Annotated in this window: 116 protein-coding genes, 2 tRNA genes and 1 pseudogene (2 of these 119 running past the window's edge); 56 read left to right on the top strand and 63 right to left on the bottom strand. The window is 59.4% G+C overall.

The genetic code is table 11. The annotated features are described in order from the left end of the window. The 7 genes from HGP31_RS11330 to HGP31_RS11300 all read right to left on the bottom strand — a co-directional run. Positions 1 to 153, bottom strand: partial view of a hypothetical protein gene (locus HGP31_RS11330; protein ID WP_168757701.1) — the 5' portion only. It extends 51 nt beyond the left edge of the window; the window shows 153 of its 204 coding nt (coding positions 1–153); it begins with the start codon at positions 151 to 153; the stop codon falls past the left edge of the window. Further along, the gene (locus tag HGP31_RS11325; protein ID WP_240963536.1) at positions 146 to 850 is read right to left on the bottom strand and encodes a replication protein P; all 705 of its coding nucleotides are present in this window, start codon (positions 848 to 850) and stop codon (positions 146 to 148) included. Before HGP31_RS11325 ends, HGP31_RS11330 begins: the two co-directional genes overlap by 8 nt. Next, positions 826 to 1,578, bottom strand: coding sequence for a DnaT-like ssDNA-binding domain-containing protein (locus tag HGP31_RS11320; RefSeq protein WP_168757700.1), 753 nt, complete (start codon positions 1,576 to 1,578; stop codon positions 826 to 828). The genes HGP31_RS11325 and HGP31_RS11320 overlap by 25 nt, the downstream gene beginning before the upstream one ends. Next, positions 1,578 to 2,282, bottom strand: a complete 705-nt coding sequence (locus HGP31_RS11315; RefSeq protein ID WP_240963535.1) for a phage antirepressor KilAC domain-containing protein — start codon at positions 2,280 to 2,282, stop codon at positions 1,578 to 1,580. The genes HGP31_RS11320 and HGP31_RS11315 overlap by 1 nt, the downstream gene beginning before the upstream one ends. Continuing rightward, positions 2,233 to 2,514, bottom strand: coding sequence for a hypothetical protein (locus HGP31_RS11310; protein ID WP_168757699.1), 282 nt, complete (start codon positions 2,512 to 2,514; stop codon positions 2,233 to 2,235). Before HGP31_RS11310 ends, HGP31_RS11315 begins: the two co-directional genes overlap by 50 nt. Positions 2,515 to 2,763: 249 nt before the next feature. Continuing rightward, a complete protein-coding gene (locus HGP31_RS11305) occupies positions 2,764 to 2,967 on the bottom strand; it encodes a hypothetical protein (RefSeq protein WP_020799051.1) in 204 nt (67 codons plus the stop codon). A 33-nt stretch (positions 2,968 to 3,000) separates the two neighbouring features. Beyond that, a complete protein-coding gene (locus HGP31_RS11300) occupies positions 3,001 to 3,195 on the bottom strand; it encodes a Cro/CI family transcriptional regulator (RefSeq protein WP_168757698.1) in 195 nt (64 codons plus the stop codon). 105 nt (positions 3,196 to 3,300) lie between these two features. Here HGP31_RS11300 and HGP31_RS11295 point away from each other — a divergent pair, with 105 nt between their 5' ends. From HGP31_RS11295 to HGP31_RS11280, 4 genes are all read left to right on the top strand, one after another. Then, positions 3,301 to 4,182, top strand: coding sequence for a LexA family transcriptional regulator (locus HGP31_RS11295; protein ID WP_168757697.1), 882 nt, complete (start codon positions 3,301 to 3,303; stop codon positions 4,180 to 4,182). Positions 4,183 to 4,186: 4 nt separating this feature from the next. Continuing rightward, positions 4,187 to 4,420 (top strand): hypothetical protein, encoded by a 234-nt coding sequence (locus tag HGP31_RS11290; RefSeq protein WP_168757696.1) that lies wholly within the window; start codon positions 4,187 to 4,189, stop codon positions 4,418 to 4,420. 7 nt (positions 4,421 to 4,427) lie between these two features. Then, complete coding sequence (locus HGP31_RS11285; RefSeq protein WP_338106382.1) at positions 4,428 to 4,601, top strand: hypothetical protein; 174 nt, start codon at positions 4,428 to 4,430, stop codon at positions 4,599 to 4,601. Between the two features lie 118 nt (positions 4,602 to 4,719). Then, positions 4,720 to 4,899: a hypothetical protein gene (locus tag HGP31_RS11280; protein WP_168757695.1), complete on the top strand. Its 180-nt coding sequence runs from the start codon at positions 4,720 to 4,722 to the stop codon at positions 4,897 to 4,899. A 407-nt stretch (positions 4,900 to 5,306) separates the two neighbouring features. On the opposite strand, the gene HGP31_RS11275 is transcribed toward HGP31_RS11280, so the two are convergent. Continuing rightward, positions 5,307 to 5,528, bottom strand: a complete 222-nt coding sequence (locus tag HGP31_RS11275) for a hypothetical protein (protein WP_168757694.1) — start codon at positions 5,526 to 5,528, stop codon at positions 5,307 to 5,309. 132 nt (positions 5,529 to 5,660) lie between these two features. Next, a complete protein-coding gene (locus tag HGP31_RS11270) occupies positions 5,661 to 5,972 on the bottom strand; it encodes a DUF1654 domain-containing protein (protein ID WP_168757693.1) in 312 nt (103 codons plus the stop codon). A 419-nt stretch (positions 5,973 to 6,391) separates the two neighbouring features. Between HGP31_RS11270 and HGP31_RS11265 the strand changes: the two genes are divergently transcribed. From HGP31_RS11265 to HGP31_RS11240, 6 genes are all read left to right on the top strand, one after another. Then, entirely contained in the window at positions 6,392 to 6,784 is a 393-nt protein-coding gene (locus HGP31_RS11265; protein ID WP_168757692.1) for a response regulator transcription factor, read from the top strand. Between the two features lie 347 nt (positions 6,785 to 7,131). After that, positions 7,132 to 7,806: a polysaccharide lyase family 7 protein gene (locus HGP31_RS11260; protein WP_020799057.1), complete on the top strand. Its 675-nt coding sequence runs from the start codon at positions 7,132 to 7,134 to the stop codon at positions 7,804 to 7,806. A gap of 316 nt (positions 7,807 to 8,122) precedes the next feature. Continuing rightward, entirely contained in the window at positions 8,123 to 8,404 is a 282-nt protein-coding gene (locus tag HGP31_RS11255; protein WP_168757691.1) for a hypothetical protein, read from the top strand. Next, a complete protein-coding gene (locus HGP31_RS11250; RefSeq protein WP_168757690.1) occupies positions 8,401 to 8,715 on the top strand; it encodes a hypothetical protein in 315 nt (104 codons plus the stop codon). The genes HGP31_RS11255 and HGP31_RS11250 overlap by 4 nt, the downstream gene beginning before the upstream one ends. Before the next feature lie 90 nt (positions 8,716 to 8,805). Further along, positions 8,806 to 9,153, top strand: coding sequence for a hypothetical protein (locus tag HGP31_RS11245; RefSeq protein WP_168757689.1), 348 nt, complete (start codon positions 8,806 to 8,808; stop codon positions 9,151 to 9,153). A gap of 26 nt (positions 9,154 to 9,179) precedes the next feature. After that, the gene (locus HGP31_RS11240; RefSeq protein ID WP_168757688.1) at positions 9,180 to 9,995 is read left to right on the top strand and encodes a DUF2303 family protein; all 816 of its coding nucleotides are present in this window, start codon (positions 9,180 to 9,182) and stop codon (positions 9,993 to 9,995) included. A gap of 132 nt (positions 9,996 to 10,127) precedes the next feature. On the opposite strand, the gene HGP31_RS11235 is transcribed toward HGP31_RS11240, so the two are convergent. Further along, positions 10,128 to 10,694 carry a hypothetical protein gene (locus HGP31_RS11235; protein ID WP_168757687.1) on the bottom strand — a complete coding sequence of 189 codons (567 nt, stop codon included), beginning with the start codon at positions 10,692 to 10,694 and terminating at the stop codon, positions 10,128 to 10,130. Between the two features lie 134 nt (positions 10,695 to 10,828). After that, entirely contained in the window at positions 10,829 to 11,920 is a 1,092-nt protein-coding gene (locus tag HGP31_RS11230) for an ATP-binding protein (protein WP_168757686.1), read from the bottom strand. A gap of 538 nt (positions 11,921 to 12,458) precedes the next feature. On the opposite strand from HGP31_RS11230, the gene HGP31_RS11225 reads away from it, so the two are divergent. Further along, complete coding sequence (locus tag HGP31_RS11225; protein ID WP_104449552.1) at positions 12,459 to 12,671, top strand: hypothetical protein; 213 nt, start codon at positions 12,459 to 12,461, stop codon at positions 12,669 to 12,671. Beyond that, positions 12,671 to 13,786 (top strand): tyrosine-type recombinase/integrase, encoded by a 1,116-nt coding sequence (locus HGP31_RS11220; RefSeq protein WP_168759156.1) that lies wholly within the window; start codon positions 12,671 to 12,673, stop codon positions 13,784 to 13,786. Before HGP31_RS11225 ends, HGP31_RS11220 begins: the two co-directional genes overlap by 1 nt. On the opposite strand, the gene HGP31_RS11215 is transcribed toward HGP31_RS11220, so the two are convergent. The 10 genes from HGP31_RS11215 to thrS all read right to left on the bottom strand — a co-directional run bounded on the left by HGP31_RS11215 (position 13,787) and on the right by thrS (position 21,863). Next, positions 13,787 to 14,353 carry a hypothetical protein gene (locus HGP31_RS11215; protein WP_168757685.1) on the bottom strand — a complete coding sequence of 189 codons (567 nt, stop codon included), beginning with the start codon at positions 14,351 to 14,353 and terminating at the stop codon, positions 13,787 to 13,789. A gap of 53 nt (positions 14,354 to 14,406) precedes the next feature. Then, positions 14,407 to 14,483 (bottom strand) — tRNA-Pro (locus HGP31_RS11210). Positions 14,484 to 14,572: 89 nt separating this feature from the next. Then, complete coding sequence (locus tag HGP31_RS11205; RefSeq protein WP_003179985.1) at positions 14,573 to 14,929, bottom strand: MerR family transcriptional regulator; 357 nt, start codon at positions 14,927 to 14,929, stop codon at positions 14,573 to 14,575. Continuing rightward, entirely contained in the window at positions 14,910 to 15,212 is a 303-nt protein-coding gene (gene ihfA, locus HGP31_RS11200; protein ID WP_002553164.1) for an integration host factor subunit alpha, read from the bottom strand. Before ihfA ends, HGP31_RS11205 begins: the two co-directional genes overlap by 20 nt. A 3-nt stretch (positions 15,213 to 15,215) precedes the next feature. Beyond that, complete coding sequence (gene pheT, locus HGP31_RS11195; RefSeq protein ID WP_033042613.1) at positions 15,216 to 17,597, bottom strand: phenylalanine--tRNA ligase subunit beta; 2,382 nt, start codon at positions 17,595 to 17,597, stop codon at positions 15,216 to 15,218. A gap of 26 nt (positions 17,598 to 17,623) precedes the next feature. Further along, positions 17,624 to 18,640, bottom strand: a complete 1,017-nt coding sequence (gene pheS, locus HGP31_RS11190) for a phenylalanine--tRNA ligase subunit alpha (RefSeq protein WP_020799067.1) — start codon at positions 18,638 to 18,640, stop codon at positions 17,624 to 17,626. A gap of 109 nt (positions 18,641 to 18,749) precedes the next feature. After that, positions 18,750 to 19,106, bottom strand: a complete 357-nt coding sequence (gene rplT, locus HGP31_RS11185) for a 50S ribosomal protein L20 (protein WP_007905879.1) — start codon at positions 19,104 to 19,106, stop codon at positions 18,750 to 18,752. 28 nt (positions 19,107 to 19,134) lie between these two features. After that, positions 19,135 to 19,329: a 50S ribosomal protein L35 gene (rpmI, locus tag HGP31_RS11180; protein WP_002553160.1), complete on the bottom strand. Its 195-nt coding sequence runs from the start codon at positions 19,327 to 19,329 to the stop codon at positions 19,135 to 19,137. Positions 19,330 to 19,389: 60 nt separating this feature from the next. After that, positions 19,390 to 19,941, bottom strand: coding sequence for a translation initiation factor IF-3 (gene infC / locus HGP31_RS11175; RefSeq protein WP_172435703.1), 552 nt, complete (start codon positions 19,939 to 19,941; stop codon positions 19,390 to 19,392). Further along, the gene (thrS, locus tag HGP31_RS11170) at positions 19,941 to 21,863 is read right to left on the bottom strand and encodes a threonine--tRNA ligase (protein WP_008066670.1); all 1,923 of its coding nucleotides are present in this window, start codon (positions 21,861 to 21,863) and stop codon (positions 19,941 to 19,943) included. The genes infC and thrS overlap by 1 nt, the downstream gene beginning before the upstream one ends. A gap of 374 nt (positions 21,864 to 22,237) precedes the next feature. Here thrS and HGP31_RS11165 point away from each other — a divergent pair, with 374 nt between their 5' ends. Both HGP31_RS11165 and HGP31_RS11160 read left to right on the top strand, forming a co-directional pair. Continuing rightward, a complete protein-coding gene (locus tag HGP31_RS11165; RefSeq protein WP_020799069.1) occupies positions 22,238 to 22,540 on the top strand; it encodes a hypothetical protein in 303 nt (100 codons plus the stop codon). A gap of 292 nt (positions 22,541 to 22,832) precedes the next feature. Beyond that, complete coding sequence (locus HGP31_RS11160; RefSeq protein WP_003179963.1) at positions 22,833 to 23,045, top strand: cold-shock protein; 213 nt, start codon at positions 22,833 to 22,835, stop codon at positions 23,043 to 23,045. A gap of 70 nt (positions 23,046 to 23,115) precedes the next feature. On the opposite strand, the gene HGP31_RS11155 is transcribed toward HGP31_RS11160, so the two are convergent. Both HGP31_RS11155 and HGP31_RS11150 read right to left on the bottom strand, forming a co-directional pair. Then, a complete protein-coding gene (locus HGP31_RS11155; protein WP_020799070.1) occupies positions 23,116 to 23,433 on the bottom strand; it encodes an I78 family peptidase inhibitor in 318 nt (105 codons plus the stop codon). A gap of 165 nt (positions 23,434 to 23,598) precedes the next feature. After that, positions 23,599 to 23,904 (bottom strand): hypothetical protein, encoded by a 306-nt coding sequence (locus HGP31_RS11150; RefSeq protein ID WP_020799071.1) that lies wholly within the window; start codon positions 23,902 to 23,904, stop codon positions 23,599 to 23,601. A 133-nt stretch (positions 23,905 to 24,037) separates the two neighbouring features. Here HGP31_RS11150 and HGP31_RS11145 point away from each other — a divergent pair, with 133 nt between their 5' ends. Further along, complete coding sequence (locus tag HGP31_RS11145; protein WP_020799072.1) at positions 24,038 to 24,232, top strand: hypothetical protein; 195 nt, start codon at positions 24,038 to 24,040, stop codon at positions 24,230 to 24,232. Positions 24,233 to 24,368: 136 nt separating this feature from the next. On the opposite strand, the gene HGP31_RS11140 is transcribed toward HGP31_RS11145, so the two are convergent. The 8 genes from HGP31_RS11140 to HGP31_RS11105 all read right to left on the bottom strand — a co-directional run bounded on the left by HGP31_RS11140 (position 24,369) and on the right by HGP31_RS11105 (position 31,866). Then, positions 24,369 to 25,337 (bottom strand): nucleoside hydrolase, encoded by a 969-nt coding sequence (locus HGP31_RS11140; protein WP_240963534.1) that lies wholly within the window; start codon positions 25,335 to 25,337, stop codon positions 24,369 to 24,371. Continuing rightward, the gene (gene rbsD, locus HGP31_RS11135; RefSeq protein ID WP_020799074.1) at positions 25,337 to 25,741 is read right to left on the bottom strand and encodes a D-ribose pyranase; all 405 of its coding nucleotides are present in this window, start codon (positions 25,739 to 25,741) and stop codon (positions 25,337 to 25,339) included. Before rbsD ends, HGP31_RS11140 begins: the two co-directional genes overlap by 1 nt. Further along, the gene (rbsK, locus tag HGP31_RS11130) at positions 25,738 to 26,655 is read right to left on the bottom strand and encodes a ribokinase (protein ID WP_020799075.1); all 918 of its coding nucleotides are present in this window, start codon (positions 26,653 to 26,655) and stop codon (positions 25,738 to 25,740) included. Before rbsK ends, rbsD begins: the two co-directional genes overlap by 4 nt. Positions 26,656 to 26,713: 58 nt before the next feature. Beyond that, positions 26,714 to 27,733 (bottom strand): LacI family DNA-binding transcriptional regulator, encoded by a 1,020-nt coding sequence (locus HGP31_RS11125; RefSeq protein ID WP_033040065.1) that lies wholly within the window; start codon positions 27,731 to 27,733, stop codon positions 26,714 to 26,716. A gap of 3 nt (positions 27,734 to 27,736) precedes the next feature. Beyond that, positions 27,737 to 28,714, bottom strand: coding sequence for an ABC transporter permease (locus HGP31_RS11120; protein WP_020799077.1), 978 nt, complete (start codon positions 28,712 to 28,714; stop codon positions 27,737 to 27,739). Next, a complete protein-coding gene (locus tag HGP31_RS11115) occupies positions 28,711 to 30,264 on the bottom strand; it encodes a sugar ABC transporter ATP-binding protein (protein ID WP_168757683.1) in 1,554 nt (517 codons plus the stop codon). The genes HGP31_RS11120 and HGP31_RS11115 overlap by 4 nt, the downstream gene beginning before the upstream one ends. Positions 30,265 to 30,317: 53 nt before the next feature. Next, entirely contained in the window at positions 30,318 to 31,274 is a 957-nt protein-coding gene (locus HGP31_RS11110; RefSeq protein WP_020799079.1) for a sugar ABC transporter substrate-binding protein, read from the bottom strand. 160 nt (positions 31,275 to 31,434) lie between these two features. Next, a complete protein-coding gene (locus HGP31_RS11105) occupies positions 31,435 to 31,866 on the bottom strand; it encodes a hypothetical protein (protein WP_168759155.1) in 432 nt (143 codons plus the stop codon). A 327-nt stretch (positions 31,867 to 32,193) separates the two neighbouring features. Between HGP31_RS11105 and HGP31_RS11100 the strand changes: the two genes are divergently transcribed. The 3 genes from HGP31_RS11100 (at position 32,194) to HGP31_RS11090 (ending at position 34,401) form a co-directional block, all read left to right on the top strand. Continuing rightward, positions 32,194 to 33,282 carry an asparaginase gene (locus HGP31_RS11100; RefSeq protein ID WP_020799081.1) on the top strand — a complete coding sequence of 363 codons (1,089 nt, stop codon included), beginning with the start codon at positions 32,194 to 32,196 and terminating at the stop codon, positions 33,280 to 33,282. A 134-nt stretch (positions 33,283 to 33,416) separates the two neighbouring features. After that, positions 33,417 to 33,707 carry a DUF1654 domain-containing protein gene (locus tag HGP31_RS11095; protein ID WP_033041211.1) on the top strand — a complete coding sequence of 97 codons (291 nt, stop codon included), beginning with the start codon at positions 33,417 to 33,419 and terminating at the stop codon, positions 33,705 to 33,707. Positions 33,708 to 33,711: 4 nt separating this feature from the next. Further along, positions 33,712 to 34,401 carry an endonuclease gene (locus tag HGP31_RS11090; RefSeq protein WP_083348725.1) on the top strand — a complete coding sequence of 230 codons (690 nt, stop codon included), beginning with the start codon at positions 33,712 to 33,714 and terminating at the stop codon, positions 34,399 to 34,401. 71 nt (positions 34,402 to 34,472) lie between these two features. On the opposite strand, the gene HGP31_RS11085 is transcribed toward HGP31_RS11090, so the two are convergent. Next, a complete protein-coding gene (locus HGP31_RS11085; protein ID WP_168759154.1) occupies positions 34,473 to 34,838 on the bottom strand; it encodes an SPOR domain-containing protein in 366 nt (121 codons plus the stop codon). A 251-nt stretch (positions 34,839 to 35,089) separates the two neighbouring features. On the opposite strand from HGP31_RS11085, the gene csrA reads away from it, so the two are divergent. Then, positions 35,090 to 35,281 carry a carbon storage regulator CsrA gene (gene csrA, locus HGP31_RS11080; RefSeq protein WP_008057174.1) on the top strand — a complete coding sequence of 64 codons (192 nt, stop codon included), beginning with the start codon at positions 35,090 to 35,092 and terminating at the stop codon, positions 35,279 to 35,281. Between the two features lie 95 nt (positions 35,282 to 35,376). On the opposite strand, the gene HGP31_RS11075 is transcribed toward csrA, so the two are convergent. Beyond that, complete coding sequence (locus tag HGP31_RS11075; protein ID WP_168757682.1) at positions 35,377 to 35,832, bottom strand: DUF2214 family protein; 456 nt, start codon at positions 35,830 to 35,832, stop codon at positions 35,377 to 35,379. Between the two features lie 181 nt (positions 35,833 to 36,013). On the opposite strand from HGP31_RS11075, the gene HGP31_RS11070 reads away from it, so the two are divergent. Further along, a complete protein-coding gene (locus HGP31_RS11070; RefSeq protein ID WP_168757681.1) occupies positions 36,014 to 36,766 on the top strand; it encodes a carbonic anhydrase in 753 nt (250 codons plus the stop codon). Positions 36,767 to 36,829: 63 nt separating this feature from the next. Here the strand turns inward: HGP31_RS11070 and HGP31_RS11065 are convergent, their stop codons facing one another. Next, positions 36,830 to 37,024 (bottom strand): hypothetical protein, encoded by a 195-nt coding sequence (locus tag HGP31_RS11065; RefSeq protein WP_020799087.1) that lies wholly within the window; start codon positions 37,022 to 37,024, stop codon positions 36,830 to 36,832. A gap of 483 nt (positions 37,025 to 37,507) precedes the next feature. Next, a tRNA-Val gene (locus tag HGP31_RS11060) sits at positions 37,508 to 37,584 on the bottom strand. Between the two features lie 183 nt (positions 37,585 to 37,767). On the opposite strand from HGP31_RS11060, the gene HGP31_RS11055 reads away from it, so the two are divergent. Further along, positions 37,768 to 39,051: an NAD(P)/FAD-dependent oxidoreductase gene (locus HGP31_RS11055; protein WP_020800380.1), complete on the top strand. Its 1,284-nt coding sequence runs from the start codon at positions 37,768 to 37,770 to the stop codon at positions 39,049 to 39,051. A 60-nt stretch (positions 39,052 to 39,111) separates the two neighbouring features. Here the strand turns inward: HGP31_RS11055 and HGP31_RS11050 are convergent, their stop codons facing one another. Both HGP31_RS11050 and HGP31_RS11045 read right to left on the bottom strand, forming a co-directional pair. After that, positions 39,112 to 39,546, bottom strand: a complete 435-nt coding sequence (locus tag HGP31_RS11050; protein WP_020800379.1) for a DoxX family protein — start codon at positions 39,544 to 39,546, stop codon at positions 39,112 to 39,114. Positions 39,547 to 39,650: 104 nt separating this feature from the next. Beyond that, positions 39,651 to 41,072, bottom strand: a complete 1,422-nt coding sequence (locus tag HGP31_RS11045; protein WP_020800378.1) for an MltF family protein — start codon at positions 41,070 to 41,072, stop codon at positions 39,651 to 39,653. A gap of 236 nt (positions 41,073 to 41,308) precedes the next feature. Between HGP31_RS11045 and HGP31_RS11040 the strand changes: the two genes are divergently transcribed. Next, positions 41,309 to 42,115, top strand: a complete 807-nt coding sequence (locus HGP31_RS11040) for a TatD family hydrolase (protein ID WP_020800377.1) — start codon at positions 41,309 to 41,311, stop codon at positions 42,113 to 42,115. A 38-nt stretch (positions 42,116 to 42,153) separates the two neighbouring features. Here the strand turns inward: HGP31_RS11040 and HGP31_RS11035 are convergent, their stop codons facing one another. After that, positions 42,154 to 43,383 carry an acyl-CoA dehydrogenase gene (locus tag HGP31_RS11035; protein ID WP_033041303.1) on the bottom strand — a complete coding sequence of 410 codons (1,230 nt, stop codon included), beginning with the start codon at positions 43,381 to 43,383 and terminating at the stop codon, positions 42,154 to 42,156. A 163-nt stretch (positions 43,384 to 43,546) separates the two neighbouring features. Here HGP31_RS11035 and HGP31_RS11030 point away from each other — a divergent pair, with 163 nt between their 5' ends. The 3 genes from HGP31_RS11030 (at position 43,547) to HGP31_RS11020 (ending at position 46,126) form a co-directional block, all read left to right on the top strand. After that, on the top strand, positions 43,547 to 44,476 hold the full coding sequence (locus HGP31_RS11030) for a LysR family transcriptional regulator (RefSeq protein WP_020800375.1): 930 nt from the start codon (positions 43,547 to 43,549) through the stop codon (positions 44,474 to 44,476). Positions 44,477 to 44,681: 205 nt separating this feature from the next. Next, a complete protein-coding gene (locus HGP31_RS11025) occupies positions 44,682 to 45,083 on the top strand; it encodes a MerR family transcriptional regulator (RefSeq protein ID WP_020800374.1) in 402 nt (133 codons plus the stop codon). Between the two features lie 143 nt (positions 45,084 to 45,226). Beyond that, the gene (locus HGP31_RS11020; protein WP_033041305.1) at positions 45,227 to 46,126 is read left to right on the top strand and encodes a hydroxymethylglutaryl-CoA lyase; all 900 of its coding nucleotides are present in this window, start codon (positions 45,227 to 45,229) and stop codon (positions 46,124 to 46,126) included. 679 nt (positions 46,127 to 46,805) lie between these two features. On the opposite strand, the gene HGP31_RS11015 is transcribed toward HGP31_RS11020, so the two are convergent. Beyond that, complete coding sequence (locus HGP31_RS11015; RefSeq protein WP_168757680.1) at positions 46,806 to 48,503, bottom strand: AMP-binding protein; 1,698 nt, start codon at positions 48,501 to 48,503, stop codon at positions 46,806 to 46,808. 309 nt (positions 48,504 to 48,812) lie between these two features. Here HGP31_RS11015 and HGP31_RS11010 point away from each other — a divergent pair, with 309 nt between their 5' ends. The 4 genes from HGP31_RS11010 (at position 48,813) to HGP31_RS10995 (ending at position 54,483) form a co-directional block, all read left to right on the top strand. Then, on the top strand, positions 48,813 to 49,976 hold the full coding sequence (locus tag HGP31_RS11010) for an isovaleryl-CoA dehydrogenase (protein ID WP_168757679.1): 1,164 nt from the start codon (positions 48,813 to 48,815) through the stop codon (positions 49,974 to 49,976). 12 nt (positions 49,977 to 49,988) lie between these two features. Beyond that, positions 49,989 to 51,596, top strand: coding sequence for a carboxyl transferase domain-containing protein (locus tag HGP31_RS11005; RefSeq protein ID WP_020800370.1), 1,608 nt, complete (start codon positions 49,989 to 49,991; stop codon positions 51,594 to 51,596). A 116-nt stretch (positions 51,597 to 51,712) separates the two neighbouring features. After that, positions 51,713 to 52,528 carry a gamma-carboxygeranoyl-CoA hydratase gene (locus HGP31_RS11000; RefSeq protein ID WP_151141511.1) on the top strand — a complete coding sequence of 272 codons (816 nt, stop codon included), beginning with the start codon at positions 51,713 to 51,715 and terminating at the stop codon, positions 52,526 to 52,528. Continuing rightward, complete coding sequence (locus HGP31_RS10995) at positions 52,528 to 54,483, top strand: acetyl/propionyl/methylcrotonyl-CoA carboxylase subunit alpha (protein ID WP_083348710.1); 1,956 nt, start codon at positions 52,528 to 52,530, stop codon at positions 54,481 to 54,483. The genes HGP31_RS11000 and HGP31_RS10995 overlap by 1 nt, the downstream gene beginning before the upstream one ends. 39 nt (positions 54,484 to 54,522) lie before the next feature. Here HGP31_RS10995 and HGP31_RS10990 read toward each other — a convergent pair whose 3' ends face one another. Beyond that, complete coding sequence (locus HGP31_RS10990; RefSeq protein ID WP_033039783.1) at positions 54,523 to 55,161, bottom strand: LexA family protein; 639 nt, start codon at positions 55,159 to 55,161, stop codon at positions 54,523 to 54,525. A gap of 129 nt (positions 55,162 to 55,290) precedes the next feature. On the opposite strand from HGP31_RS10990, the gene HGP31_RS10985 reads away from it, so the two are divergent. Then, a complete protein-coding gene (locus HGP31_RS10985) occupies positions 55,291 to 55,632 on the top strand; it encodes a DUF6124 family protein (protein WP_042955801.1) in 342 nt (113 codons plus the stop codon). Positions 55,633 to 56,040: 408 nt separating this feature from the next. On the opposite strand, the gene HGP31_RS10980 is transcribed toward HGP31_RS10985, so the two are convergent. The 5 genes from HGP31_RS10980 to HGP31_RS10960 all read right to left on the bottom strand — a co-directional run bounded on the left by HGP31_RS10980 (position 56,041) and on the right by HGP31_RS10960 (position 60,849). Then, entirely contained in the window at positions 56,041 to 57,651 is a 1,611-nt protein-coding gene (locus tag HGP31_RS10980) for a gamma-glutamyltransferase family protein (protein WP_020800366.1), read from the bottom strand. Between the two features lie 31 nt (positions 57,652 to 57,682). Then, on the bottom strand, positions 57,683 to 58,462 hold the full coding sequence (locus HGP31_RS10975; protein WP_042955799.1) for an amino acid ABC transporter ATP-binding protein: 780 nt from the start codon (positions 58,460 to 58,462) through the stop codon (positions 57,683 to 57,685). Between the two features lies 1 nt (position 58,463). Further along, positions 58,464 to 59,231: an amino acid ABC transporter permease gene (locus HGP31_RS10970; RefSeq protein ID WP_020800364.1), complete on the bottom strand. Its 768-nt coding sequence runs from the start codon at positions 59,229 to 59,231 to the stop codon at positions 58,464 to 58,466. An 11-nt stretch (positions 59,232 to 59,242) separates the two neighbouring features. Further along, positions 59,243 to 60,049, bottom strand: a complete 807-nt coding sequence (locus tag HGP31_RS10965; RefSeq protein ID WP_008057220.1) for an ABC transporter substrate-binding protein — start codon at positions 60,047 to 60,049, stop codon at positions 59,243 to 59,245. Between the two features lie 131 nt (positions 60,050 to 60,180). Continuing rightward, positions 60,181 to 60,849, bottom strand: coding sequence for a GntR family transcriptional regulator (locus HGP31_RS10960; protein WP_168757678.1), 669 nt, complete (start codon positions 60,847 to 60,849; stop codon positions 60,181 to 60,183). 294 nt (positions 60,850 to 61,143) lie between these two features. Between HGP31_RS10960 and HGP31_RS10955 the strand changes: the two genes are divergently transcribed. After that, positions 61,144 to 62,292 (top strand): M14 family metallopeptidase, encoded by a 1,149-nt coding sequence (locus tag HGP31_RS10955; protein WP_033044646.1) that lies wholly within the window; start codon positions 61,144 to 61,146, stop codon positions 62,290 to 62,292. Between the two features lie 143 nt (positions 62,293 to 62,435). Here HGP31_RS10955 and HGP31_RS10950 read toward each other — a convergent pair whose 3' ends face one another. Both HGP31_RS10950 and HGP31_RS10945 read right to left on the bottom strand, forming a co-directional pair. Beyond that, positions 62,436 to 62,981, bottom strand: coding sequence for a cytochrome b (locus HGP31_RS10950; protein WP_168757677.1), 546 nt, complete (start codon positions 62,979 to 62,981; stop codon positions 62,436 to 62,438). Continuing rightward, complete coding sequence (locus HGP31_RS10945; RefSeq protein ID WP_033045740.1) at positions 62,978 to 64,054, bottom strand: catalase family peroxidase; 1,077 nt, start codon at positions 64,052 to 64,054, stop codon at positions 62,978 to 62,980. The genes HGP31_RS10950 and HGP31_RS10945 overlap by 4 nt, the downstream gene beginning before the upstream one ends. A 158-nt stretch (positions 64,055 to 64,212) precedes the next feature. Here HGP31_RS10945 and HGP31_RS10940 point away from each other — a divergent pair, with 158 nt between their 5' ends. Both HGP31_RS10940 and HGP31_RS10935 read left to right on the top strand, forming a co-directional pair. Next, complete coding sequence (locus tag HGP31_RS10940) at positions 64,213 to 64,719, top strand: sigma-70 family RNA polymerase sigma factor (RefSeq protein ID WP_168757676.1); 507 nt, start codon at positions 64,213 to 64,215, stop codon at positions 64,717 to 64,719. Continuing rightward, positions 64,716 to 65,468 (top strand): anti-sigma factor family protein, encoded by a 753-nt coding sequence (locus HGP31_RS10935; RefSeq protein WP_020800358.1) that lies wholly within the window; start codon positions 64,716 to 64,718, stop codon positions 65,466 to 65,468. The genes HGP31_RS10940 and HGP31_RS10935 overlap by 4 nt, the downstream gene beginning before the upstream one ends. Positions 65,469 to 66,120: 652 nt before the next feature. Here the strand turns inward: HGP31_RS10935 and HGP31_RS10930 are convergent. The 3 genes from HGP31_RS10930 to HGP31_RS10920 all read right to left on the bottom strand — a co-directional run bounded on the left by HGP31_RS10930 (position 66,121) and on the right by HGP31_RS10920 (position 72,233). Beyond that, positions 66,121 to 69,795: a translocation/assembly module TamB domain-containing protein gene (locus HGP31_RS10930; RefSeq protein ID WP_168757675.1), complete on the bottom strand. Its 3,675-nt coding sequence runs from the start codon at positions 69,793 to 69,795 to the stop codon at positions 66,121 to 66,123. Further along, positions 69,792 to 71,519, bottom strand: coding sequence for an autotransporter assembly complex protein TamA (locus HGP31_RS10925; RefSeq protein WP_083348704.1), 1,728 nt, complete (start codon positions 71,517 to 71,519; stop codon positions 69,792 to 69,794). The genes HGP31_RS10930 and HGP31_RS10925 overlap by 4 nt, the downstream gene beginning before the upstream one ends. Before the next feature lie 63 nt (positions 71,520 to 71,582). Beyond that, the gene (locus HGP31_RS10920) at positions 71,583 to 72,233 is read right to left on the bottom strand and encodes a GNAT family N-acetyltransferase (protein ID WP_008057251.1); all 651 of its coding nucleotides are present in this window, start codon (positions 72,231 to 72,233) and stop codon (positions 71,583 to 71,585) included. Between the two features lie 184 nt (positions 72,234 to 72,417). Here HGP31_RS10920 and xthA point away from each other — a divergent pair, with 184 nt between their 5' ends. Continuing rightward, positions 72,418 to 73,230 (top strand): exodeoxyribonuclease III, encoded by an 813-nt coding sequence (gene xthA, locus HGP31_RS10915; protein ID WP_020800046.1) that lies wholly within the window; start codon positions 72,418 to 72,420, stop codon positions 73,228 to 73,230. 137 nt (positions 73,231 to 73,367) lie between these two features. Next, entirely contained in the window at positions 73,368 to 74,708 is a 1,341-nt protein-coding gene (locus tag HGP31_RS10910) for a phosphate ABC transporter substrate-binding/OmpA family protein (RefSeq protein ID WP_168757674.1), read from the top strand. Between the two features lie 49 nt (positions 74,709 to 74,757). Here HGP31_RS10910 and HGP31_RS10905 read toward each other — a convergent pair whose 3' ends face one another. Beyond that, the gene (locus tag HGP31_RS10905; protein WP_168757673.1) at positions 74,758 to 75,276 is read right to left on the bottom strand and encodes an ankyrin repeat domain-containing protein; all 519 of its coding nucleotides are present in this window, start codon (positions 75,274 to 75,276) and stop codon (positions 74,758 to 74,760) included. A gap of 111 nt (positions 75,277 to 75,387) precedes the next feature. Further along, a complete protein-coding gene (locus tag HGP31_RS10900) occupies positions 75,388 to 77,226 on the bottom strand; it encodes a long-chain-acyl-CoA synthetase (protein ID WP_168757672.1) in 1,839 nt (612 codons plus the stop codon). Positions 77,227 to 77,570: 344 nt separating this feature from the next. On the opposite strand from HGP31_RS10900, the gene HGP31_RS10895 reads away from it, so the two are divergent. Then, positions 77,571 to 77,846, top strand: coding sequence for a DUF3509 domain-containing protein (locus HGP31_RS10895; protein ID WP_020800042.1), 276 nt, complete (start codon positions 77,571 to 77,573; stop codon positions 77,844 to 77,846). 76 nt (positions 77,847 to 77,922) lie between these two features. On the opposite strand, the gene HGP31_RS10890 is transcribed toward HGP31_RS10895, so the two are convergent. From HGP31_RS10890 to aroC, 3 genes are read right to left on the bottom strand one after another with little or no spacing between them, the layout of a single operon-like run. Beyond that, entirely contained in the window at positions 77,923 to 78,465 is a 543-nt protein-coding gene (locus tag HGP31_RS10890) for a hypothetical protein (RefSeq protein ID WP_020800041.1), read from the bottom strand. A gap of 12 nt (positions 78,466 to 78,477) precedes the next feature. Beyond that, positions 78,478 to 79,638 (bottom strand): MFS transporter, encoded by a 1,161-nt coding sequence (locus tag HGP31_RS10885; protein WP_020800040.1) that lies wholly within the window; start codon positions 79,636 to 79,638, stop codon positions 78,478 to 78,480. A 7-nt stretch (positions 79,639 to 79,645) separates the two neighbouring features. Then, positions 79,646 to 80,737, bottom strand: coding sequence for a chorismate synthase (gene aroC, locus HGP31_RS10880; RefSeq protein ID WP_020800039.1), 1,092 nt, complete (start codon positions 80,735 to 80,737; stop codon positions 79,646 to 79,648). Positions 80,738 to 80,820: 83 nt separating this feature from the next. Here aroC and HGP31_RS10875 point away from each other — a divergent pair. Both HGP31_RS10875 and HGP31_RS10870 read left to right on the top strand, forming a co-directional pair. Beyond that, positions 80,821 to 81,818 (top strand): annotated as a pseudogene (locus tag HGP31_RS10875) (alpha/beta hydrolase). Positions 81,819 to 81,910: 92 nt separating this feature from the next. Beyond that, positions 81,911 to 82,702 carry a hypothetical protein gene (locus tag HGP31_RS10870; protein WP_020800037.1) on the top strand — a complete coding sequence of 264 codons (792 nt, stop codon included), beginning with the start codon at positions 81,911 to 81,913 and terminating at the stop codon, positions 82,700 to 82,702. Between the two features lie 46 nt (positions 82,703 to 82,748). Here HGP31_RS10870 and prmB read toward each other — a convergent pair whose 3' ends face one another. Beyond that, entirely contained in the window at positions 82,749 to 83,657 is a 909-nt protein-coding gene (prmB, locus tag HGP31_RS10865) for a 50S ribosomal protein L3 N(5)-glutamine methyltransferase (protein ID WP_020800036.1), read from the bottom strand. Positions 83,658 to 83,896: 239 nt separating this feature from the next. Here prmB and HGP31_RS10860 point away from each other — a divergent pair, with 239 nt between their 5' ends. The 5 genes from HGP31_RS10860 to HGP31_RS10840 all read left to right on the top strand — a co-directional run bounded on the left by HGP31_RS10860 (position 83,897) and on the right by HGP31_RS10840 (position 86,681). Continuing rightward, positions 83,897 to 84,487, top strand: a complete 591-nt coding sequence (locus tag HGP31_RS10860; protein WP_020800035.1) for a cysteine hydrolase family protein — start codon at positions 83,897 to 83,899, stop codon at positions 84,485 to 84,487. Positions 84,488 to 84,618: 131 nt separating this feature from the next. After that, positions 84,619 to 84,939: a hypothetical protein gene (locus HGP31_RS10855; RefSeq protein WP_020800034.1), complete on the top strand. Its 321-nt coding sequence runs from the start codon at positions 84,619 to 84,621 to the stop codon at positions 84,937 to 84,939. A gap of 87 nt (positions 84,940 to 85,026) precedes the next feature. Then, a complete protein-coding gene (locus HGP31_RS10850) occupies positions 85,027 to 85,584 on the top strand; it encodes a Smr/MutS family protein (protein ID WP_020800033.1) in 558 nt (185 codons plus the stop codon). A gap of 77 nt (positions 85,585 to 85,661) precedes the next feature. Further along, positions 85,662 to 86,207: a GTP cyclohydrolase I FolE gene (gene folE / locus HGP31_RS10845; RefSeq protein WP_020800032.1), complete on the top strand. Its 546-nt coding sequence runs from the start codon at positions 85,662 to 85,664 to the stop codon at positions 86,205 to 86,207. Positions 86,208 to 86,309: 102 nt separating this feature from the next. Further along, positions 86,310 to 86,681, top strand: a complete 372-nt coding sequence (locus tag HGP31_RS10840) for a glutathione S-transferase N-terminal domain-containing protein (protein WP_020800031.1) — start codon at positions 86,310 to 86,312, stop codon at positions 86,679 to 86,681. 176 nt (positions 86,682 to 86,857) lie between these two features. On the opposite strand, the gene HGP31_RS10835 is transcribed toward HGP31_RS10840, so the two are convergent. Beyond that, a complete protein-coding gene (locus HGP31_RS10835; protein WP_033042653.1) occupies positions 86,858 to 88,024 on the bottom strand; it encodes an aminotransferase-like domain-containing protein in 1,167 nt (388 codons plus the stop codon). 82 nt (positions 88,025 to 88,106) lie between these two features. Here HGP31_RS10835 and HGP31_RS10830 point away from each other — a divergent pair, with 82 nt between their 5' ends. From HGP31_RS10830 to HGP31_RS10800, 7 genes are all read left to right on the top strand, one after another. Then, positions 88,107 to 88,550: a MarR family transcriptional regulator gene (locus HGP31_RS10830; protein WP_020800029.1), complete on the top strand. Its 444-nt coding sequence runs from the start codon at positions 88,107 to 88,109 to the stop codon at positions 88,548 to 88,550. 290 nt (positions 88,551 to 88,840) lie between these two features. After that, positions 88,841 to 90,190: an NCS2 family permease gene (locus HGP31_RS10825; RefSeq protein WP_033044696.1), complete on the top strand. Its 1,350-nt coding sequence runs from the start codon at positions 88,841 to 88,843 to the stop codon at positions 90,188 to 90,190. A 71-nt stretch (positions 90,191 to 90,261) separates the two neighbouring features. Beyond that, positions 90,262 to 90,891, top strand: a complete 630-nt coding sequence (locus HGP31_RS10820; RefSeq protein WP_020801374.1) for a LysE family translocator — start codon at positions 90,262 to 90,264, stop codon at positions 90,889 to 90,891. A gap of 64 nt (positions 90,892 to 90,955) precedes the next feature. Further along, positions 90,956 to 91,951: an AraC family transcriptional regulator gene (locus tag HGP31_RS10815; RefSeq protein ID WP_020801375.1), complete on the top strand. Its 996-nt coding sequence runs from the start codon at positions 90,956 to 90,958 to the stop codon at positions 91,949 to 91,951. Positions 91,952 to 92,398: 447 nt separating this feature from the next. Continuing rightward, positions 92,399 to 93,427, top strand: coding sequence for a histone deacetylase family protein (locus tag HGP31_RS10810; RefSeq protein ID WP_020801104.1), 1,029 nt, complete (start codon positions 92,399 to 92,401; stop codon positions 93,425 to 93,427). Positions 93,428 to 93,444: 17 nt separating this feature from the next. After that, the gene (locus HGP31_RS10805; RefSeq protein WP_083348698.1) at positions 93,445 to 94,545 is read left to right on the top strand and encodes a polyamine ABC transporter substrate-binding protein; all 1,101 of its coding nucleotides are present in this window, start codon (positions 93,445 to 93,447) and stop codon (positions 94,543 to 94,545) included. A gap of 158 nt (positions 94,546 to 94,703) precedes the next feature. Then, entirely contained in the window at positions 94,704 to 99,281 is a 4,578-nt protein-coding gene (locus tag HGP31_RS10800; RefSeq protein ID WP_168757671.1) for a hypothetical protein, read from the top strand. A gap of 31 nt (positions 99,282 to 99,312) precedes the next feature. Here HGP31_RS10800 and pdxR read toward each other — a convergent pair whose 3' ends face one another. Next, positions 99,313 to 100,845 carry a MocR-like pyridoxine biosynthesis transcription factor PdxR gene (gene pdxR / locus HGP31_RS10795; protein WP_168757670.1) on the bottom strand — a complete coding sequence of 511 codons (1,533 nt, stop codon included), beginning with the start codon at positions 100,843 to 100,845 and terminating at the stop codon, positions 99,313 to 99,315. A 90-nt stretch (positions 100,846 to 100,935) separates the two neighbouring features. Here pdxR and HGP31_RS10790 point away from each other — a divergent pair, with 90 nt between their 5' ends. The 3 genes from HGP31_RS10790 to HGP31_RS10780 are packed head-to-tail and all read left to right on the top strand — an operon-like array spanning position 100,936 to position 102,703. Next, positions 100,936 to 101,565, top strand: a complete 630-nt coding sequence (locus HGP31_RS10790) for an FMN-binding negative transcriptional regulator (protein WP_020801109.1) — start codon at positions 100,936 to 100,938, stop codon at positions 101,563 to 101,565. Positions 101,566 to 101,567: 2 nt separating this feature from the next. Next, a complete protein-coding gene (locus tag HGP31_RS10785) occupies positions 101,568 to 102,014 on the top strand; it encodes a GNAT family N-acetyltransferase (RefSeq protein ID WP_020801110.1) in 447 nt (148 codons plus the stop codon). A 17-nt stretch (positions 102,015 to 102,031) separates the two neighbouring features. Beyond that, complete coding sequence (locus HGP31_RS10780; protein WP_020801111.1) at positions 102,032 to 102,703, top strand: GNAT family N-acetyltransferase; 672 nt, start codon at positions 102,032 to 102,034, stop codon at positions 102,701 to 102,703. Between the two features lie 49 nt (positions 102,704 to 102,752). Here the strand turns inward: HGP31_RS10780 and HGP31_RS10775 are convergent, their stop codons facing one another. Then, entirely contained in the window at positions 102,753 to 103,463 is a 711-nt protein-coding gene (locus HGP31_RS10775) for a FadR/GntR family transcriptional regulator (protein WP_033044833.1), read from the bottom strand. Between the two features lie 557 nt (positions 103,464 to 104,020). On the opposite strand from HGP31_RS10775, the gene HGP31_RS10770 reads away from it, so the two are divergent. Together HGP31_RS10770 and gudD are read left to right on the top strand one after the other, a co-directional pair. Continuing rightward, positions 104,021 to 105,385 carry an MFS transporter gene (locus HGP31_RS10770; RefSeq protein ID WP_083348696.1) on the top strand — a complete coding sequence of 455 codons (1,365 nt, stop codon included), beginning with the start codon at positions 104,021 to 104,023 and terminating at the stop codon, positions 105,383 to 105,385. 41 nt (positions 105,386 to 105,426) lie between these two features. Next, complete coding sequence (gudD, locus tag HGP31_RS10765; protein WP_083348695.1) at positions 105,427 to 106,779, top strand: glucarate dehydratase; 1,353 nt, start codon at positions 105,427 to 105,429, stop codon at positions 106,777 to 106,779. A 30-nt stretch (positions 106,780 to 106,809) separates the two neighbouring features. On the opposite strand, the gene HGP31_RS10760 is transcribed toward gudD, so the two are convergent. Then, on the bottom strand, positions 106,810 to 107,397 hold the full coding sequence (locus HGP31_RS10760; RefSeq protein WP_168757669.1) for a CGNR zinc finger domain-containing protein: 588 nt from the start codon (positions 107,395 to 107,397) through the stop codon (positions 106,810 to 106,812). Between the two features lie 129 nt (positions 107,398 to 107,526). Here HGP31_RS10760 and HGP31_RS10755 point away from each other — a divergent pair, with 129 nt between their 5' ends. Further along, entirely contained in the window at positions 107,527 to 108,420 is an 894-nt protein-coding gene (locus tag HGP31_RS10755; RefSeq protein WP_033044830.1) for an alpha/beta fold hydrolase, read from the top strand. A 28-nt stretch (positions 108,421 to 108,448) separates the two neighbouring features. Here HGP31_RS10755 and HGP31_RS10750 read toward each other — a convergent pair whose 3' ends face one another. The 3 genes from HGP31_RS10750 to HGP31_RS10740 form a co-directional block, all read right to left on the bottom strand. After that, on the bottom strand, positions 108,449 to 109,447 hold the full coding sequence (locus HGP31_RS10750) for a 3-hydroxybutyryl-CoA dehydrogenase (RefSeq protein WP_168757668.1): 999 nt from the start codon (positions 109,445 to 109,447) through the stop codon (positions 108,449 to 108,451). Further along, the gene (locus HGP31_RS10745; protein WP_020801117.1) at positions 109,444 to 110,553 is read right to left on the bottom strand and encodes an NAD/NADP-dependent octopine/nopaline dehydrogenase family protein; all 1,110 of its coding nucleotides are present in this window, start codon (positions 110,551 to 110,553) and stop codon (positions 109,444 to 109,446) included. The genes HGP31_RS10750 and HGP31_RS10745 overlap by 4 nt, the downstream gene beginning before the upstream one ends. A 95-nt stretch (positions 110,554 to 110,648) precedes the next feature. Then, a protein-coding gene (locus tag HGP31_RS10740; RefSeq protein ID WP_083348693.1) for an AraC family transcriptional regulator crosses the window boundary here: on the bottom strand, positions 110,649 to 111,507 show its 3' portion. Its footprint extends 116 nt past the window's final position; only the last 859 of its 975 coding nucleotides appear in the window; the start codon falls outside the window, past its right edge — the gene reads right to left on this strand; the stop codon is at positions 110,649 to 110,651.

Below are 111,507 nucleotides of genomic sequence, written 5' to 3'. Positions count from 1 at the left end.
CATCAGACCGCCGAACTTCTCGGCAGCAGAGCGATGCTCGAACAGCGCTACAGCGCGATCTGGTTTATCGGTGAGATCCAACTTGTAGGCGCAGCAGTGCACCGCATACCGGTACTCGACCGGGTCGGTAGGTGCGAGATACGGATTAATCACGGGCACCTCCCAGTTTCGCGCGCAACTGTGCAAGAGCTCCTTGGCCAACTTCTGGCGTCGCCCTTCCTGCGGCACGGGCAGGTAGAGCCTTGGGCATCGCCTGGAGTGGCAAGCCGGCAAGCAATCGGCGGATGGTGATCGTGTAGTTGCGTTCGAATAGCTTCAAGCTGAGCGGGGTATCGAGCTTATTCAGGCTTTCGAATCCGCATTCCTTGGCGGTGTGCCACACCGCATCATGCGACCACTTACCCTGGCCAGCCATGCCCGGGTGAGCATTGCGACACGCCTCGCGGTGCGCCGCAGCGAGCGGTGGCAGACCAAGCATTTCGGGGGTTGGCTTGCACCATTCGATGAACTGGCCAGGGCTTGGAATGAAGTCACCGGGCTGTTTGCGAACCTGAGTCATGCCGAAGTCGATCTGACCCTGAGTGCAGATGCCTTCCTCGAGAAATGCTTGAAACCATTGGCGCTTAGAAGCACGGTAGGTTTCTTTGTCGGGCCATGCCTGGCGCCACGCCGAGCGAATGGAGCGCAGTTCCTTGAACAACTCGTTGATGGCTGTCACCAACGTGCTATGGGCTCCATTCGCCACCGGAGGTACATCGCCCGCCGCGATGAACTCACCGGATTGGGCTTTCGCCCATAGGTCTTGAGCAATCACAGAGACGGTCTTCATGAGTTCACCCCGTTCTGCCATTCGGTGTCGTCATCATCAAAGTCTGATGCAGGCGCCTGCTTCGGCTTGAATTGCTTCACATTCGAAGCGGCAGCAGCCCGGGCCTTGTCGTTGTTCACCCACTTGACCAGCATGCCCACCCATTCAGCCTGGGTGTTGACCTGGTGCTGAGGCTCGTAGTGACCAGTGAATGCGACGCGAACTTGCTCAGTGAACAGGTCAAGGGACAACCCGCGGTGCAAGGCGTAGGTTTTCAGCAGCGTTTGATCCGGTACCCAGTCGAGGGTCATTTCGCTGGGCATGCGAGGGTCGACGGCCTCCTGCGCAGAGAGAGGTTCTTTATTCTTCTCTAAATCTTCTTTAGGTAACGCACCGCTAACGTTCGCAGCGTTACTTTTACCGTTACTCGCCTTGTGATTCGCAACGCGTTTTGCCGTGAGAAGCCTGTTTTTAGCGGTCTTCCCGTTGTGCCGCTCGAAATGCGGAAGACTGATCACACCCTCGGCCTCGATCATCCAGGCGACCGACTTCATGTGTTCGCAGAAGCCGATAACGCCGACGAGACGATCAAGTAACTTTTTGCTAACGCTCGGAGCGTTACCGTTTTCGGTTTGTTGGTCGAACCATCCCCACACGCGCATCAATTTGCCGACAACAGCGTCGGGGTCGATATCGGCCAAGTCCGCAATCTGGCAAACCTCAGGCTTGTCCAGGGTGGTGAGTTCGAATTTGATCCAGTCGCCGGCCATTACGCGGCCTCCTGCAGAAGTTCAGCGAGGCGGGTTAGGCCTTTCGGGGTGACCATAGGGTCGAAGGCAGCTCGCTCGATTCCGGTTTCAGGATCCGGCTTGAGGGCTGTAACTTTGTGGGTCATGTGACCCGAGGTGATGCGCGGCTGATAGGCAACCCAGCGCTTGCACCCGTGGCGCCGGAAGATCCAGCGGTGCTGCTCCAGCCAAGCGAACAGGCGCGCCGGAGCCATACTGAGCAGCTTGGCTGCGTCAGTGATGCAGATCGCGCCACCGGCTGCAGCGAGCCTGTTGATGGCGGCGACCTTCGGGGCCTGCTTTGATATGACAAGTTGAAGCTCGCCGTTCTTGTCTGCGAGATCTGCGGCAAGTCGGAGGGCTTCTGGGAGAGATTGAGGGATCGAGACAACCTGTCGCGACAGGTTTTCCAGTTCGCCTAAACGTGTCACGACACGATGACGAAGTGGGATGCTGTAACCGGTCAACAGGGTTTCAGTAAGGACGCGATCAAGGTGGAATTCAGCGGTGTAGTCCCGCCCGTCCTTCACTTCCCGGAGATGGCGCAGATCTGCGCCATCATCCGACAGCGCCTTGCGCATCACGCGGATGTCGCGAATGACGTCCTTGTGCTGCTTGCTAGTGAGATTGGCGATCTCACGGCTCGACATGGTGACCGTATTGCTTGGAGCGACGATCGTGTTCATAATGGCCCCTCAGTGTTTTGCGTTTTGAAGAAGCCGGTCTAGCCACCGGCTTTTTTGTGCCTGTCATTTCAGCACTGGATGAATCAACAGCTAATCCGATGTTCTGCCCGTGCCGCCCTATTCCCGCGATACTTGCTTCAACAGCTCGATCAGGGACGACCCCCATGACCATTTCTTCTTCCAGTCCCGAAACAGGGACCAGCGCCAATCTTGAAATCTGCAACCGGTCCACCTTCCGCACCGTGCGGTCCCTAATAAGGGCCGGTACTCATCGCTTGGGACTGAAGGCAACCACGTTGCTGTCGATTGGGACGTTGTCGCTTGCTGCCTTTTTCAGTCCCGGCATGGCTAGTCGCAAAATCTGCGAGGCCAATGCATCCGGGGTGATCCCGATCTCCGACGCCCATCGCGCCAGGTCCTCCGTGTCGCCCTTCCGTAAGTCAACTACTGCACTGGGCATGAATCCCCCTCCGTCGCCTTCTCAGGCGCGTCGTTTCTCCAGTTCAAACGGCAGCTCTCCGAGCGTTCGCTTGACCTCTAGCGCGGCCTCGATGATTTCTCGGCTAAGCACGCTGTGTTGCAGCTTCATGTCGCGAGCAACGTCCTTCAGTTCCTGAAAGACTTCGTCATCGAGGCGCACCTTCACCTGGTGCTCGTGCCGGTGGGCTTTATCGTCGTAGGCCATAGGTTCACTTCCGCATTCGGTGACAGGGCTGGGTTAGGCGGCTGATTTCTGCGATGGGAACGGGCGCTGCTCTTTGGCCTGAAAACTGCCGTCAGGAAGCTCAAGGACACGGATGTCCCTTTTAACGCTAAGTGCTTTGTGGATTGCCGGAGCGGTCACACGAAGGAGCCTTGCGGCCTCGGACTGCCCTTTTTCAGCAACAAACTTGTCGAGGGGGGTCTCATTCATGATCAAGCCTCGGGTTATATATGAGGCCGATATTAACCATCTGTTAATTTTTAATCAATACCGATGGTTTCTTCTTATTTTTAACCGTTGGTATACATTCGCGCGATGACAAAGAAACGAATATTGCCTCCAGACCGAATGGCGGAGTGCGAGGCCGCGCATGCTCTGTTCCTCTCAAAGAAGAACGAGCTAAAGCTCAGCCAAAAGAAGATCGCTGATGCAGCTGGCATGACACCGGCAGCTGTGAACCTGTATTTCAAAGGCATAAACCCGCTAAACGCTCAATTTGCGGCGGTATTGGCGCGCTTAATTCAAGAGCCAGTGGAGGCCTTCAGTCCTCGCTTGGCCGAAGAAATTCGAAACCTGACCGGGGCCCCGGTCACCAAGGCCCCCAGTGTTGGCGATACCTCCGGCGCGACAGCGGCTGACGCAATCCGGGACATGCTGAGTCGAAGCGGGAAAAACCTTTCTGAAGACGCTCGCAGACGCTTAATTGCCGTCGCCGAGGCTGAAGAAGGCGGTGGCGCAATCGAGATCGACTACTATCGCCCCGGGGTAATGGGTGATGAGGTGTGGATCGCACATTACGATGTGCGCGCTGCAATGGGTGGCGGGCAAATTCCACACGACTATCCGGAGATGCTCCAGGATGTGAGGGTGAGCCCGCAACATCTTCGCGAGATGGGAGTTGATTTCAAGGAGCACTTCCATCTCAAGATGGTGACCGGGTGGGGTCAGTCAATGGCGCCAACGATCAAGCACCGCGACCCCCTCCTCGTCGATATCAGCATCCGTGAGTTCACTGGTGATGGGATCTACATGTTCTCTTGGGAAGGACATCTCTACATCAAGCGGCTTCAGTGGCTGGGAGACGAACAGATCAATATGCTCTCTGATAACCCTCGGCATCCGCCTCAAACAATCAAGGCAGAAGACACCTACATCCAGGCGCGCGTGCTGCTCGTGTGGAACGCTAACCTGGTGTGACTATATGACGTTGAAGAAGCCAGACCAAGACCTAAAGCGCGACCTTCAGGGCATTGCCTCTGACCTAAAGTGGTCAGCGGTGGAACTCAAGCGTATTGCTGAGCGGCTCAGTCTGGCCGGCAATGAGATCGACGCTCAGGCCATCCATCACCTGATCACTATTTTCAAAGCTGGCGAAGCAAGACTTAATGCTCGATCGGCGGAAATATCCACCCGAAATCCTGAGTCGCTAGCCTGAGGTCCGCATGGCACTCACCAAACCGACTCAAGAACTGTGGCACGATCTCAAGCAGGCAGCGGATCTGCTGAAGTGGTCGGGTGTCGACCTGTTTAAAGTTGCCACCAAGCTGTCAGAGTACGGTTCAGGAAGACGATTCTCGGGAGCTCATGAAAATTGCGGTGAGCATTCAGGAGGCTGACGACAAGCTGACAATATATGTGGAAGAGATGAAGGCTGGGCAAATAACGCGAGCCTAGCCTGAGTAGGCGTGGCAGAGATTTGTAAAACAAGGAGCTTTATTGGTTCCAAGGATAGATATGACAAACGCGATGACATTTTTTGCGCTGACCTTGCTTGCTGGCTGCAGCGCTCACGAGCCAGCGCCCCCTCTCCTCCCGGAGGGCAACATGCCGATGACGGAGCAAGAGTACGAAGAAGCCGAGCTATTGCTCATCAAGAAACAAGAGTTGCCTCCTGATAAAAATGCGAAGTATTAGGGCGGAAGGGATTTTTCGGGAGAAGGCTGAGTTAGTTGTAGGGGCTGGGGCGTAAAGCACAAGGGCCAAGAATGACTCCTGCCCCTTCGCCGGCCTCATTCCTCGATCAGGAGCTCATCATACTCACCAGCAGCTAGAGCTTCCTCGTTGTATTCATACCCTAGCGTTTCGATTTTTTACGTTTTTTGAACAACCCAAGCTCCTGTCTTGCATGACTTAAAGCTTCGTCCTTGATGAAGTCCTCATACCCGCTGATGTGGCCACCTGCATCAAAGCCCGGCGAAGTGCCGGGCTTTTCGTTTCAGAGTTGCAACCCCGTAGACACGGTCTATGCTGACTTCAGCTGAAGGAGTAGCGACCAGTGTGAGAAAAAACAGCCCGCCCAGTGCGGGCTTTTGGTTTGTGCCCTAGGTCCCGCCCTCCAGGCCTTCCCTTGCCTGCGCAAAAACAACGCCCGCATCCCTGATTAGCTGTCGCCACTCCACTTCCGAAACCAGCCCTTCCCGCTCCATTGCATCCGCCATCTTTAGTAACTCGTCATATTGCTCTTCAGCGTCCATACGAATCTCCGGCTGAGCAAGAAGCTTCAGCCAATCGGTAAGCGCTTGTTTTTTTCGATCGTCAACCATGTGAGCATCCTCTATCGACTACTTCGGTAGAGGGACAGGCAGAATTTGTGTTCAGCGTTGGCGACGTACGGCGAAACGAGTTAAACCCAGTCAATTTCAAAGCCCGCCATTGAGCGGGCTTTTTCGTGCCTGTCAGAAAGGGGCCGGCTCCTCAGCCTCTTCTGCAACCGCCACGGACCGGTCTTCTTCAGTACTCGCCTCCCACCTCAGTGTCACCGACTCATCGTCGTTGAACGTCATGTCTATGCCGTCCGTTTCGGACAACAAGCCCATCACCTCCTCCCACTCCCGGTCTCCGTCAGTGTCCAAACGATGGATCGTCACCCATCGCTGGGTCTGCGCCACAGGGTGGTTGATCATCGATGACACGCGCAATCCAAGCCTTTCAATTCCGCTGATTTCACGACGCTCTACTGGTTGAGATTGCTTTTTCGGCTTCGCCATTCTTGCCCCCTATTGCTGTATGCATATCCAGTTGTTGCGGAGCATATCCTACACCATCCGAAAATAAATTAACCATCGGTATTGACGTTAAAATATACCGATGGTTAACTACATCCATCGCAACCCAGTCCCCACATCGGGACCGGAAGCAAAGGGTCAAGTCACCCGCCGCTCTTTAACAGTCAGCGCAACAAACCAACAGACCGCATTGCCTCTACCGGCGACCGGCGAGCAGACAGACCCGAAAGCCTGCCCACGACAGGACCAACCTGGACGGTTGCTCGATGGTGAAACGCCAGAACCGTGTGAATGACCCGGCAAGCAATGCGCCCCGCCCCTCCGGCGGCAATAGGACGGAAAGTTTCACTGATGCACCTGGTTGGCCGGGTGCATTGGGAAAACAACCGGGAGTCACGACGATGGAAACAGAAATCGTAAATGGCGCATGGAAGGGTCACCTCGGTCGTGGCCTGGCACCGCGAGAATTGCAGTTCCTGCTTTGGGTTGCCCTTGGGCTGACTGCAAAGGAAATCGCCCGGGAGGCCGGTATCTCGCCGGCCACTGTTGCGAAACGCCTTACCAACGCAATGTTCAAGCTCGGCGTCACCCGCCGGGCAGCTCTGGTCGCTGAAGCAATGCGCCGGCAGATCATCTCCCCGATGTGCTTTGTCCTGGCCACGTTGATGACCATGAACGCTGTGACCAACATCCAGTCAGTCGAACCAGCCCGCCGCGACCGCCGGCCGCCTTCAGTTCGAATCGCCCAGATACGAATCACCCGTCGCGCTGAAACGCTGGAGCGCGCGGCGTAACTCACCTCAAAGGAAAAGTCATGATCGACCTGGACAGAAAGCCGAAGACAAGGTCACCGAGTTTTACGGAACCATTGTCGCACGGGCCACGTATCTCACTGGTTGCGACCGTTACTTGCTTCAACCGCCAAGCCCCAAAGGCGCCAATGTGGTGCTGGAGCCCGAATGGTTCGATGAAGAACGGATTCAGATCCTCCATGACCGCCTCCCTTCATCAATTCGACGCCATCGCTGATTGGACAGCATCACTTCTGCACCTTGGCGACAGGGTGCAGCGGGATGTAGGCCTACATCAGCGAAGGGCTCAACAGAGCACAGGTGACATCAAATGAAATAAGGAATCGACAATGACTGTAGATATCAGCAATTTCATCATCGCCACCCCACTTCCAATTTCCGACACAAACCCTATCTCCCTGGACTTGATCGGCTGGCGAGCGTTGATCGAATGCCCAAGCGTCATATCGATGCTTCCCGACGGATCGCTGCAGATGACAGCGCCCACACTTGGCGCTTCCAGTAAAAGCGTCCATCGGACTCGCTGTGAATGGAAAGAGCCTGGCTATTGGCTGTTTGCCAGTGCCGCAGACCATTGGTGCCGTCAAGAAATGCGGCTGACGAAGGTCAATTCGTTGCAGAAGGTCGTGATCGGCCAAATTCATGTGCAGGGCTCTGAACGCCCACCAGTAAAGGTGTTCTGGAACAAAGGCAAAATCACCATGGGGTTCCGGTCGAGCTACCTGCAAGACGATCCGGTCAACTCGACAGTACTGGAAAACGTGCCGCTCGGCGCACTCTTCAAGATCAACATTCACGCCAATTCGAGCGGCGCTGTATCGGTATCTGCAAGCTGCAACGGCGCCAAATCCACCTCCGCGATCATGCGCCTCGACAACACTTGGGACACGAAAACGCTCGCCTTCCACGGCGGCGTGTACAACCAGATCGACTACTCCGAATCAACCGATCCTGAGGATGGTTCGATTTGCGTGATTACTGATCTATCCATCACTCACGGGTAAGACCCGGAGCCACGTCAGCCCGCTGATACCTGCTGGATGCGGATGATTCTGCACTGCGCAATGCGGCCCCCTGCATCCGGCGGCACCGGAAACAAATTGCACCTAACCGGAATAGTTTTTCCACTTCTCCCGCAAGAGGGCTACCGCCATGAAATAGACCAAAGCCAGAAAATCACTGCATCTGCGAAAGGCCCGAACGTCCACGGGCCTTTCTTTTGCCCGCCTTTATCCGTCAGCACTCTCCCCTACGCCCAACGGCAACCAGCAGGCGGCCGAGTGCTGACGAATACACGCAACCCTTACCGAGGAACAAGCCATGCAATCACTCATGCAGCAGAGCTTCGCCGGTCTTCAGGCCCTGCGCCTTCGCTCAGTCATCGCGACGTCCGAATTCTACTCAATGATCGGCAGGGAGCTGCCTGTGCAAAAGATCCGCTACCAGGTCGTCACCAAGGGCAAGGCGTATCACATCATCGAATTGGCCACCCGCAAGGTGAAGGGTTTCCGCTGGACTTGGAAAGAAGCTGTGAATTTCGCCCAGCAACTGGAAGCGCGCGCCGACAGCATCAAGGTCTCACTGTCAGAGGATCGGAAATGATCGGCGTACCAATGCCCAACCCGCGGGACTCGCTCATTGCGAACCTGAACCAGCAGCTCGATCAATTCTTCGGAGCCGGCCGCACAGCGCAGGAGATTGCCGCCGGCGTAACTGGTGAGAAGGAGGCCATGTTCGGCACCTCCCACAGCAACAAGCTGCGCATCGAACGCAACAAGCAGGCGCCGCGCCTAAAGGTACTGGCCGACGCCGGATACACCGTCATCGAAGCCGCCAAGACCATGGGCATGGAAACCAAGCGCGCCAGGCTCATCTCCCGCGAGAACAACATCAAGTTCCCGGGGCCACCGTGAGACGCATTTGCAACCAGGTGCGACAGCGCCTTCGTCAGACGCAATTCGACCTTCAACCAGCGGCCTGTCGGCCATTCCGGAGAAACAGCCATGCCAATCCCAACCGATACCGCCGAGTTCCTTGAAGAACTGAATGGCGGCGCTTTCGCCAGCCAAATCGGCCACGCCCTGTCCGAAGTAGCCTCCGGGGTTGTTGACCACGGCAAGGCCGGCAAACTGGTGATCACCCTGGACTTCAGCCAGATCGGCGAATCCAGCCAAGTGAAGATCAAGCACAAGCTCGACTACAAGGTGCCGACCAAACGCGGTACCCGTAGCGAGAACACCAGCCTGGACACGCCGATGCATGTCGGCTCCGGCGGCAAGATCACTCTCTTCGCGGAGAAACACGATCAGCTCTTCAGCCGCGAACAAGCGCCTATCACCCCTCGCACTTAATCGATCGACCACTAAGGAACTGAAGAATGTCTCTGACCAAAGAAGCGATCCAGCTCATCATCGACACCGCGCTCGAAGCGAGCGGTAAAGCGTTGGCAACTCAAACCCCAGCCATCGTCCTTCCCGAAGGCTGCCAGGTGGTCACTTTGGAAAAATGGCAGGCTGGGCGCAGCCGTTTCCGTGGCATTTACTCGACCCATTCGCTGACCGACTTCAGCGCGTATGTCGCCGCCCGGGCAATCCCATCCGCCAAGGGCTTCATCGACCAGGACGAAATGACCTGCACTTTGCTCTTCAACCTGGGCACCGATGCACTGCCAGGGCACGCAGATGACCGCGCGATTCTGAAGTTGAAGCCGTCGGCAGGCTACAAGGCCGCTCAAGGCATTGGTGGCCGGGTCATGACGCAGAAGGATCTGAGCGATTGGATCGAAGACTGGCATCAGTACCTGACCCCTGTTGATGACGAAGGCAAAGAAATTCCTGTCGCCCGGGCCATCGCTGCTGTACGCACGATCACGATCAAGGCCACCAACGAATCCGAAACCACTGTCGGCGATACCAGCGCAAGCCGTAGCGCCATGGATCAAATCGAGGCCCGAAGCAAAGAAACGCTGCCAGCTGCCCTGTTATTCAGCACTATCCCGTACGAGGGTTTGACCGAGCAGCGGATCAATTTACGGATTTCTGTCATCACCAGCAGCTCGCAACCGGCTTTGAAACTGCGCTGGGTTGGTGAAGAAGTTCAGCGCGAGGACATCGCCCAAGAGTTCAAGACGGTGCTTCAGAAAAAGATCGGCAATGCCGCTGCTCTATCCCTGGGTGCATTCGATCCAAAGTAAGTGCAAGTGCTCCAGGCCGGGCAACCGGCCTGATCCACCCTCAATGATTGCTCTAAGTGGCTCAGGGTAACGATGGAACTTAGTTACACTCTATCCCTATTGCCTGCTGCGCATACATAGAAGGTACCATTTCTAAGCCGGAGTCAGGAACTCATCGATATGATTTGCAATTCGTTGGATTTCGGGGATTCTGCAAACCAAATTAGTGTAGATATAAGCGTAATCTAGCGCACTAATTGTTCTGCCAGACTCTGATTTTTCATAGGTCTTCCCGCCGAGGGCATAACACTGTCTCAAATCGTTAGCTGGCTCATCTCTTGTAGCCGGATCATCTATAGCAGGGTCAAATCCGATTGCCGCGAATATTGCTTCATTTGTGATCAACGGATCAATCTTAACGTAATGGTTAAACTCAGCAAGGAACCAGGCTTCAAGCTCCATCGTAGATAGAATAAAGTCTACAGGCACCAATCCTGGGATTAGCCCCTTCTCGAGACCAGCCGCTAATTGGGCAATTTCGGCACGACTGAAGTCAGGCCGGACATCACGAATACAAATTATTTTCTCATAGCCCGCTTCCGTGAGGCCTTGATGCTCTTCCTTTAACCGAGTGCGAACCTGATGATCGCCTCCACAATCGAAAATCAGCACAAAATATTGTTGCCCCTCGTCGGGAGCCGCCGCTTTAACGGTAATCATGCTCCTGGGGACTTTTCTGCCTCCTTTGATACTCCTTTGCTCGATCCTGACCTGGGACCTATTCGCTATCTCCAAAAGTAGCTGTTCGACGAAAAGCATTTCTGAATATCCCTCTACAAAAAATGCCAGCCGCCTCATTTCTCCACCTCTCCACTTTCAGACAGATAATCCATTTCAAAAAAAGAAAAATTGCTCAGCCCAGTAAATCTAAACTCATCAAACTTCTCCTTAGAATTAATGTAATTACTTACGCTGACAGTCGATCCAACGCGATGCAGTATGGTCCATTCAGACAGCGGCACTTCATTCATCACGAACCGATCGTTAGTAGACATAATGATTTGGATATCAGACTCGTCTGCTTTCTTCCTGAGCACACCAATCAAGCCACACGCTCTTTCGAAATCCAATCCCTCACCAATATCGTCGATTATAAGACAAGTACTGGACTTCTTTACCACAAGGTAATTTATATTAATCAACAGAGCAAGAACCCTATACATCCCCTGTGACATCGTCAACTGATCAACATAACCTCTTACACCAGTCTCCTTAACGCGCACACAATTTATACCGGGAGGCACTGCCGAAGGTATCACCGAAACTGGAAACCCAATTTCAACAGTCTCAATATTATAGTTTAGCGAGCGCATATCGCTGACCACAGCATTTACAAACTCATCACCATAATCTCTCACTGCATTTTTGAATAAGCCAACAACCTGGTTTGGATCTCTTTCATCAACAGGTGGCATATTTGGAGCAAAGATCGCTAGATGTTCCTTCCCAAGCGAGCTACCGAAATAGTAATGCCTTACTTCTGCAGCCCATTGGTGAAGTGGCTCAATGAATGAATGTTGTAAAGTATCTCGACGCATCGTAATTGCAAATTCGTTTACAGGCGTTTGAAACGGCAAAAACTGACCGTTGTTGACCTGTTCGAAGAAAATTTCGCCTATACCGCCCTCTTTTCTATCAAGTAATATCTTCCCGTCGATAGCCAGCTTCTCTGACTTGACGACCCCTCCCTCCACAACATACTCGTAGATATACGATTGCCCGCCTGAACCATCCCATTCACAGTAATAATTACCTGACGGAGGCATCACACTTTGAGGGCTAGATAGGGCCCTAGCGAGACTTGCAAGGACATGTAAAGTCCGGGTTTTACCTGTTGAATTTCGACCAACAATTAAGTTTTTCTGGCCAAGAGTGAGCTTTTGCAACACCCATTCCGAGAAATTCTGAGTATTCCAATGAAACAAGTTTCATGCACAAGCCCTCAATCGCTCATCCTGAACAAATTCAAACCTTCCAATGATGGCACAGCCAAACCTACAACGATAGGACCTCAGATTTTTTCTCAAATAGCAGTGACAAAAAAAAGAACCATCACTCTCCTTGCAAAAAGAACAACAGGCCTCACACCGTTCCACGTTCCCCATTCATTCATGCCTACCGGTGAACCGCGGGCGAGGGATTCTCAATGCTTTTCGAAAGCATGCTGGGCATGACGTGCGCCAAAAGTCGAACCCTATGCGGCTGATTTTGCCCTACGAAAAGCAGGCATTGCGAAATCATAGCTAATTCCTGCAACGCCTCGCCGAACGCGTTGGAATGGCAGCCTGCGAAATTCTCGGAATCGTGCGCGAGCTCAGTTGGGGTGATCTCAAGGTTCGACCGAACGATGAAGTGGAGTTAATCAAGTGGGTCGCTAATAAATCTTAACCACCTTCTGCCGCCACGCGCGGCAAGGAGCATCCTATGAAAAAAGAACTGATTAAGATCAGTGAGTTTCAGCGCCGGCGCTGGGGAGAAAACGGAACCCCGCAATGCCCCCAAGCTATTCGCAACCATATCCGCAATGGCATTGTGCCCGGCGAGCAGATCGGGAAACTCTGGTACGTTGACTGGGCCGCATTCAGTCGCTCGAACGGCAACGACCTGGTCGCAATGGTATTGAAAGGAGCTGCATGATGGTGCCACGGCCGCGCAATCCTGCAAACAAGGGGCTTCCGCAGAACCTGTACTACGACGCGCGGCGCTCGACCTATCGCTATCGACGGCCTACCGACGGGAAGTGGTTTCCATTCGGCGCCGACCGCGTCAAAGCTATTGATGCCGCGAAACAACTGAACCTTGAATTCATGCGTGGCGCCGACTTGGTTGGCGCCGTCATGGGCAGGACATCAGATCTGTTCACCGGGTTTCTCGACATTTACGAGCGCGACGTCCTGCCGCCGCGAGATCTGGCCAAAGGCACCTTGGGATTATATGCGGTGCACTTCCGGCGCTTTCGGAAGCACTTCGAAGACAAGGCCGTGGACCAGATCACGATCCGCATGATCGCGGAGATGTTGGACGCCCTAACCCCTCGCACTGCCAACCAGTGCCGCGCCCTGCTCATCGACATATTCAATCACGCCGCGGCGAAGGGGTTGTGCCCGGATAACCCGGCGACCAGTACCATCAACCGGATCGAGAAGAAACAGCGCAAGCGACACACCATCGAGGGATTGAAGGCTATTCGGGAAAAGTCGCCGGCTTGGCTGCAGAACGCAATCGACTTGGCACTGATCACCGCGCAACGACGCACCGACATCCTCAACATGCGATTCGATGGGGTTCGGGAGGGGTTTCTGTATGTGGTGCAGCAGAAGACGGCCAAGGCCACTGATGCGGCCTGGATCCGGTTCAAAGTGACCGATGAGCTCCAGGCGGTGATCAGCCGATGCCGGGATGACATCGTCTCGCCGTACCTGGTCCATCGCCGTCCTGATCGCAAGAAGCAGAAACAGGCGCAGACAAAAGATCACTGGACGCAGGTCGAAGAGCGATATTTGACTCGGGCCTTCAAAGCGGCTCGGGAGGCGGCGGAGTGTTACAAGGGATGGAAGGAAGAGGAAATGCCGGGCTTCCACGAAGTGCGAGCATTGTCGCTGCATCTGTATCAGAAAGCCGGAAAGGACGGGCAGAAGATCGCCGGGCACGCCAGCGAGAGCATGACCAAAAACTACCAGCGGGATCACGCCGAAATCGTATGGTCTGAGGCAATTCCAGATCTAGACATTAGCGAGATCGCCGGCACATAACTACTTTTTTGGAATTTCCCGAAAGTCTTCGCCATTGTTGTGTGTAACACCAACCTGCAGTATCAGGCTAAACGCACCCAAGACGTGTGTGAGGCATCCCACGAACTCCAATGCAGAGGTGTTCCCCTCTCCTCGCAACCTGACAGCCTCAATGATAGCGGCCTTATGGTTATCCAATTTGGAAGAGTCCGGGTCCAGCGCATGGGCCATGATGTTGCGAATTCGATTGATCTTCTCGCACAGTGACCACAGCTCAACCATGCCACCAAGTTTTATTTCCGCTGGGTACAAAGCCCGGGAGAGGTCCAAGATCTGAGCAAACGTAAAGCGAGAGTCTTTCAAAAACTGGGGCTGGGGAACCATCTCAGAGCAGAAATCGCGAAGCATTTCTTCCAACATCAGATGACATTTCAAGATGAGTGTTATGTCATCCATCTGCGACGAAAAGTGCTTTTCAAATCGTTCGTCGTGTTTCTTGCTGAACTCTACATTGACCATACAGCCCCTATCAGACGACATTTCCTCAATGAGTTTTGCGCCAGTTTTGCGCGCGCTTTGCGCAGGCACAAAAAAGCCGATCTGGTTGATCGGCTTAAGTGTCTGATGTTACTCAGGAATAATGGTCGGGACGGAGTGATTCGAACACTCGACCCCTAGCACCCCATGCTAGTGCGCTACCGGACTGCGCTACGCCCCGACTAGGCGTGTAACCTGTTCCTCACCTCGAGGAACGCTCAAGAATATATCGCAAGCTTTTGAAAACTGGAAGTATTTAAAAGCAGAAATTTATTTCTTGAGGACAACCAGCACATCTTCGAGCTCTGCAATCATCTGCCGGATCATCTGTTTGTACTGGGTGGTGTCGTCTTTGGCTTCATCGCCGGACAGGCGCAGGCGTGCGCCGCCGATGGTGAAACCCTGATCGTACAGCAGCGCACGGATCTGCCGGATCATCAGCACGTCCTGGCGCTGATAATACCGGCGGTTTCCGCGACGTTTGACGGGGTTGAGCTGAGGAAACTCCTGCTCCCAGTAGCGCAGCACGTGTGGTTTTACCGCACACAGCTCGCTGACTTCACCAATGGTGAAGTAGCGTTTGCCTGGGATGACGGGAAGTTCGTCGTTATGACTTGGTTCCAGCATAAGCCTCAACTCGGGCCTTCAACTTCTGCCCTGGACGAAAGGTGACCACACGGCGAGCCGTGATCGGGATTTCTTCCCCCGTTTTCGGGTTGCGGCCAGGCCGCTGGCGTTTGTCCCGAAGGTCGAAATTGCCGAAACCGGACAATTTGACCTGCTCGTTGTCTTCAAGAGCGTGCCTGATTTCCTCGAAAAACAGCTCTACCAATTCCTTGGCTTCCCGCTTGTTCAGGCCCAGCTCTTCATACAGACGTTCCGCCATCTCAGCTTTCGTCAAAGCCCCCATACGTCACTTCCTTAACGTGGCGTCCAACCTTTGTTCGAGCGAGGTGAGGATGTTTTGCGTCGTAGAATTCACCTCATCGTCATTAAGAGTGCGCGATGGATGCTGCCAGGTCAAGCCAACTGCGAGGCTTTTTCTATCAGGATCAATGCCTTTACCCTGATACACGTCAAATAGCCTGAGGTCTGTCAGCCATTCGCCTGCATTTTCACGGATTACGTCGAGTACTGCCGCGGCAGCGACGTCTTTGTGCGCAATCAGTGCAAGGTCACGACGCACTTCAGGAAAGCGCGACAACTCTTGGAATTTAGGCATTTTGCCCGAGGCCACTTCCGCCAGGACCAGCTCGAAAACGAAGACTGGACGATCCAGGCCCAAGGTTTTCGACAACTCTGGGTGGATGGCGCCAACGAAACCGACCAGACGACCTTCGCGCTCGATGCGCGCGGTTTGACCCGGGTGCAACGCAGGGTGTTTACCCGGCACGAAACTGAAGGCATCCAGAGCACCGGCAAAGCCCAACACCGCTTCCACGTCAGCCTTGACGTCGAAGAAGTCGACCGTATCGCGACCCTGCGCCCAGCCTTCCGGCAGACGGCTGCCGCACACGACACCGGCGAGCATCGGCTCTTGCTTGAGCCCTTCGAGCTGGCCGACGAAACGCAGGCCGCTCTCGAACAGACGAACGCGATCCTGCTGGCGGTTCAGGTTGTGCGACAGCGCCTTGACCAGGCCTGGCCACAAGGACGAGCGCATGGCGGCCATGTCGTTCGAGATCGGGTTGGCCAGTAGCAGCGGCTCGACACCTGGATTGAACAGCTCGAACTGTTTCGGATCGATGAAGCTGTAGGTGATCGCTTCCTGGTAACCACGGGCGACCAGCAGACGGCGCAGCTCAGGCAGGTCACTACGGGCTTCGGCCTTGGCTTGCGGTGCCAGGCGCGCCTGCGGGTAACGAACCGGCAGGCGGTTGTAGCCGTACAGGCGAGCCAGTTCCTCGATCAGGTCGACTTCCAGGCTGATATCGAAACGATGGCTTGGCACTTCTACGCGCCACTGCCCTGCCCCATCGGCAGTAACGGTCAGGCCCAAGGCGTTGAGCAGACGCTCGACTTCGGCCGAATCCATTTCCATGCCCAGCATCTGGGTGATGCGCTGGGCACGCAGGGTGACCGGGGCAATCTTCGGCAGGTGCTGCTCGCTGACGGTCTCGATGATCGGGCCGGCTTCGCCACCGGTGATTTCCAGCAGCAGGCCAGTGGCGCGCTCCATGGCTTCACGGGCAAGCTGCCAGTCCACACCGCGTTCGTAACGGTGCGATGCGTCGGTGTGCAGGCCATAGGAACGGGCCTTGCCAGCGACAGCGATCTGATCGAAGAACGCGCTTTCCAGGAAGATATCGCGAGTGGTCGCGGTGTTCACGCCACTGTGCTCGCCACCCATGACGCCGGCGATTGCCAGGGCACGGGTATGGTCGGCGATCACCAGCGTATCGCTACGCAGGCTGACTTCCTGGCCGTCGAGCAGAACCAGTTTCTCGCCTTCCTCGGCCATGCGCACGCGGATGCCGCCATTGATTTCGGCGAGATCGAAGGCGTGCAGCGGTTGACCCAGCTCCAGCATCACGTAGTTGGTGATATCGACGGCGGCGTCGATGCTGCGCACGTCGGCACGGCGCAGGCGCTCGACCATCCATAGCGGAGTTGCCTTGGACAGGTCGACGTTACGGATCACGCGACCCAGGTAACGCGGGCAGGCGGCAGGGGCCAGCACTTCCACCGAACGCACTTCATCGTGCACAGCCGCGACAGTGGCGACTACCGGACGAGTGACCGGCGCGGCATACAGCGCGCCGACTTCGCGGGCCAGGCCGGCCAGGGACAGGCAGTCACCACGGTTCGGCGTCAGGTCGACTTCGATGCTGGCATCGTCCAGGCCCAGGTATTCACGAATGTCCTGGCCTACCGGCGCATCCGCCGGCAGTTCCATCAGGCCGTCGTTGCCCTCGCCCACTTGCAGCTCGGCTTGCGAGCACAGCATGCCATTGGATTCGACGCCACGCAGCTTGGCTTTCTTGATCTTGAAGTCGCCCGGCAGTTCGGCACCGAGGGTGGCGAACGGGATCTTCAGGCCCGGGCGCACGTTTGGCGCGCCGCAAACCACCTGGAAGGTCTGCGAGCCATTGCTGACCTGGCAAACGCGCAGCTTGTCGGCGTCCGGGTGCTGCTCGGTGCTCAGCACCTCGCCAACGATCACACCGGTGAATTCGCCGGCGGCCGGCGTCACGCTATCGACCTCAAGACCGGCCATCGACAGACGGGCAACCAGCTCGTCGCGACTTACCTGCGGGCTTACCCAGCCACGCAGCCATTGTTCACTGAATTTCATCCTGCTCTCCTAAGAATTCGTTACGACTAGCGAAATTGCGCGAGGAACCGCAAGTCGTTGTCGAAGAACAGACGCAAGTCGTTCACGCCGTAACGCAGCATGGCCAGACGCTCGACGCCCATGCCGAAGGCGAAGCCCGAAAACTCTTCCGGGTCGATCCCGGACATGCGCAGCACGTTCGGGTGAACCATGCCGCAGCCCATCACTTCCAGCCAGCCGGTCTGCTTGCAGACGCGGCAACCTTTACCGCTGCACATCACGCATTCCATGTCGACTTCGGCCGACGGCTCGGTGAACGGGAAGTAGGAAGGACGGAAACGCACGGCCAGTTCTTTCTCGAAGAACACCCGCAGGAATTCTTCGATGGTGCCTTTGAGGTCGGCGAAATTGATGTCGCGATCGACCAGCAGGCCTTCGACCTGGTGGAACATCGGCGAGTGGGTGATATCCGAGTCGCTACGGTACACACGGCCTGGGCAGACGATGCGGATCGGTGGCTGTTTCGACTCCATGGTGCGGACCTGTACCGGCGAGGTATGGGTGCGCAGCAACATGTTGGCATTGAAATAGAAGGTGTCATGCATCGACCGGGCCGGGTGATGGCCAGGGATGTTGAGCGCTTCGAAGTTGTGGTAGTCGTCTTCGACCTCAGGGCCCTCGGCAATGCCGTAGCCAATATGGGTGAAGAACTGTTCGATACGTTCCAGAGTGCGAGTAACCGGATGCAGACCACCCGAGGCCTGGCCACGGCCAGGCAGGGTCACGTCAATGGACTCGGCAGACAGTTTGGCGGCCATGTCGGCCTCTTCAAACAGTGCCTTGCGGGCATTGAGGACCTCTGTGACACGCTCCTTGGCAACGTTGATCAGGGCGCCGACTTGCGGACGCTCTTCTGCCGGCAAATTCCCCAGGGTCTTCATCACCTGAGTCAACTCGCCCTTCTTGCCAAGGTAGTGAACCCGGATTTGCTCCAGGGCATTGATATCTTCAGCGCTTTGCACAGCCTCTAGTGCTTGAGAGACGAGCGCATCCAGGTTTTCCATGTACAGACTCCAGATACAAAATAGGGGAAGAGCTTGAAGGCTCTTCCCCTATTTATGACGTTTAACACCTGGCCCCACAGAGGTGAGGCCCGGTGACTGTCGGGGGTACTTAAGCCAAGGTGGCTTTAGCTTTCTCGACAATCGCAGCAAACGCCGCTTTTTCGTTCACTGCCAGATCAGCCAGAACCTTACGGTCGATCTCGATGGACGCTTTTTTCAGGCCGGCGATGAAACGGCTGTAGGACAGACCGTTGATACGAGCACCAGCGTTGATACGAGCGATCCACAGAGCGCGGAACTGACGTTTTTTCTGACGACGGTCACGGTAGGCGTATTGGCCTGCCTTGATTACCGCTTGCTTGGCAACACGGAATACGCGGGAGCGTGCGCCGTAGTAGCCTTTAGCAAGTTTCAGAATTTTTTTGTGACGCTTACGGGCAATGACGCCACGCTTTACACGAGCCATGAGTTACTTCCTCTATTCTTGACTAAAATTAACGAAGGCGCAGCATGCGCTCGACTTTTGCCACGTCAGACGGATGCAGCAAGCTGCTACCGCGCAGTTGACGCTTACGCTTGGTCGACATTTTGGTCAGGATGTGGCTCTTGAAAGCGTGCTTGTGCTTGATACCGTTAGCAGTTTTCAGAAACCGCTTAGCAGCACCACTTTTGGTCTTCATTTTTGGCATGTTCGGATACTCCGCATTCAGTTGATAAACATAATCAGAAGGCCTGCCGTGCCCTGTTGATTACTTCTTCTTTTTCGGGGCGATGACCATGATCAGCTGGCGTCCTTCCATCTTAGGATGCTGTTCGACCGAACCGTACTCCAGCAAGTCACCTTCAACTCGCTTGAGCAGTTCCATCCCCAGCTCCTGGTGGGCCATCTCACGGCCGCGGAATCGCAAGGATACCTTGGCCCTGTCCCCATCACTCAGGAAACGTACCAGGTTGCGCAGTTTTACCTGGTAATCCCCTTCCTCCGTCCCTGGACGAAACTTGATTTCTTTAACCTGAATCTGCTTCTGGTTTTTCTTGGCCGCAGCAATCTGCTTCTTCTTCTCGAAGATCGATTTGCCGTAGTCCATCAGTTTGCAAACAGGTGGTACTGCATCGGCGGAAATCTCCACCAGATCCAGCTTGGCCTCTTCAGCCTTAAGAAGCGCGTCTTCAATTGACACAATCCCGAGCTGTTCACCTTCAGCCCCAATTAACCGAACCTCGCGTGCCGAGATATTCTCGTTGATCGGGGCTTTCGGTGCAGTTCGTTTATCTTGTCTCATTTCACGCTTAATAATAATTACTCCGAATCTTGGCGACCACGCCGGGAAACCGCTTGCGCGAGGAACTCAGCGAACTGGGCGACGGGCATAGAGCCCAGGTCAGCACCTTCACGAGTACGCACAGCGACAGTCTGCATCTCGACTTCCCGATCTCCGATAACCAAGAGATAAGGAACCTTGAGCAAGGTATGCTCGCGGATTTTAAAGCCGATCTTTTCATTTCTCAAGTCAGACTTGGCACGAAACCCGCTTTCGTTGAGAGTTTTTTCCACTTCAGCGGCAAAATCTGCCTGCTTATCAGTGATATTCATGATCACTGCCTGGGTCGGAGCTAGCCACGCAGGGAATGCACCCTCGTAGTGCTCGATCAGGATTCCAACGAAACGTTCGAAGGAGCCCAGGATCGCCCGATGCAACATCACCGGATGCTTGCGGCTGTTGTCTTCGGAGACGAATTCGGCACCCAGACGCACAGGCAGGTTAAAATCGAGCTGCAGAGTACCACACTGCCAGACACGGCCAAGGCAATCTTTTAGCGAGAATTCGATCTTCGGACCGTAGAACGCGCCCTCACCCGGCTGTAGATCATACGGCAGGCCAGCACTATCAAGGGCTGCAGCCAAGGCCGCTTCGGCGCGATCCCACAGTTCGTCGGAACCCACGCGTTTTTCCGGACGAGTGGACAACTTCATCTCGACATCTTTAAAGCCGAAATCGGCGTAGACGTCCATGGTCAGCTTGATGAACGCAGCGGATTCAGCCTGCATCTGCTCTTCGGTGCAGAAGATGTGGGCGTCGTCCTGGGTGAATGCGCGCACGCGCATGATGCCGTGCAGCGCACCCGATGGCTCGTTACGGTGGCAGGCACCGAATTCGGCCAGGCGCATCGGCAGCTCGCGGTAGCTTTTCAGGCCCTGGTTGAACACTTGCACGTGGCAAGGGCAGTTCATCGGCTTGATGGCGTAGTCGCGGTTTTCCGACTGGGTGGTGAACATGTTGTCGGCGTAGTTGGCCCAGTGCCCGGATTTCTCCCACAGGCTGCGGTCAACGACCTGGGGCGTCTTGATCTCCAGGTAGCCGTTGTCGCGCTGCACCTTGCGCATGTACTGCTCGAGCACCTGGTACAAGGTCCAGCCGTTCGGGTGCCAGAACACCATGCCCGGCGACTCTTCCTGGGTGTGGAACAGGCCCAGGCGCTTGCCGATCTTGCGGTGATCGCGCTTTTCAGCTTCTTCGATGCGCTGGATGTAGGCGGCCAACTGCTTCTTGTCGGCCCACGCGGTGCCGTAGACGCGCTGCAATTGCTCGTTCTTGGCATCGCCACGCCAGTAGGCGCCGGACAACTTGGTCAGTTTGAAGGATTTCAGGAAACGCGTGTTCGGCACGTGCGGACCGCGGCACATGTCGACGTATTCTTCGTGATAGTACAGGCCCATGGCCTGCTCGTTCGGCATGTCCTCGACCAGGCGCAGCTTGTAGTCTTCGCCGCGAGCCTTGAACACTTCGATCACTTCGGCGCGCGGAGTGACTTTCTTGATCACGTCGTAATCTTTTTCGATCAGCTGCTGCATGCGCTGTTCGATGGCGGCCAGGTCGTCCGGGGTGAAAGGACGCTCGAAGGCGATGTCGTAATAGAAGCCTTCGTCGATAACCGGACCAATGACCATCTTGGCCGTCGGGTACAGTTGCTTGACCGCATGACCGACCAGGTGGGCGCAAGAGTGGCGAATGATCTCCAGCCCCTCTTCATCCTTTGGCGTGATGATTTGCAGCGTGGCGTCGCTGCTGATGATGTCGCTGGCGTCGACCAGCTTGCCATCGACCTTGCCCGCTACCGTGGCCTTGGCCAGGCCGGCACCAATGGATGCGGCGACCTCGGCTACGGAAACCGGGTGATCGAATGAACGTTGACTGCCGTCGGGAAGAGTAATAGTTGGCATGGCGCCTCCTCTCCTAGTGGTGACCCCTACCAAAGGTCACGTGGGTTGGGATGAGCCAGTACAAGATCCGATCCAGGCCATTCAATGACGAACGCCTGCCTTACAGCGGCAGGAGCCTTGCGGCCAACCGGAAAATCGAACCAGAGTGACTGGGATTCAAATCAGGGTTATTCGGGCATCTGCCGCGGCCGGGACTGAAGGTCGACCGGCGCCTGCGAACGCCCGAGCGAGGCATGCTAGCACAGATGAACGGTCATGGCGGCGTCGAGGCCTTGCGTCGAGGCGAAACTGCGGTTTTTGTGCCAGAGTGCTGAACTTGAACCGCGTTTTACCCCTCAGATAACAAGACATTCCCCCATAAGGAGCATCCCGGCATGCGTCTGAATCGTTTATTCGCTGTAGTCGCACCCATCGTCCTGCTGCTTCCGCTGGCCGCCCACGCCGACTGGCCGAAGGGTGAGCGCGAGAAGTACATGGCCCAGTGCACCCAGGCCGCCACGCCACAGATCGGCGCCGCAGCGGCAAAATCCCACTGCGCCTGCGGCGCCGACGCTATCAAGTCGTACCCGGCCAAGGACCTGCAGGCACTGATGGACAACCAGGCCAGCGACACACTGAAACAAGAGGCCTTGGGCAAGATAGCCAAGTGCAAGGCCGCCCCTGCGGCGAAAAAATAAGCCTGAAAACGTGCTGTAAAAGCGTTTTCTGCCGGTGAAAACCCTCGGGGAAACGCTTTTTCCTACAAATTGTGCAGGTTTTACAGGTTTTTTTCTCACCTTTACTTTGGGCTAAAAGCCTTTAAATACGGGGCTTTCAGCCCAATCAGCGAACAAAGAATGTGCGACTGTAGGGCAAACAACCGCTGTGGGGGGCTCCCAAAGCGAACATTTCGACTATGATACTCGGGTGTGCCCAGTTGGCCTGAGCAGCACAGTACTACTGAAAATATATGTTTCTTGGAGATACACCATGTCTAATCGCCAAACCGGCACCGTTAAATGGTTCAACGATGAAAAAGGCTTCGGCTTCATCACTCCTCAAGGTGGCGGTGACGACCTGTTCGTACACTTCAAAGCTATCGAAAGCGACGGTTTCAAAAGCCTGAAAGAAGGCCAGACTGTTTCCTTCGTGGCTGAGAAAGGCCAAAAGGGTATGCAAGCTGCTCAAGTTCGCCCAGAGTAATTTCCAGGCGCACTAAAAAAACCCCGTCCATGTGACGGGGTTTTTTGTGGGCGCTATAAAGCGTGTTCGATCAGCCGCAGTTGACGCGGGTGACGACACGATTGGCATCGGTGTTGAGGTTCAGGCGGTCCGAGCGGTACTCCAGCGTCACCATGTCGTTTGGCTGCAGGAATCGCGCATTCTGCGCGCCTGCACGGGTGCGCGCCTGCTCCAGCAACTGGGGCGACGCCTGCTTACCGATGGCGAATTCGGCCGCCTTGGCCTCGCAGCGGCTATGACCAGACTCAGTGGTAGTGGCCGGGTCAGTCGGCTCGGTGGTTCCCGTGCTGCAACCGACCAGCATGGCAGCAGCCAGCACAGTACCCAATGACGCGAGCTTCCAAGGCATGACGCCTCCTTATTCGATGATTTAGCTGAATTCTTGCGACCGCCATTTCGGCGTTTGGTTTCACGGGGAGCCAGGCACCCCGCCCTTCACAACGGACAAACGGCAAGTTTGCCTGAGCAACGCCCTGCCCTTCATCATTCAATCGTGACTGAATATGAACGGCACTCAATAAACGTCAATGTAGTCAAAGGCCGGTTTTGGCCAGTTATCCTTCAACGCATTGTAGATTTGCATGACCCAGACTTCGTCACTGGCCGCCACCCGCCCGACATAGCCAGACCCTTTCGCCCAGGTTTCCAGGCGAAACAGCAAGCCGTCGATATCGCTGCCACCCACGACACCCGAAGAAATATAGGCGATGCCGCCCTTGGTCACGCGCAATTGCGTGTGCTCATCGTCGCTGGCTGCGGCTAACATCTGGCGCACCGCTTCGAGGGTCAAGCCATCGGGAGTGTTCAAATCGATCTGCACAGCACAATCCTGGATTAGCCATCAAAGACCAAGTGTCGCATAGCCCTGCGCCCATGCCTAAGTCGCAGTGCCAAAAGCATCGCAAAGTGATTAACTCGACACTCACCATTCCCCCTGACTCCCGAGCCCTGTCATGACCACCGTGAGCATCGAAGCCGACATCAAGATCAAATGGCCAGACGGCCATATTTCCTACAGCCCGGGTAGCCCGGAAGAGCTGGCCATTATCGGTATCGACCTGCTGGTCAAGGATCTGGGCACCGAAGCGGCACGCTCTTTCATCGACCAGATCTTCGAAAAACACTCGCGCACCGGGCATTCGCAGTGAGAGAAAGCCTTTGGGCGTTTTCGCGGATGCACTCGCTACCCTGTAGGAGCGAGCATGCTCGCGATGGTCGTCAACGATAACGTTGGCTGCCTGGATGAGCGCGTTGTCTGGACGTTCATCGCGAGCATGCTCGCTCCTACAGGCGCGCCAGGCGCTCGGTCAACAGATCGAAGAAGCCTTGGGCGTCACCGCTGTCAACCCAGAAGGCGTTCTTCGGCGCGTTGAGACTGTCATACCAGTCGACGATGGTCTGGCCAAACGTCGGACCTTCGCGGCTGTCGGCCACCACGTTGACCGAACGGCCACTGAACAGCGCCGGCTTAAGCAGGTAGGCGATGACCGTGGCGTCATGCACCGGGCCACCGGGAATGCCATAGCGCGCCATATCACCGCCAATACACGCTTGCAGGATATCGCCCACCAGCTTGCCGGCCTTGTTGTTCAACGCCGCTATCTGCTCGAGGCGCGCTTCACTGGTAAGAATCTTGTGGGTCACGTCCAGCGGCAGGTAGACCAGGTCTGCGCCACTCTTGAGCACCACCTCGGCCGCGTGCGGATCGGCAAACAGGTTGAATTCGGCCACCGGCGAGATGTTACCGCCGTTGAAGTGCGCACCGCCCATGACCACCACCTGCTTGATGCCCTGGACAATCTGCGGCTCGCGCAGCAGCGCCAGGGCAAGGTTGGTCTGCGGCCCCAGCATGGCGATGGTCATGCTATGGGGCCTGGCGGCCAGTAACGTGTCGATCAGGAAGTCGATCGCATTGCCCTCGGCCAGCCCCCTCTTCGGCTCATGGACCGCAACACCCGGCAAACCTTCCTCGCCGTGGACGTGCTCGGCATAGACAGGCTTGCGCACCAGCGGCTTGGATGCCCCGGCATACACCGGCACGTGCTCACACCCGGCCCACTCGAGGGCAAGCCGTGCATTGCGCGAGGTTTTGTCCAGGCGTACGTTGCCGGCGACGGTGGTCAATGCGCGCACGTTCAGCTCTTGCTGCGACGCCAGGGCAAACAGCAAGGCAATCACGTCGTCGGCACCGGGATCGGTATCGATAATCAAGTCGATCGGTTGTGCCGACTGGGAGCCGGTGGTGTTACTCATCAGAACGTTACCCCGGCCACCAGCACGATATTGCAGTAAGGCTGGCATTCTCCGGTGCGCACAATCGCCCGCGCCTGTTGAGTGAGAGCCTTGAATCGCTCATGGCTGAGCAGTTCGCGCCGTCCCAGCGCACCCTCGACCTCCAGTGCGTCCAGGGTCGCCAGTGCCGACGGCCGTTTCTCGAGGATTTCTTGCGCCAGCACATGGCTTTCGACCTGCATTTCGCTGAGCACGACTTTCAGGGTAGTGACGAAATCCGGAATGCCCTGGGTCAAGGCCAGGTCGATCAGTTCGACGCCTGGCGGTACGGGCAGACCCGCATCGCCGATCACCACCTTGTCGCCATGGCCCAGGGAAGCTATAAGCCGCGACAGCGCGACATTGAGTAGAGGGGTCTTTTTCATGGTGTTTTAAACGCCTGCACATCGGCCAGGGTGGGAATCGAGGGTTGCGCGCCAGCCCGGGTGACCGACAATGCGGCGGCGACCTGGCCGAAACGTATCGCTTGCGCTTCGCTCATCCCGGCCACCAACGCCGCGGCGAAGCCACCAACGAAGGTATCGCCGGCCGCCGTGGTGTCGAGCGCCTTCACGCTCGGCGCCGGGAAATGTTCGAAGCCTTTGCCATCGGCAAACAACGACCCCTGGGCGCCGAGGGTGATGATGACCTTGCCGGCGCCCATGTCGATCAGTCGAGTAGCCGCGATCTGCGCCGTTTGCAGAGAGTCCACCGGCAAGCCGCTGAGCGCTGCTGCTTCACTCTCGTTGGGAATCAGGTAGTCGATGGACGCATACCACTCCTGCGGCAGCGGTCGACTGGCCGGCGCAGGGTTGAGGATAACGGTCTTGCCCAGCTCACGACCGCGCTTGAGCGCATGGCCAACCGTTGCGTCCGGTATTTCCAGCTGACAGATGATCACATCCGCCTCCTGTAGCGCCGCATCGAAACAGCCGAGCACCGCTGGCGTCAGCGCGCCGTTGGCCCCGGCGACAATCACGATGGCGTTCTGGCTGTTGTCGTCGACCACGATCAAGGCCACGCCACTGGTACCTTCCACGGCGCTGACCGCCCGACAATCGATGCCCTCGTCCAGCAACGCCTGTCGCAATACCTGGCCGTAGGCATCGGTGCCCACGCAGCCCACCATCGACACCTGCGCACCGAGGCGCGCAGCCGCCACGGCCTGGTTCGCCCCCTTGCCGCCACAGACCGTCGCAAACGACTGGCCGATCAGTGTTTCTCCACCACGGGGCAAGCGCGACGCCCGAGTCACCAGGTCCATGTTCAAGCTGCCGACTACCACTACTTTTGCTGACATACATTACTACTCATCAAGACTGTTTCAGCGCTGCTCGGGATTTAGCGATGCTTTTCATTTAACGATACTGTGCGAACACCCCGGCCAACGGCGCGGTCGATTCGCGCAAGACGATGCTGGGGGTCACGATGCGTTGTTCGGTTGCCAGGTCCGGCTTGGCAATCCGGCGCAGCAGCACCCCGGCCGCCATTTCGCCCAGTTGCAGGATCGACTGGCCCACGGTGGTCAGTGCCGGATAGACATAGCGGCTCATCTGGATGTCGTCGAAGCCGATGACGGAAAGGTCCGTCGGCACGCGGATATTGCGCTCGGCGGCGGCACGCAGCACACCGATACCGATCATGTCGTTGGCGGCAAAGATCGCGCTGGGCGGATTGTTTTCCAGAAGCACAGCGGCGGCGCTGTAGCCACCGGTGCTGGTGAAATCGCTTTCGAGCATGCGCCCGCGCGCAACACGGATACCCGCCTCTTCAAGGGCCCGGCAAAAGCCGGCCAAGCGCATCTGCGCCACGCTGGTGGTTGCAGGGCCGCTGATGGTGGCGATATCCCGGTGCCCCAACTCCAGCAGATGCCGCGTGGCCAGGTAGGCGCCGTACTCGTGATCGATGCGCACAAGGTCCGCGTCGACGCCTTCGAGCCCTCGGTCGACGATCACCATCGGCGTGCGCACGGCCGCCAGGCCCTGGGCCAACCCGCCGTCACCACCGGCCGAGGCGACGATCAGGCCGTCGATGCGTTTCTCCAGCAATACTCGCAGGTAACTGCGCTGCTTGTCCGGATTGTCGTCCGAATTGCACAGGATCACACAGTAGCCATTACGCTCACAGTAGTCCTCGATACCCCGCGCCAGCTCGGCGAAATACGGGTTGAGGCTGTTGGGCACCAGCAGGCCGATGGTTGCCGTGGTCTTGGCCTTGAGGGACCGGGCGACGGCGCTGGGCACATAATCGAGGGTCTTGATTGCGGCCTCGACCTTGACCCGTACTTCTTCACTCACCGGCCGGGTCTTGTTCACCACATGGGAAACCGTGGTGTAGGAAATCCCCGCCAGTGCTGCTACATCCTTGATCGTTGCCATGACTCAGGTCCGCCGGCTTGCGCGCTGACTGCGATAAGTATCCAGCACTACCGCCACCACGATCACGGCGCCAGTGATGATGCGTTTGGTCGGCTCGGTGGCGCCGATCTGCGCCAGGCCGGCCGCCAATACCGAAATGATCAGCACGCCGAAGAAGGTGCTGATGACCGAGCCGCGCCCACCCATCAGACTGGTGCCGCCAATCACCACGGCAGCGATCACTTGCAACTCCAACCCGGAGCCGGCATTGGGGTCCGCCGCTTCCAGGCGAGAAATCTGGAACAGCGCGGCAATACCGGCCAGCAACCCCATCAGGCTGAACACCAGGATCTTGTAGGGCTTGGGGTTGATCCCCGCCAGGCGCACCGCCTCTTCGTTGGTGCCGATGCCGATCAGGTAGCGCCCGAATACGGTACGGGTCAACACGGCCTGGGCGATGAAAATGATCAGCAAGGCGATGATGAACGAGGGCGAAATTCCGAAGGCGATCGGATTGGACAGCCAGGCAAAGGCGTCGCCGATGTAGGCCGTGCGCGAACCGGTCATCTGGTACGCCACGCCGCGGGCCATTTCCAGCACACCCAGGGACACGATGAACGAGGGAATGCGCCAGGCCACGGTGATCGAACCGGTGACGGTCCCCGCCAGCGCGGCAGCCGCCATGCCGAGCAAAGCCGCTGGCAGCACGCTCCAGCCCCAACCGAGAATCGCCACGCTGACCGTCGACGCGGCCAGCGCCAGCACCGAACCCACCGACAGGTCGATACCGCCGATGATCAGCACGAAGGTCATACCGACCGCCAGGACCATCAAGTCCGGAATCTGGTTGGCCAGGGTGCTGAAAGTGTTGTAGGAGAGGAAATGGCTGCTCAGGACCGAGAACAGCACGACCATGGCCAGCAAGGCGCCGGCCAGCCCCAGGTAAGTGCCCAGCCCATAGAAATTGCCGCTGCGTGGGCCGGCCGAAGATACGGTTTTCATTGAAGATCCCTAGGCGCCGCTTCGTTGAGCAGCGCATCACGTTTTTGGTAGCCGGCGAACGCGGCGGCAAGCAAATCATCCTGGGTCCAGCTGTCGCGCTCGAAGGTGTCGATCAGACGCCCCGCCGAGAGCACGCCGATGCGGTCGCAGATCAACATCAATTCGCGCAGGTCGCTGGACACCACCACCAACGCCTTGCCTTGACGGGTCAACTCACCGAGCAGCGCATAAATGTCGAACTTGGCGCCGACATCGATGCCCCGGGTCGGCTCGTCAAACAGCAGCACCGAGCAATCACGCTCCAGCCAGCGACCGATGACTACCTTCTGCTGGTTGCCACCGGACAACTCGGACACCAACTGCGCCGGTCCGGAACTGCGAATGCGCATGGCGTCGATCTGCCGTTGGGCCAGCCCCGCTTCAGCGCCAGGATTGACCAGGCCACCGCTGGAAATAACCGGCATGTTACCCAGCGCAATGTTCGCGCCGATCGATTGCGTCAGCAGCAGGCCCTCGCCCTTGCGGTCTTCGGTGATCAGGGCAATGCCATGCCCGACCGCGTCCACCGGCGAGCGGATACTCACGACTCGGGCGGGTGAGCCTAGCGCCACCGTGCCGCTGTCCGCGGTATCAGCCCCGAAAATCAAGCGCAGCAACTCGGTGCGCCCTGCTCCGATCAATCCGGAAATGCCGAAGATCTCGCCAGCCCGCACCTCGAAGGACACGTCACGCACCTTGTCGGCACGACTCAGGCCCTTGACCGTCAAAGCCGCAGCGCCGATGTCACGCGGCCCCATGTCGATGTGTTCACCCAATTCGCGCCCGACCATCAGCGTGACCAGTTGCTCACTGTTGTAGTTGGCCATCGGCTCGACACACACCAGGTGACCATCACGCAGGACCGCAATGCGCTGGGCCACCCGCGCAAGCTCTTCGAGGCGATGGGAGATATAGATGATCGACACGCCACGGGCCTGCAGGCGCGTGATCTGCTCGAAGAGCATTTCGACTTCACGGGCGGTGAGCATCGCGGTCGGCTCATCGAGGATCAGCACGTGGCAATCACCGATCAGGTTGCGCGCGATCTCGACCATCTGCTGATGACCAATGCCCAGCTCGCCCACCGGGGTGTCCGGGTCGATAGCGTCGAGCCCGACCTGAGCCATGGCCTCGATCGCAGCCAGGCGCAGTTGCTTGCGATTGATCCAGCCAGCAGTGCTGGGCAGCTTGTGCAGAAACAGGTTTTCCGCCACCGACAGGGTCGGCAACAGATTGAGCTCCTGCATGACCATGCGGATCCCCAGCTCTTCGGCCTGGGTGCGGCTGCCCGGGCGGTAATCGCGCCCCTGAAACTGCATCTGGCCAGTAGTCGGCGTGACCAGCCCGCCGATAATCTTCGACAGCGTACTTTTGCCGGCGCCATTCTCGCCGATCAGTGCCAGCACCTCGCCGCGCATGAGCGTGAGGTTGATGCCGGCCAGGACCGGCTGCGCGTAAGTCTTGCCAATGTCGCTGACCGAGAGGACAGCGTGCGGGGCGCTAACAGACATAAGACTCTCCATGCGCTCGCAGGGATGGCGAGCGCCATTGCGTCGCCGGAAATTTACTGTGTAACCAGCTCTACCGGAGTTTCGATCACGCCGTTGGCGCCGCTGTCGACTTTCTCGCCCTTGATGATCTTCAACGCGGTCTCGATGCCGAACACCGCCTGCTTGGCGGCAAACTGATCGGCGGTGGCCAGGACGCGGCCATCCTTGAGCATCGGCTTGATGGCATTGATGTTGTCGTAACCGACCACCTGGACCTGGCCAGCCTTGCCCGCGGCACGCACGGCAGACACCACGCCCACCGCCATGCTGTCGTTGCCGGCGAGCAGGGCCTTGATGTTCGGGTATTCGCTGAGCATCGAGGACGCCACCTGGTTGCCCTTGTTGATTTCCCAGTCGCCCGATTGCACGGACACGACCTTGATCTGCGCCGCCTCCATCGCATCCTTGAAGCCTGCGGTGCGGGCCTGGGCATTGGTGGTGGTGGACACCCCCTCGATGATGCCTACTTCGTCACCGGCCTTGAGCTTCTTGGCCAGGTACTCACCCACCAGGCGCGCGCCCTTTCGGTTATCCGGGCCTACGAACGGCACACTGATGTTCTTGCTCTTGACCACGGCCGGGTCGAGCTGGTTGTCGATGTTGATCACGGTAATGCCGGCGTCGACGGCTTTTTTGATCACCGGCACCATGGCCTTGGAATCAGCGGGCGCGATCACCAGCGCATTGACCCTCGACACGATCATTTGCTCGACGATGCGGATCTGGTTGGCCGTATCCGTTTCGTCCTTGATGCCGTTGGAGATGAGCTCGAACTCGTCGGAGTGATCTTTCTGATACGCCTTGGCGCCGTCTTCCATGGTCAGGAAGAATTCGTTGGCCAGGGACTTCATCACCAGCGCGACTTTTGGCTTTTCAGGCGTTTGGGCGAACGCCGAAGAAACAGGCAGCGTGGCGGTTGCGCCAGCCAGTATTGCGACAGCAAGAAGACGTCCAGCGAATGGCAGCTTCATGGGTTCACTCCGATCTTATGATTATTGTGAGCAACGTCGGGGCGGCATATAGAGATGTCGCAAACGTTTGCGAACCCTGACTATGCGAATCTTGCCGGAATTTGTCAACGGCCGTCATACCCCGTCCGCAGGTTGCGCGTATAGCCACCAGCACACAAGGTCACGCCGTAGTGCTGACAATACTGCCGGAACCAGTCAACTCTTTTGCCAGGCTGGCGGCCACCTGCATCAATGCCGACAACGTATCAGCAATCTGTGACTGGAGCGCCATCACGGCCACGGCCTTGGCCTCTTCAGACTGAAAAGACGCGGCCTGGGCAGCCGCCAGTTGTTGCTGTTGCTCACGCAGTTGCTCTTGCAGTTCCTGCATGCGCTTGAGCAGCAATTGCGCCGCAACGCTTTGCTGGCTGCCAGCGCCTTCGGCGTCTTCACTCGCCTGCGCGCCCTGATCCATTCGGACAGGCTTTTCATCCTGCACGGGCTCACCGGACTGCTGCACCGATGCCGTGTCACTCAAGGTGTCGACGGCAGCCGCTGATTTCCCGCCGATATTAACAACCGCTGAATGTGGCAAACCGACCGTCAACGACATGTGAACTCCCTGTAGATGATTCTTCACTGAAGCATCGACCTGCCGACCGGTTTCTTTAACGCCGATATTTAAAGGGGAATCGAAATCCTTTTCGGAAAGCCGAATGAAAAATCCACGCACAGTCGGAAAGCCGGACAACACAGGAAGGTCGCCGCTCAACAACTCGTTTAAATTGATAAACAAATCAATAGGTTAGGAATTTTTTTTGATTCCAGTTGTAACTGGTACGGGACGTGCTCTTTCTTCAGCACCCCACGGGTTCAGATCCGTTTGGGGGCGCATCTAGATGAACCTGCATCAGCACCGTCACTACAAGAGAGAAAAATAATGACATCTGCTTTGAAAAACCTTATTCCGGGCACATTGGCCCTCTTGCTGCTCGTGCCCGCCGCCCTTCAGGCAAAAGAAGTCGAAACCCAACAGAAACTGGCGAATGTCGTGGTCCTGGCGACCGGCGGCACCATCGCCGGTGCAGGCGCCAGCGCCGCCAACAGCGCCACCTATCAAGCAGCGAAAGTCGGCATCGAGCAATTGATTGCCGCGGTACCGCAGCTCAGCGAACTGGCCAATGTCCGCGGCGAACAGGTCATGCAGATCGCCTCCGAAAGCATCACCAACGACAACCTGTTGCAACTGGGCCGTCGTGTTGCCGAATTGGCGGACAGCAAGGACGTCGATGGCATCGTGATCACCCACGGCACCGACACCCTGGAAGAAACCGCCTATTTCCTCAACCTGGTGGAAAAAACCGACAAGCCCATCATTGTCGTGGGCTCCATGCGCCCGGGTACCGCAATGTCCGCCGACGGCATGCTGAACCTGTACAACGCCGTCGCCGTGGCCAGCAGCAAGGACGCGCGTGGCAAGGGCGTGCTGGTGACCATGAACGACGAAATCCAGTCGGGTCGCGATGTCAGCAAAATGATCAACATCAAGACCGAAGCGTTTAAAAGCGCCTGGGGCCCCCTCGGGATGGTGGTCGAAGGCAAATCCTACTGGTTCCGCCTCCCGTCCAAGCGCCACACCATGGACTCGGAATTCGACATCAAGAACATCCAGAGCTTGCCTGACGTCGAAATTGCCTACTCCTACGGTAACGTCGGCGACACCGCCTACAAGGCACTGGCCCAGTCGGGTGCCAAGGCCATCATCCATGCCGGCACCGGCAATGGCTCGGTCTCTTCCCGGGTCGTGCCTGCCTTGCAGGCCCTGCGCAAGGACGGCGTGCAGATCATCCGCTCTTCCCACGTCAATGCCGGTGGGTTTGTCCTGCGTAACGCCGAACAGCCTGACGACAAATATGACTGGGTGGTGGCGCATGACCTGAACCCGCAGAAAGCCCGAATCCTGGCGATGGTCGCGCTGACCAAGACCAATGACAGCAAAGAGCTGCAACGGATGTTCTGGGAATATTGATTCGCCCCTCGCCCGACCGACTCCGGTCGGGCATCTCTCATCACTCCCGCCTGACAAAAAAACTCTTTTGCTCCTACACCAATCGGCAAAAAACACTGTCAGAGGATTCTCTTGAATTTTAAGCAGTTGCGAAAATGCCTACAGTTAAATACTGTATGCACGTACAGCTTAATAAGGATAATCCTGTGGACACCACCTCCGCCTCACCAGACACCTATGTACGCATGGGCCTGCGCGTTCAGAAAATCATCAACGGCCCAACCGCTCAAAAAGCCAGGGCAGCCCTGATCTTCCGCCTTCCAGACGAGCCCGTGGATGAATGGGAACGCCTGCTCGAAGAAATCGACGAGAACGACAACGTCACCCTCGCCCACCGCGACGATGGTGGTGTGCAGATTTTCTGGGTAGTGCCGAAGGAAGACTGAGTCGATGAGTGTCCGTTGTTTTGCCCTGCTGCTCCTGTTGTTCGCGATGGGGGCCCAGGCTGATGCGCCACGCACGTTCAGCGAGGCCAAGAAAGTCGCCTGGAAGCTGTATGCACCGCAGTCCACCGAGTTTTATTGCGGCTGCAAATACACCGGTAACAAAGTGAACCTCGCGGCGTGCGGGTATGTGCCACGCAAAAACGCCAAGCGTGCCGCCCGCATCGAGTGGGAACACATTGTCCCGGCGTGGCAAATCGGACATCAGCGCCAGTGCTGGCAGGAGGGCGGGCGTAAAAACTGTACGCGATACGACCCGACCTACCAAAAGGCCGAAGCCGACCTGCACAACCTGGTGCCCAGCATTGGCGAGGTTAATGGTGACCGCAGCAACTTCAGTTTCGGCTGGCTACCGGAGCAATCGGGCCAATACGGTTCGTGCCTGACCCAGATCGACTTCAAGGCGAAGAAAGTCATGCCCCGCCCGTCCATTCGCGGCATGATCGCCCGAACCTATTTCTACATGAGCAAGCAATATGGTTTGCGCCTGTCGAAACAGGACCAGCAGTTGTACCAGGCGTGGGACAAGACCTACCCGGTGCAAGCCTGGGAACGCCAGCGCAACCAGAGCGTGGCGTGTGTCATGGGGCGCGGCAACGAGTTCGTCGGCCCGGTCGACATGAAAGCCTGCGGCTGAGCGCCAGCGGTAAAAAAAGGCCTGGGGGTTGAACACCCCAGGCCTTTTTTTTTAGCCGCCCGGCTGGGCCCTTACTGAGCCGTCGGGCGCTCCAGCACCAGCACTTCGATGTTCTGTTTCTTCGCCTTGATGAGCGCGGCATTTACCTGCGCCTGTTTGGCATCGGCTTCTGCCCTGGAGTTGTAAGGCCCCATCAGGATGCGAGTCTTGCCATTTTCCCTGACCACGTTGGACATGAAGCTGTGCTCGATCAGCCAGCCGCTGAGATCGCTGACGGCCTGGGGCGTTTCGCCCCGTACTTCGAGATCCCACTGTGGCCCCGCCACCTGCGCCGACGTCGCCGCCGCTGCAGGTTCCGGCTTTGGTGCCTCCTCGCGCTTGCCCTCACCGCATCCCGCCAGAGCCAATACCGCGATTGCCAAGACCATTTTGCGCACAGCGTTTCCCTCTGAATGCTTAAAGCGGGGGATTTTAGCATTCATGAATACTTCGCGAGTGCCGTAAAATGGGCGCAAAACAACGAGAATGATAGTGACGGCCTCTGTATAGTTACACCTTGGGAATTAATGCTGTATCTGCGCGTCAGAAAGAGGCACCCAAACCGTGAGACTTCGCACTAATCTATACATAACACCGACCTCTGCACTGTCCGAATCAGGTGCCCCACGAAGCAATCAAGGAGAAGACCATGCTGATACTCACCCGCAAAGTCGGTGAAAGCATAAACATTGGTGATGACATTACGATCACCATCCTGGGCGTAAGCGGCCAGCAAGTCCGGATTGGCATCAATGCCCCCAAAGACGTCGCAGTGCATCGCGAAGAAATTTACCAGCGCATTCAGGCCGGCCTGACCGCTCCGGAAAAGCCACAAACCTGAATCCTGTCGTAGTCAGTAGCCAGCCCGTTCGCCCCGCAACGACGGCTGGCTAAAGATTCCAGCGCAACACGCCTGCGCTTTCCCTTCACTTTCTGTCAGCCGAATGTGAAACCCCGCGCCATCCCGCTCGCCGCCACCATCATCAGCAACACCAGCACCGCCTCGATATGACTGACTCGTGCAAATAGCGTTGCACGCCAGGTATCGATAGCCGCGCCACGCGACCGTGCAACCCGCCATTTGATCAACGTCACCATGGGCGCAATTTCCAGTAGCAGAATAACCACCAACAACGTCATCTTGAGATGGAACAACGGCTGGCTCAGGTAGTAATCCGTGCCTTTCTCGAAACCGCCAAAGGCCCGCATGCCGCCGGTAACCAGCAAGACAAGGGCAGAAATGCCCCATATGTTGTCTGCGATCAATACATCACGAGCCTCGCCTGCGCCGACAGCCAGGCGCCGAAAAGCCGTGCCACGCACCAGGACAGCCCAGAATCCAAGCGCAAACGCCAAAAGATGAATCGCTGCGAGCAACCAGTGAGTCAGCATCGGGAAACTCCTGTAAGGACGAAGTTGAATCAGCCTGTCAGTAGTAGTTCATGAACCCGGGGTTTGCCGCAAAAACATAATGTTACAGGTCTACTAGACTCCAACACTCCAGTGCCGAGGCTCTTCGAGGCACTCCCCAACCGCTGTCATTCCCACCGAAGTGACCTGAGTAAACAACATCATGTGTGAATCATGTGATTCAAACTCAACAGCAACTACCCACGAGCGTCGTCGTTTCCTTCGCCTTGCCGGATTGGGAGCAGGCGCCCTGCTATTGGCCGGTGCGCTGCCGAGCTCAATAATCCAGGCAGCCGAGAAAACCGCCGCCCCTCCAAAACCCAAAAACGTCATCAGCCCGGATGAGGCCCTGAAAAGGTTGATGGCGGGCAACGAACGCTATGTCAGCGGTAATTCCGAAACGCACGACTTCAAGGATGAACGAGAAGCATTGGTTTCCGGTCAGAACCCTTTCGTGGCGGTGCTGAGTTGCTCTGACTCGCGCATCGCCCCGGAATACGCATTCGATACCGCTCGGGGCGATCTTTTCGCTGTACGCCTGGCCGGCAACTTCGTCACCGACGAAGGCCTTGCAAGCCTCGAATACGGCGTGGCCGTGCTCGGCGCACCGCTGATCCTGGTATTGGGCCATGAGCGCTGCGGCGCCATCGAGGCTGGCGTTAAAGCCGTCAAGGAGCACACGGTGTTCCCCGGGAAGATCCCTGCACTGACGGATGCACTCAAATCCTCTGTCGAGCAGGTCAAAGGTCGTCCAGGTGACCTGGTGGAAAACGCGACCGTGCAAAACATCAAGAACTCGATCGAACGCCTCAAGCAAGCCACGCCCCTGCTGACTGATGCGCTCAGCAAGGGCCAGCTGAAAATAGTGGGGGGCATTTATCGCCTGGCGACAGGTAAAGTCGAACTGGTTGCCTGAATCGTCCAGCCATCATTGCCATGTAGCCGATGTGAAGAGCCCAGCGCGAAGGCTGGGCTCAGGTTATTTCCTGCATTCAATCATCTTGTCCGCGAGCGCCTTGGCCCTTTCAATCAACAGATTCTGCCGGTCTTCATGCGTGACCGCGCCGACAACGGGCGCCGTTAGATGGCTTTCGGCAATCAACGCGGCGCAGAAATATTGATCCCACACAGCCTTGTGATCGGACGCCTGCCTGTTCATTTGGTCGGAGATCATATGCGACTCCTTCAGATGAGATAACACTGCCTATATTACGCCTGAATTGCAGTAGCAAGGGACGGCCGTCACTTGCAGATGGGCCACTACAAAATCCACCGCAGCAGCACGTGGCTGGCTATCCAGGAGGACGCTTCGACCATCGTCCATTGCAGCAAGAGGCAAATGGACAGGTAAGCCGCAAAGAACTTGATCATTGCCCGCCTCCCCATCATTACCCTCCCGCCTCAGTGAACCCACGAATAGTCCGGTTGCCTGTCCTGCTTTGATGCAATTGGTTGCAGGCAGTTCAATGCGAGACGAATTGGTTTTCATTGCGGCTTGGCGGGGCTGAAGCAGTTCAGTAATGCCTGGGGCTTTGGCGCTTTGGCGCTTTGGCGCTTTGGGTGCGAGTTTTGAAACCACAGCTCAAATCCCGGACAACAAAAAAGGGCCCACCTTTCGGTGAGCCCTTCTAGACCGCCCAGCAGAGCGGATTTTGTTTGGTAGGCGCGATTGGACTCGAACCAACGACCCCCACCATGTCAAGGTGGTGCTCTAACCAACTGAGCTACGTGCCTGCTGTGAGGCGGCATTCTACGGAATTCCGGGAGGGTGTCAACACCTTTTTTCGAGCTAACCCTATGAATATGCAAAATATTTAATTTTGCTGCGGCGAAGAAGATTTTCCGGTGGCTGGCGGCGGTTTTTCAACTCGGGTAGGATCGACGCAATCGTTAAATTTATTAAACAGAGGCTGCAGGATGGCGAACACCCCTTACCCAGAGTCCTATTACGCCGCATCGGCCAATGCGGTGCCGCCGCGCCCGTCTTTGCAAGGCGAGGTCGAGACTGATGTCTGCGTGATCGGCGCCGGTTATACCGGACTGTCCTCGGCGTTGTTCCTGCTGGAGCACGGCTTTCGGGTGACGGTGCTGGAAGCGGCCAGGGTGGGTTTCGGTGCGTCGGGGCGCAACGGTGGGCAAATCGTTAACAGCTACAGCCGCGATATCGATGTGATCGAGCGCAGTGTCGGCCCCCGGCAGGCCCAGATGCTGGGGCAGATGGCGTTCGAAGGTGGGCGGATCATTCGTGATCGGGTGGCCAGGTACAACATCCAATGCGATTTGAAGGACGGCGGCGTGTTTGCCGCCATCACCCCCAAACAGATGGGCCACCTGGAATCCCAGAAGCGCTTGTGGGAGCGATTCGGGCACACGCAGCTGGAGTTGCTCGACCAGCGCCGCATCCGCGAGGTCGTGGCGTGCGATCAATACATCGGTGGCATGCTCGACATGAGTGGCGGGCACATCCATCCGCTCAACCTGGCGCTGGGCGAAGCGGCGGCCGTGGAGTCGTTGGGCGGCACCATTCATGAACAGTCGCCGGCAGTACGCATCGAACGCGGCGCCAGCCCGGTTGTCCACACGCCACAGGGCAAAGTCAGGGCCAAGTTCATTATCGTGGCGGGCAACGCCTACCTGGGCAACCTGGTTCCGGAGTTGGCGGCCAAATCGATGCCTTGCGGCACGCAGGTGATTACCACCGAACCCTTGGGCGATGAGTTGGCGAAAAGCCTGCTGCCCCAGGACTATTGCGTGGAAGACTGCAACTACCTGCTCGACTATTACCGCCTGAGCGGCGACAAGCGCCTGATTTTCGGCGGCGGCGTGGTGTATGGCGCACGAGACCCGGCGAACATCGAAGCGATCATACGTCCGAAGATGCTCAAGGCGTTCCCGCAGCTCAAGGATGTGAAAATCGACTACGCCTGGACCGGTAATTTCCTGCTGACCCTGTCACGTCTTCCTCAGGTCGGAAGACTGGGCGACAACATTTATTACTCCCAGGGCTGCAGCGGCCATGGCGTTACCTACACGCACCTGGCGGGCAAGGTCCTGGCCGAGGCATTGCGCGGTCAGGCAGAACGTTTCGACGCCTTTGCCGACCTGCCCCACTACCCGTTCCCGGGTGGGCAACTGTTGCGCACCCCGTTTGCTGCGCTGGGTGCGTGGTACTACGGATTGCGCGACAAACTCGGGTTCTAATGCGCTAAAAAAATGCCCGTATCTGCTGATACGGGCATTTTTTATTTGCTCACAAAGCCTTTACCCAGCGATGGCGCGGTCCGCCGACAGTTTGCCAGCCCCTTCGATCAGCACCGCAATGCTGCCACCGAGCAACGCCAGGGCGAATTCATAGCCGTTGTTGGCCATGAACAGGCCGTTGCTGATATGAACCGTAAAGATCGCCACCAGTGAAAGGAAGGTCAGGCCCAATGCTGCCGGACGTACCAGCAAGCCGATGATCAATGCCAGGCCGCCGAAGAACTCGGTACCGCCCGCCAGCGTCGCCATCAGGTAGCCCGGTGTCAGGCCGATGCTTTCCATGTACTGCGCGGTGCCCGCCAGGCCATAGCCACCCAATGCCCCGAAGAGTTTTTGCGAACCGTGGGCGGCGAAGATGATGCCGACAACAATCCGCAAAACGGTCAGGCCGTAGCCAGCGCGGGTAAACAGTACCTTGTTGATCAGTGTGCTCATGCTGTGTCATCCCTAAAAGAGTGTGTGTTGGTTGGCCGCTATATTAATCAGTAAATCTCATGTTAAAAGCGTAAAAAATCCGCCATAACAATCAGTTTATTCGATCATTTACGAAGGGCAACTTTTTGCCCCTGGGGCTCCAACGACTCCCGCTCCCGATCGAACGCCAGGTAATACTTGTTCACGCTATTAACATAGCTGACAGGTCCCATTCCCACCTGCTCCATGGCGATGCGCTCCACCTGGAAAAACCACTGGTTGGGGTTCAACCCGCGACGCCTGGCTTCCGCGCGCATCCCTTGCACCCGCTCCGGGCCGATGTTGTAGGCCGCCAGCACAAAGGCCATGCGCTCGCGCTCATTGAGCTTGGGGCTGGCAAAGAACTTGCGGCGGATCATCGCCAGGTACTTGGCCCCGGCCTGCACATTGGCATCGAGCTCATGAATGTTGCTGACGCCCACCCGCTGCGCCGCTGACGGTGTGATCTGCATCAGGCCGGTTGGCGCACCGCCACTGCGTGCCGAGGGCTGCAGGCCGGACTCCTTGAACGCCAGCGCCGCCAGGTTCAGCCAGTCCATGTCCTGGGCACTTGCATGTTTCTGCAGCACCGGCCGCAGCTTTTCCAGGCGCTGGCGGTCAGCCTTGGCCAGGGGATAGTGGACCTGATACTGGCGTCGATAGATCCGCAGGAACGCAGCATCCTGGTCCGACGGCTTTTTATAGCCTGCCAGGAAACGATCGATGCTGGCGCGCAGCATTGACGCATCGCGGCGCACGAACCAGAACTCTTCGCCTGGCTCGCTGATGAGCACCTGGCGATCGACTCGTAATTTCGGCAGGATCTTGCCCCAGCGCTCGGCGATCGGTTGCTCGACGATGGTCAGGTGAAATATCCCGCCCTGGACCATCTCCAGCACATCCTCGACCGCCAGGCTCGGGTCGACCCACTCGATCTTGACCGGCGGCAATTTGTGCAGCGCCAGCTTCTGATTGATCTGGCTGATGGCGTCACCGGCGGCGCTGCCGTTGGGCAACGCCAGGGTTTTACCCGACAGTTGTTCAAGACGGGTATAGCGACGTTCGCCCTTGATCCCCACCAGCACCAACGGGATGTTACTGGCAACGGGCTCACTGCTGCTGACGGCGAAGCCTGGCTGCAAATCCAGCAACTCGCCGGGAGCCACAAGGTCGCCCTCCCCACGCTGCAATGCGCCGAGCAGTTGATCCTTGGCTCTGGGAATGATCTTGAGGGTAATTTCCTGGCCGTCGCGGGCATGGCCGTTGAGGTATTGCTCGAAAGCACGCAAGCGATGGTATTCGACGCCGATGGCCTGGCCCTGGACTTCGCCGGAGCTGTTACGGCTTTGATTGACCAGCACGCGCAGCACGCGGCTGCTGCGGATGTCCGTCAGGTCACGCACCTTGGTCGCCGGTACGGCTTGCAGCGGCCCGGGCAGACGCGCAACCGCCGACATCGGCAGCAGCAGCGAGCAACACAGCAGTAGCAAAATCGAGGGACGAATCATCCACTCTCCGCAAAGAATTCAGGTCGACTGCATGAATGGCTTCACGCAATCAAGCGACAGAAACAGAGCGCCCTGAAGCGCTGGCAACGCGCGAAAGACTGGCACAATGATGGCAGCGTCACCACCCAGACTTCTTCGCGGCATTAAGAGACAGCGATAACCTGTTGTAGTTCTTGGCTTTTCTTATAAATCCTGGGCTCTGGTATGCTTTGCGGTCCTGGGCCCGAGGTAGCACCATGCAACTCATCGATATCGGCGTCAACCTGACCAACCCCAGTTTTGCCGACAAGCACCAGGCTGTACTGGACCGCGCCTATGCCGCCGGAGTCTGCCAATTGGTGCTCACTGGCACCAGTGTCGAGGGCAGTGAGCAGGCACTGGAGTTGTGCCAGCAACTGGACGAAACAGCGCAACGGCTGTTTGCCACCGCCGGCGTTCATCCCCACGCGGCCAGCGACTGGAATGCCGACAGTGCGCGTCGCCTGCGCAGCCTGCTGAAGGAAGCGAACATCGTGGCGATTGGTGAATGCGGCCTGGATTTCAACCGCGATTTTTCACCGCGCGCACAACAGGAGAAAGTCCTCGAAGAACACCTGGCGCTGGCGGTAGAACTGCAAATGCCAGTGTTCCTGCACGAACGCGATGCGAGCCAGCGCCTGCTGGAAATCCTGCGCGACTACCGCGATCAATTGCCGGCCGCCGTGGTGCATTGCTTCACCGGCGAAAAGAAAGCCCTGTTCAGTTACCTGGACATGGATTTGCACATCGGCATCACCGGCTGGATTTGCGATGAGCGCCGAGGCACGCATTTGCACCCGCTGGTCAAGGAGATCAAGCGTGGGCGGTTGATGCTGGAGAGCGATGCGCCATACCTGTTACCGCGCAGCCTTCGGCCCAAACCGAAAAACGGTCGCAACGAGCCGGCGTATCTGACGGAAGTCTTACGTGAGGTGGCCTTGCACCGCGGGGAAAGCCAGGAAGACCTGGCCGCCCACAGTACGGCGTGCGCGCGGGCGTTCTACGGGCTGCCCAGCGTGGATTGAACGCGGGCCCGGATCGGGCCCACGCTACGACTGCGGTCTTAGTGACTGCTGCGCAACATTTCCTTGGGCACGTATTTGCCGATCTCGAACTTGCCGATCGCCGCGCGGTGCACTTCATCCGGGCCGTCAGCCAGGCGCAGGGTGCGTTGCATGGCATACATATAGGCCAGCGGGAAATCGTTGGACACCCCTGCCCCGCCATGGATCTGGATCGCCCGGTCGATTACGCGCAAGGCCACGTTTGGCGCCACCACTTTGATCTGCGCAATTTCACTCTTCGCCACTTTGTTTCCGACGGTGTCCATCATGTACGCCGCCTTGAGCGTCAGCAGGCGAGCCATGTCGATCTCCATCCGCGAATCGGCGATCTTGTCGATGTTGCCGCCCAGACGCGCCAGGGGTTTGCCGAACGCGGTACGGTTCACCGAGCGTTTACACATCAGTTCCAGCGCACGTTCCGCCATGCCGATCGAACGCATGCAGTGGTGAATCCGGCCCGGGCCAAGACGACCCTGGGCAATTTCGAAGCCGCGCCCTTCACCCAACAGGACGTTTTCGTACGGCACCCGGACATTTTCAAACAGCACTTCAGCATGGCCGTGAGGTGCATCGTCATAGCCGAACACGGGCAACGGACGCACGATCTTCACGCCGGGGGTGTCCACCGGAACCAGAATCATCGAGTGCTGCGCATGGCGCGGTGCGTCGGGATTGCTCAGGCCCATGAAGATCAGGATCTTGCAACGCGGATCGCACGCGCCGGAGGTCCACCATTTCTTGCCGTTGATCACCCACTCGTCACCCTGGCGCTCGGCACGGGCGGCCATGTTGGTGGCGTCGGAGGATGCAACGTCTGGTTCGGTCATGGCGAACGCTGAGCGAATCTCGCCCCGCAACAAGGGTTCGAGCCAGCGTTGTTTCTGTTCTTCGTTGGCGTAGCGCACCAGTACTTCCATGTTGCCAGTGTCTGGCGCCGAACAGTTGAACGGCTCAGGCCCCAGCAGCGAACGCCCCATGATCTCCGCCAGCGGAGCGTATTCAAGGTTGGTCAGGCCAGCGCCGAGCTCGGACTCAGGCAGAAACAAATTCCACAGGCCTTGAGCCTTGGCCTTGAGTTTGAGTTCTTCCATGATCGCGGTCGGCTGCCAGCGGTCGCCCTCGGCGACCTGGCGCTCGAATACCGCTTCGGCGGGATAGACATAGGTGTCCATGAACGCGGTCACGCGCTCACGCAGTTCTTGCACCTTGGGCGAATAAGCGAAATCCATGGGCAGCTACCTTCTTGCGGGAGGTTGTTTAGGTCATGCAATCGATGCTAGAACAGCCATGAAAATTTACCTAGCCTATTCTCGGCGTGTATAAACATTCATCACCGATATATGATCGACTGATAGCCAAGGCTACCGTCCACACAATAAGAGAGCCGCGTAAATGAATCTGAGCAAGGTCGACCTCAACCTTTTCATCGTCTTCGACGCGATCTACACCGAAGCCAACCTGACCCGTGCTGGCCAGATCGTCGGGATTACCCAACCTGCGGTGTCCAACGCGCTGGCCCGCCTGCGCGAGACCTTCAACGATCCATTGTTCGTGCGCACCGCCCAAGGCATGGTGCCAACACCCATGGCGCAAAACATTATCGGCCCGGTGCGCAACGCGCTGTCACTGCTGCGCGTTTCGGTACAGGAAAGCCGCATCTTCAATCCATTGCAGGCGGTCAAGACCTACCGCATCAGCATGACCGACCTCACTGAAGCCGTGATCCTGCCACCGCTGTTCCAGCGCCTGCGCCGCCTTGCGCCGACGGTCATCATCGAAAGCTTTTTGTCCAAGCGCCGCGAGACCACCAAGGAACTGGCCGCGGGCCGACTCGACTTCGCCGTGGATGCACCACTCAACACCGACCCGCAGGTGCGTCACGTCAAGTTGATGGAGGATCGCTACGTGTGCGCCATGCGCAAAGGGCACCCGCTGGCGGGCAAGGAAAAATTCACCCTCGATGATTATCTGGGACTGACCCACATCCACATTTCCAGCCGTCGCAGCGGCCTGGGTTATGTCGACCTGGCCCTCGGAAAAATGGGCATCCAGCGCAAGATCGCCCTGCGCTCCCAGCATTACCTGATGGCCTCGCAGGTGCTGCAGCAGACCGATATGGTCATGACCGTGCCGGAACGCTTCGCGCGCCGCAACGATTTGCACGCCTTTTATCTGCCAGTCAACGATGTGCCCCCGGTGGAAACCCACCTTTACTGGCACGAAAGCACTGACCAGGACCCGGCGAACCGCTGGATGCGCGAGCAGATGATCGAGTTGTGCCAGCAGGTGACGGCGCAGGAGAAGAAGCTGGAGAAGGTGTAGGACGCTGGACCGCAGCGCCTTCTTCGCGAGCAGGCTCGCTCCCACATGGGTCTCCAGTGAACACAATATTTGTGTCAGACAGAGATCCCCTGTGGGAGCGAGCCTGCTCGCGATGGGGCCAGCGAGGTTACTGAAAAACCCTGCCCCTTGACGTAAACGTCAACCTGCCATTAGCTTAGCGCCATGACCTTTTGCGAGCGCGCCCATGAGCAGCCAGACCTACAGCATTTCCGACCTCGCCCGTGAGCTCGACATCACCACCCGGGCCATTCGCTTCTATGAAGAACAAGGTTTGCTCAGCCCCGAGCGACGTGGCCAGGAACGCATCTACTCACCCCGCGACAAGGTCAGCCTGAAGTTGATCCTGCGGGGCAAGCGTATCGGTTTTTCCCTGGCCGAGTGCCGCGAGCTGATCGAGCTCTACGATCCTTCCAGCGGTAACACCAAGCAACTGCACAGCATGCTGGCGAAAATCAGCGAGCGTCGGGAACAACTGGAACAGCAGATGCTGGATATCGAGCAGATGAAACTGGAGCTTGATACGGCTGAAGAGCGCTGTGTGCAGGCGCTGGAACAAACCCTCAAGAATCAGGAATCGGTTCAATAGATCCACACAAATCGAATGTGGGAGCGGGCTTGCTCGCGAATGCGATTTGTCATTCAACATTGATGTGGGCTGAACTGGCGTATTCGCGAGCAAGCCCGCTCCCACATTAGATCACCGCTCACCCAATACTTCAGGTGATTCTTATGTCCCTACCAACCCACGTACGCATTGTCGAAGTCGGCCCTCGCGACGGTTTGCAAAACGAAGCCCAACCCATCAGCGTTGCCGACAAGGTGCAGTTGGTCGACGCACTGACGGCGGCGGGCCTTGGCTATATAGAAGTCGGCAGTTTCGTCTCGCCCAAGTGGGTACCGCAGATGGCGGGTTCCGCCGAGGTGTTCGCGCAGATCCAGCGTAAACCCGGCGTGACCTATGGCGCTCTCGCCCCCAACCTGCGCGGCTTTGAAGATGCCCTTGCCTGCGGGGTCAAGGAAGTCGCGGTGTTCGCCGCGGCGTCCGAAGCGTTTTCCCAGCGCAACATCAACTGCTCGATCAGTGAAAGCCTGGAGCGATTCGCCCCCATCATGGAGGCCGCCAAGCAGCATGGCGTCAGCGTGCGCGGTTACGTGTCCTGCGTGCTGGGCTGCCCCTATGAGGGTGACGTCGCACCCGAGCAAGTTGCACGGGTCGCACGGGAACTCTATGCCATGGGCTGCTACGAGGTGTCGCTGGGCGACACCATCGGCACCGGCACCGCGGGCGCCACACGCAAGATGTTCGACGTGGTGTCGGCCGATGTGCCCCGGGAAAAACTCGCCGGGCACTTCCACGACACCTACGGCCAGGCCATGGCCAATATCTACGCCAGCCTGCTGGAAGGTATCTCGGTGTTCGACAGCTCCATCGCCGGCCTTGGTGGCTGCCCCTATGCCAAGGGCGCCAGCGGCAACGTCGCCACCGAGGACGTGGTTTACCTGCTCAACGGCCTCGGGATCGAAACCGGAATCAACCTGGATGCACTGATCCTGGCCGGCCAGCAAATTTGTACCGTGCTGGGGCGCCCCACCGGTTCCCGTGTAGCGAAGGCGCGCAGCGCACACTGAGTGTGCGGTTGTGTCGGGGTGTTACCGCAGACACAAAAGCGTGGCCACAAACGAGTAACACGGAAACAAAACGTAGGGTTTTCCCTGATGCCGAAAACCCTACAAAAAACCAAGTGCTTGTTTTTAAAGGCTTTTTAAAAGTTGGCACGGCTTCTGCTATATCTATCGCATAACAAGAATAAAAAAATTGCGGCAAACCCAATAAAAACAAGACGTAACGACTCTGACATAACAAAAACAACACGGCAGAGACGCAGCTAACAGATTTTTTTGGAGAAGATGTGCTTTTCAGGGTGCTTTTCGGAGTTACCCGCAACCGGGCAGAGAACAATAAAACTACCTTCAGGTAGCTCCCGAACTGGTTGGATCGCTAAGCGAAAAAGTAGATCAGCGCTCAAAAAAATACGTTTGCTCTTGATCCCGGATGGGGATCGACAAAAACAGCGGTAAAGGGCCACGGTTACCAAAAACAAAAACAAACCGCCCCTCAATAATAAAAAAAGAGCACGCGCAACGAAAATTAAAGGGGAGCTTCGGCTCCCCTTTGTGCTGTCTGGCATTCACGATTTCACCGCCCCCTGTAGGAGCGAGCATGCTCGCGATGGCGGTGGTTCAGCCGACAAATACATCGGATGTGCTGCCGTCATCGCGGGCAAGCCCGCTCCCAAAGGGTTAATCATCAGCCCTGCTTGCTACGCAGCTCCTCGATGCTGATCTCGCGCATCCGAAACTTCTGGATCTTGCCCGTCACGGTCATTGGAAACTCATCCACGAACTTGAAGTAGCGCGGCGTCTTGAAGTGCGCGATGCGCTCCTTGCACCAGGCTTGCAGCTCCTGCTCGGTGGCGCTATGGCCGGGGTGGAACTTGATCCAGGCAACGATCTCTTCACCATAACGCGAGCACGGAATGCCGATCACCTGCACATCGGCCACCGCCGGGTGGGTGAAGAAGAACTCTTCCAGCTCGCGCGGATAAATATTCTCGCCACCACGAATGATCATGTCCTTGTTGCGCCCGGCAATGCACACGTAGCCCTCTTCATTCATGCTGGCCAGGTCGCCGGTGTGCATCCAGCCGGCCTGGTCGATGGCTTCCGCCGTACCTTGCGGGTTGTTCCAGTAGCCGAGCATCACACTGTAGCCGCGAGTACAGAGCTCACCGATGGTGCCACGGGGCACCAGATTGCCCGCTTCGTCGATGATTTTGCTTTCCAGCTGTGGCTGGGTACGGCCGACAGTGGTCACGCGCAACTCGAGATCGTCCGAGGGACCTGTCTGCAACGACACCGGGCTGGTTTCCGTCATGCCATAGGCAATCTGCACTTCGTTCATGTGCATTTCATTGATGACCCGGCGCATGACCTCGATCGGGCAAGTCGCCCCGGCCATGATCCCGGTGCGCAGGCTCGACAGGTCGAACTCGGCGCGTTGTGGCTGATCGAGCATGGCGATGAACATGGTCGGCACACCGTAGAGCGCGGTGGCTTTTTCTTCGGCGACAGTGCGCAGGGTCAGCAGCGGATCGAACGCGTCGCTGGGGTAGATCATGGTGCTGCCGTGGGTGATGCAACCGAGGTTACCCATGACCATGCCGAAGCAGTGGTACAACGGCACCGGGATCACCAGACGGTCGACGGCGCTCAGGCCCAGGCTCTCGCCGACCATGTAGCCATTATTGAGAATGTTGTAGTGGCTGAGGGTCGCGCCCTTTGGGAAGCCGGTCGTGCCGGAGGTGTACTGGATGTTCACCGCCTGATCGAAGTGCAGGCTGTCCTGGCGTTCATGCAATTGCTCGACCGATACGCTGCCCGCCAGCCCGGTCAATTGCGACCAGGGCAGGAAACCCTGCGGCGGCTGCGCGTCGAGGCTGATCACGCCGCGCAGTTCCGGCAGGCGCTCGCTGTGCAATTTGCCGATGGCTTGCCCTGCCAGCTCCGGCACCAGGCCCTGCAGCATGGCGTGATAATCGGAGGTCTTGAAAGACCCGGCGCTGACCAGCCATTGGCAGCCGGACTGCTTCAACACGTATTCGAGTTCGGAACTGCGATAGGCCGGGTTGATGTTGACCAGGATCACGCCAATCTTCGCGGTGGCGACCTGTGTAATGCACCACTGGGCACAGTTAGGCGCCCAGATGCCAAGGCGGTCGCCGGCCTGCAGGCCCAGCCCCAATAACGCCCGGGCATGCAGGTCTACCGCATCGGCCAATTGTCGCCAGGTGTAGCGCAGCTGTTGATGGCGCACGACCAGCGCTTCCCCGTTCGGGTACTTTGCCACGGTATTGTCGAACGCCTGGCCGATGGTCATCGCCAGCAAGGCTTTGTCCTGGGAACCACGGGTGTAACTGCGTTGCGGGCTTGCACTGGGTTGATCCATGACGACCCCTATTGTCTTTATTGATGGGCTACCGACGGATACCTGTAGGAGCAGCCGGTCGACGCTCGAATGCTCGCGAAAGTCGTCAACAATAACGCGTGTTTTCTGAATAAACGCTTCAGCCTTGCGTTCATCGCGAGCATTCGAGCGTCGACCGGCTGCTCCTACAGGAACCTGCCTCTACTCTCGCTCAAGTTGACGTTAACGTAAAGGGCGATTGACAGCCATTCGTCACAGGTTTACGTTAACGTAAAGGTGAGAGCCAAAACACTGCCCTCCCCGCCCAACAAAAAAGCCAAAAGGTGACCCATGAGCTACCCATCCCTGAACTTTGCCCTCGGTGAAACCATCGACATGCTGCGCGATCAGGTCCAGTCCTTCGTCGCCAAGGAGATCGCCCCGCGCGCCGCTCAGATCGACATCGACAACCTGTTCCCCGCTGACCTGTGGCGTAAATTCGGCGACATGGGCCTGCTGGGCATCACCGTGCCGGAAGAGTACGGCGGCGCCGGCCTGGGCTACCTGGCGCACGTGGTTGCGATGGAAGAAATCAGCCGTGGCTCGGCTTCTGTAGCCCTGTCCTACGGCGCGCACTCCAATCTCTGCGTCAACCAGATCAACCGCAATGGCAACCACGAACAGAAATCCAAATACCTGCCCAAGCTGATCAGCGGCGAGCACATCGGCGCCCTGGCCATGAGTGAGCCGAACGCCGGTTCCGACGTGGTCTCGATGAAGCTGCGTGCCGACAAGCGCGGCGATCACTACGTGCTCAATGGCAGCAAGACCTGGATCACCAACGGTCCGGACGCCAACACCTACGTGATCTACGCCAAGACCGACCTGGAAAAAGGCCCCCACGGCATCACCGCCTTTATCGTCAAGCGCGACTGGAAAGGCTTCAGCCGCAGCAACAAGTTCGACAAGCTCGGCATGCGCGGCTCCAACACCTGCGAGCTGTTCTTCGATGACGTCGAAGTGCCGGAAGAAAACATCCTCGGCGCGCTTAACGGCGGCGTGAAGGTGCTGATGAGCGGACTCGACTACGAACGCGTCGTGCTTTCAGGCGGCCCGACCGGGATCATGCAGGCCTGCATGGACCTGATCGTGCCCTACATCCACGACCGCAAGCAGTTCGGCCAGAGCATCGGCGAGTTCCAGCTGATCCAGGGCAAGGTTGCCGACATGTACACCCAGCTCAACGCCAGCCGCGCCTACCTGTACGCCGTGGCCCAGGCCTGCGAGCGCGGCGAAACCACGCGCAAGGACGCTGCCGGCGTGATCCTCTACAGCGCCGAACGCGCCACGCAAATGGCCCTCGACGCGATCCAGATTCTCGGTGGCAACGGCTACATCAACGAATTCCCGGCCGGGCGCCTGCTGCGTGACGCCAAGCTGTACGAAATCGGCGCGGGTACCAGTGAGATCCGTCGCATGCTGATCGGTCGCGAACTGTTCAACGAAACCCGCTAAACGGAGCTGTCCATGGCTATCCTGCATACCCAGCTCAACCCCCGTTCCGCGGAGTTCGCGACCAACAGCGCGGCGATGCTCAAACAGGTCGATGCCTTGCACACCCTGCTTGCCCAGGTGGCACAAGGTGGCGGCCCGAAAGCGCAAGAACGCCACACCTCCCGGGGCAAGCTGCTGCCGCGCGAGCGCATCAACCGCCTGCTCGACCCGGGTTCGCCATTTCTGGAGATCAGCCAGTTGGCCGCCTACGAGGTGTACGGCGAAGACGTTCCCGCCGCTGGCGTGATTGCCGGGATCGGCCGCGTGGAAGGCGTCGAATGCATGATCGTCGCCAACGATGCCACGGTAAAAGGTGGCTCGTACTACCCGCTGACAGTGAAAAAGCACCTGCGCGCCCAGACGATCGCCCAGCAGAATCGCCTGCCGTGCATCTACCTGGTGGATTCCGGCGGCGCCAACCTGCCGCGCCAGGATGAAGTGTTTCCGGACCGTGAGCACTTCGGGCGGATCTTCTTCAACCAGGCCAACATGAGCGCCCAGGGCATCCCGCAGATTGCCGTGGTCATGGGCTCCTGCACCGCGGGCGGTGCCTATGTACCGGCCATGGCCGACGAGGCAATCATGGTGCGCGAGCAAGCGACCATCTTCCTCGCCGGCCCACCGCTGGTGAAAGCCGCGACGGGCGAAGTGGTCAGCGCCGAAGACCTGGGCGGGGCCGATGTGCACTGCAAGATCTCCGGTGTGGCCGACCATTACGCCGAAAGCGACGAACATGCCCTGGCCATCGCCCGCCGCAGCGTTGCCAACCTCAACTGGCGCAAGCTGGGTGAAGTGCAGCAACGCGCACCGATCGCCCCGCTCTACGCCAGCGACGAGCTGTACGGCATCGTGCCGGCCGATGCCAAGCAACCGTTCGACGTGCGTGAAGTAATTGCACGGCTGGTGGACGGCTCGGTGTTCGACGAATTCAAAGCGCTGTTCGGAACCACGCTGGTGTGCGGTTTTGCCTACCTGCACGGTTACCCGATCGCGATCCTGGCCAACAACGGCATTCTCTTTGCCGAAGCTGCACAGAAAGGTGCGCACTTCATCGAGCTGGCTTGCCAGCGCGGCATCCCGCTGCTGTTCCTGCAGAACATCACCGGGTTCATGGTCGGGCAAAAATACGAAGCCGGCGGCATCGCCAAGCACGGGGCGAAACTGGTGACCGCCGTGGCCTGCGCCAAGGTGCCGAAGTTCACCGTGATCATCGGCGGCAGCTTCGGCGCCGGTAACTACGGCATGTGTGGTCGGGCCTACGATCCACGTTTCCTGTGGATGTGGCCGAACGCGCGCATCGGCGTGATGGGTGCCGAACAGGCAGCCGGCGTGTTGGTGCAGGTCAAGCGCGAGCAGGCCGAGCGTGGTGGTCATGGTTTCAGTGCCGAGCAGGAAGCGGAGATCAAGCAACCGATCCTCGACCAGTACGAAGAACAGGGCCACCCCTACTATTCCAGCGCTCGCCTGTGGGATGACGGCGTCATCGACCCGGCCCAGACCCGCGATGTCCTGGCACTGGCCTTGTCCGCGTCGTTGAACGCACCCATCGAACCGAGCCGCTTCGGCGTGTTCCGGATGTGATTTTTTTGTAGGAACGGGCTTTTGTGGCGAGGGGATTTATCCCCGTTCGATTGCGCAGCAATCGCCACCAATCGTGAGCGAGCCAGTTCCCACAAAGACCGTGGAGAAGGATGAATATGAGCGACTTCAACACCCTCGAACTGCTGACCGACCCGCGTGGCTTTGCCACGCTGTGGCTCAGTCGTGAAGAAAAGAACAACGCCTTCAACGCCCAGATGATCCGCGAACTGATCCTCGCCCTGGACAAGGTGGCCAGCGATGCCAACGTGCGTTTCCTGCTGGTGCGTGGTCGCGGCAAACACTTCAGCGCCGGCGCCGACCTGGCCTGGATGCAGCAATCGGCTGAACTCGATTACGCCACCAACCTCGACGACGCCCGAGAACTGGCAGAGTTGATGTACAACCTCGCCAAGCTGAAAATCCCGACCCTGGCCGTGGTGCAAGGCGCGGCGTTCGGCGGCGCCCTGGGCCTGATCAGTTGCTGTGACATGGCCATCGGCGCCGATGACGCGCAGTTCTGCCTGTCGGAAGTGCGTATCGGCCTGGCACCGGCCGTGATCAGCCCGTTCGTGGTACAAGCCATGGGCGAGCGCGCCACCCGACGCTATGCCTTGACCGCTGAGCGCTTCGGCGGGCAACGGGCACGGGAGCTCGGCCTGTTGTCGGAGAGTTACCCGACGGCCGAGCTGGAACAGAAAATCGAACAGTGGATCGACAACCTGCTGCTCAACAGCCCGGCGGCCATGCGCGCCAGCAAGGACCTGCTGCGTGAAGTCGGCGACGGCACGCTGACCCCGTCCCTGCGTCGCTACACCGAGAACGCCATTGCCCGCATCCGCGTCAGCCCGGAAGGCCAGGAAGGCCTGCGCGCCTTCCTGCAAAAACGTCCGCCGAGCTGGCAAGCCGCAACCACCACCAAGGAGCCGCGTTGATGAGCGCACCTGTCCTCACTACCCTGTTGGTGGCCAACCGCGGCGAAATCGCCTGTCGGGTAATGCGCACCGCCAAAGCCCTGGGCCTGACCACCGTGGCTGTACACAGCGCCACCGACCGCGATGCCCGACACAGCCGTGAAGCCGATATCCGTGTCGACCTCGGCGGCAGCAAGGCCGCCGACAGTTACCTGCAAATCGACAAGTTGATTGCCGCCGCCAAGGCCAGCGGTGCCCAGGCGATCCATCCCGGCTACGGTTTCCTCTCCGAGAATGCCGGGTTCGCCCGCGCCATCGAAGCCGCTGGCCTGATCTTCCTCGGCCCGCCCGCCTCGGCCATCGACGCCATGGGCAGTAAATCCGCGGCCAAGGCCTTGATGGAAACCGCCGGTGTGCCGTTGGTACCGGGCTATCACGGTGAAGCCCAGGACCTCGAGACCTTCCGCGACGCCTGCGAACGCATCGGCTACCCGGTGCTGCTCAAGGCCACGGCCGGTGGCGGCGGCAAGGGCATGAAAGTGGTCGAGGACGTCAGCCAATTGGCCGAAGCCCTGGCCTCGGCGCAACGTGAAGCTCAATCGTCGTTCGGCGATTCGCGGATGCTGGTGGAGAAGTACCTGCTCAAACCCCGCCACGTGGAGATCCAGGTGTTCGCCGATCAACACGGCAACTGTCTGTACCTCAACGAACGCGACTGCTCGATTCAGCGTCGGCACCAGAAAGTCGTCGAAGAAGCGCCGGCGCCCGGCCTGAGCCCTGAACTGCGCCGCGCCATGGGCGAAGCGGCCGTGCGTTCGGCACAGGCCATCGGTTACGTCGGTGCTGGCACCGTGGAATTCCTGCTGGATGCCCGCGGCGAATTTTTCTTCATGGAGATGAACACCCGCCTGCAGGTCGAACACCCGGTAACCGAAGCCATTACCGGCCTCGACCTGGTGGCCTGGCAGATTCGTGTGGCCCGCGGCGAAGCCTTGCCGATGACCCAGGACCAGGTGCCGCTGAACGGTCACGCGATTGAAGTGCGCTTATACGCTGAAGATCCGGCCAATGACTTTTTGCCCGCTACCGGTCGCCTGGAACTGTATCGCGAATCCGCGCCGGGTGCGGGTCGCCGGGTGGACAGCGGCGTTGAAGAAGGCGATGAGATTTCGCCGTTCTACGACCCGATGCTCGGCAAGCTGATTGCCTGGGGTGAGGACCGTGAGCAGGCGCGCTTGCGACTGCTGGCCATGCTCGACGAATTCGCGATTGGCGGGCTCAAGACCAACATCAACTTCCTGCGGCGAATCATCGGCCATCCGGCGTTTGCCCAGGCCGAACTCGATACCGGGTTCATCCCCCGTTACCAGGAACAGCTTTTGCCACAACCTGCGGCACTCAGCGACGCGTTCTGGCAAGCCGCCGCCCAGGCATTCGCCCAGAGCCTGCACAGCCCATCGCGCAGCGATGACCCAAGCTCGCCGTGGGCTATCGGCAACGGTATGCGCGCCGGTTTGCCCGCGCAAATCACCCTGCACCTGAGTTGCGAGGGCCAGGACCGCGCGTTGACGCTGGGCAACCCCCAATCCCAAAGCGCCCGACTCAAGGGCGAGCAGTTGCTGACCGAGCACGAAGGCGTGCGTCGCCAGCACCGGGCGATCCGCCGTGGCGACTGTGTCTACCTGCAATGGGAAGGCGAACTGCGCCGCATCGAGACCTACGACCCGATCACCGCCGTAGAAGCCAGTCACGCCCATCACGGCGGGCTCACCGCCCCCATGAATGGCAGCATCGTGCGCGTGCTGGTGGAGGCCGGGCAAACGGTCGAGGCCGGGGCGCAACTGGTGGTGCTGGAGGCCATGAAGATGGAGCACAGCATCCGCGCACCCCACGCCGGTGTGATCAAGGCGCTGTATTGCCAGGAAGGCGAGATGGTCAGCGAAGGCAGTGCCCTGGTCGAACTGGAAGAAGCCTGACAGGCAGGCCGGCCCCGCGCATGACGCGGGCCGGCCTGGCTAGAATTTCACGGTTGCCTGGACCACCACGCCGATAATTCGGCACTCGTCGGTGAACAGGCTTTTCGGGTAGGTCGGATTGAGCGGGACCAGGTAACGCTGCCCGCCCTCCTCACTCAACTTGCGAAAAATCGCCTCGCTGCTGTCCGGCCATTGCGCGATCACCAGCTTGCCCGGCACCGCGTCCACATCCGGGTCCACCAGGATCAACATGCCCTCGGCAACGCTGGGACCGCTGGGAGCGGTCATGGCATCGCCAACCACCGTCAGCCAGAACGCCGCGCCTCGAGCGTGGTAGTCAGACAGTTCGAAACGGTACGGCGCCCGCTCGCCATCGCGCACCTGCACGGTGTCCCGCCAGTCACTGACCGGGTAGCGAAAGTACGGGTTGTACTTTTGCGTCAGGCAGACCTCATCGTCCTGTTCCTGCCCATGTTCGCGAATCACCAGCGCCACTTCGAGAAAATCCAGGCCCAGGGCCTGCAGCACGCGATTCATGTCGTCGATGCCAGGCTGACGGCGTTTTGTCAGCCAATGCCCGATGCCACCCTGGGACATCCCGAGGCGGTCGGCGAGTATTTCCTGAGTGATCTTGAGTTCACTCATCTTGGCCTTGACCAATGCTATCCATTTATCCATGTGCGGCACGATACGTGGGGGACCTCGGTCGACAAAACACAAAATGTAGTATTAATAGAATTGTCATAAATACGTAACGTATTAGGATGGGTAAACGGATCTGAATTTATCACGGAGTTCGCCTTGACCATGAATCCACCCAGCAACGACTTGCCCGACATGCAAATCGACACGTCCCTCAACTCACCCCAGGGCTCCGCCGCCGCACAGCGAGCATTGGATTATTACTTGAAACCAGCTATTGCAGAGGAAGCAGCGCCGGAGCGCCTCTTTGACGTAAACCGAAATATCAGCATCGAAGAAGCCCTGGTGCATGCTTCAGGGCTGCTACGTTGTGCGGCCGCCACTGCCTACGAGTCAGCCAGTCATTTGCACGGGGCACATCGGGACCTGGCGCTCTCGACCGTGCATATGATCGACATGGCAAAGGCAATGGTGAACCGCTCCCTGGAGGGCGGCCAGAAAGGCTAGTTGGAGGAGTACCGGGACAGAAGGACAGGAAAGAATTTTCCCGACGCGCAGCCAAAATCGTTTGACTTGCAAACGAGAATGATTATTATTGCATCAGCTGATCGCGAGATCAGTCGATGGACCAGGGACCTTAGGTCGGTCGCCTGGACTATCTCCTCATCAGGCTAATCACGGTTTTTGACCCGGCTTTTTGCCGGGTCTTTTTTTTGCCAGTTTTCTGGCTTATGGCTTCAGGCTAATGAAGTCTTGATGTGTCGCAAATTCGATGGCGCGGATCATATCAAAACAACATTAGTTGGCAAGAGAAGCCTTCTGTCGAGGGGGCAAACTAATGGCAAATAGCACTTGAGAATCAATCGCATACTCTCTAAGCTGCGACGGCGTCAAGGAAGACGCCCCCTCAGCCTATCAATACACGGCTATATGCGAGTCCGCTCGCGGCTCGGTCCCGCCACACAGTACACCGGTGTCAGGATCGCGCAGGATGATCTGGCCCCGCCCGTAACTCGTGCGATCGCACACCACCTCGACTTCGTGCCCGCGCCGTGCCAGTGCCGCCGCCATGTCTCGCGAGGCGTCCTGCTCGATGCCAACCTTCAGTTCGCCCAACCATTGCCAGCGCGGTGCGTCCAGGGCCGCTTGTGGATTGAGCCCGAAATCCACCAGGTTCATGACCATCTGCACATGCCCCTGGGGCTGCATGTAGCCGCCCATCACGCCGAAAGGTCCCAGCGCTTCACCGTCCTTGCTGAGAAACCCGGGAATGATGGTATGGAAGGTCTTTTTCCCAGGTGCCAGGCAATTCGCATGGCTGGGATCAAGGCTGAATTCTTCGCCACGGTTTTGCAGGGCGATACCGCTGTCGGGCAGCACCACGCCGGAACCGAATCCGTGATAATTACTCTGGATGAATGACACCATGTTGCCGTCGGCATCGGCGGTGGCCAGGTAGACGGTGCCACTGGCATGGGGATCGCCCGGCTTCGGTGCCGCCGCGCGTTCGCCGATCTGTGCCCGCCGGTGGGTGGCATAGGCGTCGCTGAGCAAATCGTCCACGGCAACCCGCATGTGCTGCGGGTCTGTGATGTAGTGCAGCCCATCGCTGTAGGCGAGCTTCATGGCTTCAAGTTGACGGTGCCAGGTCTGTTGGCTGTCACGGTGGTCGAATGCGAATCCTTCGAGAATCTTCAGCGTCATCAAGGCCACCAGTCCCTGGCCGCTCGGCGGAATCTCCCAGACGTCGACACCGCGGTAGTTAACCTTGATCGGCTCGACCCACTGGGCGCGGTAGTCTTGCAGATCACTGGCACGCAGGTAGCCGCCGGTGGCGCGCGAATGAGCGTCCAGGCGTTGCGCCAATGCGCCGCGATAGAAGCTTTCGCAACCGCTGGCCGCCAGCTCGCTCAAAGTGCGTGCCTGGGCCGGGTTGCGAAACAGTTCGCCTGCGCGCGGTGCACGGCCGTCAATCAGAAAGGTTTCGAACCAGCTGTCGAGCACGTCGCTACGATCAGGAGTGAAATCTTCCAGTGCGGTTTGCCACTGCAAGGCAACCACCGGCGATACCGGAAATCCATCCCGCGCCAGGCTGATCGCCGGCTGCAACAGATCGGCAAAGGGCAGGCGACCAAACCGCGTGGACAGCTCAGCCCAGGCGGATGGACAGCCCGGCACCGTTACAGGCGTCCAGCCATGCAGCGGCATTTTTTCATGACCGGCCGCCCTCACCGCCTCGATGCTCAAGGCTTGCGGGGCTGCACCGTTGCCATTCAGGCCGTGCAGTTTGTCCTGGGTCCAGACCAACGCAAAGGCGTCGCCGCCAATGCCGCAACCGGTGGGTTCGACCACCGTCAGGGCCGCAGCCGTGGCAATCGCCGCATCGATGGCATTGCCTCCGCGCCGCATCATTTCAATTCCGGCTTCGGCGGCCAGTGGCTGGGAGGCGGCGACCATGCCGCGCTTGGCGAAGACACTTTGACGTTGCGACGCGTAGGGATACTCATGGGCAGAAAACTTGAACATGGCAGGACTCACACAAATGGGTTGGACAGACTCAAAGCACGCGACTGAGAAACGCTCGGGTACGGGCATGCTTCGGCTGGCTGAAGATCTGTTCGGGCGGCCCCTGCTCGATCAGTTCACCTTGATCGAGCACCACCACGCGGTCGGCCACCTCGCGGGCAAAACCCATCTCGTGGGTGACCACGACCATGGTCATGCCCTCCTCGGCCAGCTCCTTCATCACTTGCAGTACTTCGCCAACCGTCTCCGGATCCAGGGCGCTGGTAGGCTCGTCGAATAGCATTGCCTGGGGTTTCATCGCGAGCGCCCGGGCAATCGCCACTCGCTGCTGCTGACCACCTGACAACATCGAAGGATAGTGATCGGCTTTCTCCGCCAACCCCACGCGCTTGAGCAGCGCCCTCGCCTGATCCACCGCCGCAGCACGAGGCACGCCCAGCACCTGGATGGGCGCTTCGATGATGTTTTCCAGGGCGGTCATGTGCGGGAACAAATTGAAGCGCTGGAACACCATGCCGATGTCCCGGCGCTGACGCGCAATGTTGCGTTCCGAGTCGCGGGCCAGGCTGCCATCGGCGCGGGTGCGGTAGCCCATTGGCCGACCACCGACACGGATCTGCCCGGACTGAATGTCTTCGAGCAGGTTGATGCAGCGGATAAAGGTGGTTTTGCCGGAACCGGAAGCGCCGATCAGCACCACCACTTCACCGCGTTTCACTTGCAGTGAAATGCCCTTGAGAATTTCCAGGTCACCGAAAGACTTGTGGACATCCAGGGCTTCGATCACCAGTTCTTCACTCATGTGCGCCATCTCAACGCCCCCTCAGCAGTTTCATGGTGTTGCGGCCAAACATCCGGCTGGCAGCCGGTGCCGGGCGATCGGATTGACCGAAGCGTTTTTCCAGCCAGCGCTGGAAGAAGCCCCACAGCGTGGTCAAGGCCAGGAAGTAGATGGCCACGACCAGGTACAGCTCGAACACACGGAAAGTCGCCGAGGTCACCATTTGCGTGCTAAGCAGCAACTCCTGCACCCCGATGACGCTGACCAGCGTGGTGTTTTTCAACATCACGTTGAACTCGTTACCCAGCGGCGGCACGATCACCCGGAACGCCTGGGGCAGGACGATGCGCCGCATCAATTTGGCAAAGGTCATGCCCAGGGAGCGCCCGGCCTCGTATTGGCCCTTGTCCACCGCACCGATACCGGCGCGGATGATTTCCGCCATATACGCGCCTTCATTCAGGCCCAGGGCAATGATCGCCGCCTGGATGTTGCCCGGCACGATGAACCAGCCGAGATCCAGGTCCTCAAAACGGAAAATGCCCCCCGCCGCCAGTGCCGTGTACAGGAAGACGATCTGCACCAGCAGCGGCGTGCCGCGCATCAGCCAGACATAAAAACGCACCGGGTACTGCAACAGCGGGTTGCTCGACAGCTTCATCAACGCCGCGATCAACCCCAGGACGCAACCTAGCAACATCGCCGACACGCTGATCAGGCAGGTCAGCCACAGCCCCGTCAGGTAGACATCGCTGGGCTGCAACAGGTACTGCCAGAACACATCCCAATTGAAATTCATCCGCTTTGCCCTCAGTCCAGTTTGTCGCTGTCGACATGCCATTTACTGAGGAGCGCGGCGTAACTGCCGTCGGCGCGCATGCCTTGCAGCACCTCGGTCAAGGCCACAGTCAGCTGCGGGTCGCTTTTGCGCACGCCGAAGCCGGTAAGGATGCGGTTGAACGCCGGCACCGCCGACTGGAACAGGTCAGGCGCGAGTTGCTGATAATGGCCGGCGGATTCGACCGTGGTGCCGAACGCGTCCACCTGATTGATGCGCAAGGCCTGGAAGGCGTCGGCGTCGACGTTGTACACCACCAGTTTCATCGGCGCCTTGCCGGCCGCTTCGAGCTTTTCGTTTTCCTTGCCCAACAGCACCCGGATGGTCGAACCGTTGCTGACCGCGACCTTGAGCCCGGACAGGTCCTCCAGGGTGTTCACCGCTTTCGGGTTGCCCTTGGGCACTACGATGGATTGGCTGGAATACATGAAATTGACGATGTCGATCACCTCGCGGCGTTCGGGCTTGTCGAACAACTGATCGACGATCATGTCGCACTGCTGCGCCAGCAGCGCCGGGATCAGCCCGGCGAAAGGCGAGATGCGCCACTCGACTTTCTTGTCACCGAGGCGCTGGGCAATCGCCTCCCCCATGTCGACCTGCAGCCCAACCGGTTTCTGTTTCACGTCAAAGGACACCAACGGCGGTGAATCCATGCCGGAGCAATAGACGATTTTCTCGCTCTTGCTCAATCGCTCGGGTAACTCGGGGGCGGCGAGCGCCCATTGCGAACATAGACTCAAGGTGAACACGGCAACTAACGCGCAAGGCTTGTGCATGGCAAAACTCCAAGTGGCTGCAACGTAAGTCCCCTGTAGGAGCTGCCGCAGGCTGCGATCTTTTGATGTTGTTTCTAAAGATCAAAAGATCGCAGCCTGCGGCAGCTCCTACAGTGGAATGTGGGGTTCTTCTATTGATGGGCTTCGAGGAACTGAATCAGTCTCGGAATGGTGCCTTCGATGTGTTCGCACACCACCGCGGCTGCCTTGTCCGGGTCGCCGGAACGCAGTGCGGCAATAATCGAGGCGTGCTCGTCGCGGGCGCTGCGGGGTTTGTCGGCGTGTTGCAGCCACAGGCGCATGTGCGGCTCGATCACCGAATACAGCGCCGAAATCTGCCGCATCAGGCGCGGACGTTCACTCAGGCTGCACAGGTATTCATGGAAGGCGCGATGGCGGCTGACCCACTCGGCGCCGTCCTCACGGTAGTCGTCCATCTCATCGAGCAGGCGCTCCAGATGGCTGAAATGGCGCTCGGTGAGTTTCGTCACGGCAACACGGATGGCGAGACCTTCCAGAGCGCTGCGCATCTCGAACACCTCACGCATTTCCTCGATGTTCAGGCCGCGCACGATCGCGCCGCGATTGGGCCGCAACGTCACCAGGCCATCGGCATCCAGGCGCCGAAAGGCTTCGCGCACCGGCATGCGGCTCATGCCGATTTCACCGGCGATGTCCTCGGCAATCAGGCGCTCGCCAGTGCGGTAGCGACCTTTGCAAATGGCCTCCAGGAGAAAGTTGTAAGCCTCTTCCTCAGCGGTGACAGGTTGGCGCTCTGTATAGGCAGGGGCGAATTTCATCAAATGCACCTTTTGTATTTTTGTATCCAATTATCCATAAAGCCAAAAAAGCACGTTGCGTGCCAGCTTCGCCATACGCTGCTCAGGTGCATGATTCGATTGATATAACTGAAATCGGCAAGGCTGTTAGCGCCCATCGACGTCGGGGGATAACGAGTTGAAATGAATCAGGGTGTAACCAAAAAGCCCCAACAGGGGGCGGGTGGTAACACCGTCAGTGAAACGTTTTATCTGCCCTGCCAGCCCGCTACGCTTGCGTGTAAAGTACCGCCATAAAAATCTCAATCAGGAACCCTGACCGTGGCTAAAACTCTCGACATCAGTGCCAATTTCGACAGCGGCAACATCCAGGTCATCGATGTCAGCGACCCGCTCAAACCCCTGCTGGCCATCCGTCCCGATAGCAAAAGCAACCATTTCCAATGGTTCCACTTCAAGGCCAGCGGCCTGCATGTCGGCCAGGACCATTGGTTTCGCCTGAACAATGCCAGCCAGTCCTCCTACAACAAGGCCTGGACCGGCTATCAAGCGGTGGCGTCCTACGACCACGTCAACTGGTTCCGTGTGCCGACCATTTTCGAGGGCGACTGCCTGCGTTTCAGCCTCGAAGCTGAACAGACCCACGCCTGGTTTGCCTACTTCGAACCCTACAGCCGTGGCCGCCACGACTGGTTGATCGAGCAAGCACTGACCAAGGCCGGCACCGAATTGCTGGCCACCGGCAAGAGCGTCGAAGGTCGCGACATCCAGCTGCTGCGCAAAGGCACTGGCGCCGAAGGCCAGCGCAAGGTGTGGATCATTGCCCAGCAACATCCCGGCGAACACATGGCCGAGTGGTTCATGGAAGGTGTGATCGAGCGCCTGGAGAAACACGACGACCCGGTGCTGAACAAGCTGCTGGCCAGTGCCGACCTGTACCTGGTGCCGAACATGAACCCGGACGGAGCCTTCCACGGCCACCTGCGCACCAACGCCATGGGCCAGGACCTGAATCGCGCCTGGCAAAGCGCCAGCGAGGAACTCAGCCCGGAAGTCTTTTTCGTCCAGCAGCAGATGGAAAAATACGGCGTCGACCTGTTCCTCGACATCCATGGCGACGAGGAAATCCCCCACGTGTTCACCGCTGGCTGCGAGGGCAATCCAGGCTACACGCCGCGGATCGAAAAACTCGAGGAACACTTCCGCAACCACCTCAAGCACACTACCAAGGACTTCCAGACCAAGCACGGCTACACCCGTGACGAACCGGGCAAAGCCAACATGACCCTGGCGTGCAACAGTGTCGGGCAGAAATACGATTGCCTGTCGCTGACCCTGGAAATGCCGTTCAAGGACCACGACGACCACCCGAATCCATTGACGGGGTGGTCGGGCAAACGGTCGAAGCAATTGGGCAAGGATGTGTTGACGACGGTGGCGGATATGGTTGGCGTTTTGCGCTGATCTATCGCGCGATACCTGTAGGAGCGAGCATGCTCGCGATGGTCGTCAACGATGACGCGGGAAACCTGACGCCCCACGGCGTCCTCCGGTTTTTCGCGAGCAGGCTCGCTCCTACAGGTTTTAAGTGTCAATGATGCCGGCGATCACCCGCGGTCTTTGCCCCTCAACATACTGTCCAGCACCTCATCGCGCCGCACCCAGCCATGAAACAACGCCGCAGCCAGGTGCAACAGCACGGTCAGGAACAGCAGATACGCCAGATACCCGTGTGCCTTGCGCAGGAACGCGAACACCTGCGCATTGGCCGGCACAATCGACGGCAACTGCAATGAGCTGCTGAGCATCACCGGTTCGCCGGACGCTGAAATCATTGCCCAGCCCAACAACGGCAAGACCAGCATCAGGGAATATAGCAAGACATGCGATGCCTTGGCCGCCAGTACTTGCCAACCCGGCAGGTCTGCGGGCAATGGTGGTTGGGTGGTCGAAAAGCGCACCAGCAGGCGCACGATTACCAACAACAGGATGGCAATGCCCAAGGGCTTGTGCAGGTGGATCAGCCATTCATGGCGCTCGGACACCGAGGCAACCATGCCCGCGCCAATGAACAGCATGGCGATGATCATCAGCGCCATCAGCCAGTGCAGCAGGCGCGCCAGTGGAGCGAAGTGGTTGGGTTGGTTGCTCATTGCTGGGCCTCCTGTTTGGCGGCGGGCAACTGGCTGACTTCGCTGGTGCGACGCAGGTAGGAATTGGCGTAACCGGCTGAACGAGCGGCGAGCAGCGGGTCGTCGGAACCTTCGATGCCTGCAGGGAGCACCAGCGGGTCATAGTTGATGTCGCGGCACTCACCGCTGAGTTGCGGCTGGGTGCTTTCAAGAACCAGGGTGCCTGCGTTCAACACCTTGCGCCCCTCGGGCCAGGCCTTGCTCGCATCGTTAACCGGGTCACCGGGGTTGGCCAAAGTGATGTTCAACTGAAAGCGCAGTGGACCGGCGGCGATGCGCTGAACCAGGTCTTTCTCGAGGAAATCGCTGCCTTGCGGGGCGGTGGCACCCGGCGCGTCCTGAACCGCTGGCACCATGCTCCAGCGCACGGCTTGACGTTGCCCGGCGGCATTGACCAGATAGAACGCGTTAACGCTGTTGTAGGTTTCCGTCACGTAACTGGCCGAGGGTTTCGCGGTCTTGATCCAGGCCAGGAACGGTGCGGCTTCCGGGTGCGAGCCGAAGAACGCCGGCACCGCCGCCGGGTCCGGTTTGCCCGTCGCGGGAACCGGCGACTGGGCCTGTTGCAATTGATAGAACGCCTCGGGCGTGCCCACCGGGAACACCGGCATGCTGTTCATTCCGGTGCGCCATTGCTGGCCGTTGGCCTGGGTGAAACGTAACGCCAGGCTGCGTATCGGCACGGCGCTATCTGGCGCGTAGGGATTACCCGCCGGCAAGGCGAAACGACCGACTACCGGGGTCCGCGCCTGATTGAACACCTGTGCGGTGGAATAGCTGCGCGCCTCGCCACTGCTCTCGAAATGGCCGATCACGCACACGCCTTTGGCGTGGTTACGACGAAATCCCGGGTGCACGCCGTTGTTGGTTTCCAGCACATTGACCAGCTTTTTCGGGGTCAGGCGCTGTGGGTCAAAGGTGCCATTGACGTAGGCAAACGCCCCAGCCACTGCAGCCACGACCACGGCAATGCCGGCCAGACGCAACATCAGGCTCGCGGCACTCAAGGGTGGCGGTGATGATCGATCTACCATGAAAGACTCCAGGGCCATCGGCCACAAGTGAAAAGAATCAGGCAGACGAACCTCGCGGCGGTTTATTCCATCGACCGGTGTTTATTTTTCCGGGTGTGGAATAACCTCCCATGCCAAGCGTCTTCCTGGTTCAAAGCGTAGTGAGAAACCAGAAATTCATGAACGATATCGACGAACAACTGCGAGAAATCATTCCCAGGTTGCGCCGCTTCGCCGTATCGCTGACGCGCAATTCCAGCAGCGCCGATGATCTGGTGCAGTCGTGTCTTGAGCGTGCGCTATCAAGCTGGGGCGACAAGCGCGTCGAGGGCGACTTGCGCGCCTGGTTGTTCTCGATTCTTTATCGACAGTTTCTCGATGCTCACCGTCGCTCCCGACGCTACGCGCGAATGCTTGAATTCTTTACCGGACGCGATGATGCGCAGCCTTCGGTGGAGCGGACCGTGATCGCTCAATCGACCCTCAACGCCTTCGATCAACTGCCAACCGAACAGCGCGCGCTGCTGCTGTGGGTGTCGGTTGAGGGGCTGAGTTACAAAGAGGTCGCCGAGATTCTCGACGTACCCACCGGGACCGTGATGTCCCGCCTGTCTCGGGCTCGCCAAGCCCTGCGCCAACTCAGCGATGGCGAAATCAACCGCCCTGCCCTGCGGAGACTCAAATGATCAGCATGCCCCCCAGCGAGCGCGACCTGCACGCTTACGTCGACCATCAGCTGGACGAGGAAGACCGGCGTCTGGTGGAGACCTTCCTGGCCAGTAACCCACAGGCGGCCGCGCAGGTTCGCGGCTGGCAGCAGGACGCCCAGCACCTGCGCGCAGCCCTCGGCGGCGCCTTGCAGCAGCCCACCAACCCCGATCTGGAACCGGCAGTCATTCGCCAACGCCTCCAACGCCAGTCCCGTCGTCACCTGGCCAGCGCCGCGATGTTGCTGATTGCTGTCAGCGTCGGCGGCTTCAGCGGCTGGCAAGCCCGGGAAATGACCCTGGCCGGCGCGTCAGCCCCGATGACCGATGCCCTGCAGGCCTATCGCCTGATTGCCCAGCAAGGCATCCTGCCAGCCGACTACAAGGCTGGCGACGACGCAGACATGCAGGGCTGGCTCGACCGTTATTTCACCCAGGCCAATCGCCTGCCTGATTTATCCGGCGCAGGCTTCAAACCGGCCAGCGGGCGTTTACTCAGCACTGAGCAAGGCCCGGCGGCGATGGTGGTCTACGAGGATCAGAACGGGCAGAAAATCAGCTTTTATGTGCGCCCGCCGGGACCGAAGAACTTTTTGCTGCCCCGGGGTAGCCGCAGTGATGGCGGCTTACAGGCCGAGTACTGGTCGGGTGGTGGCTACAACTATGCGATGGTCAGCCCGGCGGATACGCCGGCGGCGCGGATGCTCAGGCAAACCACGCAGTTCTGACAACACTATCCCTTGTAGGAGCGAGCCTGCTCGCGAAAGTGTGGGGTCAGTCGACATCAATGCTGAATGTGCTGCCGCCTTCGCGAGCAGGCTCGCTCCCACAGGGGATCCAGGTGCACCTGCAAAAGTCAGGTCGGCTTTAAGGCCGCCTCGCTTTGCTGTTGATCGCGAGCGCCCCGTTAACCACGCTGGCCGAACGCAGGCATTGCGCAGTGGGGAAACCGGCAGGACGCCGGTTTAGCCGCGCTGGGCCAGGGACGGCCCATCGCGGCGACCCACGGAGCAATGCCGGAGAGAGGGCATGCCGAGCCCCAGCGAGGCACCGAGTGGTGGGGCAAAGCCTTTTGCTTCCTTTTTGCTGGGCCGGCACTCCGGCGTTTGAAAAAGGGAGTCGCTGTAAAAGCGAAACCATAAGTGGCCGTTACCGCAGCAATGGATATGTACTCCGACAATAAATCTCACATATAGCTTCCTGTGACGCTTCGCATCACCGTTGCGCACGGCTCAATTAACGCGTCGTCAGTGGAACGCGGAGCGTCCCTGGCGGCATTCCCACGCAGAGCGTGGGAACGATCAAGAGCCAGTTGAGGGCATGCACTCAACCATAGAATTTCCCACAGGGATACGCGCCCTGCAGGAGCCGTCGCACGGATCAGAAATCGCGCTTATAAAAGATATCCAACGAACTGGCCACGCCACCCGCGGCCTCAAGGTAGACCTTCTTGCTCAACTTGTAGCGCAAGGCAATGGTGTTGGCCGGTTCGAACACACCGACGCCATAACGCAGGCTGAGCTTCTCGGAAAGGTTGCCGCTGGCGACCACGCTGGTGGCGTTGCCACTGCCCTCGGTGTCGAGCTGGAAATCCTCGATGCCCAGATTCTTCGCCAGGCCGCCGGTCACCCCGGAGCTGCCCATCAGGCCCAGGCCGAGCGCAGCCTGGGCGAGCATGTTGTTGTCCTCACCGTTGCTGCTCAGTGGACGCCCCAGCACCAGGTAGGACAGCGCCTGTTCCTGGGCCAGGGCCGGTTCCGAGAAAATCTGCGTGGTCGGTTGCTCGGCGCTGCCGCTCAAGCGGATGCCGGCGATCACATCGTCGGTCTGGCGGATCGCCTCGATGTCCAGGTACGGCTGGTCGATCGGACCTGCGAACAGCAACCGCGCCCGACGCACCGTGAGCCGCTGGCCGTAGGCGCGGTAACGGCCGTCGTTGAGCCATAGCTCACCACGGGTGTCCATGTTGTCACCGATGTGCACATGCCCCTGCACATTGGCAGTCAGGCCAAACCCTGCAAAGCTCAGCTTGTCTTCGCCGACCACCACATCGATGTCCATTTTCATCGCCAGGGGTGGTTTGCCCTCTTCGGTCTGCTGCCCGATGATCACCGTGTCATCGGACACCTTGACCGTCGATGGCGGCAATTCTCGAATGGTGATGTCACCCTTGGGCACCCGCACTTTGCCGGCGATGGCCAGTTCATCCCCCTTCATCGAGATTTTCAGGTCCGGGGCCACTTCGACCTTGGCGTAGGGTTCGACGCTGACCGGCAACTGCGAGCCCTTGAGCGCCAGGTCCACCACCAGCGCCTGGCCCCAGGCGACATTGCCATTCAGGCTGCCCTGCCCGGCCTTGCCGCTTTTCCAGTTGCCGTTGAGCTGCACGGATTCGCCCGCGATCAGCGCCTGCAATTGCAACGCTTGAATCTCCATCGGCAACTCGGCGCCGGAAACTTCACCATCGCTGAGCAACAGATTGCCATTGACCTGCGGCGCCAGCAGGCCACCGGAAATCGTGCCGCTGCCATTCAAGCGACCGGACAGCTTCTCGACCATGGGCACAAAGGGTCGCGCCACGGACACGTCCAGGCCATTCAAGCGGAACGTGCCGGTCATTGGCTTGTTCTTCGGCAACGGGTTGATCTGCGCCTGCACCCTCAATTCTCCGAGCTTGCCACCGACAAAATCCAGCTCGGTATCAATGCGCTTGGGCGTCAGCTGGCTGGTGAGTTTCAGCGTCTGGTAGGGGAAGTCCAGCCACTGATCTTTCTCGCGCACGCGCAACGTGCCGCCGCTGGCATCGATACTGATCACACCGTTCGGGCCGCTGGCCGGCAGGTCCAGTTGCACGTCGGCGTTGAGCCGGCCTTGCCATGCGAAATCCTTGGGCAACCACTGGGCGAGGCTGTCGATGGGGAATTGCTTGAGGTGGTAACGCAACTTCGGCTCGGGCATCAGGCGCTGGTCTTCACCGCACAGACTGGCCGGGCCAGATGCCCAGCAATGGGCGCCGAAATTGATTTTGCCGTCCGCCAGCCGTTCCAGTTTCGCCGGCCCCTGCAGCTTCCAGTCCTGGCCACCAGCCTGGATATCGCCGCTGGCCAGGCGTCCGCGCCAGTTGCCTTTGTCCAGTGCACCGTCGAGGCCAAGCGCGAGCTTGAGCTTGGGCCCTTGCAGGTCGAGGCTCAATTTCTGATTCTTGATGTCGCCCTGCCCGCTGGCTGTCAGCGTGCCCAGCGAGGTATCGCCCGCCTGGATGCCGCTGCCCTTGAGGTCGATTTTCGCCCGTTGCGCGCTGTCGAGTGTCGCATCGAGGTTCAGGCTTTGCAGGCGGTTGTCCTGGAAAGCCAATTGCGTGCCTTGCAGCCCGAGCTTGCCTTGCGGCGCCTTGAGCGTGCCGGCGACATCGACCCGGCCATTGATCTGGCCGCGCAATTGCGGCCACAGCTGGGCCAGTCGCGCCAGCTTGATGTCGATCTGCCCGGTGAGTTTCTGCTGCAGGCTGCCCTTGCCGTTGATGCTGTTGTCGCCGAGGCGAATCTGCAGGGCCTTGAGGTTCCATTGCTCGCCACTGCCATCGGCCTTGGCTTGCAGGACGGCTGGCTGCCCACGCAACTTGCCCTTCAGGTCCAGGTCGGCGCTCAGGCTGAGCGTTTCGTTCTTCATCTCGCCTTTGCTGCGCAACGGTCCGGCCAGGGTGCCCGGCAGTTCCGCGACCCAGTACGCCGGGTCGATCGCGGAAAGATCCAGCGCGGTATCCCAGGCGATGCCGTCGGCGAATTGCAGGTTCAGGTGCCCTTCGGCCTTGCCCTGCCCTGCGACGAGCTGGATCTGTTGCAGGTAGATTTTCGTCAGGTCGCCGGCAAACGGGCTGGTCAGGCTGAACGCCCCGGCCGGGCCATCCAGGGTCGCATCGAAGTGCCCCAGGTATTTGCCGTCGGTGTAGGAGACGTCACCGTTGAAGCTGCGCAGGGCCACTTGGGGTTCGTCGATCAGCGGGTAAAGACGGTGCCACGGGAAATCCAGCCAGGCGACTTTGGCATCAGCGCTCAGGCCCTTGCTCCAGTCCAACTGGCCGGTAAGCTTGAGACTTTGCTTGTCGTTGGCGGTCAGGTCCAGCGCGGCGATTTGCGCGCCGTTGGCGTCGACCTTGCCTTGCAGCGCCAGCCCGACCGGACCTTGCTCGGCAGGCAACGTGGCCTTGCCGACTAATTGATAACCGTTTTTCAGGTCACCGGCGCCGGTCAGTTCAAGCTGATTGAGTTGCAGGGCGTCTGGCAAGTCAGCGCTGGGTTTGAAGCCGTCAGCGGAGATACGCAAGGTGGCCGGCAGGTTTTCCACCAAGGGTTGCAGTTGGCCGGTCAGTTGGCCACTGAGATAGCCGCTGCTGTCGGCTTTCAGGTTAAGGGTCTTGAGCAGGTCACCGTCAATCTTCAGCGCCAGCGCCCAGGGTCCGCTGCCGGGTGCGGGCAGGGTGAGCTTGCCCTCGGCCTTGAGCGGCCAGTTGCCGGTCGGTTGCAGCAGGCCAGACAAGTGCAGGCTCAGCTCATCGCGCTGCAATTGCACTGAGTCGATCTGCAAGCCGTTGGCTGTCCAGTGTGCCGCCAGTTGTAAGCCCTTGAGTTGTTCGCTGCCGTTGAACAGCAGACTGCCAACCTGGATATCCCCCAGTTCGAGCGCCAGGGGCAGTTTCAAGTCAGGAAGACTGATCGGCCCACTGCTCTCCTCTTGCGCGTCGGGCGGCAATTGCAGGCTGACCCGATCAGCCTTTAATTGCCCGATGCATAAGGTCATGCGCGTCAGGCACAGCGGCGACCAGGCGAAGATGACCTTATCCAGTTCGACCCGGCTGGTGTCTTGCTGCCACAACACATGATCGGCGCTCCATTGCCCACCCAGGCGACCCTGGAAATTGTCCAGGCTCAAACCTGGCACGAACCCGAGCGCCCAGCGACTGCCCGTCGCCGTGCCCAGCACCGTGGCCACTGTCAAAACCACCAGCATCAGCATCGCCAGAACGGCCAGCAGCGTTATTTTCAAGCCACGCTTCACAGCTCGGGCCCCATGGAAAAGTGCAATCGAATGCCGCCATCGTCGTCCAGCGCATGGGCCAGGTCGAGGCGGATCGGCCCCACCGGAGAGATCCAGCGCACGCCGATACCGACCCCGGTCTTGAGGTTTGGCAGCTCAAGTGTATTAAAGGAGTTGCCCTGATCGACGAAGGTCGCAACGCGCCATTTTTCCGCAACGGAATACTGGTATTCGGCGCTGGCGGTGACCATGTAGCGCCCACCAATGCGATCACCCTGATTGTTCTCCGGGGACAGGCTTTGATAGTCGTACCCCCGCACGCTCTGATCGCCACCGGCGAAAAAGCGCAATGAAGGCGGGATCGACTTGTAGCCGTTGGTGGCACTGCCGCCGACCTGCACCCGGCCGAGCAAGCGGTGCTTGTCGAATACCGTGGTCAGGCCTTTGACCAGCGCGGTGCCGTACAGCAAGTTGTTATCCGAACCCAGGCCTTCCTTGGCAACCTTGCTTTCGAACTGCAGGCGATAACCGTTGTGCGGGTCGATGCGGTTGTCGCTTTTCAGGTACGAGTAGCTCACACCGGGCATCAGTAGCGTACTGAGGCCGGAATCGTCGCCGAGTCGGTATTCCTCGCGCTGCCACTTAAGCGAAACCACCCGTTGCCAGCCGCTGGGCAACTTGCTGTGCCACTCAGGCCCCACGGTCAGCAACTTGCTGAGGCTGTCCTTGTCGGCGATTTCTTCGTTCTGATAACCACCGGCGAAGCGCAGTTTGTCGGTCAGCGGCGGGTCCAGGGGAATGTCGTAGAACACCCCGACGTTTTGCCGCGGCGCCGAGATTTCGGTCTCCCAGCCATAACTGTGACCCTGTGGGTTGACCCAGTGCCGAGTCCAGTTGGCCTTCACCCGCGGGCCGACGTCGGTGGAGTAGCCAAGGCCTAGCCCCATGGTGCGTGGCTTGCGGGTTTCGAGCTTGACGTCCACCGGGATCACTTCGTCCTTGGACGCGGTCGGCGCTGCGTCGACCCGCACGCCTTCGAAATAGCCGCTTGATTGCAGCGCCTGGTTGAGTTCGGCGATCAGTTCGGAGTCATACGGCGTACCCGCCTTGAAGGGCACCATGCGCTGCAGCAGGTCTTCGTCGAACGGTGTGTCACCTTCGAAACTGACCTTGCCCAGCGAGTAGCGCGGGCCACTGTCGTAGACCAGCTCGATATCGGCCACGCCAGCGCGCGGGTCGACCGACAACTTCTGACGGGTGAAGTGGCCGCTGAAAAACCCATAGCGCGAGGCCTGGTTCTGGATCAGGCGCTTGGCGTCCTCGTACTGGCCGTGGTTGAGTACCGCACCGGTTTGCAGGGCATGGCTCTTGGGCACGCGAAAGGCCTTGAGGCTGGCCGCCGGGCCGTCGACGCGGATCGTGACGTTGCGCAAATGCACCGGCTCGCCGGGCTCGATGGTCAGCACCAGGCGCGGTGTCTTGCCCGCCTTCACTTCGCTGTCGATTTGCGGCTGGTAGTAACCCAAGGCCTGGGCAGCCTTGCGCGCCTGTTCCTCGGCGCCACGACTGAAGCGCAGCAAGGCCTCTTCGTCACGATCGCCGAGACTGCCAATATAGCCCTCTATATTGGCCTTCAGTGCATCGTTGGACGGTTTGATCCGCACATCCAATTCACTTTGCGCCAGCGCCGCGCAGCTGGTAATCAGCATCAGCACGCCACTGGTAATTCTTCCTGGAAACTTCATAGGCGCGGATGCTATCACGAGCGTGGAGCGTGATAGAGCCTGGCGTGCACGGAAAGTTCGACCTCAAGCTGTTGCGGTATGTAATACCTGCGGATTGGCGTGAAAAAACACGTGCTCGCGAATCGGCCCCACGGCGACCTCACCGATTTCTTCATAGCCCTGGCGCTTATAGAAGTCCAGGTAACGAGGGTTGCCGGTATCGAGAATCACACCCTGGGAATTTTCATCCACCGCGCACCAGTTATGCACCGCCTGCAGCAGCTGCTCACCAAAGTGCTTGCCCTGGAATTGTGGGTGAACCCCCAGCAACGGCAGCACGTGCACCGAGTCGTTCGGCACGCAGGCAGCGACGGCGTCGTGGTACTCAAGGTAGCGGCGGGTGCAGCGAAAACCGGTACTGAGCACCATGCGCAGGCGCCAGGCCCAACTTTCAGTCACACCCAGGCGCCGTTGCGGTGGCGCGATCAGGGCAATGCCGATCAGCCGGTCATTGACCAACAGGCCGATGGCCGGCAACTCCTGGAAAAAATGCTGCTTGACCAACTCGCGCACGGTGGCACGCACCCGTTGTTCATAGCCGGGACGCTCGGCTTCGAACAGATAGCTGAACGTCGGCTCGTGGCGATAGGCCTGGTATAGCAGCGAGCGGGCTTCACGGGAGTAACCACTGTCGAGCATGTGGATATCGGCAATGGCGGTCGAGGTTTCAGGCATGACGGTCGTTCTCCCTGGCGCAGCTCGCACGGCTGCGCTCTTGATGTTACGAGCTCATTTGGGCTGACGCAGTTCCTTGCTGATCGCAAATCAGTGTAGGCAATGAAATCCCGTTCGTCCCACCGCGCACTGGCTCCCGTTGCACATGTCAGCTAGCATCGCCTTTTTGCCAGGACTGCCGAGCATGAAGATCGTCTCCTTCAACATCAACGGGCTGCGCGCTCGCCCGCATCAGCTGGCGGCGCTGATCGAAAAGCATCAGCCCGATGTGATCGGGTTGCAGGAAACCAAGGTCCATGATGATCAGTTTCCACTCGAAGAAATCAAGGCTCTGGGCTACCACGTGTATTTCCATGGGCAGAAGGGTCACTACGGCGTCGCCCTGCTCTCCCGTCAGGAACCACTGGCACTGTACAAGGGCTTTGCCACTGATGAAGACGATGCTCAGCGACGCTTTATCTGGGGCACCTTTGCCGACGCCAATGGCGTGCCCGTGACCATCATGAACGGTTACTTCCCACAAGGAGAAAGCCGCGACCACCCGACCAAGTTCCCGGCCAAGCAGCGTTTCTACAGCGACCTGCAGGCGCTGCTGGAAAGCCAGTTCAAGAACGACCAGCCACTGGTGGTGATGGGCGACGTGAATATTTCCCCGGAAGACTGCGACATCGGCATCGGCCCGGACAACATGAAACGCTGGCTGAAAACCGGTAAGTGCAGCTTCCTGCCGGAAGAGCGCGAGTGGATGCTCAGGCTGAAAAACTGGGGCTTGGTGGACAGCTTCCGCCACCTCAACCCGGATGTTGCCGATCGCTTCAGCTGGTTCGACTACCGCAGCCGTGGCTTTGAAGACGAGCCCAAGCGCGGGCTGCGCATCGACCTGATCCTGGCGTCCCACGGGCTGCTGCCACGGATCAAGGACGCAGGCGTGGACTATGAACTGCGCGGCATGGAAAAACCTTCGGATCACGCGCCGATCTGGTTGGAGTTGAGTTAAAAACCGCTGCCTGTTTGATCGTTCCCACGCTCTGCGTGGGAACGATCAAAGCATGGGTGGCAGACAGAGCTGTCATCTTTCGGAAATCTTTCTGACTTATTCTCCCGGCACTTCCCTTGGTCTTGAAAGGTGCCGGCATGTCGCTACGCGGTTTGCTCCTGTTGATCCTCTGCACCTGGCTGCCGCTGTCGGTGGCGGCCAGCACCTTGCCGATTCCCGGGCAAGGTCCGGTGCTGCGTATCCAGGGCTCCAACACCATTGGCGCGGCACTGGGGCCGGCGCTGGTCGAAGGCCTGATGCATGAGCAGGGACTGCTCAAGGTGCACAGCGAAGCGACGGACCAGCCCAATGAATCACGTATCGTCGGTGAAACCGAACAAGGCCGCCGGGTCGAAGTGCAACTGGCGGCCCATGGCTCCAGTACCGGATTCAGCGCGCTGAAAGCGGCCAGTGCCGATCTCGCCGCCTCTTCCAGGCCGATCAAGGACAGCGAACTGGTCAACCTGCAACCCTTGGGCGACCTGAAAAGCGCCAACGCCGAACAAGTCATCGCCATCGACGGGCTGGCAATCATCCTCCATCCGCAAAACCCGATGAACACCCTCGACACCGAACAACTGGCGCGCATTTTCAGCGGTGAGGTGAAAACCTGGGAGGAGCTCGGTGGCCACGGCGGGGCCATCCATCTCTATGCGCGCGACGATCAGTCCGGCACCTACGATACGTTCAGGGAACTGGTGCTCAGTGGTCATGGCAAAACCCTGAGCGGCAACGCAAAACGATTCGAGTCCAGCGAACAATTGTCCGACGCAGTCAGCCAGGACCCGCACGGCATCGGCTTTATCGGCCTGCCCTACGTGCGCTCGGCCAAGGCCGTGGCAATTGCCGACGGCCAGTCCATGGCCATGCTGCCGCTCAACAGCCTGATTGCCACGGAAGACTACCCGCTGTCCCGACGCTTGTTTTTTTACCTGCCACCCAAGCGCTACAACCCTTGGGCCGAAGCACTGGTGGCCTTCGCGCAAAGTCAGAAAGGCCAGGCGATCGTCGCGGCCAACGGTTTCGTCGCCCAGACGATCCAGGCCATGAGCGTCACGCCGAATGCGTTGATGCCCGAGGGCTACCAGGCACTGAGCCGCCACGCCATGCGCCTGACAGTGAACTTTCGCTTTGAGGAAGGCAGCGCCAGCCTGGACAACAAGGCCCGACAGGACCTGTCACGGGTCCTCGACTATATGAAGCAGCACGAAAAGACCGATCGCCGGGTAACGCTGGTCGGGTTCGGCGATGCCAAGCTCGATCCGGCACGCGCCGACCTGCTGTCGAAGCTGCGGGCCATGGCGGTGCGCCGCGAACTGGTGAAAAGCGGCGTGGTACTGCGGGACATTCGCGGTTTTGGCGCCGAAATGCCGGTGGCGGCCAATAGCGAGGATGAAGGACGGATCAGGAATCGGCGGGTCGAGGTCTGGGTCTACTAAGGCTGCCAGGCCAGGTCCTCGCGCAAATCGAACCTGGCCCGAAACGCCATCAGCCGAGCAATTTCTCCAGTTGCGCCACGGTGTCGACGGCGCCCATGGTTTTGGCAGCATCCAGCGCGGTAATGCCATTGGCGTCCTTGGCTTTCGGGTCGGCGCCTTTGCTGATCAGGTAGTCGACGACTTCGACACGGTTGAACATCGCGGCCATCATCAACGCGGTGCGGCCGTCGAATGACGAGCCCTCGACCTGGGCACCGCCTTCGACCAGGGCCTTGATCACGGCCAGGTCGCCCTTGAATGCCGCGCCGGCAATCGGGCTCTGGCCGTTGTCGTTGCGGACTTCCGGATCAGCCTTGTGCTCAAGCAAGACTTTTACCGTGTCCACGTGGCCGTGGTAAGCGGCCAGCATCAGCAAGGTGTCGCCCTTGTGATTGCGCAGGTTCGGCGGCAGGCCCTTGCTCAGCAGCGCAGCCATCATGGCCGCATCACCCTCGCGCGCCTTGTTGAAGACCTGTTCGGCAAACTCGGCGGCTTCTTCGGGGGTCATCTGGCGGCTTTTGTCAGACATTGAACGCTCCACTTTCAGTTTTTCGCAAAGCCGATAGTTTCCCGACGGTGCTCGCCACTGTCACTTGTTTTTTCTGTTGCGCGGCCATAGCCCAATTCAATAACGCTTCTTTCAATAACGATGCTTGCCACCCTGGATGTCCGCCAGCACCTGCCCGGTGACCTGCACATAGGTCTGGGTGCCCGGCAACCAGGCGTAGATCGGGTCATCGCCGGTCCTGCCAGGGTCGAAGGCTTCGTCCTTGAGCCGGGTCTTCTGGTATTTGAAGGTCCCGGTGATTTCCATTTTCACCTTCACCCGCAGGAACAGCGGCACCGCGTAGGCCGGCAGGTGCTGTCGGGCGAACGCCAGCAGCTCGCCGAAGTCCAGGGTTGCCAGGGATTCCGCTGGCGTGATCGCCGCCATCCCGGCCCGGCCATTGGTGTTGCGCACCTCCACGCCATAGGCAACGGCCTCGGAAATGTTCGGGTGCTGCAGCAGGATGTTCTCGACCTCGGTGGTCGACACGTTTTCCCCCTTCCAGCGGTAAGTGTCGCCCAGGCGATCGACAAACTGTGCGTGACCGAAACCGATGTTGCGCAACAGGTCGCCGGTGTTGAGGTATCGATCGCCCTTGGCGAACACGTCATGCAGCACGACTTTTTCGGTGTTATGCGGATCGGTGTAACCATCGAGCGGCGCCTTGTCGTCGATCCTGGCCAGCAGCAACCCCTGCCCGCCTTTGCCGACCTTGCGCATGAACCCATTGGCGCCACGGATCGGCACACCGCTGTCGTGGTCATACTCGGCCAGTTCCCAGGACATCAGGGAAAAGCCCACGGTATTGTCGAAATTGAGGATGTTGGTGAAGCCGATGTTGCCGTCACTGGCGGCATACAACTCGCAGATGTGCCCGACCGCGAAGCGCGTCTTGAATTCGCCCCATGCGCCGGGACGCAATCCATTGCCGATCATCTTGGTCACGCCGTGTTTGCCGTCGTCGGCACTGGCAGGCTGGTCGACCAGGTAGCGGCACAGCTCCCCCACGTAGCCCAGGGTGGTCGCCCGGTACTTGCGTACATCGTTCCAGAACTGGCTGGCGCTGAACTTGCGGCGGATGGCAAACCCCGACGCCCCGCTGATGGCCGAGCCCCAACATACGCACAGGCCGGTGGCGTGATACAGCGGTAACGTGCAGTAGACGATGTCTTCAGGGTGCATATCCAATGCGATCATGCCGAAGCTTGCGCAACTGCGCATCCAGCGCCCGTGCTTGAAAACCCCGGCCTTGGGCAGCCCGGTGGTGCCCGAGGTATAGATGTAGAAACAAGGGTCGTCGAAAAAGATCTGCTGGCTACTGGCGGGATTGTCGCTGCAGGCATCGACGCTGGCTGTCATCAGGTTGACGAACCCGTCGGGCGCGATGCCGGGATGGCTGTAAGTGTCCTGGTCGGCGACGAACCAGGTACGCGCCATCTCGATCGGCACCCGCTCTCGGACCGCCAGGTAGGCCGGCACCAGTTCCGCACCGACAACGATGGCCGCCGGTGTCACCAGGTGCAGGCTATGGACCAGGGCATCGCGGGTTTGCGAGGTATTGAGCAAAGCACTGATGGCACCGACCTTGGCCACCGCCAGGATGGTCACCAGCAATTCCGGGCGGTTCTCGATGAAGACCGCCACCACGTCACCCTTGCCAATGCCTTGGGCAATCAGGTGGTGGGCGATGCGATTGGCCCAACGGTTGACCTGGGCATATGTCAGCTGCACCTCGCCGTACAGCAAGGCCGGGCCTTCGGGGTTACGCAGGGTAGCCTGCTCGAAGCTCCAGCCCAGGCCACACGCTTGGGTCGGCTCCTTGACGTTGGCGACCTTCATGCCCTTGACCACGCGAGGAATCGCTTTGGCAATGGAAGGCAGCTTGCGGAGCATCATGCCCCAGGTGATCGTGTCGTGCTGCGTGCGGCTCATGGCTGATCCCGTTGGCTCTTCTTATTGTCGGGCGGCATTGATTGACCCCGAAAATACGTCAACGGTTCTGCGGCTGTACACGCGGTTTTTGAAATGTTTTGTATCCGCGACACCCACGTTTGAAATCGTGAGCGCGCATAAGGCAAATGGTTCCATTGAAGCGCCGACGACCACGCAAAATGCAGGATGCACGATAGTCATTCATGCAGATTGCACGAAACCAAAAATCATCATCTTTTATATGTCATTGTTTTATATGATTATTTTAGAAAGCGACATACTGGCACAATCACTGCAACAGTCTCCCCATGCTTGCCATTCAAGAGCTAACGGAGCTGACAGACATGAGCCTCATCCAAGAAAAATTTTCCTCCTTGTTCTCCAACTTCGACGTCACCACCCAGGACCGTCCTGATGGCGGCATCCTGCTGACCCTGCGCTGCGAGGGTAGGGAATTCAAACGCTCGATCTCCTACCAGCAACTGCACAATGGCGATCAACTTTCGTGGGTCATCAGCGCCATTCGCCGCGACCTGGCCGAACAGGCTAGCGAGTTGCCACAAATCTCCCTGCTGCAAAGCCAGCAGCGCTTTGCCCTGCCGACCTATCATTCGCTGTAAGGTCGCGCCGCGGTAAACCAACAGGCCGTGCAAGCTTTCGCTTCACGGCCTGAGTTGTGTGGGCAGCCAACAGCTTTCAATCATCCATTCGCGGAAATCGCCCCGCGTTGTCGACGTCGGTGAAATTGGCCACCCAGGGTTGGCTGCTGGACAGACGAATCGCCACCACATAGGGCTGTTCGCCGATGTCCAGCCACTGCCGGGTGCCGGCCGGCAGCACAATCAGGTCGCCTTTCTCGCACAGCACGGCGTAGACATAGTCGTCGATGTATACAGACAACAATGCACTACCCGCGCTGAACAGCATGACTTCGGTTTCGTCCTGGCGGTGCTCGGCGAAGAAACTCGCGCGTATCGACTCTTTTTGCGGGTGATCGCGGTCGAGGCTGATCACATCGATCGCGCGCAGCCCGTGTTGGGTCATCAGTGTATCGATGGGCGCCTGGCAGGCGCTGATGACATCTTCGTGGCTGGCACCGGGGCGGATTTTCGCCGTGGCTTGCCAATGGTCGAAGCGTACGCCTTGCTCGGCGAGGGTCGAGGCAATGTCTTCGAAATGAGTCAGCACCTTGTTGGGTACGTCGGGACTGGAAACGTGATAAACGGACAGGCTGCTCATCAGGACAACTCCTTAAGGGTTCAAGAGGGAACGCGTGTCCTCTTGCATTCGTGTGGCAATGATAACGGCTGCGGCCAACGCGGCGAGGCTGGCAATACTAAAGGTTAAGGGGGCGCCAAGGGCCGTCCAGCTGTAACCGGAATACAGCGCGCCCATTGCGCCACCGGTGCCGGCCAGTGCGGCATAGAGCGCCTGGCCCTGCCCTTGCTGGCGTGGGCCGAAGCTGCGCTGCACGAACTGGATGGCCGCGGCATGAAAGCTGCCGAACGTCGCCGCGTGCAGCACCTGGGCAAACAACAGCACCCAGAGAAATTCGGCCAGCGAACCGAGCAATAGCCAACGCAACGCCGCCAGCAGAAAACTCGCCAGCAGCACGCGCCGTACCGAGAAACGCGCAAGAATGCGGCTCATCGCCATGAACATCAGCACTTCAGCGACCACGCCGACGGCCCAGAGCATGCCGATAACGCCCCGGCTGTAGCCCAGTCGTTCGAGGTGTAGCGTGAGAAAAGTGTAATAGGGCCCGTGGCTCATCTGCATCAGCGCTACGCAGGCGTAAAACGCCAACACCCCGGGGCTGCGCAGTTGCGCGAGGAAACCATCGCCGCTCAATCGCTCGCCCTGGACCGGCTGGGCGTTCGGCACCCACAGGCTGCTGAGCACGATCCCGGCCATGACCAGCACCAGCGCCGCCGGGTAAATGTCCAGGCTGAGCCATTCGAACAAGCGCCCCAGCGCGACCACGGTAATGATGAAACCAACCGAGCCCCACAGGCGAATCTGGCTGTAGCGGGAGGTCTGGCCTTGCAGGTGCGCTAGCGTGATGACTTCGAACTGCGGCAGCACCGCGTGCCAGAAGAACGCGTGCAAGGCCATGACCATCGCCAGCCAGGCGTAAGTCTGGCTGACGAAAATCAGCGAAAACGTCAGCAACGTGCACACGGCGCCGAAGCGCACGATGGCCAGGCGCCGCCCGGTGTAGTCGCCGAGCCAGCCCCAGATGTTCGGCGCTACGCAACGCATCAGCATCGGGATGGCCACCAGTTCGCCGATGCGCGCCGCGGAGAATCCCAGGTGATCGAAGTACAGCGCCAGAAAAGGCGCTGTCGAACCGAGCAGGGCGAAGTAAAACAGATAGAAGCTGGACAGCCGCCAGTACGGGAGCGCCGTCACCGCTGGCTTAGATCTGGCCCAACACCGGCGTGCTCACACGTACATCGGCGTTCTGGCCACGGTGACGCAGCAGGTGGTCCATGAGCACGATGGCCATCATGGCTTCGGCGATCGGCGTGGCACGGATGCCGACGCAGGGATCGTGGCGGCCTTTGGTGATGACGTCCACCGGGTTGCCATGGATATCGATGGAACGGCCCGGCGTGGTGATGCTGGACGTTGGCTTCAACGCCAGGTGCGCGACGATCGGTTGGCCGGACGAGATGCCGCCGAGAATGCCGCCCGCGTTATTGCTGAGGAAACCTTGCGGGGTCATTTCATCGCGGTGCTCGGTGCCACGCTGGGCGACGCTGGCGAAACCGGCGCCGATTTCCACGCCCTTGACCGCGTTGATGCTCATCAGCGCATGGGCCAGCTCCGCATCGAGACGGTCGAAAATCGGCTCGCCCAGGCCTGGCATCACGCCTTCGGCGACCACGGTGATCTTCGCGCCGACCGAATCCTGGTCGCGGCGCAACTGGTCCATATAGGCTTCCAGTTCCGGCACTTTGTCCGGATCGGCACTGAAAAACGCGTTCTGCTCCACCGAGTCCCAGGTCTTGAACGGAATTTCAATCGGGCCAAGCTGGCTCATGTAGCCGCGAATGACGATGCCCTGGGTCGCCAGGTACTTCTTGGCAATCGCACCCGCAGCCACGCGCATCGCGGTTTCCCGGGCCGAACTGCGGCCGCCGCCGCGATAGTCGCGTTCGCCGTATTTGTGGTGGTAGGTGTAGTCGGCATGGGCCGGACGGAACAAGTCCTTGATCGCCGAGTAGTCCTTGGACTTCTGATCGGTGTTGCGGATCAGCAGGCCAATGGCGCAGCCGGTGGTGCGACCTTCGAATACCCCCGAGAGGATTTCGACTTCGTCGGCTTCCTGGCGCTGGGTGGTGTGACGGCTGGTGCCGGGCTTGCGGCGATCCAGGTCGCGCTGCAGGTCCTCCAGGGAAATCTCCAGCCCCGGCGGGCAGCCATCGACAATGGCGACCAACGCCGGGCCATGGCTTTCGCCAGCGGTGGTGACAGTGAATAGCTTGCCGTAGGTATTGCCGGACATGCAGGACGCTCCGTGAAATGAACCTGAATACGTAATGCGCGCCAGTATACGCAGGCTATCCAACTAGTTCATCCTCGAACCTTATGGTTGCCTGCGAGTCCAACCGGCACCCTTTGATGATGGCCCGACAATGCTGCGAGTTCTTGCCTTGAGCCTTACCCTGATTTCCGGCTTCGCCCAGGCCACTGTCCTGCAGCGGCCAATCTCCCTGGACACCGGCACCGGCGAGCTTTTCGGCTCGCTGCTGCTGCCTAAATCCGACACCCCGGTGCCTGTTGTCCTGATCATTTCCGGTTCCGGCCCGACCGATCGTGACGGCAACAACCCCGAAGGCGGGCGCAATGACAGCCTCAAGCGCCTGGCCTGGGTGCTGGCCAAACACAACATCGCCAGCGTGCGCTACGACAAGCGCGGCGTCGCGGCGAGCCTGGCGGCCACCCCCGACGAACGCAACTTGTCGGTGGAAGCCTATGTGGCCGACACCGAAGCCTGGGGGCGAAAACTCAAGACCGATCCGCGCTTCGGCCAGCTGATCCTGTTGGGCCACAGCGAAGGGGCCTTGATCGCCAGCCTCGCGGCGCCCAGCGTCGATGCGGCGGCGGTGATTTCCGTGTCCGGCAGCGCCCGACCGATCGACCAGGTCCTGCGCCAGCAACTGGGCAATCGCCTGCCTCCTCTGCTGATGTTGCGCAGCAATGAGCTGCTCGACAGTCTCAAGGCCGGGAAAACCGACGACAACGTGCCACCGCAACTGCAAGTGATATTCCGTCCGAGTGTGCAGCCGTACCTGATTTCGCTGTTCCGCCAGGACCCCGCCGCTGCATTCGCGAAGTTGAAAATGCCGGCACTGATCATCCAGGGCAGCAATGACATCCAGGTTGGAGTCAATGACGCCAAACTGCTCAAGGCGGCCAAACCGGACGCCGAACTGGCGCTGATCGAAGGCATGAACCACGTGATGCGCATCGTGCCCAACGACGTCAAACGCCAGTTGGCCTCCTACAAGGATCCGAATTTGCCACTGGCGGCGGAGCTGGGCGCGCGCATCCTCGGATTCATTGACGGGCTTCGCTCCAGCTAATTTGCTCTCCAGTCTTGTCGAAAACGGCCGATAAGCCTTTGTCGCCAGCGTACTGGCTGGCGGCAGTCGAGCTTGGACAGGATCTCGCCGTTATGACCGATACCCAGACTTCACCCGACACTACCGCTGAAAAAGACGTACCGCCAGCGGTCGAGCTGCCTTGGGCGGACGTCCACGTCGAGCACCACAAGATGCTCCGTCTGGCGCCGCTGCAGACGGACCGAAATACCGGTGGCCGGCCCCTGCGCTTTGTCGAATTCGGCTACGCCGAGCGCAACGACAAGCTGCGCAGCCTGATGCGCATGAGCATCTCCCTGCCTGGCCAACGCGTACGCAAGGAACAGAATCATTTGGACGTATGGGTCGACCACGCGGAAAAACGCGTGCATTTCGGCCCCGACAGCGGCCTGCAAATCGAACCACTGAACCGCGGCATCGGCCGCTTCATGGCCGCCCACGGCATCAACTGGGCGAAAAAAAGATGGCCTGGCTACACCGTCGACGGCACCGACCTCAACAACAAGGACGCGCTGAACGAAGACACGCGCCTGCGTCGCGATCACTTTTTGCGGGTGCACGGGTTCGACGTGGTCTATGCCGATGCCCAGCATTTGAAGGGCAGCGTCAAGGAGGTCAGGGTCGGCGACCTGTTGAGTGACTGGAACACCGAGAAAGTCCAAGTCGTGGAAATTCTCGAGGCGGCGCAGATGCTCCAGCAAGCCGAACAGAACCTGGCCGAGCAGGAAGTCAAACTCAAGAAACACGAGGAGAAGGTCAGCAAATACAAGCGTGAAGACGCCGGTTTGCGCTTCACCATTACGTGTTTGGTGGCGTTTGCGGTGTTTCAGGCGGGGTTACTGATCTGGATTGCTACGCACCGGTAGCGGCTGATCGTTCCCACGCAGAGCGTGGGAACGATCTGAGTGCAGGTCAGACGCGGGAGGCGAACAGGGCCTGATGATCGCGGCACTGCTCAGCCGTCAGCATGAACACGCCATGCCCGCCACGCTCGAAGTCCAGCCAGGCGAAGTCGACCTCCGGGTACAACGTCTCGACGTGCACCTGGCTATTACCTACCTCGACAATCAACAAGCCCTTCTCGGTCAGGTGATCCGCCGCTTCGGCGAGCATGCGGCGCACCAGGTTCAAGCCGTCATCGCCACAGGCCAGGCCCAGTTCCGGTTCGTGCTGGTATTCGTCCGGCATGTCGGCGAAATCCTCGGCATCGACGTACGGCGGGTTCGACACGATCAGGTCGAAGCGCTGCCCTGGCAAGCCATCGAAACCATCGCCTTGCACGGTGTAGACACGCTCGTCGACTCCGTGGCGCTCGATGTTCTGGTTCGCCACCTCCAGCGCTTCGAAGGACAGGTCGGCCAGCACCACTTCAGCGTTCTGGAACTCGTAGGCGCAAGCGATACCGATGCAGCCGGAGCCGGTGCACAGGTCGAGAATTCGCGCAGGCTCGGTGCCCAGCCAGGGTGTGAACCGGTTTTCGATCAGTTCGCCAATCGGTGAGCGAGGAATCAATACGCGCTCATCGACGATGAACGACATGCCACAGAACCAGGCTTCACCCAACAGATAGGCGGTCGGCACGCGGTCTTCGATCCGGCGCTTGAGCAGGTTCTGCAGGTGCGCCACTTCGTCTTCTTCCAGATTGCAGTCCAGGTAACTGTCGGAGATTTCCCACGGCAAGTGCAGCGCACCCAACACCAATTGACGGGCTTCGTCCCAGGCGTTGTCGGTCCCATGGCCGAAAAACAGATCCTCCCCATGGAAGCGGCTGACGGCCCAACGGATATGGTCACGCAGGGTACGAAGGCGGGAAGTGATCACGACGGTAAACTCCAGAAAAATCGACGGGCGATTCTACCAGTCAAACGGCGTCCCGACGACGCAGGAAATACACCGGGACAAATGTAGGAATTATCTGGTTTTATCGCCGGCTATTGAACAAAACTCAATACTTGACAACGCTGTAAGCCAGTAACGACGGTGCCTACGATGGTAGCGATTCACAGAAGCGCTCAGCCAGAGGACAATGTCGCAAAAGCCCCACCCGAAGGAGCCCCAGAATGTCCGTTCCACAAACGATGTTTCAACTCAGCGGCCGCGGTTATGCAGCAGCCAAACTGAGTCATGCGACCCTGATCATCATCGATGCCCAGAAAGAATACCTCAGCGGTCCCCTGGCCCTGAGCGGCATGGATGCGGCGGTCGCGAACATCAAGAAATTGGTGACTGCCGCCCGCGCGGCCGGCCGGCCGATCGTGCATGTCAGCCACCTAGGCACCGTTGGGGGGCTGTTCGATCCACGCGGCGAGCGCGGCCAGTTCATTCCAGGGCTGGAACCGCTGGCCGGGGAAATCAAGATCGAGAAAATCCTGCCCAGTGCGTTCCATGGCACGGACCTGAAAAAACGCCTGGAAGAACTGGGCTCGGTGGATCTGGTGGTGTGCGGCTTCATGAGCCATTCCAGTGTCAGTACCACCGTGCGGGCAGCAAAGAACCTGGGTTTCCGCTGCACCCTGGTGGAAGACGCCTGCGCCACCCGAGACCTGCCGTACAAAGGCGGCGTCCTGAGTGCCGAGCATGTGCAGCAGACCGAAATGGCGATCATGGCGGACAACTTTGCCGCCCTCGCCCTGACCAACGACCTGGTCTGATCGGCGGTTCATGAGCGGTCCATGCCGCCGCTCATCCGCAAAAGCCTCTCATATGCCGTAAATGTCTTAGCCTCAGGAACATCCCGGTCAACTTCCGGTCGAAGGGCCGATACCCATTGAGGAAGGTCGGAATGAAGTTATCCGATGGTTTTGACGCTCGCCGTTTACGGCCCAAAGGCCAAAGCAACTGGCGTTTTCGAATCGGCGCAGCCTTCGCTGCCTTGCTGGCGACCTGCGGCGTGCTGCTGGCGATGGCCGGCACCGCCAGCCTGTTCGGCCATGCTCCGGCCCTGGGCGAGTTGAACACCAACCGGGCGGGCGCGGCAGTGATCCTGGTGATAGGCCTGTTCGTGCTGTACCTCGGCATCTGGCTGTGGCGCCGCTGCCGCCGCCGCTCGCGTCAGTCGAACGCACTGAACATCTCCCCGCACCTGATGAAAAAACACGACTAAGCGCAAGTTGCAGCGCGATGCCGCACGTTTTCTCGCGCCCGATTCGCTTCGAGTTGGGTAAACTGGCCACCCTTCGCGGAGGCTGACATGCAAGACGACGATTTTTCCCTGTTCAAAAGTGCGATCCAAGGCGTCAAGCCGATCAAGCACGATCGCGCCGAAACCGGCAAGCCCAAGGCGGACCGCGCGCACATCGCCACGTTGCGCCAAGCCGCCACCGTGCGTACCGATGCCACCACTGTTGACGGGCTGTCCGATCAGTTCGTCATCGACGTCGGCCCGGAAGACGAACTGATGTGGGCACGCGACGGCGTGCAGGAAAGCCAGATGCGCAAGCTCAAGATCGGGCAGATCCCGTTCGAGGGCAGCCTTGACCTGCACGGCATGAGCGTGGAAAAAGCCCGGGAAACCCTTTGGGCATTCCTGGCTGAAGCGACAAAATTCGAAATCCGCTGCGTACGTGTCACCCACGGCAAAGCCGTGCGCCTGGACGGCAAGCGGCCGATGATCAAGAGCCACGTCAACACCTGGCTGCGCCAGCATCCACAGGTACTTGGCTTCACCTCGTGCCAGGCCAGGCATGGCGGTGCCGGAGCCGTTTATGTGATGCTCAAACGCACCATGATGGAAGGTCGCGACGAGTAAACCTGATGCGCCGCGCTTGCAGCGCCGTGTCTGCCACCGTACCCTTGCCCTTTGCGTAAAATCCCACAGGTAGTTTCATGTCCCTGGAACAGAATTACACCGCGATCCTTGGCCAACTGGGCGAGGATCCCTCCCGCGAGGGCCTGCTCGACACGCCAAAACGTGCCGCCAAAGCCATGCAGTACCTCTGCCGCGGTTATGAACAGACACTGGAAGAGGTCACCAACGGTGCCTTGTTCAGCTCCGACAACAGCGAAATGGTGCTGGTCAAGGACATCGAGTTGTACTCGTTGTGCGAACACCATCTGCTGCCGTTCATCGGCAAGGCCCACGTGGCCTACATCCCGAGCGGCAAGGTACTGGGTTTGTCGAAAGTCGCGCGTATCGTCGATATGTACGCCCGCCGCCTGCAGATCCAGGAAAACCTCAGCCGCCAGATTGCCGATGCAGTCCAGCAGGTCACCGGCGCCCTGGGCGTTGCCGTGGTGATCGAGGCCAAGCACATGTGCATGATGATGCGCGGTGTGGAAAAACAGAATTCGACGATGATCACCTCGGTGATGCTTGGCGAGTTCCGTGAGAACGCCGCGACCCGCAGCGAGTTTCTCAGCTTGATCAAGTAATTGGCGGTACGAAGAGAACCGGCTTTCATCGCCGGTTTTTTTTCGTCTTGAAAAAATCAGGTAAGCTGCGCGCCTTTCTCATTAGCACCGTGAGGCTTCAACGTGTTCGTAAAAGCGCTTCGTGTCGGCCTTGGCCAACTGATCATCTTCATCGACTTCATTACCCGTCCAGGCAAGAAGCAGCGCCCTGCCGCCGCTCAGGCCCAGGTCGAAGCTGCCGCCAGGGGCCTGACCCTGTATCAGTTCCATGCCTGCCCGTTCTGCGTGAAAACCCGCCGCACCCTGCGCCGCCTGAACGTGCCGGTGGCCCTGCGCGACGCGAAAAACAACGAACAGGATCGCCAGGCCCTGCTTGAGCACGGCGGCAAGGTCAAGGTGCCGTGCTTGCGTATTGAAGAAAATGGCCAGACTACCTGGATGTATGAGTCCAAGGTGATCATTGATTATCTGGATAAGCGTTTCGCTGCAGCCTGATTTATTTGTGGTGTTCTGACTGACGCTTTCGCGAGCAGGCTCGCTCCCACAGGGAACTGGTTGCACAGATTCAATGTGGGAGCGAGCCTGCTCGCGAAGAGGCCGGCACAAACACTGCAAATCCCAGACAAAAATAAACCGGCCCAATGGCCGGTTTATTCATTTCTGCCCAGCCCTCAGGCCGCTTGCGCCGCCTGCACCTGTCGCACCACCTGCGCCAGTCGCTTGATCCCCTCCTCCAGCCGCGCCGGGTCAATGTGGCTGAAATTCAACCGCATGTGCCCGTGATGATTATCCGGCTCAGGGAAGAACGGCTCGCCCGGCATGAACGCCACGTCGTTGGCCAACGCCCCATCGAGTAGCGTACGGGTATCCAGCGGCTGTTTGAGCGTCAACCAGAAAAACAGCCCGCCCTGGGGCACGTTCCAATCCGCCAGATCGGCAAAATGCGTTTGCAGCGCCGCTTGGAATGCATCGCGACGCACGCGGTAAAAACCACGCAACTCACTCAGGTGCTGCTGGTAAGACTCGCTGCCGATCCATTGCAACGCTTGCCACTGGCCGACTCGATTGGTGTGCAAGTCCGCCGACTGCTTGAGTTTCAATAAGTGCGGGAAAAGATCCGGGCTGGCGATCAGATAACCCACGCGTAGACCCGGCAGCAAGGTTTTCGACACCGTGCCGGTGTAGATCCAGCTGGATTTTTTCAGGCGTCCGGCAATCGGTTTGGCGCTGCCGCCGTCAAACGTCAGCTCACGGTAGGGTTCGTCTTCGATCAAGGTCACGCCGAACTCATCCAGCAATCCGGCGACCGCCTCGCGTTTGGCTTCGCTGTAACGCACCGCCGATGGATTCTGGAAGGTCGGGATCAGGTAGATGAACGCCGGACGATGTGTTTCCAGGCGCGAACGCAGCTGCGCCAGGTTCGGGCCGTCGGCTTCCAGCGGCACCGTGAGGCAATCGGCGCCGAACAGCTGGAAGATCTGCAGTGCCGCCAGGTAGGTCGGTGCTTCGAGCAGCACTTCGGTGCCTTTGTCGATATAGAGCTTGGCGGCCAGATCGAGGGTTTGCTGTGAACCACTGACCACTAACACCTGACTCGCCTCGCATGGCACACCCAGCACTCGAGCCTGTTGCGCCAGGGCTTCACGCAAGGCCGGTTCGCCTTCACTCATGCCGTATTGGCCCATGGACACCGGCATCCGCGCCCATTCGACTTTCGGCAGCATGGCTTCGGCCGGCAAGCCCCCGGCGAACGACATCACTTGCGGACGCTGGGCGGCAGCGAGGATTTCACGGATCAAGGAACTTTTAAGGCGCGAGACACGTTCGGAAAAAGCCATGGGGGTCACCAGTAGCGAGGCCAGGGAAAAATGAGTCAAACTTATTGACCGAAATTACGGCATCACCAACGGATACGTCAACATGATTGACCTTAAAAGCCCGATTTCTCAACAGCAGGCCATGGAAGCGTTTTTCTTCGGCTACCAGGCCTTCACCGCCAAGGCCGATGAAATGCTCGAGCGCCGCGGCCTGAGTCGGGTGCATCAGCGCATTGTGTTTTTCATTGCCCGCTACCCGAACCTTAGCGTCAAGGAGTTATTGGTATTGCTGGGCGTGAGCAAACAGGCGTTGAACATGCCCTTGCGCCAACTGCTGGAGATGCATTTGGTCAACAGCGTGGCGTCCGAGACCGACAAGCGTAAGCGGCTGCTGGAGTTGACCGAGGACGGCGCGCGGTTTGAACAATCGCTGCGTCGTGAGCAGGTGAAATTGTTGGAGCGGGTGTTTGCCGAGGCGGGTGAGACGGCGGTGAATGGGTGGCTGGCGGTGAATATGGCGCTTGGTGAGAACCAGCAAAAAATCTGAGTACCACAAAAGCTTCACGAGCAGGCTCGCTCCCACAGGGGAATGCGGTCCCTTGTGGGAGCGAGCCTGCTCGCGAAGGGACCAGAGCGGGCGATATATCCCTATTGCCAAACTTTTCGTCTACAAAATCAAAAACATTATTTGCATTATTTGTATACAAAATCATAATCCACTTCGTGCGAGTTCCTGACCTATTGGTCAACAAATTCGCAAGTGCCTCAAAGGGCCGCTGCCACCCTCATGGGTCCGGCCCTGGAAATAACAATAAAACTCTTGAGGAGTACCTCGCTGTGGAAAGCCGCAAATCCGAAGCATCGACGCTGGATCTCTCGCCGCCTTTACGCAATGGCTGGCTGGAGCGCATCTTTAAACTCAGCTTGCATGGCACCACGGTGAAGACCGAGTTGATTGCCGGTCTGACCACCTTCATCACCATGGCCTACATCATCTTCGTCAACCCCAACATCATGGCGGATGCCGGCATCGACCATGGCGCGGCGTTCGTCGCCACCTGCATTGCCGCCGCCCTGGGCTGCCTGTTGATGGGCCTGTACGCCAACTGGCCGGTCGGCCTGGCACCGGGCATGGGCCTGAACGCTTTCTTCACCTACACCGTGGTCGGCACCATGGGCTACAACTGGGAAACTGCACTGGGCGCGGTGTTCGTCTCCGGCGTGCTGTTCATGATCCTGACCTTCTCGCGCATCCGCGAATGGCTGCTCAACAGCATCCCCGTCAGCTTGCGCTACGCCATGGGCGCTGGTGTGGGCCTGTTCCTCGGGCTGATCGGCTTGAAAACCGCAGGCATCGTCGTCGATAGCCCGGCCACCTTGATCAAGCTCGGTTCCCTGCGCGAGCCTGGCCCGCTGCTCGCCGCCGTGTGCTTTTTGATGATCGCCATCCTCAGCTACCACAAGGTGTTCGGCGCGATCCTCATCAGCATCATCACCGTGACCCTGGCCGGTTGGGGCCTGGGCCTGGTGCACTACGAGGGCATCATGTCGGCCCCGCCGAGCCTGGCCCCGACCTGGATGGCGATGAACGTTGCCGGCGTGTTCAACGTCAGCATGATCAGCGTGGTGCTGGCCTTCCTCTTCGTGCACATGTTCGACACCGCCGGCACCCTGATGGGGGTGGCCCAGCGCGCCAACCTGGTGGGCGCTGACGGTCGCATCGAAAACCTCTCGCGAGCCATGAAAGCCGACAGTGCCTCCAGTGTCTTTGGTGCGGTAGTGGGCGTTCCGCCGGTCACCAGCTACGTGGAAAGTGCCGCGGGCGTAGCGGCGGGTGGTCGGACTGGTCTTACCGCAGTGACCGTAGGTGTGCTATTTATTGCGGCCATGTTCTTCGCGCCGCTGGCCGGGATGATCCCCGCCTATGCCACGGCCGGTGCGCTGATCTATGTGGCCATGTTGATGATGGGCGGCATGGCCCACATCGAATGGGACGAGGCGACCGACAGCATTCCGGCGATCGTCACGGCAATCATGATGCCCCTGACCTTCTCGGTCGCCGACGGCATCGCGCTGGGCTTCATCACCTACGTGGCGCTGAAGGCCGGCACTGGCAAGTACAAGGAAATCTCCGTCAGTCTGTGGGTGCTCTGCGCAATTTTCATTGCCAAGTTCATCTTCTTGTAAATCTCGGCGGTACGCGCGTTAAACCAGCCTCACCCCGTCGGGTGAGGCTTTTGTGCAAATGGAGGAAAGTGATGAGTCTGGAAACCTGGCTGCTGTTCAGCGGCGCTGCGCTGGTAGTGATCCTGATCCCGGGGCCACTGTCTTTGCTGATGATCAGCAACAGTTTGAATTACGGCCTGGTCCGTTCCTACCCGGCGTTTCTTGGCGGCGTGATTGCCTCGATCTGCCTGTTGAGTGCTTCGGCGCTGGGCTTGGGCGCGCTGCTGCTGGCATCGGAACAATTATTCAGCGCACTGAAAATCGTCGGCGCGCTGTACCTGTTCTACCTCGCCTGGCAGAGCTGGCAGCAGTCGGGCCAACCGTCCCACGGTGCGCAAGTGCCTCAGGCCGCCGCAGTGCCACGCTTTCGCGCACTGTTCGGGCGCGCTTTCATGCTGGGCGCGAGCAACCCCAAGGACATCCTGTTCTTCGCCGCGTTTCTGCCGCAATTCTTGAGCGCCGGGCAACCGTTCCTGCCGCAATTGCTGGTGATGATCGCCACCTGGACCGTACTGGACCTGCTATGCAAGCTGGCCTACGGCCTGGGTGCCCATGGCGCGGCGCGGTATCTGCGCAGCGGCAAGGGCCAGAGCTGGTTTAACCGGGTCAGTGCCGGACTGTTCGGTGGAGCCGGGGCTGCGTCCTTGCTCAGCGGTCATTAAGGCCTTCTGACGCAAACCGGCACACAAGTTGCTCGGTTCTGGCACCCCCACGCCGGAATCGAGCATGCTCCACTCCCACCTCACCACCCTTAACGCCGTTTCCCTGGTGCTCGACACCTTCAAGGCCCAAGGTCTGCCCAGCGCCCCCCTGCTCGCCGGCAGCGGCATCTGTGCCGCGGATCTGGCCCGGGCGGACACGCGCATCACCACCAATCAAGAGATGCAGGTCTGCGCCAACGCCGTCGCCCTCAAGCGCGATATCGGCCTGGAACTGGGCCGACGCATGCATGTTTCGTCCTACGGCTTGCTCGGCTACGCCCTGCTCACCAGTGCCACCTTTGGTGACGCATTGCGCCTTGCGATGCGTTATCCGGCGCTGTTGGGAACACTTTTCGAGCTGAGCCTGGAAGAGGACAACGAGCGCGTCTGGTTTGTCGCCGCCGATTACCGGGAGAATCCGGCACTGGCGGTGTTCAACGCCGAGTTCTGCCTGGTGTCGTTGAAAGTCATCTGCGATGACCTGCTCGGGCACGCCCTGCCGCTGCTGGCTGCACGCTTCGAACATGCCGCGCCCGATTACCAGGTTAACTACGCCGAACACTTCAATAATTGCCCGCTGCACTTTGGCACACGCAACAACGCCTTCGCCTTCGACCGGCGCTGGCTGGACCAACCCTTGCCCCTGGCCGATGCCATCACCCACCAGGCCATGGCCGAGCGTTGCCGCAAGCAGAATACCGAGTTCACCGGGCGCCAGGCCTGGCTGGGGCGGATCCGCCAGCTGCTCAGGGCACAATTGCATGCGGCACCGGGACTCGAGGGATTGGCCGAGCAGATGAATTGTTCAGCACGCACCTTGCGACGGCACCTCAAGGACCTGGGGTGCAGCTATCAGGAATTGCTCGATGAGCTCAGGTTCGAGCAGGCCAAGCTTTTACTCTGTGAAGACCAGATGCCGATCTACCGGATCGCCGAAGCATTGGGTTTCAGCGAGACCGCGAGTTTCCGCCATGCGTTTATGCGCTGGAGTGGTGTGACGCCTAGCCAGTTCCGGCCCTGAAGAACACCTCCTGCCGGTTTACCTACTGCGCAATGCCTGCGTTCGGCCATCGTGGTTTAACGGGGCGCTCGCGATCAAAAGCAAAGCAAGGCGGCCTGACAGCCGACCTGACTTGAAGTGAATACGCCGATCGTTCCCACGCTCTGCGTGGGAATGCATCCTGTGACGCTCCGCGTCACCATTGCGCACGGCTCACGTCATGCGTCGTCAGTGGAACGCAGAGCGTCCCTGGCGGCATTCCTTTGCTGCGCATGGGAACGATCACATCCCGGACAAGCCACCTCGTTTTTACTTTTGCTTTGGCTTTTGATTTTTATCCAGGAAGGGGCGAATTTCGGTCAATTATTTTGGCCACATTAATCCCCTTTTGGCCTTTCCTGCCGTTCTCCGAAATCGTCCGCGCCGCAAGACTGTGTGCAACCGAAACCGCCTGCGGAGAACAATAAAATGCTGACGATCTACTCGGATGATCACCACCTGCACCACGGCCGTTGCGAACTCATCGACGGGCAACTCAAGCCCTGCTTTGAAATGCCTTCGCGTGCCGATCATGTGCTGTCACGTGTGCAAAAGCAGAACCTGGGTCCCGTAGAAGCACCGAAGGATTTTGGCCTGGGGCCAATCGAGCGTATCCACAGCCGCGACTACCTCGACTTTTTCAAAGGTGCCTGGGCGCGCTGGACCGAATTCAACACCGACGGTGACTTGCTGCCCTACACCTGGCCGGCCCGCACCTTGCGTCGCGTCAAGCCCGCAAGCCTGCACGGCGAACTGGGCTACTACAGCTTCGACGGCGGCGCACCGATCACCGCCGGCACCTGGCAAGCAGCGTACAGCGCGGCGCAGGTCGCACTCACCGCGCAAGCAGAGATCCAGCGCGGTGCCCGCAGCGCCTTTGCCCTGTGCCGCCCACCGGGACACCACGCCGCCAGCGACTTGATGGGCGGTTATTGCTACCTCAACAACGCGGCCATCGCCGCCCAGGCCTTTCTCGATCAGGGCCACAAAAAAGTCGCGATTCTCGACGTCGACTACCACCACGGCAATGGCACCCAGTCGATTTTCTACGAGCGTAGCGACGTGCTGTTCACCTCGATCCACGGCCACCCGGAAGCCGAGTTCCCGTTCTTCCTCGGTTACGAGGACGAGCGCGGCGAAGGCGCCGGTGAAGGCTTCAACTTCAACTATCCTTTGCCCGCCGGCAGCGGCTGGGATACCTGGAGCGCTGCGCTGGAGCAAGCCTGCAACGAGATCGAGACCTATGGCGCCGACATCGTCGTCGTCTCCCTGGGCGTGGATACGTTCAAGGACGACCCGATCTCCCAGTTCAAGCTCGACAGCCCCGATTACCTGGCCATGGGTCAACGCATCGCCAGGCTCGGTGTGCCGACGCTGTTCGTTATGGAAGGCGGTTACGCGGTGGAAGAAATCGGCATCAACGCCGTCAACGTGCTTGAAGGCTTTGAAAACGCTTAACGGGGAATCGCATGACAATGAAAAATCTAAAGCGCCTGATTGTTCCTGCCCTCTGCGCCACGGTGCTCGGTGGCGGCGCACATGCAGAAGAACGAACGTTGCGCGTCTACAACTGGTTCGACTACATCACCCCCAAGGCCCTGGAAGATTTCAAGGCCCAGAACCCAGAGACCAAACTGGTCTACGACATCTTCGACACCAATGAAGCGCTGGAAGCCAAGCTGTTGACCGGCAACTCCGGCTACGACGTGGTGGTGCCGTCCAACGTGTTCCTGGCCAAGCAGATCGAAGCCGGTGTGTTCCAGCCTCTGGACCGCAGCAAACTACCGAACTGGAACCACCTCGATCCCAAGCTGATGAAGCTGATCGAAGCCAACGACCCGGGCAATAAATTCGCCGTGCCGTACATGTACGGCACCATCCTGATCGGCTTCAACCCGGACAAGGTCAAGGCCGCGTTGGGCGCCGATGCGCCGGTGGACAGCTGGGACCTGATCTTCAAGGAAGAGAACATCAGCAAGCTCAAGCAGTGCGGCGTCGCCCTGCTCGACTCGCCTTCGGAGATCCTGCCCCTGGCCCTGCAACACCTTGGCCTGGACCCCAACAGCAAAAAGCCTGCGGACTACGACAAGGCTGAAGCGCTGCTGATGAAGATCCGTCCGCACATCACCTACTTCCACTCGTCCAAGTACATGGCCGACATCGCCAACGGTGACATCTGTGTCGCCGTCGGTTACTCCGGCAGTTTCTCCCAGGCCGCCAACCGCGCCAAGGAAGCCAAGAACGGTGTGGTCGTAGACATGCGCCTGCCCAAGGAAGGCGCGCCGATCTGGTTCGACATGCTCGCGATTCCCAAGGGCGCGAAGAACCCGCAAGACGCCTACACCTTCATCAACTACCTGCTGCAACCCCAGGTGATCGCGCCGGTCAGTGACTTCGTGGGCTATCCGAACCCGAACAAGGACGCCACGGAATTGGTCGACCCGGCGATTCGCAACAACCCGAACCTGTACCCGACTGAAGCGGCCATGGGCACGCTCTACACCCTGCAACCGCTGCCACGCGATGCCGAACGTGCGCGGACCCGGGCGTGGACCAAGATCAAGTCGGGGACTTGAAACGCGGCGCAGGGAACTGAATAAAACGAAATCCCCTGTAGGAGCGAGCATGCTCGCTCCTACTGCGATAACTATCTACCACCTCCTGTTTCCACCGGCCCTCTACCGTGCCCGAACCCGCGCTGTCCCAAGCGCTTCACCGGACACAGGAAACGGCCATGCCCGCCATACCCTCCAACAATCCCGACGACATACTCACTCAATTGGTGACCGGCCCTTCGCTCAGGGAAGTCGCTTCGACCTCGATCCGCACCGCCCTCGACACCGAGTATCCGCAACTGCACATCGATCCGAACCTGACCGTGGTGGTTACACCCGCCTGGACCATCAGCGACAACCAGGTCTTGCCCGCCAACAGCCGGTTCGAATCCCTGACTGACGCGCTGGTACGGCTCACCTTGTCTGGCGCGACAGCCACCTACATCGACGGGGAACACTTCCTGACCCGGCAACCGGGTGTGGAGCCAGGCATCAAGCTGCCGGTGAAGATCGATGCCATCGGCTGCCTGCTCAATCGCCTGGCGCGCTTGTTGTTCGTGGCCTATCAGGAGCAACAGCTGGACTACTGGAATGAAGCCATCGCCCCCAACAAGCCCCGCTGGCATCAAATCAGCGAAGCCCTGCACAGCCTCTGGAACGACGACAAACCCAAAGACTGGGACGAAGACCAACTGGCCCTGGCGCTGACCGTCTACAACTACCCGCAACAGGCCGATCGTCAGGCCCACGACAAATACCAGACACGCGCCTGCCTGATCGACATCGACCATCTCGATCAACAACACAGCGAACACCGGCAGCTGATGGACACCGCCGTCATTGTCGGCACGCTGGAGAAACGCACGCTGATCGTTACTCATTCGATCATCGAAGGATTCAGGCACTACGATTCGTTGGCGGCATTGGGCGAAGTTCTTCGCCGACGCGTCACTCCATCGGAAAATGCTCAACAGTTGCAGTGGTGCCTCTACGAACCCACGGGCGATTTTTTCGACCAGCAGGCCTGTGCGTTGATCGCCTTGGAAATCCAGGCCATTGGCTCGCTCAACGAGATGGCGGTGTCGACGCTGGCCCCACGGATCGCGGCAGCGGCTGGACAATTCGAAAAGCGGGTGCAACAGCGCCCCACCCGTTTCAACCAGATCCAGCGTCTTTTACCGGACTGGTTGCTGAATGCTTCGACAGTAGATCTTACTCGCTACGGTCGGCACTTGATGGACCTGGCGTTGGTACGCGAGCAGCACGCCGGGAAATCGTTTCACGATGGCATTGCTGCGTTACGCGAATTTACCCTGAAGGCCTTGCAAGACCAGATGACAAAGGATCACCCGCAAGCGTCCCTGCCGCACCTGGAAGACATTCAAATCAGCAGCACTCACCCTGTGATCCTCGGGACATTCGCGGTGCCGGGCGAAACCGAAACCGTCACGTTGTCACTCGTCGATCTGGCGTTGCAGAACCTCACAGCCCTGCCCTGGGGTGAAAAAACCGTGCAATACCGCGACGGTTCAGCGGTTGCGCCATGGCTGACGCCGACCTACCTGGACAGCCTGGTGAGCGCCGTGAACATCGGCGAAAACTACCCGAGGCTGATCAAGCGCACACTGCTCGACGACCCGCAGGAAAAGGCCCGGCGCCAGCAACTCTACGCCGAAGACCTGCGCATCCAGCTACCGCTGCAAACGCTGCAAGCGAAGATCCGTGGCGAGGCCGGGATCGATGAACTGGGCTATCGCTATGTCGTCGCGGCCTTGCAGGAGAAGGCCGCGGATCGTTATGTCGAGGGTCTGGAAATCATCATCCGCCCTCTGGCTTTTATTCCAGGCGGACGCAACGATGGCAAGGCTGACGAAGTCGCCAACATGTTCGTGATCGGGCCGCGACAAGTCGAAAAAGGTCCGTGCCTGCTGTATCGGCCACTGCTCGATCATCCACTGTTGCAATACCCCGGCGAAGCGAGCCTGCTCTACGCCATCAAGCACAACAGGGCGTTGCGCCAATCGGTGCTGGCCTGGTTAGCGGATGACGTGCGCTTTAACTACTCGCAGTACGTGTTCCCAGGCGAGTTGCCCTCCGTCTGGACGTTGTCCCAGTTGCTGGTTGATTCAACTTCGATACTGGGGATGATGGGCGCCTTGAACCTGGGTTCGTCGCCGGTGCTGCAACCCGCCTTGCCGGTACTATTTAGCGCCAACGCCAATGCCTTGGTCACCTTGGCCGACCGGCAGTCGGTGTCCAATGCGCAAAGCCGTTGGGCTACCCTCAAGCAAGCGGCCTGGATGCTGTTCAACGTAACGTTGCCTTTTCTCGGGCGTACGGCGGCGACTGCGGCCTGGATCTGGCAAATCATGGACGATCTGGACGAGGCGCGCGAAGCCCGGGAAGCGGATGATTCCGAGCATGAATGGACTGCGTTGACCGACCTGTTCCTGTCCCTGGGCATGGTCCTGGCGCACCACGCCGCCACGCGCAACAAACCACGTGCCCCACACCTTGAGAGCGCTACCCCAACGCTCGAAAAACCGGTCGCGGCCATCACTGTGACGCAGATGCCCGATGTCGTCGCTCACCTGCTGCCCGACAACCACCCGACACCCCTGCATACCTTCGGCATTTTGTCGCAAGCGAGCCTGGCGTCCGTGCTGGACCGGCTGGCTATCGCCAAGCCCACCGGGCTCGAAAAGCCGTCGAACGAACCCGGCCCTCACCGCTATCTGAGCCCGCTCGAGCAAAAGTGGTATGCCCAGGTGGGCCAGCGCTGGTTCGAAGCCTGGCTCAACGACGACGGCGATGTGCAAATCATCGACTCGCGCATCACTCCGTCACGCCGGGGTCCGCTGCTGATTCATTCGGCAGGGGGACAATGGTTCATCGATACGCGCTTGCGATTGCGCGGCGGAGGCCGCAGCCGAAAAGCGCTAGCCCTGGAAAACCAGCAACGCAAGGCCACGCTGAAACTGCAACTGAGCGCGTTTGAAAGTCGCAAAACCCAGCTGACAAAGGAGCTCGATGCCGTGCAGAAGGCAGTAACAGCGCCTACCACGGACATTGTCGACCCGAATCGGCAACGCCTGATCGAAACCCTGGATGCGCATGTGGCGGAATTCGGCACCTTCATCGAACAGCTCAAGACCTACAACAGCATTGAATCGATCCCCAACTACCGTGCGGTCCTGGTCGACTGCCTGGATCATCAGTTGTCCCTCACGCAGCAGTGGTTCATTCAGCAAAACAGAGTGTTTGGCGAACACATGCGCCAATCCCTGGCGTTGCTGGATAACGAGCCGGGGGACGGCACACAGACTCCGCGCCAGACACACCAGCTCACCAGCGATCTGACCCAGGGCTTCATCGACAAGATCGAGTTTGCCCAGGCACGCATCGAAGAGTTGAAACAACTGGGCAAGGAAGCGGCCGAAGTGGCGCGAGAGAGTCAGGCAGTGCTGCCCCGTTACGCGCTGCAGGATCTGAAACTGTTCCAGATCAGCCTTGCCCAGGAACTTTGCTTGAGTGACAGCGCCTCCGTGGATACGGCGCCAGCCCGACAAGCCATGACACGACTTGTCGAGGATACGGGCCTGACCGTCCAGTCTTCACTGGAGCTTGCCGAACAAGACAATGCACTGCCCCTGCCTGAGCGAATCGACGGTTTCAGTGAGCTGGTGGAACAGTTCGCCATCCTCGACCTGCGGATACAGGACCTGCCTGACGAGTTTCCGCGGCAGTTGCTGCAACCCCCATTGGACCTCATGCGCGAGCGCATCGAAACCTTCAGGGAGCTCAGCGTTAAGCACCTCGCTGGTCTTCTGCAAGAACGCAAATCACTCGAACCGACACCGGGTCCTTCTCGCCCCGCCCCTGTCTCAAAACGCATCATCAAGACCCGTTACAAAGGCACGGTAGTTGGCAAGCCACGTGTGCGCACGGCGGCGGACAACACCGAATGGGTCGACGTGATATCCCCATTGACCAACAAGGTCACCGCGACATTCCATGAGAAAACACCGGGCGTCTGGGTGGAACATGAACCTGCGCCGGAGCAGGCACCTGCCCCTGTGCGACCTGATCTGCAAATCAGCGTCCAGAAGGGGCAGGCGCTGGTGGATCAGTTGCAGCCGTTTATCCGTCGCACCGAAGGGCACTCGAAGGTAGCGGGACGCAATCCCACGGAAATAGAAGAAATGTTTCACCAGTACGCCAGGCGACTGCAAGAAGCGAGCGATACGATCGAAGAAGCCCTCACCGACAATAATGCGACTGACGGCGGGCCGGCGTCAGCCGTACTGCTGGCCAAACAGCTCAATGAGGGCGCGACCGAGCTCTTTGATAAAGGTCGCCGGACCCGAATCCGCATGACAAAGGAACAGCCCCCCACCGCCGCGCGCGTTGAATGGCTGATGAGCAAAAAACTGATAACCATCGCCAAGACACCCGGTCGGCGGCGACTCAAAGGGCATAAAAACGACTTTCTCGAAGAATACGAGATACGCGAACATGGCACTGCAAAGGTGCTCTGGTACGCCCACTTTCACTATTCAGGCCCGGACACCGCCCCCAAAACCTACACCGCTGCCCACCTGAAAACCGTATCCCAACGCCTGCTCGGCAGTACATTGGATAAGCGCACATCGGCCTCCTACAACGAGCTGATCGCGGTTTATCGCAGCGAAATCAGTCCGAAACTGGCGGATGAATTGTTCTTGTCAAAGATCAAGCAAGCCGCTTCGAGTTCCTGAGAGACAACCCGCACCCGCCAGGATTCGCGCTTCAGCGAGTCCTGCGCCAGACCTTTTCCAAACGTTCGAGTGCCGCGCTGATCGCCTCCTCCGGCACCGCGGCAAAGCCCAGGACCAACCCGGCGCGTTGATCGGGCGTGTTGTTCGAATCCGCTAGCCAATAGCTGCTCAGGCCATTGATCTCGACATCGACGCTGGACGCAGCCTCTATCAGTTCACGCTCACGGGCCAGAGAGTCGACCATCACCGTCATGTGCAAGCCGGCTGCCACACTTGGCAGGTGACCCACACCGGCGATATCCGCGGGCCAATTGGCCAATAGCGTGTTGCGGCGGCTCAACGCGGCACGTCGCATGCGCCGCACGTGGCGCTGGAAATGCCCGGCGGCCATGAACTCGGCCATCACCGCCTGTGTGCTTACCTCGGAATGCCGGACATCCACCGCACGCCGCTGGGCAAATGCCTCGACCAATGCTGGCGGCAACACCAGGTAGCCCAGGCGCAGAGCGGGAAAGGCGACTTTGCCGAACGTACCGACATAGAGCACCCGCCCGTGACGATCGAGCGCGGCCAACGGCGCCAGCGGTGCGCCGCTGTATCGGTACTCGCCGTCATAATCGTCCTCGACGATCCAGCCCTGGTTGCGCTCGGCCCAGGCCAGCAATTCGAGGCGTCGCGCCAGGCTCATCACCACGCCCAAGGGGTATTGATGCGAGGGCGTCACGTAGGCCAGACGACAATCGCCCAGGCGCGCCAGCTCGCTGCAATCGATGCCCTCGCTGTCCACGGCGATGCCGTGCAATCGCCCACCCGCCACCGCAAACGCATGACCGGCCGCCCGATACCCGGGGTTTTCCACCGCCACACCGTCCCCCGGTTCCACCAGCAACTGCGCACACAGGCTGATCCCTTGCTGCGCGCCGCTGGTCACGACGATTTGCTCCGCCGCGCACTGCATGCCGCGGGAACTGCGCAAATACGCCGCGATCATCCCGCGCAATCGCGCATCACCTTGCGGTGCGCCGTAACACAACTGCTGGAGATCCGGTTTGCGCCAGAACGCAGCATTCAGCTTGGCCCACACCTCGAACGGAAACAGATCGAATGCCGGCACACCGACCCGAAAAGCGCGCGGCGGACCGCTCGGAGGCGTCGGCAAATGATTGTTTTCCACCCGCGCCAATGCGCCGCTGCGAGCGACTTGACCGGCCGCCAACACAGGCACATCCAGGCCTTTGAGAGAGGTGCCTGGCGGGGCTTTCGGCGCTGTTTTGCTGCCGGGGAACGGTGCTTGGGGTAATTGTGCGACATAGGTTCCGTCACCCACCCGCCCTTCGATAAACCCTTCGGCGTAGAGCTGGTCGTAGGCCCGTACCACGCTGTTGCGGGAAATCGCCAGGGCCGCCGCCAGGTCCCGACTCGCCGGCAATCGCGTGCCGCTGGCCAGGCGCCCGTCGAGCACTCGAACCCGCAAGGCCTGATAAAGCTGGCGACTCAAGCCCTGGCGGCGGTCGAGCTCGATACCCGCCGGATTGAAGGACAAGGACAGCGGCGTATCCTTCATGACAATGGACCTATGAAATTTATCGTTAATGGCTCTTACAACAGACCAATAGCCTGCCTAGGATGCAGGCATTCGCCAAGGAATATTTCCATGTATACGCCCCGCGCCTTTGCCTTCAACGATTTGCATGAGCTGCAGCAACAGATGCTCGGCACTCGCCTCGCCCTGCTGGTTACCCATGGCGAACAAGGCCTGCAAGCCAGTCATTTGCCTTTGCTGCTCAATACCGACGAGGGTCCGAACGGAACCCTGTATGGCCATTTCGCCAAGGCCAACCCACAGTGGAAAGAACTGCAGGACGGCGCCGAAGCGCTGGTCATTTTTGCCGGCGCCGAGGCTTATGTCAGCCCCGGGTTCTACCCGAGCAAAGCCGAGGACGGCAAAGTCGTGCCGACCTGGAACTACGTGGCCGTGCACGCCTATGGCAGCGCTGAGGTGTTCACCGATGCCGAGCGCCTGCGCTCACTGGTCAGCGCCTTGACCGAGCGCCATGAAGCCGGTCGCGCGCAACCGTGGAAAGTCGCCGATGCCCCGGCCGATTACATCGACGGCATGCTCAAGGCCATCGTCGGCTTCGCCCTGCCGATCCAGCGCCTGGAAGGCAAACGCAAGCTCAGCCAGAACCGCAACGCCGCCGACATTGCCGGCGTGCGCGAAGGGCTGGCCGCCAGCGCCGACGCACACGACCAGGCCCTCGCCCACTTGATGCCAAAGGAATGAACATGAACCAGATCGACATCCGCCAGGTCAGCGCCGACGACCACGCCGACTGGCTGCCGCTGTGGCAGGCCTACCTGCGTTTCTACAACACGGAACTGCCAGAAACCGTCAGCCAAAGCACCTGGCAACGCATGCTCGACCCAAACGAACCCACCCATGCCGCCCTCGCCTGGGTAGACGGCAAAGCGGTGGGCATGGTGCACTTCATCTACCATCGCTCCAATTGGAGCATTGAAAACGCCTGCTACTTGCAGGATCTGCTGGTAACACCCGAATCCCGCGGCACCGGCGTTGGCCGTCAGCTGATCGAATTCGTCTACGCCACGGCCAAGGCCGACGGCTGCAACAAGGTGCATTGGTTGACCCACGAAACCAACGCCACTGCGATCCAGCTCTACGAGCGCATCGCTGAGCGTCCGGGTTTCATCCAGTTTCGCAAAGCCATTTAACGTTCAAGGAGAACAGCATGCCGACTTCACTCGCCGACTGGAAAGGCGTCCCGGCCCCGACAGCCCAACTGATCGAAGGACGTTTCATCCGCCTGGAAAGACTCGACCCGGCGCGCCACGGCGACGATTTGTTCAACGCCCTGCAAGGCCCGGGTGCCGATCCGAAACTGTGGGACTACCTGCCTTACGGTCCTTTCCCGCAGCGCAGCGTATTCAACGACTGGCTGAACAACCACGCCGCCAGCAGCGATCCCTACTTCTTCAGCGTGATCGACCGCGCCAGCGGCGAAGTACAAGGGATCCTCAGCCTGATGTCGATCGTCCCGGCCCAGGGCCGCATTGAAATCGGCCACGTGACCTTCGGCGCGCCGATGCAACGCTCACCCAAGAGCACCGAGGCCGTCTATCTGCTGGCCAAGGAGTCTTTCGCCCTCGGCTACCGGCGCCTTGAGTGGAAATGCAATAACGCCAACGCCCGCTCCAAGTACGCGGCCGAGCGCCTGGGGTTCAGTTTCGAAGGCGTGTTCCGCCAGCACATGGTCGTCAAGGGGCAGAACCGCGACACCGCCTGGTATTCGATCATCGATTCGGAATGGCCGGCGATTGGCGCAGGGTTCGAACGCTGGTTGAGTGATGAGAACCAGACGGATTCTGGACAGGTGAAAAGCCTGGTGGAGTGTCGGGGGTAAGACATCAGTGAGGGAGTGGAAGCTCCCTTGCCACGGTTTCAGCCCCCCTTCAACTCCCCGAAAACCGATCCCGACTGTTGGTCAGGTGCAGCACCATCGCTGCTCGAGCCGCATCGGGATCCTGTCGCTTGATCGCGTTGAAAATCGCTTCATGCTCCAGATTCGCCAGCTGCCCCAATTGCGAAAAGTCGGCGCCTCCACGTTCGTCGGCCTTCACCTGGGTACGAGGAATCATGGCATTGCCCAGGTGCTGCATGATTTCCGTGAAAAACGTATTACCGGTCGCCTCGGCAATGATCTGGTGAAAGCGCTTGTCTTGCTCGACGCAACTATCGTTGTTCGCCAGCGAAGCCTGGTAATCACTCAAGGCCTGACGCATACGCGCGAGCTGATCGTCGGTTCTGCGCATAGCGGCCAGTGCAACCGCCTGCACCTCCAGGCCCAATCTCAGCTCCAGCATGCTGCGGACACTCGCAACGGTATCCACATGCAGGCGCAGCCCTGGCTGGGAGGGTTGCTCCAGCACGAATGTGCCGATTCCGTGTCGTGTCTCGACTAGCCCCGAAGCTTGCAGCTTGGAGATAGCCTCCCGGACAACAGTGCGGCTCACGCCATGTTCGAGAACGATGGTGGATTCCGAAGGCAGCTTTTCGCCTGGCTTCAATTGGCCGAGCAAAATGCGCTGGGTCAGTGCTTCGACCACGCCCTGAGCCAGATTATTGGAGCGTCTGCGGACAGGGGTTCCGCTTTCAATTTGCATAGGTTCGAGTCCACGGAATTTTGCTTCACAGAGCTTAACACCCACCGGAGATTCTCTGGCGAAATGCGAATGCACCCCCGCTACACCAGGTTAGAAAAGACTCCTACTTGTATGACAACACATCTATAAAGAACTGATTAATTCGGGACACCTTCCAGCTGAATGACAGGTCCAGCCTCTCAGACCCGGCACAATGCTGCAGTTAAACCCCTATAAATACTGAATAAAATAACCAAATACATTATTTTTTCACGTCGTTATGCACACAAAACACCATCCGCCGCATTGCAGCCTCAAAAAACCACTTGTATGATGTCTATCAACTTAACCCGCTCCAGACATCTAAACAAAAACCATCGATGCAGGCGAATCCCATGAATCCTCAAGTACTCAAGTCCCTCCTCTCGCAAGACCTCCCTGCCTTTTCCTTTGACCGACCCCGACGCGACCCTGATCAAGGCGCTCGGTGCCTGGTAACTCGACAGCAATAACCGGCAGCCAGGCCGCCGCTATCACGCTCAAACCCGCATAAAAATAATCAGTGGGAGATTTGAATTGTGAACAATTCAAGCAACGCATCTGTCGTTCCAGAAAATGATTCGGTTCTCGCGCGCGCCGTGAGCAAAGTGAAGAGACATGTGCTCCCGCTTTTCGTGATCATGTTCATCCTCAACTACATCGACCGGGTCAACATCGGTTTCGTGCGCACGCACATGGAACATGACCTCGGGATTGGCGCTGCCGCCTATGGCCTGGGCGCAGGCCTCTTCTTCATTGGCTACGCACTGTTCGAAGTGCCCTCCAACATATTGCTGCAAAAGGTCGGCGCCCGGATCTGGCTGACCCGCATCATGTTCACCTGGGGCATCGTCGCCACGCTGATGGCGTTCATCCAGAACGAAACCCACTTCTACATCCTGCGCTTTCTGTTGGGTGTCGCCGAAGCGGGCTTCTTCCCAGGCGTGATCTACTACTTCACTCGCTGGTTGCCAGGCGTCGAGCGCGGCAAAGCCATCGCCATTTTCCTCAGCGGCTCAGCCGTTGCCTCGCTGATTTCCGGTCCGCTGTCGGGTGCCCTGTTGCAAATCGAAGGCTTTGGCTTTCACGGCTGGCAATGGATGTTCGCCATAGAAGGCCTGGCCTCGGTGTTCCTCGGTTTCTTCGTCTGGTTCTGGCTTGATTCCAAACCCCATGACGCCAAGTGGATGACACGCGAGGAGCAGGATGCGCTGGTCGGCGCCATCGATCAGGAGCAACGCGAACGTGAAGCCCTGACCAGCGTAAAACCGACCATTGGCAAACTCCTGAAAGATCGCCAGATCCTGCTGTTCTGCACCTTGTACTTCTGCATCCAGCTGACGATCTATGCAGCGACTTTCTGGCTGCCCAGCATCATCAAGAAGATGGGTGACCTGAGTGATGTACAGGTAGGTTTCTTCAACTCGATCCCATGGTTGATCTCGATCATCGCCATGTACAGCTTCGCTGCGCTGTCGGGCAGGTTCAAGTTTCAGCAAGCCTGGGTTGCAACTGCCTTGTTGATTGCAGCTGCCGGCATGTTCCTGTCCACCACCGGCGGGCCGATCTTCGCGTTCGTTGCCATCTGTTTTGCCGCCATCGGCTTCAAGTCGGCGTCATCGCTGTTCTGGCCAATTCCCCAGGGCTACCTGGATGCACGCATCGCCGCCGCCGTCATTGCACTGATCAACTCGATCGGCAACCTGGGCGGTTTCGTGGCACCCACGACCTTCGGTTTCCTGGAACAGACGACCGGGTCGATCCAGGGCGGCCTCTATGGCTTGGCCGGCACCTCGGTTCTTGCCGCGATACTGGTGTTTTTTGCCAGGACCTCACCCAAGCCATCACCCGTGCTGACACCACCGAACGCTGCTTCAACGCATGCGACAGTCAAAGCGCACTGACTCCATTGTTCGTTGAACGACCATACTCGTAGGAACTTGCCATGAACGCTGAACATTCTGCCAACGCCACCCAGTCACCTGTCGTCACCCATTTTCAAGTCATACCCGTCGCGGGCCACGACAGCATGCTGCTGAACCTGAGCGGCGCCCACGGACCATTCTTCACCCGCAACATTGTCATTCTCAAGGACAGTTGCGGTAATACTGGCGTGGGCGAAGTTCCGGGGGGCGAACGCATCCGTGAGACCCTCGAAGACGCTCGCGCCCTGGTGATCGGCCAGCCCATAGGCCAGTACCAACGCATCCTCAACCAGATGCGTAGCACCTTTGCATCCCGGGATGCGGCCGGTCGCGGCCTGCAAACCTTCGACCTGCGCATCACCATTCATGCGGTGACTGCGATGGAAGCCGCGCTGCTCGACCTGCTGGGTCAGTTCCTCGAGGTGCCGGTGGCTGCATTGCTCGGCGAAGGGCAGCAACGCGATGCGGTGAAGATGCTTGGCTACCTGTTCTACATCGGCGACCGCCATGTCACGGACCTGGCTTACCGTAACGAGGCCGACGCTGAAGACGACTGGTTCCGGATTCGTCATGAGAAAGCCATGACCGCCGAAGCCGTCGTGCGCCTGGCAGAAGCAGCCAGCGCAAAATATGGCTTCAACGATTTCAAGCTCAAGGGCGGTGTGTTGAGCGGCGATGAAGAAATCGAAGCGGTCACCGCGCTGGCTGAACGCTTTCCTGACGCACGGATCACCCTTGACCCGAATGGTGCATGGTCGCTTAAAGAAGCCATCCGTTTGTGCCGCGATCAGCATCACGTCCTCGCCTACGCCGAAGACCCGTGCGGTGCAGAAAACGGCTACTCGGGCCGCGAGGTCATGGCCGAATTCCGCCGTGCCACCGGACTGAAGACCGCCACCAACATGATCGCGACCGACTGGCGCGAAATGGGCCACGCCATTCAATTGCAATCGGTCGACATCCCGCTCGCCGACCCGCACTTCTGGACGATGCAAGGCTCAGTGCGTGTTGCCCAGATGTGCCACGAATGGGGCCTGACCTGGGGCTCGCATTCCAACAACCACTTCGATATCTCCCTGGCCATGTTCACCCAGGTAGCAGCCGCCGCACCGGGAGAGATCACCGCGATCGACACGCACTGGATCTGGCAGGACGGCCAGCGCCTGACCCGGGAACCGCTGAAGATCGAAGGCGGCTACGTAAAGGTTCCGACCCGACATGGCCTGGGCGTAGAGATCGACATGGACGCGGTGGCCAAGGCTCACGAATTGTACAAAGGCATGGGTCTTGGCGCGCGGGATGACAGCGTCGCGATGCAGTTCCTGATTCCGGGCTGGCGCTTCAACAACAAGCAACCTTGCCTGGTGCGCTGACTGACAGGTCCACAGCCAGGTGCCCTAACCCTAAGTTGCACCCTGGCGCCGCTTGCGGAACTCGGCGACCTTATGCCGGTTTCCGCACAGCGCCATGCTGCACCAGCGCCGTTTGTGCGCCTTGGTGCGGTCATAGAACATCAATGAACATTCCGCGTTTTCGCATTTGCGCACCAGATTGAAATCGCCTTCAGCCAACAACTCGGCAGCGGCATAAGCCAGCCGGCTCAGGCATTGGCTGGCGGCATCACCCTGACGGAAGCGATCCAGTACCGGCGCGCCGCCCTCCTCCCACACCAGTTGCGGCACCGCCGCCAACAGAAATGCATTCAACGCTGCCGGATCCGCCAGGCGATTTTCCCGGCGGGCTGCGACCAGGCCCTCGATGCTGTCGCGCAGCTTGCGCAATCGGGCGAGCAAATGCCCGTCGCTCCCTTCCACGCCTGTCACCCACCCGAACCCCGACTGCTGCAGCCACGACGCCGCATCGGAATCGGTGCCGAGCAAGTCTTGCCGCTGACCATCGACCATCATGCGGGTGTTCAGCAGGTCCAGTGCCGGGTGATCGGCCAGTAGCAGCGGCGCAGGCAGTTCAAGGGGGGGGACGTTGTCAGTCATGGAAATCTCCGGGGAATAACCAGACAGATTGTAACCCATAAAAATAGTTTGACCAGTTACATAATCCATGCAGAATAGATTCAAGTAACCCGTAAAAACACTTTTATACAGTTACAGGATCAATGAACAATGACCACTTCCCGACACACCAACGTTGCCTACAAATTCGTCGAAGCCGACGGCGTCAAGGTGTTCTATCGCGAAGCCGGCGCTGTCGACGCGCCGGTACTGTTGCTGCTGCACGGCTTTCCCAGCTCGTCGCACCAGTTCCGCGAGCTGATCCCGCTGCTGGCGGACAAATACCGCCTCATCGCGCCGGACCTGCCCGGATTCGGCTTCACCGAAGTGGCGGCTGAACGTCACTACGTCTACACCTTCGATGCGATCGGCGAGACGCTGCGCCAGTTTGTCGATGTACTGGGACTCCAGCGTTATGCGATGTATTTCTTCGACTACGGCGCCCCCGCTGGCTTGCGCCTGGCGCTGGCTTACCCGGATCGGGTGAGCGCGATTGTTTCGCAAAACGGCAATGCGTATCTCGAAGGTCTGGGGGATGCGTGGGCGCCGATCCGCCAGTACTGGGCCGACCCGTCGCCCGCCAATCGCCAGGTGATCAAGGATGCCATCCTGCATCTGGAAGGCACGCGCTGGCAGTATGTGGAGGGCGTGAGTCATCCCGAGGTGATCGCACCCGAGGCGTACCATCTGGACGCGCTTCTGCTGGAGCGGCCCGGCAACAAGGACATCCAGCTCGACCTGTTCCTTGATTATCAGAACAACCTCGAGCTGTATCCGGCATTCCAACAGTTCTTTCGCGACACCCAGGTGCCAACGCTGGCGATCTGGGGCAAAGGCGACCCCTTCTTCATTCCACCGGGCGCCGAGGCCTATCAGCGCGACAACCCCAATGCGGTGGTCGAGTTGCTCGATACCGGCCACTTCGCCCTGGAGACCCACGTCGACCATATTGCCCGGCGCATCGTCGAAGTCGTGGGCAACGACATCAACTCAAACGTCGCGTAGTCAGGGCCCGGCATCCGGGCCCTGATGCTCAGGCCTGAGCCAACGCGCCATCGAACGCTGGCGTCAACCCCGACGACGCCAGCTTTTGCACAAAGGCTCCCATCCGCTGCTGCTTGTAGGCCTCCACGTCCAGTTCACGGTAATCGTAGAAACCCTGGCCGTCGCGCAGGCCGTTGCGGCCGTTGTGCATGTTGTCGGCAATCACCTGTGGCGATTCGAAGCGCGGCGCCAGCGCGCCACTGAGGTAACGCGAGGCGTAGTAGAGAATGTCGCCGCCACCCCAGTCGATGAACTCGAGCAGTCCCAGTACCGAGAAGCGCAAGCCGAAGCCAATGCGAACGGCTGTGTCGATATCCTCTGCGCTGGCCACGCCCTCTTCCACCATCCGTGCGGCTTCGTTCATCGCCAGTGCCTGGATGCGCGGCACGATATAGCCCGCCACCGGATTGCACACCACCGGCACCTTGCCGATGCGCTTGAGCAGTTGCAGCAGCCGCTCGACCACCTGTGGGCAGGTCGCGGCGCTGCGGCTGACTTCCACCAGCGGCATCAGGTGCGCGGGATTGAGCCAGTGCGCGTTGACGAAGCGCGCCGGCGTGCTGACCATTTCACTCAACTCGGTAACTAGGAAAGTCGAGGTGGTCGACGCGATGATCGCCGACGCCGGGACATGCTCGCTGACCCAGGCGAACGTCTGTTGCTTGGCCTCGATGACTTCCGGCACGGCTTCGAACACCAGCTCGCATCGGCGCAACGCCTCGCAGGCCCGGTCCCGGGTTTGCAGGGTCAAGCGCGATAGCGCGATGTCCGCCTGTTCCGGCTGGAGCACTCCGAGGCGAACCAGCATGAGCAGTTCGCCGCGGATGTTATTGCGCACGCGCTCGAAGTAGTCGTCGCGCTCATCCTCGGCGCGCTCCTTGATGTCAATGAGGGTAACCGGCAAGCCCGCATGGATGAAGGCCAGGGCAATGCCCTCGCCCATCCGGCCGGCGCCGACCACGCTGACCTGAGGCAATTCAATGCTCATGATTGAAAGCCCTTGGTCAGCAGTTCGGTCATCCGTTCGCGGTCGAGCCCGGCCAGACCGAGGTTTTCCAGGGTGCGGCCTTCGGCGTAGAGATCACGTTCGGCAACGACCGAAGCGATGCTCAGCAGGCCCTGGGCAACCGGGGTCGGCACACCGGCCCAACGGCCAACGGACACCAGGAAGGACAGGCCCAGGCGGGTGTCTTCGAGCATGTAGCGATGGGTCTGCAGGTCGATGTCTTCGCGCCAGTCACCGCTGTCGGTCAGCTTGCCATGGGCACCGCGACCGTACATCCACGCCTCGCCTTCGCTGGTGTTGTAATGGTCGGCCAGGGGAAAGTGCGGTGCGCCGTAGGTCAGTGCTTCACGCACGGCCATGCGCTCGGCGTCCAGCTGGTTGGTCACGCGACGAATCGACGGCTGGGTGCCTTCGTTATGAATGTCCCAGGCTTCGAAATGCTCCAGGGGACCTGCGTTCATCATGATCAGCGGTGGGTGGATGATGGGACCTGCGTTCATCAACGCACCGCTCAAGGCGTCTTCGATCGGTTCAACGCTCGGGTAGGCCTCGCGCAATACCGTGAAGGCGTGCTCGGACAGGTTGCTGGGGAACACGCCAGTCGGCAGGCGGGTCGCGTAGCAACTGATCACCAGCTCGCTGGCGCCATGCTTGCGTACGAGGTACGGCAGCGTACCGGTTTCAGCGAAGGCGACTTTGGCCAGGTTACCGGCATCAGCCATGGCCTTGGCAAACACGTAGCTGCCGAAAGTGCCCGGTGGCAGGAACACCACCTGGCCATCGCGCAGATGCGGCGCCACATGCCTGGCCAGGTCTTCGTGGGAGGTCGATGGCAGCGGGATGATCACCAGTTGCGCGTCGCCCAGGGCTTCGGCCAAATCGTCGGTGAACGACAGTTTGTCGCCCGGTTTGCCGACGGACAGCTGACGGGTACCCCGATAGTCCCTGATGGTCAGGCTGCCGATGGCCAGCAACTCTTTGAGCGCTGCCGAGTCGCGCCGCCACAGGCGGACCTGATGCCCCTTTTCAGCCATCTCGACAGCTGCGGCGTAGCAGCCATGTCCCCCACCCAGCACGGTAATATTCATCGAGTTGCTCCTCTTGTAAGAGACTCGATGCTATCGGGCTGCACCGCCACGGACTTTCCCGATTGCGCAGCCGACTGACGGATTACGCAGAAGTCTTAATGCTTGTGTCGGCGCAGGGTGTCCGACGGCAGGCAGCCATAGCGTTGCCGATAGGCACTGGAAAAATGCCCGAAGCTGTTGATGCCGTGGCGCAACAGGATATCGGTGACGCTTTCGCAGGTATTACCCTGTTGCAGCGATTCGTGGATCACCGCCAGGCGACGCTCACGGATGTACTCGACCGGCGCCTGCTGCAGAAACTGTTTGAAGCCGTTTTGCAAGGTGCGGGCCGAGACGCCACAGAGCTCGCTCAGGGTCGCCAGGCTGATCGACTCGCCAAGGTGCGCCTCGATGTAGTCACGGGCCTTCTTCACGTGGTGCGGCAGCGGCGCGCGCGAATCGATCAACAGATCCGTCGAGTAGTTATGTGGCAGCTGGGTGAGCAGCAGTTGCATCAGGTAATCGGACAAGCCGCTGGCGAGCCGCGATCCGTCCACGCCGCTGCCGTACAGCCGGCAGATGTAGTCCAGGGTGTGATAAAGGCTGACCACGCCGGCGCCCAGCGGGTCGACGCTGACATCGAAGATCACCGACTGCCGCAAGCTGCGCCCGAGCAGGCGTTGCAGTTGCAGCTGCAGGGCATCACGGTCGACGCGCAGGATCAGGTTGCGGCACTCGCCATCGGTGACGATGCGGCTTTGCGCGAACGGCGAGGAAACGCTCAGGCAGCCCGACTGCATCGCCGCACTTCGCCGGCCGTGGGCCACTTCGCAATGCCCCTGCAAGGTGATGCGAAACAGGTACTGATCGGCAATGTCGCCGATGTTGATCTCCACCGGCGCGCCATAGCGCAGGTCGAGCAGCGCCGAAGTACCGAAGAATACGCCGTTGAGCCGGGTATGGATCGGCTCGTCA

This window comes from Pseudomonas umsongensis, from assembly GCF_012647205.1.
Taxonomy (GTDB): domain Bacteria; phylum Pseudomonadota; class Gammaproteobacteria; order Pseudomonadales; family Pseudomonadaceae; genus Aquipseudomonas; species Aquipseudomonas umsongensis.
Note: the sequence above shows the minus strand (reverse complement) of the source record. Positions and strands in the feature narration are given on the sequence as shown.

Coding starts and splice junctions, on each gene's coding strand:
- HGP31_RS10920 (WP_008057251.1), bottom strand. CDS start 72,233: ATGCCTGAAACCTCGACCGCCATTGCCGATATCCACATGCTCGACAGT.
- rplT (WP_007905879.1), bottom strand. CDS start 19,106: ATGGCTCGTGTAAAGCGTGGCGTCATTGCCCGTAAGCGTCACAAAAAA.
- HGP31_RS11065 (WP_020799087.1), bottom strand. CDS start 37,024: ATGATCTCCGACCAAATGAACAGGCAGGCGTCCGATCACAAGGCTGTG.
- xthA (WP_020800046.1), top strand. CDS start 72,418: ATGAAGATCGTCTCCTTCAACATCAACGGGCTGCGCGCTCGCCCGCAT.
- HGP31_RS11100 (WP_020799081.1), top strand. CDS start 32,194: ATGACATCTGCTTTGAAAAACCTTATTCCGGGCACATTGGCCCTCTTG.
- HGP31_RS11030 (WP_020800375.1), top strand. CDS start 43,547: ATGAATCTGAGCAAGGTCGACCTCAACCTTTTCATCGTCTTCGACGCG.
- HGP31_RS10925 (WP_083348704.1), bottom strand. CDS start 71,519: ATGAAGTTTCCAGGAAGAATTACCAGTGGCGTGCTGATGCTGATTACC.
- ihfA (WP_002553164.1), bottom strand. CDS start 15,212: ATGGGGGCTTTGACGAAAGCTGAGATGGCGGAACGTCTGTATGAAGAG.
- HGP31_RS10830 (WP_020800029.1), top strand. CDS start 88,107: ATGATTGACCTTAAAAGCCCGATTTCTCAACAGCAGGCCATGGAAGCG.
- HGP31_RS10985 (WP_042955801.1), top strand. CDS start 55,291: ATGAATCCACCCAGCAACGACTTGCCCGACATGCAAATCGACACGTCC.
- HGP31_RS10950 (WP_168757677.1), bottom strand. CDS start 62,981: ATGAGCAACCAACCCAACCACTTCGCTCCACTGGCGCGCCTGCTGCAC.
- HGP31_RS11220 (WP_168759156.1), top strand. CDS start 12,671: ATGGTGCCACGGCCGCGCAATCCTGCAAACAAGGGGCTTCCGCAGAAC.
- HGP31_RS11045 (WP_020800378.1), bottom strand. CDS start 41,072: ATGATTCGTCCCTCGATTTTGCTACTGCTGTGTTGCTCGCTGCTGCTG.
- HGP31_RS11250 (WP_168757690.1), top strand. CDS start 8,401: ATGATCGGCGTACCAATGCCCAACCCGCGGGACTCGCTCATTGCGAAC.
- HGP31_RS10780 (WP_020801111.1), top strand. CDS start 102,032: ATGCCGACTTCACTCGCCGACTGGAAAGGCGTCCCGGCCCCGACAGCC.
- HGP31_RS10970 (WP_020800364.1), bottom strand. CDS start 59,231: ATGAATTTCAATTGGGATGTGTTCTGGCAGTACCTGTTGCAGCCCAGC.
- HGP31_RS11160 (WP_003179963.1), top strand. CDS start 22,833: ATGTCTAATCGCCAAACCGGCACCGTTAAATGGTTCAACGATGAAAAA.
- HGP31_RS10890 (WP_020800041.1), bottom strand. CDS start 78,465: ATGAGCAGCCTGTCCGTTTATCACGTTTCCAGTCCCGACGTACCCAAC.
- HGP31_RS11270 (WP_168757693.1), bottom strand. CDS start 5,972: ATGGCGAAGCCGAAAAAGCAATCTCAACCAGTAGAGCGTCGTGAAATC.
- HGP31_RS11320 (WP_168757700.1), bottom strand. CDS start 1,578: ATGGCCGGCGACTGGATCAAATTCGAACTCACCACCCTGGACAAGCCT.
- HGP31_RS11040 (WP_020800377.1), top strand. CDS start 41,309: ATGCAACTCATCGATATCGGCGTCAACCTGACCAACCCCAGTTTTGCC.
- folE (WP_020800032.1), top strand. CDS start 85,662: ATGTCCCTGGAACAGAATTACACCGCGATCCTTGGCCAACTGGGCGAG.
- HGP31_RS10990 (WP_033039783.1), bottom strand. CDS start 55,161: ATGGATAAATGGATAGCATTGGTCAAGGCCAAGATGAGTGAACTCAAG.
- HGP31_RS11300 (WP_168757698.1), bottom strand. CDS start 3,195: ATGAATGAGACCCCCCTCGACAAGTTTGTTGCTGAAAAAGGGCAGTCC.
- HGP31_RS10835 (WP_033042653.1), bottom strand. CDS start 88,024: ATGGCTTTTTCCGAACGTGTCTCGCGCCTTAAAAGTTCCTTGATCCGT.
- HGP31_RS11140 (WP_240963534.1), bottom strand. CDS start 25,337: ATGAGTAACACCACCGGCTCCCAGTCGGCACAACCGATCGACTTGATT.
- HGP31_RS10750 (WP_168757668.1), bottom strand. CDS start 109,447: ATGAGCATTGAATTGCCTCAGGTCAGCGTGGTCGGCGCCGGCCGGATG.
- HGP31_RS11125 (WP_033040065.1), bottom strand. CDS start 27,733: ATGGCAACGATCAAGGATGTAGCAGCACTGGCGGGGATTTCCTACACC.
- pheS (WP_020799067.1), bottom strand. CDS start 18,640: ATGGAAAACCTGGATGCGCTCGTCTCTCAAGCACTAGAGGCTGTGCAA.
- HGP31_RS11275 (WP_168757694.1), bottom strand. CDS start 5,528: ATGGTTGACGATCGAAAAAAACAAGCGCTTACCGATTGGCTGAAGCTT.
- HGP31_RS11145 (WP_020799072.1), top strand. CDS start 24,038: ATGACCACCGTGAGCATCGAAGCCGACATCAAGATCAAATGGCCAGAC.
- HGP31_RS11255 (WP_168757691.1), top strand. CDS start 8,123: ATGCAATCACTCATGCAGCAGAGCTTCGCCGGTCTTCAGGCCCTGCGC.
- HGP31_RS11235 (WP_168757687.1), bottom strand. CDS start 10,694: ATGATTACCGTTAAAGCGGCGGCTCCCGACGAGGGGCAACAATATTTT.
- HGP31_RS10820 (WP_020801374.1), top strand. CDS start 90,262: ATGAGTCTGGAAACCTGGCTGCTGTTCAGCGGCGCTGCGCTGGTAGTG.
- HGP31_RS10810 (WP_020801104.1), top strand. CDS start 92,399: ATGCTGACGATCTACTCGGATGATCACCACCTGCACCACGGCCGTTGC.
- csrA (WP_008057174.1), top strand. CDS start 35,090: ATGCTGATACTCACCCGCAAAGTCGGTGAAAGCATAAACATTGGTGAT.
- HGP31_RS10815 (WP_020801375.1), top strand. CDS start 90,956: ATGCTCCACTCCCACCTCACCACCCTTAACGCCGTTTCCCTGGTGCTC.
- HGP31_RS10940 (WP_168757676.1), top strand. CDS start 64,213: ATGAACGATATCGACGAACAACTGCGAGAAATCATTCCCAGGTTGCGC.
- aroC (WP_020800039.1), bottom strand. CDS start 80,737: ATGTCCGGCAATACCTACGGCAAGCTATTCACTGTCACCACCGCTGGC.
- HGP31_RS11095 (WP_033041211.1), top strand. CDS start 33,417: ATGCCTACAGTTAAATACTGTATGCACGTACAGCTTAATAAGGATAAT.
- gudD (WP_083348695.1), top strand. CDS start 105,427: ATGAACGCTGAACATTCTGCCAACGCCACCCAGTCACCTGTCGTCACC.
- HGP31_RS10755 (WP_033044830.1), top strand. CDS start 107,527: ATGACCACTTCCCGACACACCAACGTTGCCTACAAATTCGTCGAAGCC.
- HGP31_RS11245 (WP_168757689.1), top strand. CDS start 8,806: ATGCCAATCCCAACCGATACCGCCGAGTTCCTTGAAGAACTGAATGGC.
- HGP31_RS11020 (WP_033041305.1), top strand. CDS start 45,227: ATGTCCCTACCAACCCACGTACGCATTGTCGAAGTCGGCCCTCGCGAC.
- HGP31_RS11295 (WP_168757697.1), top strand. CDS start 3,301: ATGACAAAGAAACGAATATTGCCTCCAGACCGAATGGCGGAGTGCGAG.
- HGP31_RS10775 (WP_033044833.1), bottom strand. CDS start 103,463: ATGCAAATTGAAAGCGGAACCCCTGTCCGCAGACGCTCCAATAATCTG.
- HGP31_RS11225 (WP_104449552.1), top strand. CDS start 12,459: ATGAAAAAAGAACTGATTAAGATCAGTGAGTTTCAGCGCCGGCGCTGG.
- HGP31_RS10855 (WP_020800034.1), top strand. CDS start 84,619: ATGAAGTTATCCGATGGTTTTGACGCTCGCCGTTTACGGCCCAAAGGC.
- HGP31_RS11000 (WP_151141511.1), top strand. CDS start 51,713: ATGAGCGACTTCAACACCCTCGAACTGCTGACCGACCCGCGTGGCTTT.
- HGP31_RS10975 (WP_042955799.1), bottom strand. CDS start 58,462: ATGGCGCACATGAGTGAAGAACTGGTGATCGAAGCCCTGGATGTCCAC.
- rpmI (WP_002553160.1), bottom strand. CDS start 19,329: ATGCCAAAAATGAAGACCAAAAGTGGTGCTGCTAAGCGGTTTCTGAAA.
- HGP31_RS10760 (WP_168757669.1), bottom strand. CDS start 107,397: ATGACTGACAACGTCCCCCCCCTTGAACTGCCTGCGCCGCTGCTACTG.
- HGP31_RS11120 (WP_020799077.1), bottom strand. CDS start 28,714: ATGAAAACCGTATCTTCGGCCGGCCCACGCAGCGGCAATTTCTATGGG.
- pheT (WP_033042613.1), bottom strand. CDS start 17,597: ATGAAATTCAGTGAACAATGGCTGCGTGGCTGGGTAAGCCCGCAGGTA.
- HGP31_RS11285 (WP_338106382.1), top strand. CDS start 4,428: ATGGCACTCACCAAACCGACTCAAGAACTGTGGCACGATCTCAAGCAG.
- HGP31_RS11010 (WP_168757679.1), top strand. CDS start 48,813: ATGAGCTACCCATCCCTGAACTTTGCCCTCGGTGAAACCATCGACATG.
- HGP31_RS10895 (WP_020800042.1), top strand. CDS start 77,571: ATGAGCCTCATCCAAGAAAAATTTTCCTCCTTGTTCTCCAACTTCGAC.
- HGP31_RS10870 (WP_020800037.1), top strand. CDS start 81,911: ATGACCGATACCCAGACTTCACCCGACACTACCGCTGAAAAAGACGTA.
- HGP31_RS11110 (WP_020799079.1), bottom strand. CDS start 31,274: ATGAAGCTGCCATTCGCTGGACGTCTTCTTGCTGTCGCAATACTGGCT.
- HGP31_RS11035 (WP_033041303.1), bottom strand. CDS start 43,383: ATGGATTTCGCTTATTCGCCCAAGGTGCAAGAACTGCGTGAGCGCGTG.
- HGP31_RS11315 (WP_240963535.1), bottom strand. CDS start 2,282: ATGAACACGATCGTCGCTCCAAGCAATACGGTCACCATGTCGAGCCGT.
- HGP31_RS11050 (WP_020800379.1), bottom strand. CDS start 39,546: ATGAGCACACTGATCAACAAGGTACTGTTTACCCGCGCTGGCTACGGC.
- HGP31_RS10860 (WP_020800035.1), top strand. CDS start 83,897: ATGTCCGTTCCACAAACGATGTTTCAACTCAGCGGCCGCGGTTATGCA.
- HGP31_RS11115 (WP_168757683.1), bottom strand. CDS start 30,264: ATGTCTGTTAGCGCCCCGCACGCTGTCCTCTCGGTCAGCGACATTGGC.
- HGP31_RS11055 (WP_020800380.1), top strand. CDS start 37,768: ATGGCGAACACCCCTTACCCAGAGTCCTATTACGCCGCATCGGCCAAT.
- thrS (WP_008066670.1), bottom strand. CDS start 21,863: ATGCCAACTATTACTCTTCCCGACGGCAGTCAACGTTCATTCGATCAC.
- HGP31_RS10805 (WP_083348698.1), top strand. CDS start 93,445: ATGAAAAATCTAAAGCGCCTGATTGTTCCTGCCCTCTGCGCCACGGTG.
- HGP31_RS11105 (WP_168759155.1), bottom strand. CDS start 31,866: ATGTCGTTGACGGTCGGTTTGCCACATTCAGCGGTTGTTAATATCGGC.
- rbsK (WP_020799075.1), bottom strand. CDS start 26,655: ATGTCAGCAAAAGTAGTGGTAGTCGGCAGCTTGAACATGGACCTGGTG.
- HGP31_RS11325 (WP_240963536.1), bottom strand. CDS start 850: ATGGCAGAACGGGGTGAACTCATGAAGACCGTCTCTGTGATTGCTCAA.
- HGP31_RS11005 (WP_020800370.1), top strand. CDS start 49,989: ATGGCTATCCTGCATACCCAGCTCAACCCCCGTTCCGCGGAGTTCGCG.
- HGP31_RS10960 (WP_168757678.1), bottom strand. CDS start 60,849: ATGAAATTCGCCCCTGCCTATACAGAGCGCCAACCTGTCACCGCTGAG.
- HGP31_RS11090 (WP_083348725.1), top strand. CDS start 33,712: ATGAGTGTCCGTTGTTTTGCCCTGCTGCTCCTGTTGTTCGCGATGGGG.
- HGP31_RS11260 (WP_020799057.1), top strand. CDS start 7,132: ATGACTGTAGATATCAGCAATTTCATCATCGCCACCCCACTTCCAATT.
- HGP31_RS10965 (WP_008057220.1), bottom strand. CDS start 60,049: ATGCACAAGCCTTGCGCGTTAGTTGCCGTGTTCACCTTGAGTCTATGT.
- HGP31_RS10995 (WP_083348710.1), top strand. CDS start 52,528: ATGAGCGCACCTGTCCTCACTACCCTGTTGGTGGCCAACCGCGGCGAA.
- rbsD (WP_020799074.1), bottom strand. CDS start 25,741: ATGAAAAAGACCCCTCTACTCAATGTCGCGCTGTCGCGGCTTATAGCT.
- HGP31_RS10945 (WP_033045740.1), bottom strand. CDS start 64,054: ATGGTAGATCGATCATCACCGCCACCCTTGAGTGCCGCGAGCCTGATG.
- HGP31_RS11240 (WP_168757688.1), top strand. CDS start 9,180: ATGTCTCTGACCAAAGAAGCGATCCAGCTCATCATCGACACCGCGCTC.
- HGP31_RS10900 (WP_168757672.1), bottom strand. CDS start 77,226: ATGAGCCGCACGCAGCACGACACGATCACCTGGGGCATGATGCTCCGC.
- HGP31_RS10790 (WP_020801109.1), top strand. CDS start 100,936: ATGTATACGCCCCGCGCCTTTGCCTTCAACGATTTGCATGAGCTGCAG.
- HGP31_RS10850 (WP_020800033.1), top strand. CDS start 85,027: ATGCAAGACGACGATTTTTCCCTGTTCAAAAGTGCGATCCAAGGCGTC.
- HGP31_RS11015 (WP_168757680.1), bottom strand. CDS start 48,503: ATGGATCAACCCAGTGCAAGCCCGCAACGCAGTTACACCCGTGGTTCC.
- HGP31_RS11280 (WP_168757695.1), top strand. CDS start 4,720: ATGACAAACGCGATGACATTTTTTGCGCTGACCTTGCTTGCTGGCTGC.
- HGP31_RS10905 (WP_168757673.1), bottom strand. CDS start 75,276: ATGTCTGACAAAAGCCGCCAGATGACCCCCGAAGAAGCCGCCGAGTTT.
- HGP31_RS11075 (WP_168757682.1), bottom strand. CDS start 35,832: ATGCTGACTCACTGGTTGCTCGCAGCGATTCATCTTTTGGCGTTTGCG.
- HGP31_RS11070 (WP_168757681.1), top strand. CDS start 36,014: ATGTGTGAATCATGTGATTCAAACTCAACAGCAACTACCCACGAGCGT.
- HGP31_RS11205 (WP_003179985.1), bottom strand. CDS start 14,929: ATGCTGGAACCAAGTCATAACGACGAACTTCCCGTCATCCCAGGCAAA.
- HGP31_RS11265 (WP_168757692.1), top strand. CDS start 6,392: ATGGAAACAGAAATCGTAAATGGCGCATGGAAGGGTCACCTCGGTCGT.
- HGP31_RS10745 (WP_020801117.1), bottom strand. CDS start 110,553: ATGAATATTACCGTGCTGGGTGGGGGACATGGCTGCTACGCCGCAGCT.
- HGP31_RS10910 (WP_168757674.1), top strand. CDS start 73,368: ATGTCGCTACGCGGTTTGCTCCTGTTGATCCTCTGCACCTGGCTGCCG.
- HGP31_RS11025 (WP_020800374.1), top strand. CDS start 44,682: ATGAGCAGCCAGACCTACAGCATTTCCGACCTCGCCCGTGAGCTCGAC.
- HGP31_RS11290 (WP_168757696.1), top strand. CDS start 4,187: ATGACGTTGAAGAAGCCAGACCAAGACCTAAAGCGCGACCTTCAGGGC.
- HGP31_RS11305 (WP_020799051.1), bottom strand. CDS start 2,967: ATGGCCTACGACGATAAAGCCCACCGGCACGAGCACCAGGTGAAGGTG.
- pdxR (WP_168757670.1), bottom strand. CDS start 100,845: ATGAAGGATACGCCGCTGTCCTTGTCCTTCAATCCGGCGGGTATCGAG.
- HGP31_RS10935 (WP_020800358.1), top strand. CDS start 64,716: ATGATCAGCATGCCCCCCAGCGAGCGCGACCTGCACGCTTACGTCGAC.
- HGP31_RS10980 (WP_020800366.1), bottom strand. CDS start 57,651: ATGTTCAAGTTTTCTGCCCATGAGTATCCCTACGCGTCGCAACGTCAA.
- HGP31_RS10800 (WP_168757671.1), top strand. CDS start 94,704: ATGCCCGCCATACCCTCCAACAATCCCGACGACATACTCACTCAATTG.
- HGP31_RS11165 (WP_020799069.1), top strand. CDS start 22,238: ATGCGTCTGAATCGTTTATTCGCTGTAGTCGCACCCATCGTCCTGCTG.
- HGP31_RS10785 (WP_020801110.1), top strand. CDS start 101,568: ATGAACCAGATCGACATCCGCCAGGTCAGCGCCGACGACCACGCCGAC.
- HGP31_RS11155 (WP_020799070.1), bottom strand. CDS start 23,433: ATGCCTTGGAAGCTCGCGTCATTGGGTACTGTGCTGGCTGCTGCCATG.